Below are 107,430 nucleotides of genomic sequence, written 5' to 3'. Positions count from 1 at the left end.
CTTCACGGGCGGGCGCGGGCACGACGCGGGCACGGGCGGGCGCGGACGCGACGCGGGCACGGGCGCTTAGCGCAGGCGTGATGCGGCGCGGACCGGCGCGGGCACGGACCGGCGCGGGCACGGACCGGCGCGGGCACGGACCGGCGCGGGCACGGCGGCCGGTGTTGACGCGCGGCGCGCACAGAATCAGGAAGCTCCGTGCGGGGCAGGGCTTGGGTGGCTCGTGGTTCAGCCGATGGCGGAGAGCACGGTGGAGATCAGCCCGGCGGCGAGGGCGGTCACGAACGCGGCGGCGAGGACGATGCGCCAGGTGAGGCGGACGGCCGGGGCAGCTTGGGACGGCAGGGTCTTCATTGGGGGAGCCTGGCACGCCGGGCTGACGACGCGCTTTGGCCCGCCTGAAGCGGAACTGACGTCGGCGCCGAGGGAAGGGCCGAGACACCCCGGACGGCGACGGGAGGAGAGCATGCAGCAGGAGTCGCCGACATCGGGACGGACACCCGGCCGATAGGCACCGCAGGCATCGGCATCGGCGGGGCAGAGAAGTGCTCCCCGGGGCGACCCGAAGTGCACCGCGGGACGGCTCAGGTGGGCGAGGGAGCTGCCGATCGCGGCGGGCGTGGACGTTCGGGTGCTCGGCGGTATCGAGATCATTGAGGACGCGCCGGCGGGTGAGCGGCGGCTGACCGGGGACGATCTGCCTCGGCGGGCGCGGCAGGTGCTCGGGGTGCTCGCGGCCCGGCACGACCGGGTGCAGTCCAAGGATGCGCTGGCCGACGCGGTCTGGGGGGAGGACCTTCCCGGCAACCACGCGGCGGCGCTCGAGCACTACGTGTCGGTGCTGCGCCGGGTGCTGCAGCCGGGCGTGCCCACGGCGCGGTCGTTCATCGTGACGCGGGCCGGCGGGTACGTGTTCGCCACCGATCGGGCGCGGCTCGACCTGGCCGACCTGCGGGCGGCGGCGCGGGTGGCCGAGGCCGAGCCCGGGCGGGTCGACGTGCGCGAGGAGATCGTGCGGCTGGCGCGGGACCTGCCGTTCGCCGAGGACGAGTATGCCGACTGGGCCGCACCCGCGCGGGCCGAGGTGCGCGGTGTGCTGGTCGGGGCGCTGCTGGACCTCGCGGAGCACTCCTTGCGGGAAGACCCGGGGCGGGCGCAGCGGCTGAGCCGGGAGGCGGTGGAGCTGGAGCCCTTCGCCGAGCGGGGGTACCAGGTGGCCATGCGCGCCGGGGCGGCGCTCGGGCGGTCCGAAGAGGTGATCCGGTGGTACGACCAGTGTCGCAGCGCGCTCGCCGACGGGCTCGGGATCGCGCCGGCCGGGGAGACCTCCGGGCTTCGGGAGTCGCTGCTGTCGGGGCTGAAGAGCGGGCCGCCGGCGTACGAGCGGCGGCGCGGGGACCGGCGCAAGGCCGACACACGCGCGCGGCTGGCCGTCGTGCGCGAGCTCCCAAAGGCGGGCAACGAGCCCCCGAAGGCGGACAACGAGCTCCCAGAGGCGGACAACGAGCTCCCAGAGGCGGACAACGAAAGCGGCGCCCGCCCAGGGGCGGACAACGAGCCCCCAAAAGCGGGCAACGGGTTCGCCGGGCGCGGGGCCGAGCTGGCGGCGTTGGCCGGCGGGCCGGGTGCCGTACACGTGGTCGGTCCAGCCGGGGCGGGAAAGTCGGCGCTGCTCGAGCGGCTTCGCGAGCTGCACCCCGGACGCGTCGGGCTCGGGCGCGGGCCAGGGCCCGGCGGGGCGCTGCGGCTCGGGTGGCTGCGAACCGTCCTGCACCAGCTCGGCGCGCCGGCGGACGAGGTGCTCGACGCGGCGATGGGCGAGCGCAGGCACCTGCGGCCGGCCGAGCTGGACGGGATCGTGGAGCTGCTGCGGTACCGCGGAATCCAGAGCCCCATCGTCGCCGTCGACGACGCGGAGCACCTCGACGCCGACTCCGTGGCCGAGCTGCGCTGGCTGCGGGAGCGCGGAGTGCGGGTGGTGGTGTCGTACCGCTACCCGTCCGCGATCGTCGAGCGCCCCCTCGGCGCGCTCGACGCCGGCCTGGTGCTGCGGCTGGCGCCGCTCGGGGACGCCGATCTCGAGCCGGACGTGCTCGAGGCCAGCGGCGGCATTCCCGCGCTGGTCGCGGCCGGGCGGGACCTGCCGGCGGACCTGGCCGGGGAGGTGGCGATGCACCTGGCCCGGCAGCGTACGCGCTGGATGCCGCCGGCCGCCTGGGAGATCCTGCGGCTGACCGCGGCGCTCGGGTCGCTGCGGGTCGAGCAGCTGGCCGCGGCGGGCGGGCTGGAGATCGACGACGTGCTCGGGGCCGTCGACCAGCTGGTGCACGCGCACCTGCTGGTGGAGGGGCCCGGCGGGCACGTGCGGCACCGCAGCGGGCTGGTCCGGGCCGCGGTCGCCGCCCAGGTGTCCGCCGCCCGCGGGCATCACCTGCGCGCCCGGCTCGCCTGACCCGAGAAAGCCAATACATACCCGGTCAGGGTATAAATCAGAAATGTCCGGCACGGCGTGCCGGACATTTCTGGCATACCAGTCCGCAGGCGAGCGAGGCGTTGCGCGGGAGCACCCGTCCGCCGTATGTTGTTCTCAGTTCGAGAAATACTCGAAGTGAGAAGGACACCCGGTCATGACGAACGATGATGACGACTTCCTCGCCAGCTACGACCCGCGCGCCTTCCCGCCGGTGGCGGTCACCGTCGACGTCGTCGCGTTCACCATCCGCGACGGGCGGCTGCACGTGCTGCTCGTGCGGCGCGCCGGGCCGCCCCAGCAGGACGCGTGGGCGCTGCCCGGCGGGTTCGTCGGCGAGTGGGAGGACCTGCCCACGGCCGCGGCCCGGGAGCTGGCCGAGGAGACCGGCGTCGCCACCGCGCACCGGCGGCTGCACCTGGAGCAGCTGGCCACGTACGGCATGCCCGACCGCGACCCGCGCATGCGGATCGTCTCGGTGGCCTACCTGGCCTTCGCGCCGCACCTGCCCGACCCCGTGGCCGGTACCGACGCGCGGGCGGCGGCCTGGATGCCGATGGACGACCTGCCCACCCCGCTGGCCTTCGACCACGCCACGATCCTCGCCGACGGGCTCGAACGGGCCCGCTCGAAGCTGGAGTACTCGCCGCTGGCGACCAGGTTCGTCGGCGAGGAGTTCACGATCGCCGAGCTGCGGGCCGTGTACGAGACGGTGTGGGGCGAGCCGCTGCACGCCGGGAACTTCCACCGCAAGGTGCTCTCGGTGCCCGGCTTCGTGGAGAGCACCGGGGCCACCACCGAGCGCGGGGGCGCCCGCGGCGGGCCCCGGGCCAAGCTCTACCGGGCCGGGGACGCCCAGCTGCTGCACCCCGCCCTGCTGATGCCCAGCCGGGAGGAGACGGTGCGATGAACACCGACGAGGCCATCGCGCTGGTCGAGGGGGCCAGCGCGGAGGAGCTGTTCGGCGGGGCCGACGCGCACCAGCGGTACCTGCGGCTGGCCCGGCTGGTCCACCCGGACGCCGCCGGGCCGCGGGGCACCAAGGCCTTCGCGCGCCTGGCCGAGCTGTGGCACAGCCGCGGGACGATCCGCAGCGCGCGCGGGGTGTACTCCACCGCCGTGCTCGACCACCGCGGCGACCTGGCCAACCTGTACAAGGTGCCGGAGGGCCACCTGAAGCTGGTCCGCGACCCGTCCTGCAACGACCTCATGGCCCGCGAGGCGGCCGCCCTGCGCCGCATGGCCGAGCACGGCGACCCGCGGTACCTACCGTACGTGCCGCGGCTCGTGGACGCGTTCCGCCACAAGACGGACAAGGTGTACCGCGGCAACGTCATCGGGGTCTCGGCCACCAACCTGCACAGCCTGGCCGAGGTCCAGCAGCGGCGGCCGCACGGGCTCGACCCGCGCGACGCCGCGTGGATGTGGCGGCGGCTGCTGGTCGCGCTCGGGCTGGCGCACCGGGCGGGGGTGATCCACGGCGCGGTACTGCCGGAGCACGTCCTCATCGAGCCCGACGACCACGGCGTGGTGCTCGTCGACTGGTGCTACAGCGCGAGCGCCCCCGGCGAGCGGATCGCCGCGATCGTGCCCCGCCACCGCGACCAGTACCCCGCCGAGGTCCTCGACCGCGGCACCCCGGGCCCGTACACCGACCTCGCCATGGCGGCCGGCCTGATGTCCGGGCTGATGGGCGAGCGCGCACCGAAGGCGCTGCGCCGCTTCGCCGACGGCTGCCGGCTCGCCTCGCCCCGTCAAAGGCCGGACGACGCCTGGGGGCTGCTGGCCGAGCTCGACGAGCTGCTGCACCGGCTGTACGGCCCCCGCAAGTTCCGTCCCTTCACCATTTGATCCTGCTTTGGAGGTACATCATGGGCAGTGGATCCTGGTCGACCGACGTCTATGACGCCGCCGACCGCTACCGGCGCACCACCGGCACGAGCGCCTTCGCCTACAGCGATTCCGGCGCCAGTACCGTGCACAAGGCCCTCGACCCGAAGGGCGTCGGGCTCCGCGAGAGCCGCGACTCCGACGAGCACCCGGAGTCGGTCGCCATCGCGGTGCTGTTCGACGTGACCGGCTCGATGGGCTCAGTCCCCCGCGTGCTGCAGCAGAAGCTCCCCAAGCTGCTCGGCCTGCTGCTGCGCAAGGGCTACGCCCAGGACCCGCAGATCCTCTTCGGCGCGATCGGCGACGCCACCTGCGACCGCGCGCCGCTGCAGATCGGGCAGTTCGAGTCGGACAACCGCCTCGACGAGGACCTCGGCCGGTTCCTGCTCGAGGGCGGCGGGGGCGGCCAGATGACCGAGTCGTACGAGCTGGCCATGTACTTCATGGCCCGGCACACCAGCCTCGACTGCTACGAGAAGCGGGGCCGGCGCGGGTACCTGTTCATCATCGGCGACGAGCACGCCTACCCGCGGGTCAAGCCGGCCGAGGTGCAGAAGGTCATCGGCGACCGGCTCGGCGAGGCGATCGGCCTGCGGGCCATCGTCTACGAGGTCCGGCGCACCTGGGACACGTACTACATCCTGCCCGCCGGCTCGTCGTACGCGGGCAACACGACCATCCTCGACTTCTGGCGGGACCTGCTCGGCCAGAACGTGATCGCCCTGGACGACCTCGACGCGGTCTGCGAGACGATCGCGCTGACCGTCGGCCTCGGCGAGGACCGCATCGACCTCGACGAGGGCCTCGCCGACCTGGACGAGATCGGCTCGGCCGCGGCCGACACGGTGGGCAAGGCCCTCGCGCGCATCGGCGGCGACCGCGCCCCGGCCGCGACCGGCGCCACCCCGACCGACCTGGCCGGCCCGGTCAGCGTCGAGCGGCTGTAGGACCCGCGGTGCGGCACGTCATCGTGGTCGACCTCGGCTTCGGCGACTGCGGCAAGGGCACGGTGGTGGACTTCCTGTGCGCGACGCGGGAGGTCCACACCGTGGTCCGGTTCAACGGCGGAGCCCAGGCCGCGCACACCGTGGTCCTGCCCGACGGGCGCAAGCACACGTTCGCCCAGTTCGGCGCGGGCTCGCTGCGCCCCGGCGTGCGCACCCACCTGTCCCGGTTCATGGTCGTGGACCCGCTGTCCCTGGTCGCGGAGGCGGATCACCTGATCGCGCTGGGGGTCCACGACGTCTGGCGGCGGCTGAGCGTGGATCGTGCCGCGCTCATCTCCACGCCCTACCACCGCGAGGCCAACCGGGCCAAGGAGCTCGCCCGGGGCGTGGGCCGGCACGGGTCATGCGGGATGGGCGTCGGCGAGACGATGGCGTACGCGCTGCAGTACCCCGACGACGCCCCGCGCGCCGGCGACTGTGCGTCGCCGGCCGTGCTGCGGCGCAAGCTCGCCCTGCTGCGCCACCGCCTGGGCGTCGCCGGGCCGCCGGTGGAGGAGTGCCTGCCCGCCTACGAGGGGTTCGCGGCCACGGCCCGGCTGGTGGACGGCTTCACCCCGGAGGGCCCTTGCGTGTTCGAGGGGGCGCAGGGGGTACTGCTGGACGAGTGGCACGGCTTCCACCCGTACACGACGTGGAGCACCACCACCTTCGCCAACGCCGAGGAGCTGCTCGGCGGCGCGCCGGCCTACCGGCTCGGCGTGCTGCGCACCGTGACCACCCGGCACGGGGCCGGCCCGTTGCCGACCGAGGACGCGTCGCTGGGCATCACCGACCCGAACAACCCCGCCAACGCCTGGCAGGGCCCGTTCCGGGTGGGGCACTTCGACGCGCCGCTGCACCGCTACGCCCTGGCGGCCTGCGGCGGCGTGGACGGCCTGGCCCTCACCCACCTGGACCTGGGCGTCCGCGCGATGTGCCGCTCCTACGCGGCGGACCCGCTGCGTGTCGGACCGCCCGGCGACCTGCCCCGGCAGGAGGCCATGACCCGCGCCCTGTCCGCCGTCGAGCCCGTGTACGCGCAGGTCACCGACTGGGTCGACGCCGTGGAGTCGTCCCTCGGCGCCCCGGTCGTCCTGGAGTCGTGGGGCCCCACGGCGGCGGACAAAGTCCTGAAATCGCCCCTCAGTCGCACCAAACCGGAACCTCAGCCCGCCGTGTGACCCTCTGCCCATGGTGATGGGGCTGGCCCGCGAGGCGATCAGGGCGATCACGGTGGCCGCGGCGGCCGGCGTGGCGGCAGGCGGCGCGCTGGGCATCCTGGCCCCGTCGTTCGCCGAGGCCGGCCCGTCGGCGCCCGCGCCCGCCCAGGCCGCCCCGGTGGTCGTGACCAGCCTGGATCTGCTGGGCGGCCGACGGCTGGAGGTCAGCCTGCGCTTCACCAACACGGGCCGGGCCGTCGAGCACCTCGACCCGGCGGCGATCACGGTGACCGCGGACGGCGCCGGCCTGCCGGGGCTGGACTCGCCGGGGGCCCGGATCGTGGAGCTGCGGCCGGGGGCGTCGGTGGACGAGACGGTGGCCTTCGCGGCGCCGCCGGCCTCGGCGGCGCTCGCCGTCACGCTCCCGGACGGGGGGCGCCTGCCCCTCGAGCGCTGAGCCGCACCGCGTCACGCGGGGCGGGGGCGCTCCCTGCGCACGATGGGCCGCCGGCCCTTCAGGGTCGTCCGGCGCAGGGTGTCGATCACCTCGTCGACGGCGCCGTCGGGCACCTCGACCAGCGAGAACCGGTCGGCGATCTCGATGGCGCCGATGTCGCGGCCGGTCAGGCTCGACTCGCCGGTGATCGCCCCGACCAGGTCCTGCGGGCGGATGCCGGCCGCCCGGCCCGCACCGACGAAGAGCCGCGTCATGCCGCCGGTCGGGGCGCGCCGCCCGCCCGTCTCGCGCCCGCGCGGGCGCCGGTCGGTGTCGCGCACGCTGACCCGCCGGCCGGGGCGCTCCTCGGTGTCGCGGGGCTGCCGCACCGGTACCTCGGGAATCTCCTCCGCGTCCGAATCCCCCACCCCGGAGGACTCGTGCGCCAGCTTGACCGCGGCGAGCGCGATCTCCATCGGGTCGAACTCCTCGGCCAGGGACTCGACGACGACGCGGAAGCGCTCCAGGCCGTTCTCGGAGATGAGGCTCTCCTGCAGCGCCGCCCGGGTCAGCTCGAGCCGCCGGGCCCGCAGGTCGGCGACGGAGGGGACCTTCTCGACGGAGATGCGCTGCTTGGTGATCCGCTCGATGGTCTTGAGCATCCGGTGCTCGCGTGGCTCGGCGAGGGTGATGGCGACGCCCTCGCGGCCGGCGCGGCCGACGCGGCCGATGCGGTGCACGTAGGACTCCGGCGCCGAGGGCACGTCGTAGTTCACCACGTGGGTGAGGTGCTCGACGTCGAGGCCGCGGGCGGCGACGTCGGTGGCGACGAGGAGGTCGGCGGTGCCGTTGCGCAGCCGGGCCATCACCCGGTCGCGCTGCTCCTGCCCCATGCCGCCGTGCAGGGCCTCGGCGCGGTAGCCCCGCCCGTTCAGCGTCTCGGTGAGCTGGTCGACCTCGTCGCGGGTGCGGCAGAAGACGATCGCCGCGCCGGGGGCCTCGACGTCGAGCACGCGGCCCAGCGCCGCCGGCTTGTGTGCCCGCGGTACGACATAGGCCACCTGCCGGACCAGGGGAGCCTCGCCTGCGGCGGTGGGCTCGCGGCCGATCTGGATGCGCACCGGGTCGTTGAGGTGGCTGCGGGCGAGGCCGTCGATGCGCGGGGGCATCGTCGCCGAGAACAGCACGGTCTGGCGGTCCTCGGGGGTCTCCTGCAGGATCGCCTCGATGTCCTCGGCGAAGCCCATGTCGAGCATCTCGTCGGCCTCGTCGAGCACGACGAAGTGCAGGTCGTGCAGGCGCAGCGTGCCGCGGCCGATGTGGTCCAGGGCCCGGCCCGGGGTGGCCACGACCACGTCGACGCCGAGCTCGAGGGAGCGCAGCTGCCGGCCGATGGGCTGGCCGCCGTAGATGGGCAGGACCCGGACGCCCAGGTCCTTGCCGTACCGGTGGATGGCCTCGGAGACCTGCACCGCGAGCTCCCGCGTCGGCACGAGCACGAGCGCGGACGGGTTGTCACCCCCGGGCGCGGGCAGCCGCTGCAGCAGCGGCAGCGAGAAGGCGGCGGTCTTGCCGGTGCCGGTGGCGGCCTGGCCGAGCAGGTCCCGGCCGGCGAGCATGGGCGGGATCGCCTCGCGCTGGATCGGCGTGGGCTCCTCGTAGCCGAGGCCGTTGAGCGCCTTGAGCAGCTCATCGCGCAGCCCGAGCTCGGCGAAGCCGATATTGTCCTCTTCGTCGATCACGGGGGTCCGCTCCTCACTCGGCGTTGCAACCCTACTAGCATCCCAAACGCCCGAACCGCCCCCGGTGGCGCGGTGGACTTCTGTGATCTGCGACCGGTTAGGGTTTCCCGATGCCGGACGATCCGAACCCCGACGCCGACGATTGGCGCGCCCAGCGGGCCCGGGCGGTCGCCCACCACGGCGCCGAGCTGGACCGCCGCCGGGCCGCCGAGGCCGACCAGGCGCGGGCCATGATCGCCGAGTTCGTCGCCGCCGCCCGCGAGGCCGGCCTCGCCCCGAAGCCCCTGCGCGCCCGCTCCTACAGCGGGCGCACCTACCGGACGTCGCTCAAGGGCTGGTACCTCGACCAGGGCCGCACCATCGCGATCTCCGCGGCCGGCGAGTACTACTCCCTGCTGGTCCCGGCGTCCGCCACGGCCTGGCTGACCGGCGCCGACGTGTCGCCGCGGCCGCCGCGCCTGATCATCGGCGAGGGCGCCCGCGACGGCGAGTCCATCCCGCTGGCCACCCTGCTGCAGCGGCTCCTGGGTCGCTAGGTCCGGAGGTACGGCGGGGGGACCTCGTCGGTCAGCCAGACGCCGTTGTCGGAGCGGTAGAAGGTGTGGCCGTCGCGGCACATCTGCCCGGCCAGCACGGTGAGGATGACGATCGCGCCGCCGCGGCGCGCCCCGACCCGCCGCGCCGTGTCGGTGTCGGGCGAGAGGTGCACGTGGTGCCGCCCGCCCTTGTTGAGCCCGGTAGCCTGGATCGAGGCCAGCGCCGCCGCCCCGGTGCCGTGGAAGAGCAGCTCCGGCGGCTCGGCCTCGGCCAGCCCCAGCTCGACGGGGACGGAGTGGCCCTGGTTGGCCCGGATGCGCTCCACCCCGTCGTCGCCGGTGGCGATCGCGAAGCGCTGCTTGTCGTTGCCGTGCACCACGGCGTCGAGGGTCCCCCGGTCGATGCCCATGGCCGCGAGGAACTCCGCGACGGGGACCCACCCGGCCTCGTCGAGCGTGATGCCGAGCCGCTCCGGCTGGTGCCGCAGCGCCTTCGACATCCGCTTACTGATCTTGACTAGTTGACTGTGCTCCATATCGCTTCCGATTGTGCGCCGCCGCTCCCCCGCGGCCCATCGGTTTTTCACCCCCGCGGGCGCAGCCCGTCGAGGATGACCGCGACCGTGTTGGCCCGGGCCTCCGGGGGTGCCCAGCGGACCGCGTGCGAGGCCCCGACCAGCACCGCGACCACCTCGCTCACCCCCACGTCGCCCCGCAGGGTGCCCTCGTCGCGGGCCCGCCGGACGAGGACCTCGATGGCGGTGAGGAACTCCTCCCGTACTTCCGCGAACACCCCCGCGACGTCCACCCCGGCCCCGGCGAGCGCGTCCGCGAACGCGTTCTTCGCGGCGCTCTGCCCGATGACGTGCTCGAGGAAGCCGAACACGGCCACCCCCACGTCGGGCCGGCCGGCCGCCGCCCGGGCGTCCTCGACCAGGCCCCGCATCCGCTCGACGAGCACCGCCTCCAGCAGCGCCTCCTTGGTCGGGAAGTGCCGGAACACGGTCCCGATCCCGACCCCGGCCGCCCGGGCCACCTCCTGCGTCGACACCCCGACCCCCTGGTCGGCGAACACGGCCTCGGCCGCCTCGAGGACCCGCGTCCGGTTGCGCCGCGCGTCGGCCCGCAGCGGCTTCTCGTGTTCGTCCACGCCCACCCCTTTGACATTCGGAGCGCCCGCTCCGTATGCTCGAACCGGAGCAAGCAGTCCGATTGTACGTCCCGGAGGTGCCATGCCACTCACCGTCCTCCTGGCCCTCGTCGCCGGGTTCTTCGCGGGCAACGGCCTGCCGTACTTCCTGCAGGGCAGCCTGGGCGAGGGCCGCAACCCGTCGCCGTTCCCCGACCACCCGGCCGTCAGCGTCGCCACCGGCCTCGGCTGCTTCCTCATCGCCGGCGCCGCCTGGCACTTCGCCGACGTCCCGGCCCACCCGTGGCCCGGCCGGCTCGCCGCCGCCCTGGGCCTGCTGATCGTGGGCCTGATCCACGCGCGGACCTGGCGCGACCCCGATCCGTGGGGCAAGCGCACCCGCAACGCCTGAGCGGCTCAGGCGACGGCGTGGACCACCCGGTCGGGGCGCAGCACCGCCGTTCGTCCACGCAGCCAGCGGCGCAGGGTGCCGGACGGGTCCAGGGCCGGGGTCACGTGCAGCTCGCGGGCCCCGGCCACCAGCTGGTCCCGGAGGGTCGCCGGCGGGACCCCGGTGTGCAGGATCGCCCAGCCCGGACCGAGGGCCTCGTCCAGCCACATCTCGCGGCCGTCCAGCACCACCCTCGGCTGGGGGCAGAGCGTGCCGGCCCGGCGTCCGCGGCCCACGCCGCGCAGGGGCGGGCTGGTCGAGCGCAGCGCCAGGCCCTTCAGGCCGGGCAGGCGCCACACCGCGCCGAGCACCACCCGGCGCACGGCGGCGGCGCGGTCCTGGCCGCCGGTCATGGCCCAGCCGGCCACCTTCGCCAGGCGGATCTGGGCGCGGACGTGGGGGGCGCGCTCGCGCTCGTAGGAGTCGAGGAGGGCCTCGGCGCCGCCGGGGGTGGCCAGGTCGGCGGCGAGCTTCCAGGCCAGGTTGTAGGCGTCGCGCAGCCCGGCGCCGAGGCCCTGCCCGATGAAGGGCGGCGTCTGGTGGGCCGCGTCGCCGAGCAGGAACACCCGGCCGGCGCGCCAGCGGCCGGCGAGCTCGGCGCGGAAGGTGTACTCGGCCCGCCGCACGATCCGCACGCCCACGCCGCCCAGCCAGCGGGCCAGCAGGGCGTCCGCGTCGACGGGGGGCTCGTGGTCGAAGAGGCGGAACTCCCAGCGGTACCGGCGCGGGCCCAGCTGCATGAACGTCGCCGCCCGGCGCGGGTCGCAGACCTGGTGCACGCCGCCCCACGCGTCGAGGTCCTCGTCGCACACGCCGTCGACGACCAGCCAGCGCTCGGCGAAGCGCAGGTCGACGCGGCGGGCGCCGATGAGCTCCCGCACCGTGCTGTTCGCGCCGTCGCACCCCAGCACCGCCGCCGCCGGGGCCGCGTGCTCGCGGCCGTCGGCGAGGTTTCGGTACCGGACGACCGGCGCCGTCTGCGGGCGGTCCACGGCGAAGACCTCGGCGGCGCCGACGAACTCGATGGCGGGCAGCTCGGCCATGCGGGCGCGCAAGAGGCGCTCCAGGTCGGGCTGGTCGAACATGTTGGCCTGCGGGTAGCCGTGCGGGCCGGCGGACTCGTCGCGGCGGAACTCGGCCATCACCCGGTGGCGGCCGTCGAGCAGCCGCAGGCCCAGCCCGGGGCGGCTGACCCGCAGGAACGCCTCGGCGATCCCCAGCTCCTGCAGGATCCGTACCACCTCGTCGTCGAGGTGCACGGCCCGGGGCAGCGGGTACGGCTCCGCGTAGCGGTCCAGCACCAGGCACGGCACGCCGCGCTGGGCCAGCAGGATCGCGGCGGCCGCGCCCACCGGCCCGGCCCCGGCCACCACGACGGGATCCACGGCCCGAATCTAGGGCACCGCGGTGGCCGGGAACCACCCTCGGACGGGGCACATGTCCGCGGCCCACGGGTAGAGACCTCGACGGCACCACCCCATGCACCTCAACGTGGACCTCAACCCAGGCAGGAGAACGGCAATGGCTATGGACAACCCGGCCGACCTGTTCCTCTACGAGCTGTCCGGCATGTACGACGCCGAGCGCAAGAGCAACCAGATGGTGGCCGAGATCCTCTCCCAGACGGAGCAGAGCCCGCTGGCGCAGATCCTGCGCGCCCAGCAGCAGCAAGGCCAGCAGAAGATCCAGAACCTCGAGACGTGCTTCGCGATGATGGAGACGGAGCCGGTCGAGGCACCCTGCATGGCGATCGACGGGATGCGGGCCGAGTTCCAGGCGTTCGCCGACCAGCGCCCCTCCATGGAGGCGATGGAGATCTACACCGTCGACGCCGAGACGCGGATGGCGCACTACGGGATCGCGGGGTACCAGAACCTCATCGACAAGGCGCTGCTCATGGGCGAGATGCAGTGCGCGCAGATCCTGCGGACCAACCTGGTGCAGAAGCAGGAGAACGCGGGCACGTTCGAGCGGATCAGCCACGAGCTCGGGCAGCGCGTGGTCATGAGCGTCTGACGCACGAGGGCCGCCGGGTTTCCCCGGCGGCCCGGACTCACACGTCCCGGCGCACGAATACCGGTACGGCCACGGCCAGCACCGCCACGCAGTAGCCGGCCAGCACGGCCAGGCCCGCCCAGGGGCCGATGTCGGGCGGGGCGGCGGCGTGGGTGACCTGCACGGCCAGGCCGGCGTCCATCGGGGCCCACCGGTGCAGGCGGTGCTGCCAGACCGGGCTGGCGACGATGACGGCCAGCAGCGGCGCGGTGAACAGCACGGCGAGCACGGCGCCGACGGCCGCGCCGGTGTCGCGCACGATGACGGCGACGCCGGCCGCGAGCAGCGCGATGAGCGCGAGGTACAGCACCGAGCCGGCGGCCGCGCGCCGGGCCGGCTCGTCGGCCAGGGACGGGGCCGGGAAGCCGCGCCACCGCACGACCACGGACCCGGCGAGCAGCGCCGCACCGACCGCGGCCGAGCCGGCGACGAGCACGGTGGCCGTCAGGACGGCCAGCTTGCCGAGCAGGGCCGGGGCGCGCCGCGGCAGCGCGACGACCGTGGTGCGGATCATGCCCGTGCCGTACTCCCCGGCGACCGCGAGCACCGCCAGCACCGCCACCGCGACCTGGCCGAGGCGCACCCCGAACAGGCTGAGCTGGGTGGTGTCGACCAGGCACGGCTCGCCGCAGTGGCGCCGGTCCAGCCCGACGGTCGCGAGCACCCCGAGCGCGGCGGTGCCGGCCACGACGGCCACCAGCAGCCAGTACGTGCTGGCGACCGTGCGCAGCTTGGTCCATTCGGCGAGCAGGATGCTCATGCGTCCCTCCGGCGCAGCAGCCACCAGGCCAGCAGCAGGGCCGCGGCGGCATAGGCGGCGGTCGCGGCCAGGCCGGAGGCGGGCGTGATGGCGGCCGTCGGGTCGGCCAGCACCGGCGTCGGCGGCAGCGCCCGCCAGGTCGCCAGCCCACCGGCCGGGGTGAGGTGCAGGACCCACTTGGCCGCGCCGAGCGGGACGACCGACCCCACGATGACGGGCAGCACGACGAGGGAGACGACCGCGGTGATCGCCGCGGCGCTGTGCCGCACCACGGCCCCGAGCGCGGCCGAGAACACGGCCAGCAGGGCGAGGAAGACGGCGGTCAGCAGCAGCGCCCGCAGCACGGGGGCGTCCCAGATGTGGTACCGCGGAAAACCCGGCGGCGCGAACCCGTGCTTGACGAGGCGTGGCTGGGCGGCCAGCAGCGCGACCGCACCCCCGACGAGGGCGACGAGGAAGCTCACCACGCCGACGACGATCGCCTTGGCCGCGAGCACGACACCGCGGCGCGGCTCGGCGGCGAACGTCGTGCGGATCATGCCGCGGCGGTACTCGGCGGTCACGAACAGCGCCGCCACCGCGACCAGGGCCATGAACCCGGCGAGGATGCCGAACAGCGCGATGCTCACCGGGTCGTCCGGCTGCAGGTGCGGGCCGACCGCGCCGGCGCCGGTGACCGTGAAGGTGCCGCCCTGCTCCTGGAAGCCGAGCTCGCCGCGCTCGACCATCGAGCCCCCCATGGCGACGGTGTCGGCGGACCACTGCCCCGTCGCCCCGGTGACGGTCACGGCGTCGAAGGTGGCCCGGCCGGTGGTGGGGCTCAGGCCGACCGAGGTGCCGCCGGCCCGCCGCTCGATCTCCACGCGGGGCGGGGAGGCGACGAACAGCCCGACCAGCACGTCGCGGGGCAGGCCGGCGGCCCGCACCTGGGCGACCCGCGTCCATTGGGTGCCGTCGGCGGACTCGTCGCCGGTGACCATGTCGCCGGAGCGGGCGAGCCGCAGCCACACCGGCGCCGGATGCGCGACCTTGCCGGGCACGTCGGTGGCGAAGTCGTGGCCCAGATGGACGCCGGTGCGCGGAGTGGCGAACAGCGACACGTACCGCGAGCCGGGCTTCAGCCCGTCCTTGAGCACGACGCCGGCCGCCGCGTCGACGCCGTCGTCGCGCAGGCTCGCCACCCGCACCGTGATGGCGCCGTCGCCGGACAGGGGGCGGTGCACGAACTCGAACTCGTCGCTGACCGGCCGGCCGTCGGGGCCGGTGACGAAGTCGGGGTGCTCGTTGACGTTCGTGCCCCCGCTGGAGGCGGCGAGCACCCCGATGCCGACGATCAGCGCGGCCGCGCCGAGCAGGGTGAGCACCCACCGGCGGACGCTTCGCAGCTTGGTCCACTCGGCCATCAGCGCGGCGGTCATGCCCCGGCCCCCTTCGCGGCGAACTCCGTCTCGTCGCGGGTCAGGTCCATGTACGCCTCCTCGAGGCTCGCCCGGTGTCGTTGCAGCTCCGAGAACGGCACGCCGGCCCCGGTGAGGGCGGACGACACCCGGGCGGCCGGCAGCCCGTCGACGGCGAGCAGGTCGGCGCCCAGCGCCGCGACCGTCGCCCCGGCGTTGGCCAGCACCGTCATCGCCGCCGTGCGGTCCTCGGTGCGGACGTGCACCTGGTCGCGGGAGGCCCGCTCGATGAGCTCGGCCACGCCGACGTCGGCGAGCAGCCGGCCCCGGCCGACGACGAGCAGGTGGTCGGCGGTGTCCTCGAGCTCGCTCATGAGGTGGCTGGAGACCAGCACCACCCGGCCCTCGGCGGCCAGCGAGCGCAGCAGCCCCCGGATCCACACGATGCCCTCCGGGTCGAGGCCGTTGACCGGCTCGTCGAGCACCAGCACGGCCGGGTCGCCGAGCAGCGCGGCGGCGATGCCGAGGCGCTGGCGCATGCCGAGGGAGAACCCGCCGGCCCGCCGCCGCGCCGCCGCGGCCAGCCCGGCCAGCTCGAGGACCTCGTCGACCCGCCTGCGGCCGAGCCGGTTGCTGTGCGCGAGCCACAGCAGGTGGTCGCGGGCGCTGCGCCCCGGGTGCACGGCGGAGGCGTCCAGCAGCACCCCGACCTGGGTCAGCGGCCGCCGCAACGACCGGTACGGCACCCCGTTGACCAGGGCCTGCCCCTCGTCCGGGGTGTCCAGGCCCACGATCACCCGCATGGTCGTCGACTTGCCGGCCCCGTTGGGCCCCACGAACCCGGTCACCTCGCCCGGCCGCACGGCGAAGCTGAGCCGGTCGACCGCGACGACCGCGCGGTACCGTTTGCTCACGGCCGTAACCTCGATGGATGGCTGCATGCCGACGACGTTAGGCAGCCGGGCCCGCGAAGTCGTCCCGCGCCGGTGCGGTCCCGGCATCCCCCACGCGAGCTAGCCGGCCCTGCGTCCGCCGGGGGACGACGCGGCCGCGCCGGAGCGGCCACAATGACCTCGTGCAGGGCGCGATCGGCTGGGCGACGAGGACGGCACGCTCCGTGGTGGCCGCGCGCTCCTGGCCGTTCGTGGCCGCGCTCGCCCTGGCCCTGGCCGGGTTGCGCCCGAGCAGCGCCGTCGAGCTGCTGCTGGGGTTCGCGATGACGCTGCCATTGATGTTGTACCGCGTCATGCCCGCCGTCGCCGCGGCCCTCATCGCCGCCGGGGTGCTGGTGACGCTGCTCTCCGGTGCGCTGCCGACCGCCGCGGGGGTGGCCGCCCTGGCCGGCGCCTACCTGGTCGTCGGCCTGCGCCGGGCGCGCCCGTGGACGGTGCTGCTCGTCGCGCCGTTCGCCCTCTACGCCCTCTTCCCGGCCGCCCAGGCGACGCCGGCCGGCTCGGGCACCCAGCGCCCGGCCATGGCCCCGCCCGACGGCGCCGCACAGGCCACGCAGGACGGTCCCGGCCGGACGTTCGCGGTGACGTTGTTGCTGCTCACCGGCGGCGCGGTGGCGTTCGGGGGAATGCGGCGGTCGCGGGCCGAGACCATGCGGCGCACCCTCGACGATCGGCTCCTCGCCGACACGCTGCTCGGTCACGCGGCCCGCGGGGAGCGCGCGCGGATCGCCCGGGAGCTGCACGACGTGGTGGCGCACCACGTGTCGATGATCGCGGTGCAGGCGGAGGCGGCCCGGGTCACGACGCCCGGCCTGCCCGCCGAGGGGAGCCAGCGGCTGCTGGCGATCGGGGACACGGCCCGCGCGGCGCTCACCGAGATGCGGCGGCTGCTGGGCGTGCTGCGCGAGGACGCCGGAGCCGAGCCGTCCCGGCGGCCGCAGCCCGGCCTGCAGCAGCTCAACGAGCTCATCGACGAGGCCCGGGGGCTGGGCCGGGCCAGCACGCGGCTCATCGTGCGCGGGGCCGTCGCGCCGCTCGATCCGGGGGTGGAGGTGACCGCCTTCCGGATCGTGCAGGAGGCGTTCACCAATGCCCGGCGGCACGCGCCCGGGGCCGCGGTCGACGTCGAGCTCGACTACGGGCCGGCCGAGCTGCGGATCCGCGTGCGCGACAACGGCCCGGGGGCGGCCCCGCCGGCAACCCCCGGCGGGCACGGGCTGACGGGGATGCGGGAGCGGGCCGCGATGCTCGGGGGCACCATCTCGTCCGGGCCCGGAGCGCTCGGCGGATTCGTCGTGACGGCCCGCCTGCCGATCCACGCCGAACACCCCGTGGTCAGGGCGGCATGAGCGTGCGGATCGTCGTGGCCGACGACCACGAGCTGGTGCGCAACGCCTTCGCGGCGCTGCTGGACTCGCAGGACGACTTCGCCGTCGTGGGGACCGCGGCCGACGGGGCGGAGGCGGTGCGCGTCTGCCGGGAGCGGGGGCCGGACGTGGTGCTGATGGACGTACGGATGCCGGGTCTCGACGGAATCGAGGCGACGCGCCGGATCCTCGCCGAGCCCACCGCCCCGGAGGCGCCGCGGGTGCTCATGCTCACGACGTTCGACCTCGACGAGCACGTCTACGACGCGCTCACCGCCGGGGCCAGCGGGTTCCTGCTCAAGGACGTGACCGCGGAGCGGCTCTTCGACGCGGTGCGGATCGTGGCGGCCGGCGAGGCGCTGCTGGCCCCGACGGTGACCCGGCGGCTCATCGCCGAGTTCGCCCGGCTGCGCCCGGCGACGCGCACGCCCGGCCCGGCGTTCGCGACGCTGACCCCGCGGGAGACCGAGGTGCTGCGGCTCATCGCGGCCGGCCTGTCCAACCCGGAGATCGCCGGGCGCCTGTTCGTCGGCGAGGAGACGGTGAAGACGCACGTGAGCCGGGTGCTGGCCAAACTGGGCCTGCGAGACCGGACCCAGGCCGTGGTGGCCGCCTACGAGCACGGCCTGGTGATCCCCGGCGCCGCCTCAGCCTGACCCCGTCCCCTCGTGGCGACGTACGGCGTCAGCGTCGAGCCGGCGGTCCCGTAGGGGGCGCAACCGGGGGGTTAGACCCACTGTGCGGGGCGGCCCCGGCGGACAGAATTGGCGGCATGAAGGTGTGGCCGTTCGTGCGGCGGGGCCTGATCGCGGCCGCCCGGATGACCGGCGCCGGCGTGCTGCTGTTCCCGGTACACCTCGTGCTGTTCGTCCTCACCGTGGTGTCGTTCGTGCTCACCCTGGCCGGCGTGGGGCTCGTGTTCGCGCCGCTGGTGCAGATGCTCGTCCGGCGGTACGCGAACCTGCGCCGCCGCCTGGCGCGGGACTGGGCCGGGGTGGAGATCGCCGTGCCGTACCGGCCGAGGCCCGACGGGGCGTGGATCGGCTCGCCGCGGCGGTGGATGTGGCTGGTCCGCGATCCGGCGACGTGGCGGGACCTGCTGTGGCTCCTGGGCGGGGCGCCGGTCGGCCTCGCCATGGGCGTCGCCACCGTGGCTTCCCTCGTGTACGGCGCGCAGGGCATCATCCTGGCACCGGTCATCGCGGAGGCGGAGTCGGGAACGTACGGCTACGGCGTCACGTGGCCCGTCGACGACCTCGCCGACTACCTGCTCGTCCCGCCGCAAGGAGCGCTGATCGCGTTCGGCGTGCTGTACGCGGCGCCTTGGCTGGTCTGGGGGCTGGCGAGGTACGACCAGAGTCTCCTCGGGCCGACGCGCAGCGCCACCCTCGAACGGCGGGTCGAGGGGCTCACCCGGACGCGCACGCAGGTGGTCGACGCGCAGGCCGCGGAGCTGCGCCGGATCGAGCGGGACCTGCACGACGGCGCGCAGGCCCGCATCGTGGCGCTCGGCATGAGCCTGGGCATGGCCGAGGACCTGGTGATCCACGACCCGGTGGCGGCCCAGGCGCTCATCGCCGAGGCGCGGGAGGCCAGCGGCCTGGCCCTCGCGGAGCTGCGGCAGCTGGTGCGGGGCATCCACCCGCCGGTGCTGGCCGAGCGCGGCCTGCTCGGCGGCCTGCGGGCCCTGGCCCTGACGCTGCCCCTGCCGGTGACGGTCGACGGCGACCTGCCGGGCCGGCCGCCGGCGCCGGTGGAGTCGGCCGCGTACTTCGCCGCCGTCGAGGCCCTCGCCAACGCCGCCAAGCACAGCGGCGCGACGGCGGCGTGGGTATCGTTGTCGTACCTCGGCGGCGCCCTCTACCTGACCGTCGGCGACGACGGCGTGGGAGGCGCCGCGCCCCGCAGCGGCTCGGGCCTGTCCGGCGTCGAGCGCCGCCTGGCCGCGTTCGACGGCGCCCTGCGCATCGACAGCCCGCCCGGGGGCCCAACCGTGCTGACCATGGAGGTGCCGTGCGCGTTGTCATCGCCGAAGATCTCGCCCTCCTCCGCGACGGCCTGATCCGGCTGCTGACCGCCTACGGCTTCGAGGTCCTCGCCGCCGTCGACAACGGCGCCGACCTGCGCAAGGCCCTGCTGGAACTGCGGCCGGACGTGGCGGTGGTGGACGTACGACTCCCCCCGACTTTCACTGATGAAGGGCTGCGGGCCGCCATCGCCGCCCGCGCCGAGGCGCCCGGGCTGCCCGTGCTGGTGCTGTCGCAGCACGTGGAGCAGCTGTACGCCAGGGAGCTCCTGTCCGACCGCCGGGGCGGCGTAGGGTATCTGCTCAAGGACCGCGTGGCGACGGTCGGCGAGTTCGTCGATGCCGTGCGCCGGGTCGCCGCCGGCGGCACCGCGATGGACCCGGAGGTCGTCTCCCAGCTGCTGGCCCGCAACGCCGGCGCCCCCACCCGCGCCCTGACCCCGCGCGAGCGCGAGGTGCTGGCCCTGATGGCGGAGGGCCGCTCCAACAACGCCATCGCCGCCCAGCTCTACGTCACGGAGAAGGCCATCGGCAAGCACATCAACAACATCTTCATCAAGCTCGGCCTGCCCCCGTCGGAGGACGACAACCGCCGCGTCCTGGCCGTCCTGGCGCACCTGAACGCATGACCGACCTCGTCACCCGCCTGCGCGCCGCCGGCTGCGTCTTCGCCGAGGACGAGGCCCGGCTGCTGTCCGCCGCCGCCCCCGACCCGGCAACGCTGGAGTCCATGGTCGCGCGCCGCGTGTCCGGCGTCCCGCTGGAGCACGTCCTCGGTTTCGCGGATTTCGCAGGTGTACGGCTGGCAGTGACCGAAGGCGTCTTCGTACCCCGGCACCGGACCGAGCTGCTCACCACGACGGCCCGCGCACTCCTGCGCCCCGAGGCGACGGTGCTGGATCTCTGCTGCGGCACGGGCGCCCTGGGCCTCGTCACCGTGCGCGGCGTCCCCGGCGTGCGCCTGGTCGCCGCCGACCTCGACCCGGCCGCGGTCGCCTGCGCCCGCACCAACCTGGCGCCGGTGACGTCGGAGGTGTTCTGCGGCGACCTGTTCGAGCCGCTGCCCTCCGACCTGCGGGGGCGGGTGGACGTGCTGCTGGCCAACGTGCCGTACATACCCACGGCCGAGATCGCCTATCTGCCGGAGGAGTTCCGCGTCCACGAGGCCCGCGCCGCCCTGGACGGCGGCGCGGACGGCCTGGACATCTTCCGCCGGCTCGTCGCCGAGGTCCCGCGGTGGCTCTCCCCCGGCGGCGTCCTGCTGTCGGAGGCCGCCCCGGCCCAGCTGGAGGCGGCGCACGCGGCCCTGCGAGCGGCCGGCCTGACCCCGTCGACCATCACCGACGAGGAGACCGAAACCACCGTCGTCCTCGGCCGCGCCACTCGCTAGGGAACAGCTGCCCGACGTTGTCGGTCAGGTGTAGAGGCGGCGGCCGTAGTTGGCGTCCGCGTAGTACACCTCGAGCTCCTCCACCGTCTCCGGGGTCTCCTGCACGCTCTTGACCAGGTTGGCGTGGGTCGGCAGGGCTTCGGGCGTCCAGGTTTCGGGCTTCCACAGCTTCGAGCGCATGAATGCCTTCTGGCAGTGGAAGAAGATGGTGTCGATGTCGACGACCAGGGCGAGGGCCGGGCGGTGGCCCTCCACGACCAGCGCGTCGAACCACGGCGCGTCGGTCAGCAGCCGGGCGCGGCCGTTGATGCGCAGCGTCTCGCGGCGGCCGGGGACCAGGAAGATCAGGCCGACGTGCGGGTTGCTGAGGATGTTGTGGAAGCCGTCGGCGCGGCGGTTGCCCGGGCGCTCCGGGATGGCGATCGTGCGCTCGTCGACGACGTGCGTGAAGCCCGGCGGGTCGCCCTTCGGGGAGACGTCGCAGTTGCCGGCCGCGTCGGAGGTGGCGACCAGGACGAACGGCGACAGGGCCAGCCATTCGCGGTCGGTGTGGCAGAGGGTGTCGCGTTCCTTGGTCACGGCCCGGGGCATCGGCGACCCGAGCAGTTCCTCCAGTTCTCCCACCGTGGTGATCTGCATGAGCCCCAGCATACGGGTGGTAACAACCTGTAACAGAGCGGATATTGTACGGCCGGACGTGTGCCATTAGCGTCAGCTCATGACGGACCAACGCACCGACGCGTACCGCGACGACCGCGCGCATGTCTTCCACTCGTGGTCGGCGCAGCGGGCCCTCGATCCGGTCGTGGTGGACGGCGGCGAGGGCGCGACCTTCTGGGACGAGTCCGGCCGGCGATACCTCGACTTCGCCTCCCAGCTGGTCAACCTCAACCTCGGCCACCAGCACCCGCGGGTCGTGGCCGCGATCCAGGAGCAGGCCGCGAAGCTGTGCACGATCGCGCCGACCTTCGGCAACGCGGCCCGCAGCGAGGCGGCCCGGCTCATCGCCGAGGTCGCGCCCGGGGACCTGCGGCACGTGTTCTTCACCAACGGCGGCACCGAGGCCAACGAGCACGCGGTCCGGATGGCCCGCGGCACGACCGGGCGGCACAAGGTCCTGGCCGCCTACCGCTCCTACCACGGCGCCACCACCGGCTCGATCACCCTCACCGGCGACCCGCGCCGCTGGGCCAACGAGCCGGCGATGCCCGGCGTGGTGCGGTTCTTCGGGCCGTACCCGTACCGCTCCCCGTTCCACGCCACGAGCGAGGAGCAGGAGACTCAGCGCGCGCTGGCCCACCTGGAGGAGGTGTTCACGTTCGAGGGCCCGCACACGATCGCCGCGGTGATCCTGGAGTCGGTGGTGGGCACCAACGGCATCCTGATCCCGCCGCCGGGGTACCTGGCCGGCGTGCGCGAGCTGTGCGACCGCCACGGCGTCCTGCTGATCGCCGACGAGGTGATGAGCGGGTTCGGCCGCTGCGGCGAGTGGTTCGCGGTCGACCACTGGGGCGTGGTGCCCGACCTCGTCACGTTCGCCAAGGGCGTCAATTCCGGTTACGTACCGCTGGGCGGCGTCATCCTGGGCCCCCGCGTCTACGAGACGTTCGCCGAGCGGCCCTTCCCGGGCGGCCTGACGTACAGCGGCCACCCCCTGGCCTGCGCGGCCGCCGTCGCCACGATCGAGGTCATGCGCGAGGAGTCCGTCCCCGAGCGGGTGCGCGACCTGGGCGAGCGGGTGGTCCGCCCGCGCCTGGAGAAGCTGCGCGAGCGGCACCCGTCGGTCGGTGACGTGCGCGGCCTGGGCCTGTTCTGGGCGATCGAGCTGGTCCGCGACCGCGAGACGCGGGAGATGCTGGTGCCGTACAACGCCGCCGGCCCGGCCGCGAAGCCCATGGCCGAGGTCGTCGCCGCCTGCAAGGAGCGCGGCGTCTGGCCGTTCACCCACTTCAACCGCGTGCACGTGGTGCCGCCGCTGGTCATCTCCGAGGACGACCTGCTGCGCGGCATCGACGCCATCGACGACGCCCTCGAGGTCGCGGACGCCCACGCCGCCTGAGCCCGGCCCGGCCGGCGGCGGGGACCACCTCGCCGCCGGCCGGTCAGACGCGCCACGCGCGCAGGGTAGTCAGACGGTACAAGGCGGCCGCCCGGGGTGAGCCCGTAGCGGCCGCCCGTCCCGGGAACTAGGCGCCGCCGGCGGTCAGGGTGACCGTCTGCGGGGCGAAGGAGCTGCCGACGGTGTCGACGCCGGCCGCCTTGGCCGCGTCGAGCGCCTTCTGCATGTAGTCGTTGGTGTACGCCAGGCCCTCGGGCTTCTTCTTCAGTACCGTGTCCCCGGTCTGGTTCCTGGTGTTCATCGAGATGTCCACGGTGCGGTTCCAGTCGGTCTCGTCGATGAGGCCGACGCCCTTGGCGGCGGGCCACACCAGCTTGTTGACCTCGTTCATCTGCCACAGCTGGTGGGTCTTGCCGAGCTTGGAGCCCCTGGCCACCACCATGTCGCGGCACTCGTCCGGCTTGTCCCGGCAGTAGGCCCAGCCCTTGATCGTGGCGGTCAGGAACTTCACGGTCTGGTCCTGGTACGCCTTGTCCTTGAGCTTCTCGGTGTTGGCCCAGACGGCGTCCTGCAGCATCGAGGTGCCGACCGTCTTCCAGTCGATGATGGCGAAGTCTTCCGGCTGGTACAGCTTGCCGGTGGCCGGGTTGGTCGCCTCGAGCAGCTGGGCGTACTCGTTGTAGGACATGGCCTGCGCGACGTCGATCTCCTTCTTCAGCAGCGCCTGCATGTCGAACTGCTGCTGCACCAGGGTGACGTCCTTGCCCGGGTCGAGGCCGGCCTTGGTCATGCCGGCGAAGAGCTCGAACTCGTTGCCGAAGCCCCAGTTGCCGACCTTCTTGCCCTTGAAGTCGGCCGGGGACTTGATCCCGGAGCTGGCGAAGGCGACCTGGTAGGTGCCGGAGCGGGCGAAGATCTGGCCCACGTCGGTGATGCCGGCGCCCTGCTCGCGCGAGGCGAGGGCCTTGGGCACCCAGGCCACCGCGTAGTCGGCCTTGTTCTGGGCCAGCACGGTCTGCGGGACGATGTCGACGCCGCCTTCCAGCAGCTGCACGTCGAGGCCCTGCTCCTTGTAGAAGCCCTTGTCCACGGCGGCGATGTAGCCGGCGAACTGGGCCTGGTAGAACCACTGCAGCTGCAGCTTCACGGTGGTCATGCCGCCGCTGGTGGTGCTCGTGGGGGACGTGGAATCGGCGGTGCCGCAGGCGGACAGGACAAGCCCTGCCGCGACCACGGCCCCGATGAGGGGAACGCGTTTCATGGGGGGAACCTCCGTCAGGAACGGGACTTCCATGGCATCGCGAGACGCTCCAGCAGGAGCGTGGTCAGGTAGAAGACGAGCCCGAGAACGCAGGCGCCGGCCACGAAGGCCCAGGCCCGGGGGTAGGCGGTGAACGCGGCGGCGGAGGTGATCCGCGCCCCGAGCCCGTCCTGCAGCCCGCCGAAGTACTCCGCGACGACCGCAGCGATGACGGCCAGCGACGATGCCTGCCGCAGGCCGGTGAACAGATGGGGCAGCGCGCCTGGCAGCCGGACCAGGCGGGCGAAGGTCCAGCCGCCCGCCGCGTAGCTGTCCATGAGCTCGCGGTGGGTCGGGTCGACCTCCCGCAGGCCGCGCAGCGTGTTGATGAAGACCGGGAAGAACACGATGATGCCGGCGACCAGCCTGCGCGGCACGCTGCTGGTCGACTCGAACATGTTGTTGAGAATGGGGGCGAGGGCGATGATCGGCAGCGCGTTGAGGACCGCGGCGAATGGCACCGAGACCTCGCTGAGCAGCCTCACCCGGCTGGTCGCCATCGCGGCGAGCACCGCGACGACCGCCCCGCCGACCAGGCCCACGAGGGCGTTGGAACCGCTGGCCAGGGCGGCGTCCCACACGTTGCCGCGCTGCTCGACCAGCTCGGCCCAGATGGCCGACGGGGCGGGCAGGATGAACGGCGCGATGCGGCCCGCCTTCACGATGAGCTCCCAGCCGGCCAGGCCGAGCACGCCGACCAGCACGGGCGGGAGGATGCCGCGGAGGTACTTCATGACCGCAGCGCCTTGCGCACGGCCGTGATGGCGTCGAAGTAGGCGGGCGACTGCCGGGCCGACTCGTCGCGGGACGGCAGGTCGATGTCGATGCGGGCGGTGATCCGGCCGGGCCGGGCCGACATGACCACGACCTGGTCGGACAGGAACACCGCCTCGGAGATGGAGTGGGTGACGAACACGGTCGACGTGCCGGTCTTGGCGCAGATCTGCAGCAGCTCGTGCTGCAGCCGTTCGCGGGTCATCTCGTCCAGGGCGCCGAAGGGCTCGTCCATGAGCAGCAGTGGCGGGTGTACGGCGAGGGCCCGGGCGATCGCCACCCGCTGCTGCATGCCGCCGGAGAGCTGGGCCGGGTAGTGGCCGCCGAAGTCGCTCAGCCCGACGAGGGTGAGCATCTCCTCGGCCCGCTCGCGGCGCCGCTGCCGCGGGATCTTGCGCAGCTCCAGGGGCAGCTCGACGTTGCGCCGCACGGTGCGCCACTCGAACAGGCCGGCCTGCTGGAAGGCGATGCCGTACTCCTGTTCCCGCCGCGCCTGCCCGGCCGGCTTTCCGGCCACGGCGACCGTGCCGGCGGTCGGCTCGATGAGGTCGGCGATGAGCCGCAGCAGCGTGGACTTGCCGCACCCGGACGGCCCGATGAGGGAGACGAACTGTCCACTGTCAACGGTGAGGTCCACATCGGACAGCGCGGTCACCTCGTCGGCTCGGCCCTGATTGAACACCTTGCTGACCCCGGCCAGCGAGACGGCCGTCATACCACGTTCACCTCAACTCGACGCCGGTGACGCATGAGGGGGATCTCGAGCAGGCTCACGAAGCCGGCGACGACCAGGCCGAGCAGGGCCGCGCCGAGCATGGCGGTGTACACCTTCGCCGGGTCGGAGGTGGCCTCGCGGGCGTACTCGATGACGAGCCGCCCGACCCCGCCGCGGGTGCCGGTGGAGATCTCGCCGACCACCGCGCCGACGACCGCGGCCGCGCCGGCCAGGCGCAGCGCCGGGAACAGGAACGGCAGCGCGGCCGGCAGCCGCAGCTTGAGGAACGTGCGCCACCAGCCGGCGGCGTAGCTGCGCATGAGCTCCACGCCGGAGGCCGACGGCGACTGCAGGCCGCGCAGCAGCCCGACGGCGACGGGGAAGAACGCGAGATAGGCGGCGATCGTGGCGACGGTCATCCAGTCCTGCCACGCATACGGGCCGAACGACAGCGCCCCGCTCCAGCCGGCCACCAGCGGGGCGAGGGCGACCAGCGGCACCGTCTGGGACAGCACCACGTAGGGCAGCAGCCCGCGCTCCACCACACGGAAGCGCTGCATGAGCGCGGCGAGCACGAAGCCGATGAGCACCCCGGCGGCGAAGCCGACCGCGGTGACGCCGAGGGTGAACAGGCAGGCGTCGAGCACGACCCGCCAGATGGGCCGCCCACCGGCGAGCTCCGGCTGGCTCAGCCGCTGCACGACGGTGTACAGGTGCGGCATGGACAGGTCGTCGGCCCGGGGCAGGACGCGCACCCCGAGGACGGCGGTGCCCTCGGGATCGCCGACCGCCTTGTAGCCCTCCCAGAGGGCCACGAAGGCGGCGACGCCCGCGAGGGCACCGAGCGTTCTTCTCATGAGACGGCCGGGATGACGTGCTCGCCGTAGGCGGCGAGCGTGGACTCCTTCGCGTCGTGCTGCAGGTACAGGGCGAACTGGTCCACGCCGAGGTCCTTGAGCTCGGCGAGGCGCTGGAGGTGCGCCTCGACCGGGCCGAGGATGCAGAACCGGTCGACGACCTCGTCGGGGACGAAGTCGGTGTGGATGTTGCCGGCCCGGCCGTGCTCGGCGTAGTCGTAGCCCTTGCGGCCCTTGATGTAGTCGGTGAGCACGGTCGGCACGGTCCCACCGGCGCCGTAGCGGGCCACGATGTCGGCGACGTGGTTGCCGACCATGCCGCCGAACCACCGGGTCTGGTCCCGCTGGTGGGCCAGGTCGTCGCCGACGTAGGCCGGTGCGGCGACGCAGAACTTGATGGCGGCCGGGTCGCGGCCGGCCTGCTCCGCCGCCGTGCGGACCGCCTTGATCATCCAGGCGGCGATGTCCGGGTCGGCCAGCTGCAGGATGTACCCGTCGCCGACCTCACCGGTCAGCGCGAGCGCCTTGGGCCCGTAGGCGGCCACCCACACCTCGAGGCGGCTGTCGGGCGCCCAGGCGAACTGCAGGTCCCGGTCGCGCAGGCGCACCGACCGGCCGTTGCCGAGCTCCCGGATGACCTGCACGCACTCGCGCAGCTCGGCCAGCGTGGTCGGGCGGGAGCCCAGCACGCGCACCGCCGAGTCGCCCCGGCCGATGCCGCAGACGGTGCGGTTGCCGTACATCTCGTTGAGGGTGGCGAACAGCGACGCGGTGACCGTCCAGTCCCGGGTGCCGGGGTTGGTCACCATGGGCCCGACGACGACCCGCTCGGTGTCGGCGAGGATCTTGGAGTAGATGACGAACGGCTCCTGCCACAGCACGTGCGAGTCGAACGTCCACACGTGGCTGAAGCCCGCCGCCTCGGCCTGCTTGGCCAGCTCGACCACGCCCATCGCGGGCGGGTCGCACTGCAGCACCACCCCTACGTCCATGCCGTCACCGCACCTTCGGGAAGCCGAGGTCGACCTCGGACGTGGCCGGGTCGGGCCAGCGCGAGGTGACGACCTTGCTGCGCGTGTAGAACTGGATTCCTTCGGGGCCGTACATGTGCAGGTCGCCGAAGAGCGAGGACTTCCAGCCGCCGAAGCTGTAGTAGGCGACCGGGACGGGCACGGGGACGTTGACGCCGACCATGCCGCAGACGACGTCGTACTGGAACTGCCGCGCCGCCCCGCCGTCGCGGGTGAAGATGGCGGTGCCGTTGCCGTACTCGTTGTCGTTGACGAGCTGGACGGCCTCGTCGTAGCTGCCGGCCCGCACGACGGAGAGGACCGGCCCGAAGATCTCGTCCCGGTACAGCGCGGAGTCCGGCGTCACCTTGTCCACAAGGGACGCTCCCAGGAAGAACCCGGGCCCTTGGCTGATCGGCGCGGCCCGGCCGTCGACGACGACCTCGGCGGCGCCCGGCTCGGCGAGGTAGCCGGCCACCCGGTCGCGGTGCTCGCGGGTGATGAGCGGGCCCATCTCGGCGGCCGGGTCGGTGGCCGGGCCGACCGCGATCCGGCCGATCCGCTCCGAGATGGCGGCGACCAGCGGGTCGGCGACCGCGCCGACCGCCACGACGACGGAGACGGCCATGCACCGCTCCCCCGCCGAGCCGTAGCCGGCGGAGACGGCGGCGTCGGCGGCCGCGTCGACGTCGGCGTCCGGCAGTACCACCATGTGGTTCTTCGCACCCCCGAGGGCCTGGACGCGCTTGCCGGCGCGGGTGCCGGCCTCGTAGACCGCCCTGGCGATGGGCGTGGACCCGACGAAGCTCAGCGCCTGCACGTCGGGGTGCTCGATGAGCCGCTCGACGGCCTCCCGGTCGCCCTGCACGACGTTGAACGCGCCGTCGGGCAGCCCGGCCTGGCGCAGCAGGTCGGCCAGCAGCAGCGAGACCGACGGGTCCTTCTCGCTGGGCTTGAGCACGAACGTGTTGCCGCACACGAGCGCGTTGCAGAACATCCACATCGGCACCATGGCCGGGAAGTTGAACGGCGTGATGCCGGCGACGACGCCGAGCGGCTGGCGGATGGAGTACACGTCCACGCCGGTGGACGCCTGTTCGCTGTAGCCGCCCTTGAGCAGGTGCGGCGCGCCCGTGGCGAACTCGATGTTCTCCAGCCCGCGGGCCAGCTCCCCGGCGGCGTCGGCGACGGTCTTGCCGTGCTCGGCGCTGACCAGCGACGCGATCTCCTTGCGGTTGGCGTCGACGAGCTCGCGGAAGCGGAACATGACCTCGGCCCGGCGCGACAGCGACGCGGCCCGCCAGGCCGGGTAGGCGGCCAGGGCGCTCGCGACGGCGGCGTCGGTCTCGGCGGCGGTGGCCGCGACGACGTAGGCCTGCTGCTCGCCGGTGGCCGGGTCCCAGACCGGCAGCTGCCGGCCGCTGGTGCCGGGCACGGCCTGCCCGTCGAGCCAGTGCTTGATCTCTCGCATGTCTGTGCAACCCCTAGAGGAGATAGTCCGACAGTCCGCGGCGGACGAACCGTCCGTGGCCCTTGGTGCCGTGGTACGCGTCGCCGGACACGATCACGGTGCCGCGGGAGATGACCGTGTCGACCTTGCCGGCGATCTCGAATCCCTCCCAGGCCGAGTAGTCCATGTTCATGTGGTGCGTCTCGACGCCGATGCGGGTGCGGGCCGCGGGGTCGTAGAGCACGATGTCGGCGTCGGAGCCGGGCGCGATGATGCCCTTCTGCGGGAACAGGCCGAACATGCGCGCCGGGGTGGTGGCGATCGTCTCGACCCATCGGGCCAGCGACAGCTTGCCGTCGACGACCCCCTGGTAGAGCAGGTCGACGCGGTGCTCGACGCTGCCGATGCCGTTGGGGATCTTCGAGAAGTCGCCGATGCCCATCTCCTTCTGGTCCTTGAAGCAGAAGGGGCAGTGGTCGGTGGAGACGACGGACAGGTCGTTGCTGCGAAGTCCGCGCCACAGGTCGGCGCGGTGGCTCTCCTTGCCGCTACGCAGCGGCGTCGAGCAGACCCACTTCGCGCCCTCGAAGCCGGGCGCGCCGAGCTGCTCCTCCAGGGTGAGGTACAGGTACTGCGGGCAGGTCTCGGCGAACACGTTGCGGCCGAGGTCCCGGGCGGCGGCGACCTGCTCCAGGGCCTTGGAGGCCGAGAGGTGCACGATGTACAGCGGGCAGTCCGCGGCCACGCTCGCCAGCCAGATCGCCCGGCTGGTCGCCTCGGCCTCCAATGCCTCGGGGCGGGTGATGCCGTGGTAGATCGGGTCGGTCAGGCCGCGCTCGACCGCCTGCTTGACGAGCACGTCGATGGCGGGCCCGTTCTCCGCATGCATCATGATCATGGCGCCGTTGTCGCGGGCCTTCTGCATCGCGCGCAGGATCTGCCCGTCGTCGCTGTAGAACACGCCGGGGTACGCCATGAACAGCTTGAAGCTGGTGATCCCCTCGTTCGCGACGAGCTGGTCCATCGCCTTGAGCGAGTCGTCGTCGACGCCGCCGATGATCATGTGGAAGGCGTAGTCGATGTGGCACTCGCCCTCGGTCTTGGCGTGCCAGGCGGCGAGGCCGTCCTGGACCACCTCGCCGTAGCGCTGGATCGCGAAGTCGATGATGGTCGTGGTGCCGCCGAAGGCCGCGGCGCGGGTGCCGGTGTCGAAGGTGTCGGAGGCCTTGGTGCCGCCGAACGGCATCTCCATGTGCGTGTGGGCGTCCACGGCGCCGGGGATGACGTACTTCCCGGTGGCGTCGAGAATCTCGAAGTCGCCCTCCTGCGGCCCGTCGCCGGGCATGAACACGGCGGAGATCTTCTCGCCGACGACGAGGACGTCACCCGGGATCGCGCCCTGCGGCCCGACCACCGTCCCGCCCCTGATGAGCAACGCGGTCACGGCTGCACCAGCTCCCCGTAGGCGTCGGGACGGCGGTCGCGGTAGAACTGCCAGCGGTCGCGGACCGTGGCGAGCAGGTCCAGGTCGAGGTCGCGGACGATGAGCTCCGGATTGTGCGCGTCGCCGACGTCGCCGACGAACTTGCCCTCCGGGTCGACGAAGTAGCTGGTGCCGTAGAAGTCGTTGTCGCCCAGCGGCTCGATGCCGGTGCGGTTGATGGCGCCGATGAAGTACTCGTTGGCCACCGCGCTGGCCGGCTGTTCCAGCTGCCAGAGGTACGCGGACAGGCCGCGGCTGGTGGCCGACGGGTTGAACACGATCTGGGCGCCGTTGAGACCCAGGGCGCGCCAGCCCTCGGGGAAGTGGCGGTCGTAGCAGATGTAGACGCCGACCTTGCCGACGGCGGTGTCGAAGACGGGATAGCCGAGGTTGCCGGGGCGGAAGTAGAACTTCTCCCAGAAGCCCTTCACCTGCGGGATGTGGTTCTTGCGGTACTTGCCGAGGTACTTGCCGTCCGCGTCCACCACGGCGGCGGTGTTGTACAGCACGCCCGGCTGCTCCTGCTCGTACATCGGCAGGATCATCACCATGCCGAGCTCGGCGGCGAGGGCCTGGAAGCGCTCGGTGGTCGGGCCGGGGATCGACTCGGCGTACTCGTAGTACGCGGAGTCCTGCACCTGGCAGAAGTACGGTCCGTAGAACAGTTCCTGGAAGCAGATCACCCGGGTGCCCTGGGCGGCGGCCTGCCGGGCATAGTATTCGTGCGCCTTGATCATCGACTCCTTGTCGCCCGTCCAGTTCGTCTGGACGATGGCGGCGCGGATGATCGTCATGGCTGCCCCTCTCTGATCGGTCCACATTGGCCGTTGCGGGGTTCGGTCCCAACCGGATCTCGACCTTGTCGTCGGGTCGGATGCCGTAGGACACTAACGACACAAATCTAGGCGGACAATGGTCCCGTCGTTACAGAATGTTTCGGAGATGTAATTTGCTCGCCCTCATCGCCGGGGCGGTCGACGACCGCTCCGCCCGTGGTATCGCCGCGGCCGTCAGCCGCCTGGTGACCGCGGGAACGCTGCCCGCCGGGACCCGCCTGCCGACCGTCCGCGACGTCGCCCGCGAGCTCGGCATCAGCCCGACGACGGTGAGCGAGGCGTGGCGCAGCCTGGCCCGCGCCGGCGCCATCCAGACCCGCGGCCGCTCGGGCACCTTCGTCGCCGGCCCGTCCGTACCCCGCCAGCGCCTGCGTTACGCCCAGCTCGGCGGCAGGGTCAGCGAGCTGGGGGCCGGCCTGCTGCGCGACTACTCCACCGGCGTGCCGGACTACGACCTCCTGCCGAGCCTGACGGAGGCCCTGAAGCGCATCGGCGACGCCCGGCTCACCACCTCCTACCTCGACGGCGCCGTCCTACCCCGGCTCGAGGAAGTACTCCGCGAGCGCTGGCCCTATCCCCCGGAGCAGCTGACCGTCGTCGACGGCGCCCTGGACGCCCTGGACCGCGCCACCGGCGTGGTGGTCCGCTTCGGCGACCACGTGCTCGTCGAGGACCCCGCCTTCCCGCCGACGCTGGACCTGCTGGAGACGGTCGGCGCCACGGTCGTCGGCGTGCCGATCGACGAGCACGGCCTGCGCCCCGACGCCCTGAGCGCCGCCCTGGCCGGCTGCGACCCGGTCGCGCTCTACCTGCAGCCGCGCGCCCACAACCCGACCGGCGCGAGCATGACCCAGGCCCGGGCCGACAAGCTGGCCCGCATCCTGGCCAAGCACCCGGGCGTCACCGTCATCGAGGACGACCACGCCGGCGGCATCGCCACCGCCCCGCCGGTCAGCCTGGGCCGGCGCCTGCCGGGCCGCACGGTCCACGTGCTGAGCTTCTCCAAGAGCCACGGCCCCGACCTGCGCCTGGCCGCGATCGGCGGCCCCGCAAGCGTGATCACGGCGGTGACCGACCGCCGCCTGCTCGGCCCCGGCTGGTCGAGCCGGCTGCTCCAGGCCGTCCTGGTCGATCTCTTGACGGACCCGGCGACGGTACGGCAGGTAGCCCACGCCAGGGACGAGTACGCATCCCGCCGAGCCGCCCTGCTGGACGCCCTGGACGCGAGGGGCGTGACAGCGACCGGTGCCGACGGCATCAACGTGTGGATGGCGGTCGCCAACCAGCAGGTGGCCATGCTGACCCTCGCCGCACACGGGATAGCCGTCGCCCCGGGCGCCCCCTTCGAGGTGAGCCACGGCGACACGGACCACGTCCGCATCACCGCCGGCCTGATCCGCGACGACTTCGAGGCGCTGGCCGACATCTTCGCCGAGGCAGCGGGCGGCCCGACGAGAGTGAGCGGCCCGAGAACCGCCAACCACCCGCGCGGGTGGCGCTGACCGACGGCCGGTCTTCGCGAAAAGGCACGGGCCCGGCCCGGCGGGTCAGGGGCCGGCGACGATGCGGCGGGTCTCGTAGGCCCACATGGCGATCTCGACGCGGTTGCGGGCGCCGAGCTTGGCCATCAGGCTCGCCAGGTGCGTCTTGGTGGTGCTGAGGCTGATGCGCAGGGCGTCGGCGATCCCGGCGTTGGACAGGCCCCGGGCCACGGCGAGCAGGACCTCCTCCTCGCGCGGGGTGAGCGGGTCGATCGGCTGGACGGCGGGGCGGCCGGCCGGGGTGCCGGCGAAGGCCTCCAGTAGGCGCACGGTGACGCTGGGGGCGATGAGGGCCTGCCCGTCGGCCGCCGCCCGCACGGCCTGCACGAGCAGCTCCGGCCCGGCGTCCTTGAGCAGGAAGCCGCGCGCACCGGCGCGCAGGGCGCCGTAGACGTACTCGTCCAGGTCGAACGTCGTGATGACGACCACGACGAGCGGGTCGGGCACGCCCGGGCCGGCCAGCAGGCGGGTCGCCTCCAGCCCGTCGGGGGCCGGCATCCGGATGTCGAAGAGGCACACGTCCGGGCGCAGCTCGCGGGCCAGGCGCACGGCGGCGCGGCCGTCGGCGGCCTCGGCGACGACCTCGATGTCGGGCTGGGCGTCGAGCATGATCCGCAGCCCGGCACGGATGATCGCCTGGTCGTCAGCGACGAGCACGCGGATCGGCACCGCGAACCCCCTTCCCCAGTGGCAGCTGCGCCTCGACCAGCCAGCCCCCGCGGTCCGGCGCCGGGCCGGCGGACAGCGCGCCGCCGAGCAGCGTGACCCGCTCCCGCAGGCCCGTGAGGCCGAACCCGGCCCGGCCCTTGCCGCGCCGGCCACCCGCGCCGTCGTCGCGGACCGTCACCCGCACCCGGCCCGCCTCCGCGGCGACCCGGACCCGGACCGCGGTCGCGTGCTGGGCGTGCCGCAGCGCGTTGGTCAGCGACTCCTGCACGACGCGGTAGACGGCGCCGTCCACGGCCGGCGGCAGGTCGTCGAGGGGCCCGTCCAGCTCCAGGCCGACCGGGAGCCGCGCCTCGCCGGCCAGGCGCCGCAGGTCGGCGACGCCCGCCAGCGGCGCGAGGCCGGCGGTCGCGTCGCGCAGGGCGGAGACCATGGCCCGCATCGCCTCCAGCGTGCGGGCGCCCTCCTCCTCGACGCCCTCCAGGGCGGGCAGCGCGGCGGCCGGGTCGGCCGCGGCGAGCACCCGCCCGGCCTGGGCCCGCACGACGATGGCGGAGACGTGGTGGGCGACGGTGTCGTGCAGCTCCCTTGCCAGGGCCTCCCGCTCACTGGCGCGCATCCGCTCCAGCTCGCGGCGGCGGGCCGTGGACCAGGCCCGCACGGCCGCGCCCAGAACGCCCGGGAAGGCCAGGAACAGCAGGCTCCCGGCGTAGTCGGCCGGCGGGACGTCGTCGACGGCCAGGGACAGCCCGAACGCGGCCAGGATCACCGCGCAGCCGAGGGCCACGTCGCGGCCGGAGCCCCAGCGCAGCAGCGCGTACACCAGGACGAGCACGACCATCCCCGTGTAGAGGCCGGCCGGGCGCTCGTGCCCCGCGGCCAGGTCGGCCAGCGTGAGCGCGATCCCGGCGCCGTAGGCCAGCGCCACCGTGGCCAGGGGGTGGGTGCGCCGCCACAGCGTCAGCACACACATGGCGGCCGTCACCGCCAGCGACACCGCGGGCCAGACGACGTCGTCGCGGGCTGCGGCCTCCACGCCCGCCGCGGCGAGGCCGGCGGCGAGCAGCGCCCAGTCCCGCCCGGCCCGCGCCGGCGGGTCGGGGGCCCGGGGCACGGCCCACAGCCGCCGCAGCTCGCCTCGCAACACGGCTTCAGCCTGAGCCAGCCCCGCCCGCCCGTCATCGGCCGAAAGCACGAGCGTTTTGCCGGGCCGGGGGCCGATGAAGCGCGGCGCGACGGCGGGGAGGCTGCTCGCCGTACCGAATCCGCATCTTCGATGGAAGGCAACGCCGTGCCGTCGTCCACCCTGACCGCCCGCGTGGCGGGTGTGCTGTTCATCTTCGCCTCGGCCGCCGCCATCGCCGGCGGCTCCCTGTTGCTGCCCATCTCGGAGCCGGGCTTCCTGGGCGCCGGTGGCTCGCGGGCGCCGCTCGTCACCGGCGCGCTGCTGGAGTTCGCCCTCGCGGTCAGCGTCGCCGCCATCGCCGCCGTGCTGTGGCCGATGCTGCGCCGGGGCAGCGAGCCGCTGGCCATGCTGTACGTGACGACCCGGACCCTGGAGGGCGTCCTGATCGCCGCCGGCGCCACGAGCGCGCTGGTCATGACGTCGCTGGCCGGCTCGCCCGCGGCCGCGTCCGCCGGCGCGGCGGTGCTGGAGGCGCGCGAGTGGACGTACCGCATCGGGACCTTGGTGGTCTTCGGCGCGAGCGCTGTCGTGCTCAACGCCGTGCTGGTGCGCGGCCGCGAGGTGCCCCGCTGGATCTCCTGGTGGGGCCTGATCGGCGGCGCCCTGCTCCTGGCGCGGGGGATCGCCGAGTCGTACGGCACCGGCCTGCCCGCCGCCGCCCAGGCGTTCCTGGCCGCCCCGATCGGCGTCGAGGAGATGGTGTTCGCGGCCTGGCTGGTGTGGAAGGGCGGCGCCCGGGCCGGGACCTGATCGGCCGGCTCCAACTGGTCCGTTGCTAGACCGTGACGACGATCTTCTTCCCGGCGTGGAGTCCCTTCTCGAGGTGCCGGTGTGCCTCGACGACGTCGTCGAGGGCGAACACCCTGTCGATGGCGGGCCGCAGCGCCCCGAGGCGTACCCCGGCGTTCAGGAAGGCCGCCATGCGCTTCACCACGACGTCGTCGAGGGTGTGCTCGAAGCTCCGGTAGCTGAAGATCGTGAGCGGCGCGCCTCTCGGGAAGGGTGTGGGCCGCGGGTCCAGGAAGCCCGCGGCGACCAGTGTTCCGCCGGGGCGGGCCGCCTCGAGAAGTTCCTGCTGGCCGGGGCCCATGACAACGTCGAGGACGATGTCGGCGCCGGTCCCGCCGGTGTGGTGGCGGACAGCTTCGACGACGTCCACCTGGTCGGTGGCGATGACCGCGGCGGCGCCGGCGGCGAGCAGGTCGTCCTTCTTCGCAGCGTGCCGGGTGATGGCGATGGGCACGGCGCCGATCTGATTGGCGATCTGCGTCGCCGCCCGGCCGACGCCGCCGGACGCGGCAGTGATGAGGACGTGGTCGCCGGGCCGCATCCTCGCCTTCTCGACGAGCGCGCCGTAGGCGGTGGAGTACGCGACCCAGATCGCCGCCGCCTCCGTGATTGCCAGCCCGGCCGGCCGGGCGACGACCCGGCTCGCGGGGACCGTGGTGTACTCGGCGTAGCTGCCCCTGATGCTCGCGTCCGGAATGGCCGTGAGGATGACCGGATCGCCGATCTCCAGCCCGGTGACCTCGGGGCCCAGCGCATCGACGACGCCGGTGCCTTCGACGCCGAGGCGAGCGTGTGGCAGGGGGACGGGTGCGGGCGAGGCGCCCGAACGCATCATCTGGTCGAGCGGGTTGACGGCGAACGCTTCGATCCTGACCCGTACCTCGCCGGCTGCGGGCTCGACAACCGGCTCCTCGACGACGTGCATGACATCCGGCCCGCCGAACTCGTCGAACACGACGACTCGTGGCATGGTGACTCCTCCGCATCTGGTGCTGGTCTCGTTGCTCGCGCAAGACGTTACGGAGCCATGGGTTACCTCCTGGTACCTTCGACTTCCATGCAGAACGCGGCTGGACCGGCCTTCCTCGCCGACTGCCCCACACGCCTGGCGGTCGAGATCATCTCCGACAAGTGGGCCGTGCTCGTGCTCTTCGGGCTCAGCCATCAGCCTCGCAGGCACGGTGAGCTCGTCGACCTCATCGGCGGCATCTCGCGCAAGGTCCTCACCCAGACGCTGCGCCGGCTCCAGCAGTACGGTCTGGTCGAACGCCATGCCGAAGCGCCGCGGCGGGTCGAATACAGCCTCACCGACCTGGGCCGGACCCTCGTCGAGCCGATCGAGGTCCTGACGAACTGGGCGAGGGACTACGGCGGGGCCATCGTCGACTTCCAGGAGGCCGCGGAAGCGGCTACTGCTGCTCGGGCTCGCGCGGCGGGTTGATCTTGGTCGACCGGGGTCGAGGAGTCACGTCGCCACCAGTGCGCGGCAGGCCTCCCGGTCTGCGGGAAGGCCGACGGCGGCGAAGCGGGCCAGGCCGGCGGCGATTCGCTCGTGCCAGACCTCGTCGTTGTCGACCAGGCGGCGCAAGAACTCGCGCTGGTCCTCGGCGAGGGGGCGCTGCTCCCAGCCGGGCGGGAACGCCACCTGCAGGAGCGGGCCCCAGCCGGCCTCGAGCGTCTCGGCCTCCGGCGTGGCGAGGACCAGGGCGCCCGGCAGAAGCTGGTCGAAGCTCGTCGCGTGGCGCTGGGCGGCTTCGGCGAGGTCGATGTGCAGGCGCGCCATTGGGATGCCAGAGGTCGCGCACCATGGCAGGGACGTCGCCCATCGGGCCGTAGTGTCCGCCCGGCAGACCGCCCTCGAGGTGGGCCCAGTCGACGGCGGCGAGCAGCTCCTCGATGCGGTGCACCGGAACAGCATGGCAGGTCCGGCCGGCCCGGGTTCGGCCGTCGCGTTCGCCGGAAAGGCGGTTGCGGGGCGTGGGAGACTCGCGGCCGTGGGCGGAGTGCGGAATCTCAGACAGGACGAGGCACGGGTGCGGGCCGCGGTCATCGAGGTCGGGCACTACGACGTCAGCCTCGACGTGACCTGCGGGGAGGAGACGTTCCGTTCCGTCACACGGGTCGAGTTCGAGTGCCGCGAGCCGGGGGCGGACACGTTCGTCGAGCTGGCGGCGGCGCGGCTGCGGGACGTGCGGCTCAACGGCGCCGCGGTGGACACCGGCGGGTGGAGCGCGGAGCGGGGGCTGGTGCTGACCGGGCTGGCCGAGCGCAACACGCTCGTCGTCGACGCCGACTTCGCGTACACCACGATCGGGCAGGGGCTGCACCGCGGCGTCGATCCGGCCGACGGGGAGGTGTACCTCTACAGCCAGTTCGAGATCGCCGACGCGCAGCGGGTGTTCGCCTGCTTCGACCAGCCCGACCTCAAGGCCGAGTTCACGTTCCACGTCACCGCGCCGGCGCACTGGGCGGTCGTGTCGAACATGCCGGTCGGGCACCGGGACGGGCTCACCCGGCACTTCGCGCGCTCGCCGCGGATGAGCACCTACGTGGCGGCCGTGTGCGCCGGGCCGTACCACGAGGTGCGGCGCGAGTTCGACGGCGTGGACCTGGGGCTGTTCATCCGGGCCTCGATGCGCGAGCACCTCGACGCCGAGGACCTGTTCGAGGTGACCACGCAGGGGTTCGAGTTCTTCCACCGGCAGTTCGGGGTGCGGTATCCGCTGCCGAAGTACGACCAGGTGTTCGTCGCCGAATGCAACGGCGCGGCGATGGAGAACTACGGGTGCGTCACGCTCGGGGAGGAGTATTTCATCTTCCGCGGCGCCGCCACCGGCTTCGAGTACGAGAAGCGGGCCAACCACATGCAGCACGAGCTCGCGCACATGTGGTTCGGCAATCTCGTCACCATGCGCTGGTGGGACGACATCTGGCTGAAGGAGGCGTTCGCGGAGTGGGCGTCGCACTGGTGCAACGCGGAGAACACGCGGTTCACCGACGCCTGGACGACCTTCCTGTCGATCCGCAAGAACTGGGCCTACCGCCAGGATCAGCTCTCCTCGACGCACCCCGTCTACGCGGCGGCGCCCGACGTCGCGGCGGCCGAGGCGAACTTCGACGGGATCACGTACGCCAAGGGCGCCTCCGTCATCAAGCTGCTCGTCGCCTTCGTCGGGCTCCCCGCGTTCCTGCAGGGCCTGCGGTTGTACTTCCGCAAGCACGCGTTCGGCAACGCCACCTTCGACGACCTGCTGGGCGCGCTGGAGGAGAGCGCCGGGCGCCCGCTGCGCGGGTTCGCCGAGCAGTGGCTGCGCACCAGCGAGGTCAACACCCTGCGGCCGGTGCTGACCCTCGCGGACGACGGGACGTACGCGAGCGTCGCGATCGCCCAGTCCGCGCCGCCCGGGCACCCGCTGCGCACCCACCGGCTCGCCGTCGGGCTCTACGGCGCCGACGGGCGCCGCCGCGAGCGGGCCGAGCTCACCGTCGACGGCCCGCTGACCCCGGTGCCGCAGCTGGCCGGGGCCGAGGTCGCCGATCTGCTGCTGGTCAACGACGACGACCTGACGTACGCCAAGGTCCGCCTCGACCCCCGCTCGACCCGGACCGTCCTCGATAGACTGTCCACACTGGAGTCCTCGCTGGCCCGCGGGCTGTGCTGGGCGGCGGCCTGGGACATGACCCGCGACGGGGAGCTGCCGGCCCGCGAGTACGTGCGCCTGGTCGCCCGGGCCATGCCGGACGAGACCGACGTCAACCTGCTCACCAGCGTGCTCGTGCCGACCTCGCCCGCCCCGGCCAAGTCCGGCCAGGCCCAGATCGCCCTCGACCGGTTCGCCGACCCCGGCTGGGCCCCGCGCGGGCGCCGCGAGCTGGCCGCCACGGCGCTCGCCGCGCTCGAGTCCGGCGCCGCCCCGGCCGCGGCGTGGGCCCGCGCGTTTGTGTCGGTGGCGCGCACGCCCGACGAGCTCGCCGTGCTGCGCGGCTGGCTCGCGGGTGCGGGTGTACCGCGGGATCTGACGGTCGACGCCGACCTGCGCTGGACGATCCTGCAGGCGCTCGTCGCCGAGGGGGCGGCGGGGCCGTCCGACATCGACGCGGAGCTGGCCCGCGACCGGACCGCCGGGGGCGAGCGGGCCGCGGCGACCGCCCGCGCGCTGGTGCCCACCGAGTCCTCGAAGGCGGCCGTGTGGCGCCGTCTGACGGAGGAGTCGCTGCCGGCGGGGCTGCAGCGGGCCCTGCTGTTCGGCCTGCACCATCCGTCGCAGGTCGGGCTGACCTCGCCGTACCACGGGAAATATCTCGACGTCGTGGGCCGCGTGTGGGCGGGGCACGAGATCGGCCGGGCCACCGAGTTCGCGGTGTACGGCTACGCGTCGCTGCTGGTCGAGCCCGCCGCGGTGGAGGCCGCCGACGCCTGGCTGGAGGGGGCCGCCCATGCGGGGCATCCGGAGCCGCTGGTCCGGTTGGTGCGTGACGGCCGCGACAACCAGGCGAGGGCTCTGGCCGCGCGGGGGGCCGACGCGGCAGCATGAGGGGTCGGGCACGGGGACGGGAGTGGGCATGCGGTACGTGGCGATCGGTGACAGCTTCACCGAGGGCATGGGCGACGAGCGCCCCGACGGCACCCCGCGCGGCTGGGCCGACCTGGTCGCGGCGGGGCTGGCGGCGGCGAACGGGGGCGACCTGCAGTACGCCAACCTGGCCATCCGCGGCCGCCTGCTGGAGCCGATCGTCACCACCCAGCTGGACGCCGCCCTGGCGATGTCCCCGGCGCCGACCCTGATGTCGCTCAACGGCGGCGGCAACGACACCATGCGCCGCGGCACCGACCTGCCCCGCCTGGCCGAGCTGATCGAGGGCGCGGTGGTGCGCTGCGAGGCGGCCGGGGTGCGGCTGATCGTGCTCAGCGGCGCCGACCCGTCCGAGCACATGCCGCTGGGGCGGGTGGTGCGGCAGCGGGCGGGTGCCCTGACCGAGCTGGTCCGGGAGATGACGCTGCGCCACGGGGTGCTCTTCGTGGACTGCTTCAACGACGTGGAGCTGCGGCGGGCCGGGTACTGGTCCGCGGACCGGCTGCACCTCAACGCCGACGGGCATCGGCGGGTGGCGGGGCTGGTGCTCGGCGCGCTCGGGCTGCCGGTCGACGATCACCGGCTGGACGCGGCCGTGGACCGGGCGCGAGGCGTGCTGGCGGAGGCGCGGTACTACCGGCAGCACGTGCTGCCCTGGATCGGGCGCCGGCTGCGGGGGACGTCCTCCGGTGACGGGCGGGCCGCGAAGTACGCCGACTGGACCGCCGCGCCAGTCTGATCCCGCAGGGCAGTCAACCTTTCGGGCGCGGGCGTCGTCATGACCGCGACGAAAGGAGCGTCATGTTGTGGAGCCGACGCTTCGATGGGCTGGACGCGCTGGTCGCGCAGCGGGGCAACGCCCTGCTCGCGACGGCCGTGCTGCTCACCGGGAGCCGGGCGGCAGGGGAGGACCTGCTGCAGGCGGCACTCGAGCGGCTGATGCGCTCGTGGGGCCGGGTGCGCGAGGACCGGGAACGGTACCTGCGCCGCACGATGTACCACCTCGCCGTCGACCAGTGGCGCAGCCGCCGCCGGCGGGGCGAGGTCTTCGCCGGCCACGAGCCGCCCGGCGGGCCCGACCCGACCGACGCCCTCGACCTGCGCGACGCGCTCAGCCGGGCGCTCGCGCAGCTGCCGCCGCGGCAGCGGGCCGTGCTCGTGCTGCGGTACTGGGAGCAGCTCACCGAGGCCGAGACGGCCGACGCCCTGGGCTGCTCGATCGGCACCGTGAAATCCACGGCCTCGCGGGGGCTGGCCCGCCTCCGCGAGCTCACCGCCACCTGGGACCTCAACCCTGCGACCTCGAACGGGACGAACCGATGACGACCGACCTGGAAGCGCGACTCACCGAGAGCATGCACCACCGGGTCGACGGCCTGGTGCTCACCGACGACGTCCTGGCCCGGGCCACCACCCGGCACCGGCGGCGCACCAACCTGATCAGGGCCGGCGCGGTGGCGGTGGCGATCGCCGTGGCCGTCGGGGGCATCGGGGCCGTGGGCCCGCACGGCAAGCCGCGGCCGCAGCAGGCGCAGCAGCAGGCCCAGCCGCCGAAACTCAGGCTCGCCGCCGCGGCCCGGGCCAGCGAGGACATCAGCTACCGGATCAAGCTGCAGGCCGGCACGCGCACCTGCGAAGGGGCGTTCGACCCCCGGACCAACACCGGCTACGTCCGCTGCCCCCAGGACGACTCGGTCATGACCGAGCTGCTGGTCAACGGAACGCGGTACGTCGGCGGCGAGCCCCCGCTCACCCCCCTTCCCCCCGACAAGACCGACGGTGAGCAGTACGGCCGCTACGGCAGGGAGTCCGGCACGTACGACCGGCTCTCCCTCTACGCCCCGAACGGCTCGGTGCTGGGCGCCGTGTCCCCGGACCCCGCCGCCCTGTTCGACGCCCTCCAGCGCGAGGGCGCGGCCGTCACGGCGAACCCGGACGGCACGCTGCACTTCCAGTACTCGCTCAGCGAGACGAGCGGCTCCTCCGACGTCGCCGGGGACGTGACCCTCGACGCCGACGGCCGCATCGCGAAGGTCGCCATGTCGATCCACTGGCAGAGCACCGCGAAGGGCCGGCTCGACCAGGGCACGTACCCGGTGGTCCTGGAGCTGTCCGGCTACGGCGAGCCGGTCACGGTCGCCGTCCCCACGGACGTCTTCCCGGCCAGGTAGTCCGGCGGCGCGGCGAGCGGACCACCGAAGTCAGGCCTGCGCCACCGGGCCGGTCCGCTCCCGCGTCCGCCGGTGTCAGGAGTGCACGGGTTCGGCGCTGCGCGCGACGGGCTCCAGGTTGACCACCCGGTCCACGCGCCCGTCGAGGTCCGCGTCGCCGTGGTGCACGACGACCAGGCCCCGGCCGCGGGTGCGGGACTCCAGCGCCGACAGCACCCGGGCCCGGCCGGCGGCGTCCAGGTTGGCGAAGGGCTCGTCGGCGAGGTACACGTCGGCGTCCTCGCTCAGCAGGGCGCCGACCCCCGCCCGCTGCCGCTGCCCCGAGGACAGCTGCGCCGGCAGCTGGCCGGCGAGGTCGTCCAGGTACAGCGCGAGCCGCAGGGCCGGGTCCGGCACCAGGCGGCCCACCGGCAGCGGCGGCAGGTCGACCGGTGCGGTCAGGCAGGCCACCCGCGGCGGCAGCGCGACGGTGCCGGCGTCGGGGGCGAGCATGCCGGCCACGACCTGCAGCAGGGTGGTCTTGCCGCAGCCGTTCGGGCCGCGCAGCAGCACGTGCTCGCCCGGGTGCAGCACGAAGTCGGCCACGGCGACGGTCGCCTCGGGGCCGTAGGTCACCCGCACGCCGCGGACCGCGACCAGGGCGGCGGGCTCGTGGTACGCCGCCGTGGCCGAGCCGCGCAGGGCGTTGATCCGGCGCAGCACGGCGGCGCTGCGCCGCATCTGCGGGATGAGGTTGATGACGCCGACGATGCCCTCCACGGCCCGCCACAGCGAGTTGACGAAGGCGAGGAACCCGCCGAAGGACATCCGCCCGGCGAAGACGAAGAACGCCCCGACGATGAGCGACGCCGTGTCGGACAGGTTCATGATCAGGTCGCTGAGAGTGCGCTGCTGCAGCCGGAGGCGGTGGTTGGCGTACGTGATGCCGAGCAGCCCGGCGAGCGCCTCGGCGTTGACGGCCCGGCTCGGCGGGCGCAGGCCGGGCAGGCCGTGCAGCGCCCGGAACGCGGCCAGGGTCCGGGTCAGCACGTCGAGGTAGCGGGCCTCGGCCTCCCGCTCCGGGCCGGTGTTGTCCTCGATGCGCCGGGCCAGGCGGTTGCTCAGCAGCACCAGCGGCGGGAAGACCACCAGCAGTACCAGGCTCGCCTGCCACGACAGGTACACCAGCACGCCGGTGAGCACCGCCGAGGTGGCCGCCTGCCGGGCGATGCGCACCGCGGTCTCCATCGCCGGCAGCAGGCCCTCGGTGACGTCGTTGTGGATGCGGCTGACGTAGGAGCCGTCGGCGGGCACCTGCCGGGCGTCGCCGGCGAGGGCCTGCCGCAGCAGCTCGCCCTCCAGGCCCTGCGCGAAGCCGCGCTCGAAGCGCCGGCGCCAGAGGCCGGCGGCGTAGGTGGCGAGGTTGATGACCACGCCCAACGCGAGGTACCCGGCGCCGAGCAGCGCGAACCGGCCCGGGTCGCGGGCCACGACGGCCACGTCGAACAGCGCCTTGAGCAGCAGCGGGTGCACCCCGGCCTCGACCGCGCCGACGGCGGCCTCGGCCCCGACGATCCCGGCGACCTGCAGCCGGTGGCCGGCGACGGTGCGCCAGAGCTCCCCCATCAGGCCGCCTCGTCCAGCAGGAAGTCGGCGGGGCCGCCGGTGGTGGCCCGGTGCAGCACCCGCAGGACGCCGGCCGAGCCGGTCATGACGTCGCAGCTGCAGCGCAGCAGCCCCTCGCCGGGCACGGCCAGCGGCGCGACGTCGCCGGCCGGGATCCCGAACCGTGCGGGCGGGGTGAACAGGAAGACCTTGCGCACGTAGTCCAGCTGCCGCAGGGCGATGGCCCGGTACGAGGGGTCGCCGAGGAACGCGTGGGCGTCGAGCAGCGCGTCGGCGATGCCGCTCATGCCGAACGCGTAGCCGGGCAGCGCGGAGCAGTCGACGTCGAGGCCGCGCAGCACGGTGCGGGCCGCCTCCTCGTCGCCGTAGCGCAGCAGCACCTGGGCGACGCCGGCGGAGCCGACCTCGACGTACGGGAACAGGGTCCCCTCGTGCTCGAAGGTGAGCGCGTCGCCCCACGGCTGGGCGTTGGCCATCTCCCACGCGAGGGCCCGCCGGCCGAGGCGCAGGTGCGTGTCCTCGCCGGTGACCTGGTGCATGCGCAGCAGGAACAGCGCGGCGCCGGCCTGGCCGAAGCCGAGCCCGGTGAGCGGCCCGTCGGTGGCGTACTCGTTGCGCCAGAAGGCCAGCTCCCCGTCGCGCTCCACGGTGTCGTGCAGCGCGTCCGCGCAGGCCCGGGCCGCGGCCAGGTCGGCCTCGCGCCGCTCGCGCAGGTAGAAGCGCAGCCGGGTGACGCCGATGCCGGACAGGCCGTAGTAGAACGTGTAGTCCTCCCCCGGCTCGGCCCGCTCCAGCAGGTCCCGCGCCTCGTCGCGCAGCCCGACGGCGTCGGCGGCCCAGGCGATGCCGGCCAGGCCGGTCATCAGCCCGGGCGGGTACTCGGCCGCCTCGATGCCCCCGAGGCGCTCGCGCAGCCAGTCCCGCCACTGCGGGCGGACCTCGACGCCGCTCTCGTGCAGCGCCCACAGCACGCCGCTGGCCCCGAGGCCGAGGCTGAGCGGGTTGGTGACGTGCGCGAACGGGTCGGCGGGGAACAGCGTCGCGCGGTCCGGGTCGGCGACGGCGGTGACGAACGCGGCCACGCCGTCGCGCGCGGCGGCCAGCCCGGCCTCGCCGCCGGCGTCGATCGGGTGGGGCGGCTGCGGCGCGGCGGTGGCCCCGCGCAGCGACTCGAGGCTCGCGATCACCTCGTCGAGCGTGACGCGGGCCGCGGCCAGGTCCAGCAGCAGCTCGTGCAGGCGGGGCGGCCAGCCGAGGCGGTCGACGTAGAGGCGGAACAGCTCGAAGACGTCGTCGCGCAGGAACGACATGGCGGCGATGGGGAAGATGAGGTACGCCATGATCGCCGCGAGGCTGTAGAGGTCCCCGTCCAGCTCCGGCACCCCGTCGGCCCGCCGCGAGTGGCTGAACCCGGGCGTGAACAGCTCGACCGTGCCGAGCATGGCGTCCCCGCCGTCCGCCTCGCCGACGAGGCGGCAGCTCTCGAGGTCGATGATCGTCACGTGGAACGTGGCGGGGTCCACGAGCAGGTTGGTGGCGTTGAGGTCGCCGAGGATCACGCCCCGCTCGTGCGCGGCCCGGATCGCGCGGGTGAAGCTGTCGAAGATGGCGAGGTAGACGCGCAGGAACTCGGTGGCCGCGGCGGCCTCGACGGCCGGGTGGACCAGCGGGTTGTGCTCGAACAGCAGCTCGCGGATGTCGGACGCCTCGACGTGCTCCATGGCGAAGAAGTGGTGCTCCCACTGGGTGAACTCCGCGATGGCGGCCGGGAAGTGGCCGGTGCCCGCCAGGCGGCGCAGGAACGACCATTCGTGGCGCAGGATGTCGACGGCGTCGTGGTCGTACCGCGGGTTGGGGTTGGTGTGCGGACGGGCCTCCTTGACCACCACGGCCCGGTCCCCGTCGGCGGTGTCCTCGGCGACGTAGACGCCGCCGCTGTTGGAGAACTGGATCGCCTCCACCACCCGGAACCGCCCGCCGAGCAGGTCCGGGCCGCTCTCGTCGTCGTCGGGCTTCCAGTCCGCGAAGGGCCACGGCAGGTCCCACGGCACGGCGAATCCGGCGCGCCGCTCGTCGGAGACGCGGCCGTCCGGCCCGATGATGTGCGGCACCTTACGGCCGAGCGCGTCGATGGTGTGCGTGTCGAGGAACTGCCCGTAGCGGAAGTACAGGGCCTTGTGGTCGCGGTAGCGCACGTCCGAGAGGATGTACGCGCCCTCGGCGTCGCCGAGCAGCTCGGCCAGGCCGGCCACGCACGAGCGGAACTCGTCCTCGTCGTGCGGGTAGACGGTGATGAGCTTGCCGCTGCTGCCGCGGTGCATGCCCTTGGAGTTGAGCATCTCGAAGATGTTGAGGTCGAGCGCGACCTTGCAGTCGATGTCCTGCCCGGCGAGGTAGGTCAGCACCCGCGTGGCGACGTCGTGGACGTTGTGCCGGGTGGCCGACACGTGGATCTTCCAGCCCTGGGCGGGCAGGTCCGGGTCGTGCCGGTGGCTCCACCAGATGCCGGCCCGCTCGAACCGCGCCCGGACCTGCTCGTCCAGGCCGGTGAGGAAGTGGTCGCGGCGAGGGCGGTAGGCGACCTCGAGCGGGTCGTAGAAAAGGGTGTCGTTCCAGGCGTAGAAGAAACGGTTCACCCAGCGTTCCTCGCGCACCACATCACCTCGTGTCAGAAAGACGACTGTCGTTATCGATCCACCTGGCAACAGTTGACGTAGCTGCTGCCGAAGCTCGAGCCGCGCATGCCGAAATCACCGGCGCGCACCGTGCGGGTCTGGAGTTTCAGAACGCTCATCGCAATTCACCCCCTTCCGCCGGGACAGGAGTGGGGATCGCCCTTTCACAACGCCTCCGAGCAGCATTGGGACAGGCTGCTGCACACGCTGTGCGGGCTGCGCAGGCCGTGGCCGTGCGCGCGCTGCCGGAGGGTCTGCAACTTCAGGATGCTCATTCGTCTCGCCCCCTTTCCAGGGCGTCGCACCGGACCGGAAAGGGATCGTGGGGGCACCGCGCCGCGCCGGCCGCCGCGCCCCCACGTCCGGGCGGCGGCTAGTCCACGTTGTGGCAGCAGTTGCTGGTGGAGCTGGTGCAGCTGTTGCCGCGCATGCTGTTGTCAGCGACGCGCTGCGGCAGGTTCTGCAGCTTCAGGACGCTCATTGTCGGATTCCTTCCACTAGTTGCGGCTGTTGCAGCAGCTGCTGGTGCTGCTGCTGCAGCTGTTCTCGCGCATGCTGGTGTTCGCCATCACGCGCTGGGGCAGGGACTGCAGCTTGAGAATGCTCATTCCCGGTCGCTCCCTCGCTAGTTCGCGTTGGTGCAGCAGTTGCTGGTGGAGCTGGTCGTGCTGTTGCCGCGCTGGCTGTTGTCCGCAACGCGCTGCTTCATGGCCTGCAGCTTCAGAACGCTCATCTGTGTCACCCCCTCCCGAACGGGCTCCAGCCTCACCCGGCATCGGCCGGCCCGGACGAATCCCGAACGATCCCGAACGCGTTGGCATTGACGCCTGCCATTTGCTAACGGTTGACGGGTGACATTGCCCGACCCCGGGACGGCCCGGACGCTCGACGACCTCATCGACCGGCTGCGCAGGCTCAAGGTCTGGGCCGGGGACCCGTCCTACGACGCCATCAAGGAGCGCATCAACGCCGCGTGGACGGCGGCCGGCCGGCCCGCCGCCGAGCTGACCGGCAAGACCACGGTGGCCGACTGCTTCCGCACCGGGCGGCGCCGGCTCAACCCCGACCTCGTCGTCGCGGTCGTGACCGCGCTGCTGCCCGACCCCGGCTACGTCGCCCAGTGGCACCAGGCGCTGCGGGTCGTCACCGGCGAGACGCGGGCGGGCGCCCAGGTGCGGGTCTCCGCCGCGCTGCCGCCGGACCCGGACGGGTTCGTCGGCCGCGACGCGCAGCTGCGCCGCATCCGGGCCGCCGCCGGGTCCGGCGGGACCGTCGTGATCACCGGCATGGCGGGCGTGGGCAAGACCCAGCTCGCCGTGCGGGCGGCGCACCTGTTGCACGGCTCGTCGCCGTACACCAGCGTGCTCTTCGTCAACCTGCGGGGCCACCATCCCGACCCGGCCCAGCCGCCGGCCGATCCCGCCGCCGTCCTCGACGGATTCCTGCGCATGCTCGGCGCGGCCGGCCAGCAGATCCCGCACGACCTGCAGGCCCGGGCCGCGGCCTGGCGGGAGCGGCTGGCGGGCGCCCGGACCCTCGTCGTGCTCGACGACGCGACCGACGCCGGGCAGGTCCGCCCGCTGCTGCCGGACCTGCCCGGCTGCACGGTGCTGGTCACCGGCCGGCGCAGGCTGGCCGACCTGCCGGCCGCCGCCCACGTGGACCTCGACGCGTTCAGCCGGGACGAGGCGGTCGCGCTGCTGACCCGGGCCGTGCCGCACGTCGCCGCGGGGGCCGATCCGGGCGCCGCGGGCCGGATCGCCGACAGCTGCGGCGGGCTGCCGCTCGCGCTGGGGCTGCTCGCCGCGCACATCCGGGCCCGGCCCGGCTGGACGCTCACCGACCACGCCGCCCGGCTCGACGAGCGGCACCGGGGCGGGCGGCTCGACCGGGGCGTGGAGCTGGCCCTGGACCTGTCGTACCGGCGGGCGAGCCCGGCGCGGCAGCGCATGCTGCGGCTCGCGGCCCTGCACCCGGGGCAGGACTTCGACGCGCAGGCCGCGGCGGCGCTGGCCGGCGTGAGCCGCCCCGCCGCGCAGGCCCACCTGGCCCAGCTGTGCCGCGACAACCTGCTGCAGCGCGGGCCCGCCGGCCGGTACACGCTGCACGACCTGGTCCGCGCCTACGCGGCCGACCGCGCCGCCGACGAGGACCCGCCGGCCGAGCGGCGGGCCGCGCTGACCCGGCTGTTCGACGGGTACCTGGCCGCGGCGGCCGCGGCGATGGACGCGCTCTACCCGGTGGAGACGCCCCGCCGCCCGCGCACGGCCGGGCCCGCCGCGGCCCGCCGGTGGCTCGACACGGAGCGGCCGGTCCTCGTCGCCGTCGCCGCCCACGCGGCCGCGCACGGCTGGCCGCGGCACGCCACCCGGCTGTCGGGGATCCTGTTCCGGTACCTCGGCGCCGCCCACCCCGGCGACGCCCTCACCGTGCACGCCCACGCCCTGGACGCGGCCCGCGGCGGGGCCGACCGGGCCGCCGAGGCACACGCGCTGATCAGCCTCGGCGTGACGCACATGCAGCTGGGCCGGCCCGGCGAGGCGGCCGAGCGGCTGGGCGAGGCGCTGCGGCTCTTCCGCGCCGCCGGCGACCTCGACGGCGAGGCCCGCGCCCTGGTCAACCTCGGCGTGGTGGAGGCCCGGCAGGGCCGCGACCGCTGCGCCGCCGGGCGGCACACGCGGGCCGTGGAGCTGTTCGGCCGGGCCGGGCACCGCACCGGCGAGGCGAACGCCCTCGTCAACCTCGGCGAGTCGGAGGGCCGGCTGGGCCGGCACGGCCCGGCGATCGAGCACCTGCGGCGGGCCCTGGACATCTTCCGCGCCGCCGGCGACCGCACCGGCGAGGCGTGGGCGCTCAACGGCCTCGGCGAGGCCGAGCTGCGCGCCGGGCGACACGAGGCGGCCGCCGGGCACCTGCGGGAGGCCCTGGAGCTGTACCGCACGCTGGGCAACGAGGTCGGCGAGGCGTGGACGCTGGACAACCTCGGCGCGCTGGACACCCGGCTGGGCCGGCCCGCCACCCACCACCAGCGGGCGCTGGCCATCTTCCGGGCGGCCGGCGAGCGCGGCGGGGAGGCCAGCGCGCTCAACGGGCTGGGCGAGGCCGCGAACGCCGCCGGCGACCCTGCCGGCGCGCTGGCCTGCCACGCCGCCGCGCACGCGGTCGCCGTCGACATCGGGGCCCGGGAGCAGCAGGCCCGGGCCCACATCGGGCTGGCCGGCCACGGCCGCGCCGACCCGGCGCTGGCGCGGACCCACCTGCAGCAGGCGCTACGGCTGTACCGCGACCTGGAGATGCCGGAGGCGGACCGGGTCAGCTCCTGGATCTCAGCCCTGCAGTAGCTCTGCCGTCTGCTCGGCGATCGCGTACTCCTCGTCGGTCGGCACCACGCACACCGCGACCTTCGCGCCGTCGGGGCTGATGATGCGCGCGTTGGCGGCGTTGCGGGCCTCGTCGACCGCGATCCCCCACCCGTCCAGGCCCTCCAGCGCGGCGGCCCGCACGGCGGGGGCGTGCTCGCCGACCCCGGCGGTGAAGACGATCGCGTCGAGGCGGCCCAGCACGGCGTGGTAGGCGCCGACGTACTTGCGGATGCGGTAGCAGTACACGTCGAAGGCCAGCGCGGCGGCCTCGTCGCCGGCGGCGCGGCGCTCCAGCACGCTGCGCATGTCGTTGACCCCGGCGAGGCCGAGCAGGCCGGCGTGGCGCTGCAGCGCGTCGTCGACGGCGGCGAAGTCCATGCCGGCGACCCGGTTCAGGTAGGAGCCGATGGCCGGGTCGAGGTCGCCCGAACGGGTGCCCATCACGAGGCCCTCCAACGGGGTCATGCCCATGGACGTGTCGACGCTGCGCCCGCCCCGCACCGCCGTGGCGCTGGCCCCGTTGCCCAGGTGCAGCACGATGAGGTTGAGCTCGGCGAGCGGCCGCTGCAGCAGGGCGGCGGCGCGGCCGGCGACGTAGCCGCACGAGGTGCCGTGGAAGCCGAAGCGGCGGATGTCGTACTTCGAGGCGAGCTCCCGGTCGATGGCGTAGGCCGCGGCGGCCGGCGGGATGGTCGCGTGGAAGGCGGTGTCGAACACGGCGACGTGCGGCACGTCCGGCAGCTTCTCGCGGGCCGCCTCGATGCCGATGATCCCGCCCGGGTTGTGCAGCGGGGCGAGCGGCACCAGCTCGCGCAGCACCCCCAGCACCCCGTCGTCGACCAGCGCGGGCCGCTCGAAGCGCGCGCCGCCGTGCACGATGCGGTGCCCCACCGCGTCGATCGGAGCGTCGCCGAGCCCGTCGAGCACCTGGTCGAGCGCCGCCTTGTGATCGGCGACGCCGCCCGGCTCGCCGATGCGCTCGATCAGGCCGCGCTGCCCGGCCGCCGGGTCGGCGAGGTCCACGACGCGGTACTTCACCGACGACGAGCCGCTGTTGAGCACGAGGATCATGCAAGGCAGACTAACGCTGTGGCGCGCATCGTGTACCTGCTCGAGCTCGGTCCGGACTCCGGCAAGTCGGCGGTGGCCCTGGGCCTCGCCGAGCTGCTGTCCCGCAAGGTGCCCGGCATCGGAGTCTTCCGGCCGGTCAACCCGGCGACACCGGATGTTCTCCTGGAGTTGCTGCGCCAGCGGTACGGCATCGCCGACGAGCAGCTGCACGGGGTCACCTACGCCGAGGCCGCCGCGATGCTGGCCGAGGGGCGGGCCGAGGAGCTGGTCGGCCGGATCGTCGAGCAGTTCCGCCCCCTGGCACACCGCCACGACGCGGTCGTGGTCATCGGCACCGACATCGACGACGACCTGGCGTTCAACGTGCGGCTGGCCAACGAGTTCGGCGCGGTGGTGGTGGCCGTCGTCAACGGCTCCGGCGTCGGCCCGCACACCCTGGACTCGGCCGCCCGCCAGGCATACCACGCGCTCGCCGACCTCGACGCGACAATCGCCGCGGTGATCCTCAACCGCACCCCGGAGGTCGTGCCCGCACCGGAGCTGCCCGTCCCCTGCTACGTGATCCCCGAGGTGCCGACGATCGGCGCGCCCACGGTCGGCGAGGTCGCCGCGCAGCTGGGCGCGAGCGTGATCACCGCCGGACTGGGCGACCCGGACGCGGCGCTGGGCCGCGACGTGCTCGACTACGTGGTGGGCGCCGCCCAGGTGCCGGCGCTGCTGTCCCACCTGACCCCGGAGTGCCTGCTCATCACCCCCGGCGACCGCGCCGACCTGCTGGTCGCGGCGGGCGCCGCGCACGCCTCGGGCCTGGTGCCGCTGGCCGGGATCGTCCTCACGCTGGGCATCGCACCCGACCCGACCGCCCTGGCCCTCTTCGAGCGGCTCAACCCGGGCCTGGCCGTGCTGTCGGTGCCGACCGCCTCCTACGACACGATCGCCACCTCGACCCGCATGGAGCACCGGCTCGGCCCGGCCAACCCGCGCAAGGTGGAGGCCGCGCTGGGCGCCTTCGAGTCCTATGTGGACACCGACGGGCTGGCCGGCGCGCTGGAGCTGAACGAGCCCGCGCGGGTGACGCCGCTCATGTTCGAGTACGACCTCATCGACCGCGCCCGGGCGCAGCGCCGCCACCTGGTGCTGCCCGAGGGCACCGAGGAGCGGATCCTGCGGGCCGCTGACATCCTGCTGCGCCGCGGGGTGGCCGACCTGACCCTGCTCGGCGACCCGGACACGATCCGGACCCGGGCCCGCGACCTGGCCCTGGACGTGAGCGCGGCCCGGCTGATCGACCCGGTGCGCGACCCGCTGCGCGAGGAGTTCGCCGCCACCTACCGGGATCTGCGCGCGCACAAGGGCGTGACGCTGGACCTGGCCCGCGACGTGGTCGCCGACGTGTCGTACTTCGGCACGCTCATGGTGCAGCTGGGCCACGCCGACGGCATGGTCTCCGGCGCCACCCACACCACCGCGGCGACCATCCGCCCGGCGTTCGAGATCATCAAGACCGTCCCCGGGCTGAGCGTGGCCTCCAGCGTGTTCTTCATGCTGCTGCCCGACCGGGTGCTGGTCTACGGCGACTGCGCGGTCAACCCGGACCCGGACGCGGAGCAGCTGGCCGACATCGCGATCTCCTCGGCCGACACCGCGGCCCGCTTCGGCGTCACGCCACGCGTGGCGATGCTGTCGTACTCCACCGGCACCTCCGGCTCGGGGGCCGACGTGACGAAGGTGGCGCAGGCGACCGCGCTCGTCCGCGAGCGCCGCTCCGACCTGCCGGTGGAGGGCCCGATCCAGTACGACGCGGCGATCGACCCCGCCGTGGCGGCCACGAAGCTGCCCGGCAGCGCGGTGGCCGGGCAGGCGACGGTGTTCGTGTTCCCCGACCTCAACACGGGCAACAACACCTACAAGGCGGTGCAGCGCTCGGCTGGCGCCGTGGCCGTCGGTCCCGTCATGCAGGGCCTGAACAAGCCGGTGAACGACCTGTCCCGCGGCGCCACGGTGAAGGACATCGTGAACACGGTCGCCATCACCGCCATCCAGGCGCAGAAGGCGTAGGGCCGGCCCCTCGCTTTCGAGCGGGCGGCCCGCGGTCAGGGCAGGATGGAGGCATGACAGCGAGACTCTCAACCGTCGTGCTCGACACGCCCGACCCGCACGCTCTGGCCCAGTTCTACTCCGAGCTGCTGGAGCTGCCGATCACGAAGGTCGACGGCGACTGGATCGACATCGGCGACGGGGCGAGCCGAATCAGCTTCCAGCTGGCCCCGAACCACATTCCGCCGCAGTGGCCGGACCCCAACTACCCGCAGCAGCTCCACCTGGACATCTGGGTCGACGACATCGACGCCGCCGAGGCGAAGGTCCTGCGCATGGGCGCCCAGCTGCTGTCCACGAAGGAGGCCGGCTTCCGCGTCTACAGCGATCCGGCCGGGCACCCGTTCTGCCTGGAGTACGCCTGAACCGGCTTCGGCTACGGGTCGGCGGTGGCCTTCGCCGGGCAGCCGTGCTGCTGCTCCCAGGCGTTGAGCTCGGCCACCGGCGACTTCTCCTGGTCGGCCTTCCACGCGTCGAGGTACGACCACGGCCAGATCACCCCGCGCCGGGTCCACCAGTCACCGGTCTTCTGGCACGCGGGCGAGAGACCGAAGTGGATGTGGCAGGCGCTGGCGTCGCCGGTCCGCCCGACCTTGGCCACCGGCTGGCCGGCCTCCACCCGGACGCCCGCCTCGATGGCGTTGTTGATGGAGGAGAAGTGCGACATGTAGTACCGCGCCCCGTCGTCGCCGAGGATCGACACGGACAGGCCGCCGCGGGAGGACCCCTCGTTGACCTTGGCCGTCCAGGTGTCGACCCGGGTGACCTCGAGCACGGTGCCGTTGACCGGCGAGAGGGCGTTGAGCCCGCAGTTCGCGATGATGTCGCTGGCCGGGTAGTCGTGGTGGTCGTGGGAGTACGACCCCTTGCCCTGCAGCGGGAACACGTGCTTGGTCGTGCCGCCCGGGGCCGCGCTCGCGGCGCCCGACGGCGTCAGCCCGGCGGCGGCGCCCGGCGACGAGGACGCGTCCGGCACCTGGCGGCCCTGCGACTCCTGGGCGACCGGCGCCTGGGTGGCGGGCGCGGGGTCGCCGCCGCAGCCGGCCGCTCCGAGACCGACCAGCAGGGCCACCCCGGCGAGACTCACACGCAGCGCAGACATCGCCCGCCACCCTACGCCACGGGCGCCAGTCAGGGCGCGGCCGGCGGCGTCCAGTCCGGGTCGCGGCCGCTCAGGCCCAGGCAGCGGGCCAGCAGCGGGGCGTCCTGCGGCACGGGGACCTCGGCGCCGTACACCCCCATCGCGCGGCCCTGATCGGCGGAGCGGGCGATCTCGGCGTACAGCTGGCGCAGGATCTCGTCGCTCCACGTCACGGGCGCGCCGAGTGCGCGGGCCAGGTCCCAGCCGTGCAGCACGAACTCGCCGAGGACCATGCCGCCGACGAGGTCGGCCGGCAGCTCGACGGTGCCCATCCGGGTGGTGCCGGCCCAGGCGTCCGGCTTGCCCCACGCCTCGGCCAGCCGCTCGACCTGCTCGCGCAGCGGCACGCCGGTCGCGCCGGGGGCCACGCTCTCCTTGCGGGCCGCGCCCTCCAGCGGCGGGCCCCACTCCAGCAGGTGCTCGCGCAGGCCGGCGACGTCCCAGCCCCCGCACGGGGTCGGGGCGGTCAGGTCCCCCGGCCCGATCCGGTCCACCACCGCCAGCATTCCGTGCGCCGCCTCTTGCACCACCACGTGATTCGCCATGCCTTCGAAGATCCCGCAGCGGTACGGCGTGCGTCTTGAACAAACGCGACACTCCCCCGGTGGCATGATGGGCGGCGATGCGCGACGCCCGCGAACTGTCCGGGGCCTGGGCCGACTTCCAGCGTCACGGCTTCGCCCCGCCCGGGCCCGGCGCGGCGCAGGTCGTCGCGCGGTACTGGTGGGCCCGCTGGGACCTGCGCGGCCAGCCCGACTACGTGCAGCTCATCGTGCCGTACCCGAGCGTGCAGCTCACGTTCGGTGAGGGCGCGCCCATGGTGCGCGGGGTCGCCCGGGGGCGGGTCCGGCGCACGCTGTCCGGGCTGGGGTCGGTGTTCGGCGTGACGTTCCGGCCGGGGATCTTCCGCCGGTTCCTGGGCGCGCCGGTCGACTCCGTCACCGACCGGGCCGTGCCGGCCGCCGCGGTGTTCGGCGACGCCCTCCCGGCCGTGCAGCTGTCGACGGTGGCCGCCTTCGAGGACTTCCTGCAGGCCTGCCCGGCGCCGCCCGATCCGGACGGTGACGAGGTGGCGTCGTGGATGGCCGACATCGCCGCGAGCCCCGGCCTGCTGCGGGTCGAGCACCTCACGCGGCGCTACGGCGTGCCCACCCGGCGCCTGCAGCGGCTCTTCGCCGACCACGTGGGCGTGGGCCCGAAGTGGGTGCTGCGCCGGTACCGGCTGCACGAGGTCACGCAGCGGATGGCGGCGCGGGCGCCGATCGACTGGGCCGGGCTGGCCGCCGACCTGGGCTACGCCGACCAGGCCCACCTGGTCCGCGACTTCACCAGAATGTACGGCGAGTCCCCGACGGCCTACGCGGCCCGTTACTGAGCCTTGTGCCGGCCCCTCCGGCGGACCGGCTCGTCCTCGGCGGCGAGGGCCTCGATGGCGGAGCAGGGGTCGCCGAGCGGGTCGTGGGCGTCGAGGCTCACGGCGACGCTGCGCAACATCGCGCGGAACTGGGCGCGCTCGTCCTCCGGGAGGGCGCCGAGCACCCGGTCCTCGACGTGGCGGAGCTTGCGCTGCAGGTCGCACAGGGTGGCCCGCCCGGCCTCGGTGGCGATGATCCGCCGGGCGCGGCGGTCGGCGGGGTCGGGCTGGCGCTCGATCACGCCGGCCTTCTCGAGGTCGTCGAGCAGGTACGTCATGACGGTCCGGTCGATGCCCAGCTTGTTGGCCAGGGCCAGCTGGGTGGCGGCATCGCCGTCGACGGCGGAGGTCAGCACCTGGTAGCCGCGCGGCCCGCCCGGCACCCCGGCGATGACGGACTGGGCGCCCTTCGCGTACCCGCGCAGCAGCACGCCCAGCGCCCAGCCGAGGTCCGACTGGAGGTCGACATGGGAGTGAGCCGGGCTGTCCGGCGCCTGCGTCATGGACTCATGATAAACAGCTCACTCACTCTTGCCACAAGATGTTCTGCGACGCAGACTTTCTGCGTAGCCACTGGCACTTCGTGGAGGTACCACCAATGCATCTCTTCCGTCTCGACGCGAGCATCCGGGTCGCCGGATCGGTCAGCCGGGCCCTGGCCGACACCGCCGAGCAGGCGTGGCTCGCCGAGCACCACGACGCCGTGGTGACCCGCCGCGAGCTGGGCCTGGAGCCCCTGCCGGCCGACGCGTGGGCGCGCGCCGTCCGGGCGCAGCTCGACCCGTCGGCCCCGCCCGCACCCGACGCCAAGGAGCTGGTCGAGCGGCTGTCGGCGGAGCTGCTGGAGGCCGACGCGTACATCTTCGCGATCCCGCTGTACAACTGGGGCGTCCCCGCCCATGTGAAGACCTGGATCGACCTGGTGTCGCTCAACCCCCGCTTCGGCGGCGCCGGCGACCGTCCCCTCGCCGGCCGCCCGGCCGTGCTGACCCTGAGCCGCGGCGGCGGCTACGGCCCGGGCGCCCCGAAGGAGGGCTGGGACCACAACGGCCCGTACCTGCGCCGGATTCTCGGCGAGGTGCTGCACCTCGACGTGCACGTGGCGGAGGCGGAGCTGACGCTGGCCGACGTGAACCCCGCCATGGCCCCGCTGCGCGGCCTCGCGGCCGACCTGCTCAAGGCCGGGCACGAGCACGCCGCGACGCACGGGCGCCGGATCGCCGAGCTGGCCCGCGCCTGATCACCGGGACGAGTCACGGCACCGCGCGGTGCCGTGACCTGTCCGGCCCGGCGTCAGCCGCCGAGCGGGGGCAGGTTGTTGGTCAGCTCGATCGCGGTGTGGATGAGCGACTGCAGCCGCGCGGTCAGCGCCAGCAGCAGCTGGTGCGCGGCCGGCCCCGCGTGCAGGGCGGCCTCGCGCAGCGTCTCCAGGTCGCCCTGGACCTGGCTCAGCTGGCCCGGCAGGTCGCCGACGCCGCGCTCCAGCGCCTCGGCCATGTCCGCCAGGCTCACGCCGTTGGCCTCCAGGACCTTGATGGCGGCGATGCGCTCGACGCAGGAGGCGTCGTACAGCCGGAAGTTCCCCGCCGTACGCTGCGCGGACTCGATGAGGCCGAGCCCGGTGTAGAAGTCGACGGTGCGGGTCGACACGCCGGCTTGGCTGGCGAGCTCCCCGATCCGCAGCAGTCTTGACACGATCCAACCCTACAGTGCCGCGTGCTAGTGTGCCGCATGGTCTTCCGGAGCCTGCGCCGCGCCATGGGTGTGGGCGGACCGGCCGTCGACACGGTACTAGACGAATCTGTGACCCGCCCTGGCGCGACACTCCCGGGGGCGGTCCGTCTCACCGGCGGCGAGCACGGCGTGGACATCGAGCGGATCGTCCTCACGCTGGTGACCAGGGACGGGGCGCGCACCTCGGAGATCGCCCGGCACGAGGTCGACGGCGGGTTCCGGCTGGCGGCCGGCGAGCACCGGGACCTGCCGGTGCGGCTCGCAGTTCCCCTGCACACCCCCGTGACGCACGTCTATGGCGAGCGGGTCCCCGGGCTGGCCGTCGGGGTGCGCACCGACCTCGAGGTCGCGTTCGCGGTCGACCCCGGCGACATGGATCCGGTGGCGGTGCATCCCCTCCCCGCCGAGGCGGCCGCGCTCGAGGCGCTGCGCTCGCTCGGGTTCCGGTTCAAGTCCGCCGACGTGGCGCAGGTGTTCGAGTTCTGGGCGGCGCCGCAGTACCAGGAGTTCGCCACCGAAGTCCGTGTCGGATTCGTGACCTGGGCCGACGACGTGGAACTGGTGCTCGACGGGCGCCTGCGGACCCGCCATGACCGGCGCGAACCCGTAGACTGGGCGGCCGCCGTCGACCGGCTGATGCGACAGATCGGGCAGATCTGACGATGCACTCCCACCTGACCGGGCCAGGTTGTCGATCGGTCGACACGGTACCGTTAGGCGACAAGGGTTGACAGCAGCTTGACGACGGACGCAGGAGGCGGGGCATGCGAGAGCTCGTCGTGGTGGGTGTGCGGGCGCAGACCTGGCAGAGCCGTCCTGTGGTCCTGCTCAAGGACGAACCGACCGGGCGGCACCTCCAGCTGCCCGTCGAGGGCGGTCCCCGCAGCATGGACGAGCCGATCAGCGCCGAGCTGTTCCAGCGCGCGCTGACCGCGCTCGGGGCCCCGCTGCGGGCCGTCGAGGTCGTCGCCGCGCACGGGCCGTTCCAGCTCGTCCTCGGCCAGGGCATCCGGGTGCCGGCCGCGCCGCTGGAGGCCATCGCCCTCGCCCGGCACTGGGGCGTGCCGATCCTCACCACCGACGAGCTGCTCGACCAGGCCGCCGTGGCCGCCCCCGAGGGGCCGACCCAGCCGCTGGACCTGACCGCGCACATGGAGAAGCTCCCGACGGGCCGGGCCACCCTGCTCATCCGCAAGGGCGCCGAGGCCGGCGCCGAGTTCGCGCTGGACGGCGATGTGGTGCGCTGCGGCCGCGACTCGGCCAACCAGATCGTGCTCGACGACAACACGGTCTCCCGCAAGCACGTCGAGTTCCACCGCAACTCCGGCAGCTTCGGCTACTCGATGCTCGACCTGGGCAGCCTCAACGGCACCTACGTCAACGGCGAGCGGGTCAAGTCCGCCACCCTCAACGACGGCGACGAGGTCCAGGTCGGCAAGTTCACGCTGCAGTACCAGCTGCGGTAGCGCTGCCTCACCAGCGCTTCCTGTTGCGGCGCTGCCTTTTCTTGCTGTGGCAGCGCCGCCTCACCAGTTCGACGGCCTGTTGCGGCGCTGCCTTTTCTTGCTGTGGCAGCGCCGCCTCACCAGTTCGACGGCTCGTAGTCCTTGAGGAAGCAGCCGTAGAGGTCCTCGCCGCGCTCGCCGCGCACGATCGGGTCGTAGACCCGCGCCGCGCCGTCGGCGAGGTCCAGCGGCGCGTGGAAGCCCTCCTCGTGCAGCCGCATCTTCGTCGGGTGCGGCCGCTCGTCGGTGATCCAGCCCGTGTCCACCGCGGTCATGAGGATGCCGTCGGAGAGCATCTCCTCGGCGCTGGTGCGGGTCAGCATGTTCAGCGCCGCCTTGGCCATGTTCGTGTGCGGGTGGCCCGGCCCCTTGTACCGCCGGCTGAACTGCCCCTCCATCGCCGAGACGTTCACCACGTACTTGCGCCGCGCCGTCGAGGCGGCCATCGCCGGACGCAGCCGGCTCACCAGGATGAACGGCGCGGTCACGTTGCACAGCTGCACCTCGAGCAGCTCCAGCGGGTCGACCTCCTCGACCGTCTGCACCCAGCTGTTGGAGTCGGCGAGGTCCGGCACCAGCCCGCCGGCGTCGATCGCGGTCAGCGCCGCGATCCTCTCCACCGTCGTGTTGCGGCTGGTCAACGCCAGCGCCGTGAGCGCGTCCGGCGGGATCAGCGTCGGCGCCACCCCCGCCTCCAGGGTCAGCTCCGCGTGCGGGTCGGCCTTGTGGAACGTCACCACGTCGGGCATCGTCCCGTCCAGCACCAGGGGCGCGGACTCGGCCGCCACCAGGTGCGAGTACGACCCGGCGGTCCGCTTCACCGTCTGCGCCGCGTTGTTGATGAGGATGTCCAGCGGCCCCTGCGCGGCCACGTCGTCGGCCAGCGCCGCCACCTGCGCCGGGTCGCGCAGGTCGATCCCGACGATGCGCAGCCGGTGCAGCCAGTCCCCGCTGTCCGGCATGGCCGCGAAGCGCCGCACGGCGTCGTTGGGGAACCGCGTGGTGATCGTGGTGTGCGCCCCGTCGCGCAGCAGGCGCAGCGCGATGTACATCCCGATCTTCGCCCGCCCGCCGGTCAGCAGCGCCCGCCGCCCCGTCAGGTCGGTGCGCTGGTCGCGCCGCTCCCGGTTGAGCCTCGCGCACGGCGGGCAGAGCTGGTGGTAGAAGGCGTCGACGTCGACGTACCGGCTCTTGCACGTGTAGCACGACCGGGCCCGCAGCAGCCGCCCCGCCGTCGCCCCGGCCGTCGGCGACACCAGCGCGATGCCGGCCGTCTCGTCGTCGATGCGCCCCGGCGCGCCGGTCGCCGTCGCCGACGTCACCAGCCGGTCCGCCTCGGTGATCGCCGCCCGCCGCTCGCTGCGCCGCTGCCGCTTGACGCTCTTGTACAGGTGCGAGGTGGCGCGCCGCACCATCTGCACGTCCGGGTGGTCCGGCGGCAGGTCCTGCAGCTCGTCGAACACGGCCAGGCAGATCGCCAGCCGTTCGGGATCGATGCCGGTGGCGTGGGCAGCGTCGTCGGGGGAAGGGTCGTGCGGGGTCACGCAGGAACTGTACGCAACGCCCCCGCCGACGCACCAAACGAAAACGGGTCCGGAAGGCGCCTTTGCCTCCCGGACCCGTTGCTGCGTGGCGTGCACCGTCCCCCGTTGCTACTGCACCTCGGCGACGCCACGTCGTTCCGTGCGATCGCCTGAGTAAACCGCACCTTGCCCGGCAAATCCGGCATATCCGGATAAGTAGGGGCACGGTTCCGTCCTTAGGGCTTTTCGGCAGCAGCTTCGGGGGGGTGCGTCGCGCCGGGAGCGATGCCAGGGCGGCCTCCTCGCCCCGGTTGCCAAGATCGGGACGGACGTATCACATTTATGACCTGGTCGGGTATAAGTCCGACATGTCGTGGCGCGCCAGCGCCCGACATGTCGGTTTTCCCGCCCCGAGCCGCTACGGTGCGATCTTCGCCACCGGGCGCAGCCACGGGATGGCGAGCAGGATCACCACCGGCGGCAGGATGAAGCCGGCCGTCACCGACGACGCGGCATCGAGGATGACGCCGTCGATCGCCGCGCCCGCGGCCGCGCCGACCGAGAACGCCGTCGCCACCCAGGCGAAGGCCTCCGCGGCGGTGCCGGGCGGGGTGATCCGGTCCACGGTCAGGAAGGTCGCGGCCAGCAGCGGCGGCAGGCCCAAGCCGCACAGCACGGTCAGCGGCAGCATGGCGGCGACCGCCGACGGGGTCAGCAGCAGCGGGATGTAGCCCAGGCCCAGCAGCGCGGCCAGCAGGGGAAGGCGGCGGCCGCCGACCCGCAGCCGCGTGTTGACCAGCCCGCCGGCCAGCGCGCCGACGGCCTGGGCGGCCAGCAGCCCGCTCGACCACGACCGGTGGCCGACCGACTCGGCGTAGTCGAGCAGCGCCACCGGCAGGCTCCCCACGCCCGCGCCGACCAGCACGACCGCGGTCAGCAGCAGGCGCAGCGGGCCCGAGCGCAGGGCGCCGGCCCAGTGGCGCTCGGCCCGTTCGCCGCGCCAGGCGCGGACCGCCGGGGTCGACACGAACCACAGCGTGCCGGCCAGCTGCAGGGCGGCCGTCGTGTACACGCCCGTCGTGCCGCCGCCCAGGGCCACCGCGCCACCGGCGACCAGGGGGCCCAGGATGAAGATCAGCTCCTGGACGGCGATGTCCAGCGTGTACGCCGTCGGGACCTGCGCCTCGTCCAGCAGGTCGCGCCACAGCACCCGCAGGCCTGCCTCGAAGGGGGGCGCGCCCAGGCCCGCGAGCAGGGCGGAGAGCAGCGCGGCCCACAGCGGTACACCCTGGGCGAGCACCACGAAGCCCGCCGTGGACACGGCGGCACCGGCCAGCATGACCGGGGGCTGGCGGAGGCGGTCGGCGATGCGGGCCAGGACCGGGCCGCCCACGGCGAGGCCGGCCGTGTACACGCCGACCAGCAGTCCGGCGGCGGCGATGGAGAGGCTCTCGCGGGCGTACAGCAGCAGGGCCACCGGCGCCGCGCCCAGGGGCAGGCGCCCCAGGGTGCTGGCGGCCAGGACGCGGGCGACCTGCGCGGCGCGCAGCACAGCGGAGACCGACATGCGCGTGATCATGCCATCCGCTTAACCCCGCCATAAAACCGGCGCGGGACGCTCAACGGGGGCTTAAACGTGCGTTAGCCCGGATTTGCAAATTGCCAGAGGGCTCGTTAAGCGCCGCTGGGATACGTTTCTCGGCACCCGAGAGAAATGGTGTGGCAAGAATGCGCAGAACCGTGCTATACCCCCTTGTCGCCCTGGGGGCGACGGCCGGCACCCTGGCGTTCGCCAACCCGGCGTCGGCCCACGGCTACGTATCCTCCCCGCCCAGCCGCCAGGCCCTGTGCGCCCAGGGAAAGGTGCCCGACTGCGGCGCCATCCAATACGAGCCGCAAAGCGTCGAGGGGCCCAAGGGGCTCAAATCCTGCGACGGCGGCAAGACGCAGTTCGCGGTCCTCAGCGACGACTCGCGCAACTGGCCGGCCACGTCGGTGGGCACCTCGGTGACGTTCAGCTGGGTGCTCACGGCCCGCCACGCGACGAGCACGTGGGAGTACTGGATCGGCGACAAGCGCATCGCGGTCTTCGACGACGGCGGCAAGCAGCCCAACGCGACCGTCTCGCACCAGGTGAGCCTGGCCGGGTACTCGGGCCGCCAGAAGCTGCTGGCCATCTGGAACATCGCCGACACCGCCAACGCCTTCTACAACTGCATCGACCTGCAGGTCGGCGGCTCCTCCGGGGGCGGCGGCAGCACGCCGACGCCGACCCCCACGAAGACGGCGAGCCCGACGAAGTCCCCGACGCCCGTCCCGACGAAGACGACCGCCGCGCCGACCCCGACGGCCACCAGGACCACGGCGACGCCGACGCAGACCGGCGGCCCGACCGGGGACCCGGCCGGCACCGCCTGGGCCGCGGGCACGCTGTACCACGTGGGCGACGTGGTGACGTACAACGGCAAGCGCTACCAGTGCCGCCAGTCCCACCGCGCGATCTACACGTGGGAGCCGATCTACACCCTGGCCCTCTGGCTGCCGCTGTGAAGCGCCTCGCCCTGACCCTGCTCGCCGCCGCGCTACTGCTGACCGGGTGCGGCAAGACGGTACAGCCGGCGCCCGGGACGGCCGCCCAGGCCGGCATCGCCGAGGCCAACGCCGTCGCGGCCTCCGGCCCGCACAACGACTTCGACGTGATGTTCCTGCAGATGATGATCGCCCACCAGCAGCAGGGCCGGCAGATGCTCAAGCTCGGCGAGCAGAAGGCCGTGCGCGAGGACGTCATCGACCTGGCCGGCGCGATCGACGTGACCGAGGCCGAGGAGGTACAGACCATGCAGCGCTGGCTGAAGGCCTGGAACGTGCCGCAGACCGACGTCACCGACCCGGCCGTGCACGCCGCCCACGGCGGCCACCCGGCGACCGGCCCGGAGGAGATCAAGGCGCTGCAGGACGCCACGGGCCAGGACTTCGAGACGAAGTTCCTGAACCTGCTCATCGGTCATCAGCACAACGCGGTGGAGCTGGCCCAGCAGCTGGCCACCACCGGCCAGAACCCGACGGTGAAGCAGCTGGCCGAGCGGATCCAGCTGTCGCGTACCCAGCAGATCAAGCAGATGCTGGGCCTGGTCGGCGGCTGATCGACGTTCGAACGGGCCGGATCGGGGGCATCAATACCCGGTCCGGTTCATTCGTCCGCGCAGAAAGGTCGCGCCAGTGTCGTCCACCGCTTCTCAGGTCATGAGCCGCTGCCCGCAGTGCGGCGCCCGGGTCTTCGTCAATGCCGGCTCCCCCACTCCCCCGCACCAGCCCGACGGCGGCCCCGGCACCGCCCAGTGCCCCGGCACCGGCAAGCCCTCCCGCTGAGCGAAAGCGCGCAAGTCCGATAGATCGGGCACCGGCGCGCCACGACTATCGGACTTATGACCCGACAGGCGATAAGTCCGAAATGTCGCGGCGCGCCAGCGCCCGACATTTCGTTGAGGCCGCAACGATGTCCCCGGGCGCGTCTCCGCCCGGCTCCCGATCAGAGCGCATCCGTCCCCGACGATGCCGAGGATCGTGCGCATGTCGTCGTGCGCCCGCTGCGGCTCCGACGCCGCCGGCGCGCCGGCGAAGCCGTGTATGGGCCGCACAACGTTGCGGCCCCGGCGGGCCCGAGGTTGAAGTGGACCTCGAGCCGCTGCCGGCCGGGCGGCGCCCGCCACGCGCGCCAGGCGTCGTCACGGTTGAGCTCCTCGCGGAGGCCCGGCATACGTCAGCCACAGCGACTCGAACCCGCAGGTAGTGCGCGCCACGCCACTCGCCGTTTTCGCGTCCTAGGAAACTAGGTTGTGGGGCTTCCGGGGGCAGGGTGAAACCCGGGGATCACCCGTTTTGTGCAGCGGTGCAGGCGGGCTGCGCAGGCACGATCGTCGGCATGTTGCACCTCGACCCCGACAGCGTGCTGGTCACGACCGCCGCTGAGCTCCAGATCCGCCACCTCGAGCGGGACCCCGACGATCCCGGTCGCTGCGCTGCCTGCGGGGCGCCGCTTCCCTGCCCCGTGGAGGCCGCGGCCGCCCTCGTCTGCCGGGCTGGCGGGCTGTGGCTGGAGGGCGACACGGTGGTCGACGCGCTGGAGCCGCCCACCCAGCTGATCGCGATCGTGCCCGCGGATGTGTGAACCGCGCGGGCGGCACCATGTAGAACTGACGGCATGGATGGCAAGCGCCTGCAAGGCATCGGGTTCGCGGCGGCGATGGGTGCACTCGCCGGGGCGGCGCTCACGGCCCACCGCGGGCCGCGGGCCGCGCTCACCGGGGCCCTGGTCGGCGGCGGCGCGCTCGCGGCGATCGACGGGGCGGCCCGGGCGATGCAGGGGCCGGACGAGATCCCGGCCGTGTGGGCGCGGATCGCGGCCAGCGGGGCGATCGCCGCGCCGATCGGGTGGGCGGCCGGCAAGGCCGGGGCGAGCCCGCTCGCGGTCGGCGTGGCCAGCGGCGCGATCGCCGGGGCGATGGGCGTGCGTCCGCAGAAGGTCGCGCTCGGGCCGGTCGTCGGCCTGGCCGTCGGGGCGGCCATGCGCGACCGGCCGCCGGCGCAGGTCGCGGCGGCCGGTGTGGTCGCCTTCCGGACCGTCTCGCAGCTCGTGTTCCGCGACCCGCAGGTGGCCCTCGTCACCGGGAGCGCGCCCGCCGAGTCATTGCCGTTTGTCGTACCGCTGGAAGCCCGCACCCGCTACGTCGGCACCGGCTACGTGCGAGCGCTGGCCGACGCGATCGGCGGGACGTACCGGGAGGCGGCCGAGGACGTCGGGATCGTCGCCGACCTCGACGCGCTGCACGGTCCCGACTTCGACCCGGCCGGCGTCGACCCGCTGGTGCGCGAGTTCTACGAGCACACGACCCGGTTCACGCTCGACATCGTGCCCCGCTGGCGGCCCTGGGTGCGGCCGGGCTACCTGCTGTACCGCAACCTCGTGGCCCGCCCCCTGGGCCAGGCCAACGTGCCGATGAACCAGCGCGAGATCCAGCAGGGCATGCACAGCCGGATCGACACCATCAGCGGCGCCGACGGGGTCGTGTCCACGCGCGGGTGGATCCGCAGCTTCGCGGACAGCGGGGAGCCGATCTACGTCGGCATCTACACCACCTACCGGCACGGCGAGCGCGGCTACGTCAGCGTCGGCTTCCCGCTGCCGCAGGCCAACTTCACGGCCACGCTGGCCCCGCGCCGGCGCGACGGGGGCGGGCTGCGCCTCACCAGTCGCGGCGCGGACGGGCAGACCGGGCACTACCTGAGCTACATCGACCCGCAGACGCGCAACCTGTCGACGGTCGCGGTGCACGGCTTCGCCGAGGAGCTCGACGTCTACGTGCGGGACGGGCAGCTGCGGGCCGACCACGCCTTCTCGGTCTTCGGGCTGCCGTTCCTGACCCTGGAGTACCGCATCAGCCGGAAAGCGTAGCCACGAGCTCCGGCAGGCGGCCGAGGGCGCGGGCGCCGGCGATCGGGTCGGAGTAGTCGCGGGTGTGCGCGATGCGGCCGTCGCGGATCGTCATCACCATCACGAAGCGCAGCGTGAACGGGGCGCCGGTGGCGAGCATCGTGCCGTGCAGGTCGTACTCCGCGATCACCGTCCCCGGCTCGGCGGTCTCGTGGATGCGCACCCCCGACAGCCCGGTGTAGTGGCGCACCGCCCGGCCGGCGGCGAAGCGGGCCCGCAGCTGCTCGCGGGTGGTCTCGGTGCGCGGCGGGACGAGGCCCGGGGCGGCGAACGGCATCTCGATGACGACCTCGTCGGCGTAGAAGTCGGCGAGGTCGCCCGGGTCGGCGGACACGGTGGCCTGCAGGAAGCGCTCGACGAGCGCCCGGGGACTGCTCATGAATCGGAGTGTACGCTCCGATTCGCTCGGGTGGAAGTTTCGCGGGCCGCCCGTGGACAACCGGGACATCCCACTCGAAGCGCTTGACGGACCCGGGACTCAGCGAAGGATGGGAGCGCTTCCAAGCATCCGCCAATCGAAGGAGCCCCATGCGGTACCGCACAACCTCCCTCGCGGTGGCCGGCGGCCTGCTGCTCGCCGCGGCCGGGGCGGTCCTGTTGCCGACCACGGCACAGGCCGCCGCGGGCTGCCAGGTCACCTACACCACCAACGACTGGACCTCGGGTCCGGGCCAGGGCGGCTTCACCGGCAACCTGACGATCAAGAACCTGGGCGACGCGGTGTCGTCGTGGACGCTCGGCTTCGCGTTCCCGGGCGGCCAGCAGCTCACCCAGGGCTGGTCGGCCAACTGGACGCAGAGCGGCGCCAACGTCACCGCGACCAGCATGTCGTACAACGGATCGCTGGCCACCGGCGCCAGCACCAGCATCGGCTTCAACGGCAGCTGGACCGGCAGCAACCCGAAGCCGGCGGCCTTCACGCTCAACGGGGTCACCTGCAACGGCACCACGACCAGCAGCCCTTCCCCGAGCGCCAGCACCAGCAGCAGCCCCTCGCCGTCGACGTCCACGCCTCCCCAGACGACCGCGCCGAAGCTCAAGGTCAGCGGGAACAAGCTCGTGACGAGCAGCGGGGCGACGTACCGTCTCATCGGGGTCAACCGCTCCGGCGGCGAGTTCGCCTGCATCCAGGGCAACGGGATCTGGGACGGCCCCATGGACCAGGCCTCCATCAACGCGATGCGGACCTGGAAGGTGCGCACCGTCCGGGTACCGCTGAACGAGGAGTGCTGGCTCGGCACCGCCGACGTCCAGGCCGCCTACGGCGGGGCGAACTACCAGAACGCGGTCAAGGCCTACGTGAACCTGCTCGTGGCCAGCGGCATCACCCCGATCGTCGAGATGCACTGGAACTACGGCCAGTACACGGGCCCCTCCGCCGGCTGCTCCGACGTCAAGGCCACCTGCCAGAAGCCGATGCCGGACGCGCAGTACGCCCCCTCGTTCTGGACCGGCGTGGCGAACGCCTTCAAGGGCAACGACGCGGTCATCTTCGACCTGTTCAACGAGCCCTACCCGGAGCGGGCCACCGGCAGCGCGAGCACCGGCTGGGCCTGCTGGCGCGACGGCGGCACCTGCCCCGGCATCACCTACCAGGTGGCCGGCTTCCAGTCGCTGGTCAACGCGGTCCGCGCGACCGGGGCGACAAACGTCATCATGGTCGGCGGGCTGGCGTACTCCAACGACCTCACCCAGTGGCTGCAGTACAAGCCGACCGACCCGCAGAACAACCTCGCCGCGTTCGCGCACATCTACAACTTCAACTCCTGCGCCAACACGTCCTGCTACGACAGCCAGCTGGCGCCGGTGGCCCAGCAGGTACCGCTGTCGCTCACCGAGATCGGCGAGAACGACTGCGCCCACGGCTTCGTCGACACGCTGATGAACTGGGCCGACGCGCACGGCGTGGGCTACCTGGGCTGGACCTGGAACGCCTGGAACTGCTCGTCGGGCCCGTCGCTGATCAGCGACTACAACGGCACCCCGACCGCGTTCGGCCAGGGCATCAAGGACCACTTCGCGGCGGTGTCGTCGTGAGGCGGGCTCTGCTGGCCGGCGCGGCGGCCGTGCTCGCCGCCGTCTCGGCCACGGCCGTCGCGATGGTGCACGCCGAGGCGGCCACCCAGACGCTGCAGTCGCTGGCCGCGGCCAAGGGGAAGTACTTCGGCAGCGCCACCGACAACCCGGAGCTGTCCGACACCGCGTACACCGCCATCCTCGGCGGCGGCGAGTTCGGCCAGACCACCCCGGGCAACTCGATGAAGTGGGACGCGACCGAGCCGACCCGCGGCTCGTTCAGCTTCACCCGCGGCGACGCCGTCGTGGACTTCGCGGCGGCGCACAACATGAAGGTCCGCGGCCACACGCTGGTCTGGCACAGCCAGCTGCCCGGCTGGGTGAGCTCGCTGCCCACCGGCGACGTGCAGGCGGCGATGGAGAACCACATCACCCAGGTGGCCACGCACTACCGCGGCAAGGTCTTCGCCTGGGACGTGGTGAACGAACCGTTCAACGACGACGGCACCCTGCGCACGTCGCCGTTCTCCACCGCGATGGGCGTGGGCTACATCGCCGACGCGCTGCGCACGGCCCGGGCCGCCGACCCGGACGCCAAGCTGTACATCAACGACTACAACACCGACGGCCTGGGCGCCAAGAGCGACGCGATGTACAACCTGGTCAAGTCGCTGCAGGCGCAGGGCGTGCCGATCGACGGCGTGGGCTTCCAGGGCCACCTCGCGATCCAGTACGGCTTCCCGTCGCAGATGCAGCAGAACCTGCAGCGCTTCGCCGACCTCGGCGTCGACGTGGCCATCACCGAGCTGGACGTGCGGATGGTCCTGCCGCGCGACGCGACCAAGGACGCCACCCAGGCGACGTACTACTCCAACGTGGTCAAGGCCTGCGTGGCCGTGACCCGCTGCGTGGGCGTCACCATCTGGGACTACACCGACAAGTACTCGTGGGTCCCCAACACGTTCTCCGGGCAGGGCGCCGCCTTGCCGTGGGACGAGAACCTCGCGAAGAAGCCCACGGCGTACAACGCGATCGTCTCGGCCCTCGGCGGGGTGGTGCCGTCGCCGTCGGGCTCGACCAGCCCGCCGCCGGCCTCGTCCAGCCCGCCGCCTTCGGGTGGGTGCACCGCCGTGTACCAGGTCGTCAACCAATGGAACACCGGCTTCCAGGGCGAGGTGAGCGTCACCGCGCCGGCCGGCAAGACCGGTTGGAAGGTCACGCTGACCTTCGCCAACGGCCAGACGGTCACGCAGCTCTGGAATGGTTCGTACGCCCAGTCCGGATCGACGGTGACGGTGACCAACGTGTCGTGGAACGCCACCCCGCCGGCCACGTTCGGGTTCCTGGCGAACTGGTCCGGCACCAACGCCGCCCCGGCGGTGACCTGCGCGTAACCGCGCCCAGCGGGGCGATGGCACGACCGGGTCGTGCCATCGCCCCGCTTGCTTCGCGTCGTCGGCGACGCCGTTGCCGTGGAGAAGGAACCTGGTTGGCACCGGCGGGGGTCCGCTGGCATGATCATGCGCCGGACGGCGGCCGCCCGGGTCGCCGCCTTGGTCGAGGTGGTGCAGTGGGACTGTTCAAGCGGCGGCCACAGGCTCCGGTCAAGCGGCTCATGGCCGCCGCCGGGCTGCCCACCGCCGGCGGTGAGATACCCGTGGGGGACGTCGTCATGGAGGTGGTGCGCCGCGACAGCGGGCGGGTCGCGGCGACCCTTGCCGTGGCCGAGGACCTGCTCGCCGTGGAGGGTGGCGCGTCGCCTGTCGCGTTGTCGTTTCTCGAGAAGCTTCACAACGCGGCGTCGCACGGGACGGAGGGTCTGCTCACCGTCGAGGAGCTGTTGCCGTTGCGCGGGCCTCGGACGGTGGAAGCCTGGGACATGGTGGACCGGTTCTGGGCCGCCGTCGTGGCCTGGTGCGACGAGCACGGCATGGAGCTAGCTTCGAGTGCGTCGATGCGCGTCGTCTCGCATCCGGGCCTGCGAACGATCACGTGGCCGGCGTTGCGGAGCCTGGCCGACGGGCGGCAGGTGGGCCTCAGCGAGGTGCTGCAGTACGAGCTGGCCACGGGCGTGTCGATGGTCGGCTTCGGGCAGCACCCGGCGACATGACGGGCGGAGCGCTGGAGCCACGAGGCGCCGTAGCGGCGCTCAGGCGCGGCCGCGGACCAGCGGCAGGAAGACCTCGTCGACGATGTCGACCAGCACGTCGTCGGGGACCGAGGGGATGCCGCGCATCGCGTACTCGGCCCGCAGCAGCATCATCGGCGTGGTCGCGACCCGCGGGTGGGCGGCCGCCGGCGGCGCCTCGCCGCGGGCCACGGCGCGTTCGAGCATCGACAGCCAGGCGCGGTCCATGGTGTCCGCGCCCGAGCGCTCGCGCATGAGGCCGAGCAGCGCCGGGTCGTCGGCCGCGGCCGCCAGCAGGCCGCGCAGGATCGCCCCGTGCGGCGAGGACCACGTCTCGTTCGCCCGGCGCAGCATCTCGAGCGCGTCGCCCCGCAGGGTGCCCGTGTCCGGGTGCGGCAGCACGGCGTCGGAGAGGTGGCGGTACGCCGCGATGCCCAGCGCCGCTCGATGCGGCCACCGCCGGTAGATGGCGTTCTTGTTGGTCCCGGCCCGGGCGGCGACCCGGTCCATGGTCATCCCCGCGTAGCCGGACTCGCGCAGCTCCTCCGCGGCCGCGTGCAGGATCGCCCGCTCCAGCTCCTCGCCCCGGCGCCTCGTGCTCATGCCTTGCAGGGTACTCGACGTACCCTATAAGGTACGCGAAGTACCTTACGAGCGAGGAGGGCCAGCACGTGCGCGTGTTCGGCATGAACTACGACACCGGCTTTGTCAGCGCCGGCTCCACGACCCACGAGCCGTGGTACCCGCAGGCCGTGCGGCGCGACCTGCGCGTCATCCGCGACGAGCTGCACTGCGACGCGGTGCGCATCACCGGCGGCGTCCAGGACCGGCTCGAGCTGGCCGCGCGGTTCGCCGCCGAGGCCGGGCTCGAGGTGTGGTACTGCCCGTTCACCAACGGCCTGGACCGCGACGGGCTCATGGCGTTCGTGCTCGACGGCGCCGAGCGGGCCGAGCGACTACGCCGGAGCGGGGCGCCGGTCGTGTACCTCACCGGCTCCGAGATCTCGATGTTCACCGACGGCTTCCTGCCCGGCCGCGACCTGAGCGAGCGCATGGCGCTGTTCTCCGACCCGATGCGCATGCGCGAGGCGGTCCCGGCCGCACGGGCCGCGGTGCGCGACTTCCTCGCCGAGGCCGTGCCCGCGGTGCGGGAGCGGTTCGGCGGGCCGATCGGGTACGCCTCGATCCCGCTGGAGGCCGTCGACTGGGCGCCGTTCGACATCATCGCGAGCGACGCCGGCTACCGCGACGCGTCCAACGCCGCGGCGTTCCCGCAGACCCTGGCGGCGGCGGTGGCGCAGGGCAAGCCGTACGCCGCAACCGAGTTCGGCTGCTGCACGTTCCGCGGCGCGGGGGACGTCGCGGGCGGGGCGGAGCCGGTGACGTACGACGAACACGGCCGCGCCTCGAAGCTCACCCCGGGGCTGGAGCGCGACGAGGAGGGCCAGGCCCGGTACCTGCTGGACCTGCTGCGCGACTACGAGGCCGGCGGCGTGGAGGCGGCGTTCGTGTACACGTTCGCGAACCGGCACCTGCCCACCACCGACGACCCGGAGCACGACTTCGACCTGGCCGCGCGCGGGATCGTGCGGGTGTTGCCGGACGGCTCGTGGACGCCGAAGGCCGCGTTCCACGCCCTGGCCGAGTACGGCCGCACGCGCGCCGGGAGCGTCAGCCGCGGGTGACGGTGAACATGTAGCAGCCGTAGGCGACGTTGCGGCTGTCGACGCGGACCACGGCCGGGTCGGCGAGGATGTCGGCGAGCTCGCCCTCCGGGGCGGTGCCGTCGTGGGTCCGGGTCGCCGGGTGGATCCAGCCGCGCTCGTCGTACGCGCGCAGCACCTGCGGGCGGCCGCGCCAGGCCTGCGGGTAGCCGTCGCCGGACGGGCCGTCGCACGGGGTGGCGTGGGCGAAGACGGCGCCGATCTCGCGGTACGGGCTCGGCGGCAGCAGCGGCTCGTAGCCGAACAGGATCATCTGCTCGCCGGCGACGGCGTCGCGCAGGCAGCAGCGCAGCGGCTCGCCGCCCTCCGCCCCCACCGGCTGGACCGGGTGGCCGGAGACGTCGGTGCCCGAGGCGCGGACGGAGTCGAGGAGGACGGGGTCGATGGCGTGAACGGCGAACATGCTCCAAGCGTGCGGGCCCGGACGGCCGAAAGCTGGCGGGAATCGGGCACGGCATTCGGTACGCGATGATCATGCGCGGCGCGGCGGATGCCCTTAGCGTGGAGGGGGTGGAACGCGTACCCATGGACGAGAACGCCGCCGCGCGGCAGCGCCTGACCGCACTCATCGACGCGCTCGGCGACGAGGGCCTCCGGGCGCCCGTCGCGGCGGGCTGGACGGCGGCGACCGTGCTCGCCGAGCTCGCCTTCTGGGACCGCTGGGCCCGGACGCTCGTGCACCGCTGGCGCGAGGGGCAGCTGCCGCCGCCGAGCATGCCCGGCTGGTACGACGACGCCATCAACCACACGCTGCTGCCGAGCTGGCAGGCGCTGCCCGGGCCGGCCGCCGCACGGCTGGCGCTGGACGCGGCCGAGGAGGCCGACCTCGAGATCCGCCGGGCGGAGACCCCGGTGGTGGCGGCCATCCTCGCGGCCGGCCAGCGCAACCTGCTGCATCGGTACGCTCCGCGCAACGCCGCGCTGGACCGCATCGAACGGGCCGCGAAGGCCTAGGCGGCCGCCTCGCGCAGCCGCCGCTCGGCCGCGGCCGCGTTGCGGTGCAGGCGGATCGTCTCGGCGCTGAGCAGTTCGCGCCCGACCTCGGTGAGGCGGTAGTAGCGGCGCAGCCGCGACGCGACGACCTCCTCACGGTCCACCACGATCAGGCCGTCGGCGCGCAGCCGGTCCAGGATGCCGTACAGGGTGCCCGCCTGCAGGCGCACCCTGCCCTCGGAGATGCGGCGCACGTCGTCCAGCACGCTGTACCCGTGCTGGGCCTCGGCCGCGAGGGCGGTCAGGACCAGGAACGTCGGTTCGCGTAACGGTAAGCCAGTCATACCCATCACTATATAAAGACCATCGATATATACAATCAACCGATCGGCCATGCACTCACGGGGTCACCGCGATGTTGGTCAGGCCGCCCGTGGCGTTGCGCACGGTGTTGGAGGCGTAGACGACGTTGAGATTGCCCGCGCACTTCGAGGTGGAGGTGACGTTGACGGCGTACTTCCCGGCGCCACCCAGATCGGAGACGTTGTCCCGCCACACGTTGCCGCAGCCCGAGCCCGCGACGGGGTTGTGCGTCTCGTAGCCGTTGGCGAACACGCCCGGCGCGGTGAAGGTGCCGGTGTTGCCCTGGACGAGGTAGCCGGTTCCCTTGACGTCGACCCAGGAGTCGGCCGAGTTCTGCCCGGCGATGCCCTGCCCGTCGAACGTGTTGCCGCGGATGACCCCGTCGATGGTGCCCTCCTTGACGTCGATGTGCTCCGCCGCCACGTACGGGCCGATGTGGTTGTCCAGCACCTGCACCCGGTCGGACCGGTCGACGCCGCCGGAGTTGCCGTGGCAGTCCCAGTTGGAGTTGGCCGAGCCGAGGTAGACGCCCTCGCCGTAGGCCGGCTGGACGGTGCCGGTGTGCTCGATCGTCGAGCCGCGGATGACACCGTCCGAAGAGGACCGTCTGAAGTGGACACCCTCGTCGCCGATCTCGTGCACGTACAGGCCGTCGATCGTGACGTGCGGGGAGTTGTCGAGCACGACGCCCTTCTTGGCGTCGAACACCGTGAAGCCGGTGAGGTTCCAGTAGCCGGCGTTGAAGAGCCAGATGCCGTACCCCGGGTCCCAGCCGGGCGTCGGGGCCGGGCACGACGGGCCGGAGCCCGACGGGGACGGGTTGGTGAGGATCGCGGTGCGCGGGCCGGTGAGGGTGATCGGCGCGCTCGCCGTGCCGGCCGTGGTGGCGATGAACGAGCCGTCGTAGGTGCCGGGGGCGAGGCGGATGGTCTGCCCGGGGCGGGCATCGGTCAGCGCCTGGCTCAGCTGGGCGGCCGTCGAGACGTCCACAGTGGACCCGCTGGTCGGCGGCGGGGATGACGGCGGCACCGAGGGCGAGGGAGACGCCGACCGGGACGGGGACGCGGACGGCGAGGGGGACGCGGACGGCGAGGGGGACGCCGACGGCGAGGGGGACGCCGACGAGGCCGACGGTTGCGGCGACGGCGCGCCGCCGGAGCACGGCGCCGCGTTCAGCAGGCACCCTGCCGGCACCGCGGTGCCGCTCACGTTGAACCCGAAGGACACGGACGCGCCGGCCGCGACGGCGCCGTTCCATGACGCGTTCGTGAACTTGTAGTGCTGGCCGGTGACCTGGCGTACCGAATCCCAGGAACTGCTGACCGTGGACCCCGCGGGCAGGTCGAACTCGACCACCCACCCGTTCGCGGCGGCGTCGCCCCGGTTGGCGATCGTGTAGGACGCGCCGTAGCCACTGCCCCACACCGACGTCTGCGCGAACGTCGCGGTGAGCGACGCCGAGGCGGCCGAGGCGAACGGCACGGCCAGGAAGGCCGCGGCGCCGGCGGCCGCGACGGGCAGCATGAGACGGAGGATGCGCATCGACCAGCCCTTCCACAGCGGTGGCCTCCACTGGGGAATTAGTTAACTGTCTTAACAGCAACGGGTCAATGCTTCCGCACCCTTGACTACCGAACGAGGTCGGACGACTACGCTGAGTCCCTGGCTGCAGCGCCAGGATGGTGGAGATCTGGCACTGCGACGCCGCCGGGCTGTACTCCGGGGCCGAGTCCCTGTCCACGGGCGGCGGCGAGGGCGGAGCACCCGGCGGACCCGGCCCGATGCCCAGCGGCGGTCCCGGCGGATTCCCCAGCGGCGCCCCGGCGGCGACGGCTACCTCGCGGTGCTCACGCTGTCCGCCTGAGGCCGCAGGGACAGGCGCAGCAGGGTCTCGGCGCAGGCGTGGACCTGGGCGAGGGAGACGCGCTCGTCGGGGCAGTGGCCGTAGCCCTCGCCGGGGCCGTACTGGACGGCGGGGATGCCGGCGGCGGTGAGCAGGCGCAGGTCGGAGCCGTACGGGGCGCCGACGACCGCGGGCGGCTGGGTGCCGTGGGCCTCGACGTGGGTGTCCAGGAGGCGGCGGACCAGCGTGCTGCCGGAGGGGCAGCGGCCCGAGGCGAACTGGCCGCCCCACCACTCGACCGTGACCGGGTGCTCCTTCAGCCACGGGTCGGCGGCGCAGGCCTCGGCCACCGTGGCCTCGAAGGCGGCCCGGGCGTCGGCCACCGGCTCGTCCAGGGCCACGCCGAAGCGGCCCTCGGCGACCAGGAGGTCGGGGACGGTGGAGGCCCAGTCGCCGGAGCGGACGGTGCCGATCTCCAGCGGGTAGGCGATGTCCCAGCGCGACATCATCGGGTCGACGGAGGCGTTGCGGGAGGCCTCCAGGGCGCGCAGGACCGGGAAGATCAGCTGGAACTTCTCGACCGCGCTCACGCCGGAGGTGCGGGCGCAGGCGTGGGCGGCCCGGCCGGGGACGCGCAGGCGGAAGGTCAGGGCGCCGCCGTTGGCGGCCAGGACGTCGAGCGCGGTGGGCTCGGTGATGACGCAGGCGTCGGCGCGCCAGCCGCGGGCCAGCGCGGCGTAGGTGCCCAGGCCGCCGTCCTCCTCGCCCACCACGGCGGCGAGCAGGAGGTCGCCGGGCGGGGTGGCCCGGCCGCGGTGGATTGCCAGGAACGCCGAGAGGGCCGACACGAAGCCGCCCTTCATGTCGCAGGCGCCCCGGCCGTAGACGTGCTCGCCGTGGACGGCGCCGGACCAGGGGTCGGTGGTCCAGGTGCCCGGGTCGCCCGGCGGGACCACGTCCAGGTGACCGTTCAGCATGAGGCTCGGGGCGTCCGGGTCCCGGCCGGGGAGGCGGGCGACCAGGCCCCAGGCCTCCTCGCGGTCCACCTCCATGCCCGGGAAGCCGGGCTGCGCGGCAAGCTCGGCGACCGGGATCTGCCACAGGTCGAGCTCGACGCCCTCGGCGCGCAGCAGGGCGGCGACGTGGTGGACGATCTCGCTTTCCGCGGCGGTGCCGCCCACACTGGGGATGCGGATCAGGTCGGTGAGGGTGGCGGCCGCCTCGGCGCGGGCGTCGCGCAGGGCGTCGAGGGCGGGCTGCAGATCATGGTTCACGAGGGAAATCTATGACGCTGACGCTCATGTCGTACAACATCAAAACCGGTGGCGACGGGAGACTTCCGGCCATCGGCCGGGTCATCGCGGGCGCCGGGCCCGACGTGGTGGCGCTGCAGGAGCTCAGGGGCGAGCCGGCGCTCGGCGCGGTGACCGGTATGCGGCAGTTCGTGGCGCGGTCGCGGTGGGGGCAGCCGGTCGGGCTGCTGGTCGCGCGGCACCTGCGGGTGCTCGGGGCCGGGCGGGTGCGCCGGCCGTTCCACCACGCGGCGGTGTGGGCGCGGCTGGCCACGCCGGTCGGGGCGCTGACCGTGATCGGGGCGCACCTGTCGCCCTACTGGGGGCGGGTGCGGCGGCTGGAGGCGGGATGGCTGGCCTCGTTCATGCGACGGCACCGGCCCGCGGTACTGCTCGCGGACCTCAACACCCTCGACCCCTACACGGACCACGGGCTGGAGCTGGCGCGGCTGCCGATGCCGTACCGGCGGCGGCACATGCACGGCGCCACGGACAGGCCGGACGTGCGGGCGACGGCGCTGCTGGCCCGGCGGGGGCTCGTCGACGTGTTCCACGCGTGCGGCCGCGGGCAGCCGTGGACGGTGCCGACGACCCGCGGCGGCGGCGCCGAGTTCACCGAGATGCGCCTGGACTACGCGCTGGCCACGCCGGGCGTGGCCGGGCGGTTCACCGAGTGCTACGTCGTGACCGGCGGGGAGGCGGAAGCCGCTTCGGATCATTACCCGCTGGTGGCCCGGGCAGCGTAGAGACCTGCGCGGCGGCGGCCTGGGCGGCGCTGCCGGAGGTGCGCGGGTCGATCTGCTCGCGCTGCTGGGGCTGGCGGCGCTGGCCGCCGAGCGGCGGGTTGGCCACCCAGCGGACGATCGGGCCCTGGCCGGGCTCCGGCAGCCAGCCGATGAAGCGCCTCCACAGCTGCTCGGCGCCGAGCTGCCGCAGATCCTCGGCGGCGTCGGCCACCCGCAGGGCCATGAGGGTGCGAAGCTCCGCCGGACTGTCGGCGTACTCGGCGACGAGCTGGCCGCGCTTCGCGGCGCACGGCCATGGCTCGGCACATCCCGTGCACCGCCACGTGGGCCGGCCCGGGATGTGCGCCTGCGTCACCCCAGGCTCCCGGGCCGCGCGACCTCGAGGCGTCGCATGGCGTAGACGAGCACCGAGTTGCGGGCCGACACGTACTGGTCACACGGCCACGGCTGGCCGCAGTCGCGGCACAGCTCGCCGCGCTTGAGCTTCGCGGCCAGCCAGGAGCGGGGGCGCGGCTGGTGCCGGCGGCGCTGGCGGACGAGGTCGGGCAGCTCCATAGCGGTTCCTTAGTTCGCCGTGGTGGGACGGTGGAACGGCTCCATCTCCGCCGGCGGCCGGGGCCTGGTGAGGCGGAGCGTGGTGTGCAGCACGTGCTGGTGCGCGCTGAGGTGCGGGGCCGGGTGGTGCGGGCGCCGCCGGGCGCCCTTGCTGCGGTACATGGCCGCGTCCGCCCGGTGGATCGCGTCGGCGAGGTGGGCGTCGGGCTCGACGGGGACGAGTCCGACGGACACGCTGACGGTGATGACCTGGCCGCCCAGCCGCATCGGCGCGGCGAGCGCCACCGCGAGCCGGTCGGCCTGCTCCTGCGGACTGCCGGGACGGCCGGCGAGCAGGCCGGCGAACTCGTCGCCGCCCAGCCGCGCCACCAGCCCCGAGCCGGCGATGTCGGACAGGCGGCGGGCGGTCGTCACGAGCACCTCGTCGCCGGCCGAGTGACCGAACGCGTCGTTGATCTGCTTGAACCCGTCGACGTCGAGGACAACGGCGACGAGCGGGTGCCGGGTGCCGTCCGCGACGAGCTCGGTGCCCCGCTGATAGAAGGCCCGCCGGTTCGGCAGGCCGGTGAGCGGGTCGTGACTGGCCGCGTGCCGCTCGACGGCGAGCTCCCCGGCCAGCCGTTCGGCCAGCCGCTCCGCCCGGTCGGCGTGCCGCTCCGCGCGGCGCGCGCGCATATAGAGAGGAACGGTCGTGCACGCCCCGGCCACCACGGCCACACCGGCCAGGAAGGCGAGGGGGTCCATGCGCGTGTCCTCTCCATAGATCGCAGCTGGGGAAGCCGCCCGATCATTTGGGAGCGAACGTCCGGTTTTGATCACGAACTGTGAGCAACCCCTGACATCCGCACATGCGCTAGCATGCGCTTTATCGGCTGCAGACGCAAGAGCCGATGCACGTGCAGACGCCGTTCGCTTGGTGAACTTTCAACCAAGGGTCTCAGAGAGATGTCGATGGAGCAGACGTACAACGGGATGCCGGCCGGCCACCTGACGGGTGTGACCTGGCAGAAGAGCCGCCGCAGCAACCCCAGCGGCAACTGTGTCGAGCTGGCCCGCCTTGCCGACGGGGCCGGCTTCGCCATGCGGAACTCGCGCGACCCCGAGGGGCCCGCGCTGATCTATACGTACGAGGAGATCGCCGCGTTCCTGGGCGGCGCCCGTGACGGCGACTTCGACAATCTGTTGAGTGAGTAACGAGACCGAAAAGACGAGCAGGCTCGCCCCCCGCCCGTAGAAGCGAGCCCACTCCCGCTTACTGTCGGGTCATGGCATGCTTACTCCGGCGTCGCGCGGGAAGACACACGACACACCGGAGGCAAGCACGGTGACGACCGGTCTCACTGAAGGTGGCGCGTCCGGAGGCCCCACGGTCCTCCGGATGCTCCTGGGCGCGCACCTCAGGCGCCTGCGCGAGGCCCAGGGCGTCTCCCGCGAGGACGCCGGCTGGGAGATCCGCTCCTCGGAGTCGAAGATCAGCCGGATGGAGCTCGGCCGGGTCGGCTTCAAGGAGCGCGACGTCGCCGACCTGCTGACCCTCTACGGCGTGGACGACCCGGAGGAGCGCAACCGCCTGCTGGCGCTGGCCCGCGACGCCAACAACCCCGGCTGGTGGCACCGCTTCGGCGACGTGCTGCCCGGCTGGTTCCAGTCCTACCTCGGGCTCGAGGCGGCCGCCTCGCTGATCCGCACCTACGAGGTGCAGTTCGTGCCGGGGCTGCTGCAGACGCAGGAGTACGCCCGCTCGGTCGTCCTGCTCGGCCACGGCCGGGCCAAGGAGGACGAGATCGAGCGCCGGGTCGAGCTGCGCATGCAGCGCCAGCAGGTCCTGACCCGCCCCGACGCGCCCCGGCTGTGGGTGGTCGTCGACGAGGCCGCGCTGCGCCGCCCGATCGGTGGCCTGGACATCATGCGCGGCCAGATCGAGGCCCTGCTGGAGGCCAACACCAGCCTGCCCAACGTGCGGCTGCAGGTGATCCCGTTCAACGCCGGCGGGCACGCCGCGGCGGGCGGCGCGTTCACGATCCTGCGTTTCCCCGACGAGGACCTGCCCGACGTGGTCTACATCGAGCAGCTCACCTCGGCGCTGTACCTCGACAAGCGCGACGACGTCGACCTGTACGCCGAGGCCATGGAGCGCCTGTGCGTGGAGGCCCGGCCGCCGACGGAGACCTCCAAGGTCCTGGAGGAGATCCGCAAGGACCTCAACTGACCCGGCCGAGCCGCGCGTAGGCGCCCGGGGTCACGCCCAGGTGGCGCTTGAAGTGCCGGTGCAGGTGGGCCTGGTCGTGGAAGCCGGCCTCGGCCGCCACGTCCGCCGGGCGCCGGCCGGCCAGCAGCAGGCGGCGGGCCTGGTCGATGCGGCGGCTGACGAGGTACCGGTGCGGCGGCAGCCCGAAGGTGGCCGTGAACGCCCGCACGAGATGCCCGGGATGACTGCCCAGCAGGGCGCCCGCGTCGCGCAGCGTGATCCCCGCCGCGGTGTTCGCGTCCAGCAGGTCGCGCAGCTCGTCGGCGAGGCGCCGGGGTCGCGGTACCGCCGAAGCCACGAAATGGCGGTCCAGGTGCTCGCGCAGGCGGCCGCGGATCAGCGCCAGCCGGCTCTCGGCCTCCAGCTCGTCGCCGGGGTGGTCCAGGGCCTGGTGCAGCTGGTGGATGCGCAGCCGCAGCAGCGGGTCGTCGAGGCCGGGGGCGTCCACCGCCGCGCCCGACAGGGTCGCGGGCAGGACGGCGGCGTCGAGGTACACCACGCGCTTGCGGAAGCCGTGCGTGGTCGCCGCGCGGCCGTCGTGCGGGACGCCCGGCGGCAGGATCGTGACGCTGGCCGCGCCCGAGGCGCCCCGGTGGTGGCGGTCCAGGTCGAAGCGGATGGCGCCGTCGTCGACGATGAGCACGGCCCAGGCGTCGTGCACGTGGACCGGGTAGGCGTGGTCGACGAAGTGGGCGTGGAAGACCTCGGCGACGCCTGGCACCCGCGGGCGCCAGGCCGTGACCAGCTCCGACGCCATGCGAACAACGTACAAGCCACCCGCCCGCGACCGGCACAGGGTGGAGGCATGAACTTCCCCACCAAGATCGCCGTGCTGCTGCGCGACGACCTGGCCGTCTGGCAGCGGCTCAACGTCACCGCGTTCGTGGTCAGCGGCATCGCGGGCACCCGGCCCGACCTGCTCGGCGAGGACTACGCCGACGCCGACGGCACCCGGTACCTGCCGATGCTCGGCCAGCCGGTGCTCGTGTTCGAGGGCGGCGCCGAGGTGCTCGCCGCGGCACACGGGCGGGCCGTGCAGCGCGGCGCCGCCTGTGCAGTTTTCACCGACGAGCTGTTCAAGACCGGCAACGACGCCGACAACCGGGCCGCGGTGCGGTCCGTGGCCAGGGCCGACCTGAGCCTGGCCGGGCTCGCGGTGCACGGGCCGAAGAACGCCGTTGACAAGATCCTCAAGGGCGCCCGGCTGCATGGTTAGATTCCGGCGGATGCCCGCCCGAATCGAGGAGCGCACATGGCCGGACCCTCGCGCATCACCGTGCCGTTCGAGGGCGATGGGGCCGGCCGCGGCCCGCTGTCCTGGGGCCAGATCGAGAGCTGGCACGCCGTGCGGAGCCTCGGGCACTGGATGCCGCTCGGGGGCGCGCTGCCGGTGCCGCCCGGCACGACGGTCGACGACCTCGTCGGCGAGCTGCGGTTCCATCTGCACCGGTACGTCACGCTGCGCACCCGCCTGCACCTGTCCCCCGGCGCCGAGCCGGAGCAGGAGGTCCACGCGTCGGGCGAGCTGGAGGTCGAGCTCATCGAGGGGGCCGACCCGGAGGCGGTGGCCGAGCGGTACCGCGGCCGGCCCTTGAACTTCGCCACCGAATGGCCGATCCGGGCCGCGATCGTGACCCGCGACGGCGTCCCGTCCCACCTGGTGGTCCTCGTGTCGCACTTCGCCACGGACGCCGCCGGTGCCCGCACCATGCTGCAGGAGGTCGCCGAGCGCCCGTCCGCGCCGGTCACCGGCCTCGATCCCCTGGCGCAGGCGGCGTGGCAGGCCTCGGCGGCCGGGCGGCGGCAGAACGCCGGGGCGATGCGCCACTTCGAGGCCGTGCTGCGGGCCATGCCGGCGCAGCGGTTCGACTCCCCGGTCGTGGCGCGCTCGCCGCGGTACTGGCGGGCCCGGTTCGACTCGGCGGCGCTGCCCCTGGCCATGCGGGCGCTCACCGCGCGGCTCGACGTCGACCCGGCGGTCACGCTGCTGGCCGTGTTCGCCGCCGCGGTGCACGAGACCGCCGGGCGCAACCCGGTCGTGGTGCGGCCGCTGGTCAGCAACCGCTTCCGGGCCGGGCTGGACGGCATGGTGTGCACCGCCGTGCAGGCGAGCCTCGCGCTCATCGACTGCGAGGGCGGCATCGAGGACGTCGTGGAGCGCAGCCGGAGGGCCGCGCTGACCGCGTTCAAGCACGGGTACTTCGACCAGCGCGACCTGTGGGCCCTGCGGGACCGGGTCGCGGCCGAGCGGGGCGAGCCGCTGGAGATCGGCTGCTTCCTCAACGACCGGCGCGGCCCGGTGCCGATGGACTCCCCCGGCGCCGAGGAGATCGACGCGGCGCTGCCCTCGTCCCGGCTCGCCTGGATCACCCGGCAGGACCACCCCGGCCTGGAGCCGCTCATCCTCGACGTCGAGGACGACCCGGACAGCCCCGGCGCGCTGCGCTGCACCGCCCACACCGACACCGCCGTGCTCGCCCCGCGCGACGCCGAGCGGATCCTGTGGAACATGGAGGCGCTCGCGGTGTCCTTCGCGCACCCGGCCCGTTCGTCCATAGGGTGAAGCCGTACTTCCCCAGGAAGAACACCATGACGCTGTACGTGGCGCTGACCTACACCGCCGACGTCGACTGGACCGCGCCCGAGCACGCGGAGGAGATGAAGGACTACGCCGCGTTCGGCCAGGCGGCCGCCGCGGTCATCCGGGGCGGCCACGCCCTCTACCCGACCGCGACCGCCACCACCGTGCGCGTGCAGGGCGGCGACGTGCTCACCAGCGACGGCCCGTACGCCGAGACGAAGGAGGCCCTCACCGGCTTCTACCTGCTGGAGTGCGCCGACCTCCGTCGACCGTTTGACGGTGATGGACCTGCTCGACCAGCTGCCGCCGCGCCGGCGGGCCGTGCTCGTGCTGCGGTACTGCTGCGACATGTCCATCGAGCAGACCGCCCGCGCCCTGGGCTGCAGCGCCGGCACGGTGAAGAGCCAGTCCGCCCGCGCCCTGGCAACGCTGCGCGACCGCCTGGGCCCGGCGGGCTTCTAGGGATTTTTTGTCATACCCCGCTGCGAAGATTCCGGCATGTACTTCGTCGAGCACGGGACCGGAACGCCCGTCCTGGCCATCCACGGCTGGACCCCTGACCACCGCCTCATGCTGGGCTGCCTGGAGCCGCTGTTCGCGCGGCGCCCCGGCTACCGCCGGCTCTACCCCGACCTGCCCGGCATGGGCCGCACCCCGGCGCCCGAGTCGATCGCGTCGTCCGACGACGTCCTGGCCGCCGTCGACGCCTTCGTCACCGAGCGCCTGGGCGACGAGCCCTTCCTGCTCATCGGCGAGTCCTACGGCGGCTACCTGGCCCGCGCCCTGACCCGCGCCCGCCCCGCCCAGGTCCGCGGCCTGGCCATGATCTGCCCCATCGGCACCGAGGTCGAGCACGCCGGCCGCCACGTCCCGCCCCACGAGGTGCTGCGCGCCGAGCCCGGCCTCGCGATCCCGCCCGGCTCCGACTACGCCGAGATGGCGGTCGTGCAGACCCCGGAGACCCTGCGGCGCTACCTCGAGGACGTCGAGCCGGGCCTGGCCGCCGCCGACCACGCGGCCATGGCCCGCATCCGCCGGCGCTGGGTGCTGTCCACCGACCCGGAGTCGGGCCCGCCGTACGACCGCCCGGCGCTGATCCTGACCGGCCGCCAGGACGCCTCGACCGGCTACCAGGACCAGCTCCCGCTGCTGCCCCACTACCCGCGGGCCACCTTCGCCGTGCTGGACGTGGCCGGCCACAACCTGCAGTTCGAGCAGCCGGCCCTCTTCGAGGCGCTCCTGGGCGAGTGGCTGGACCGGGTCAGGGACGAGCCGGGCGGTATCTGACGTTCACCGCCGACGCCGGGTCCCCGGCGCACATGCGGTGCAGCCGGATCGGCGGGTGGCCCGGGTTGTCGTAGAGGCGGATGCCCTCGCCGAGCAGGATGGGGGCGAGGTGCAGGTCGATCTCGTCGATCAGGCCGAGGTCGAGCAGCTGGCGGCCGATGGTCGGGGACAGCACCTCGACGTTGCCTCCGTTGGCGGCCTCCCGGGCGACGGCCACGGCCTCGGCCGGGGAGCAGCTCAGGAACGTGACGTCCGCGGCCGGCTCGGCGTCCTCGGGGTGGTGGGTCAGGATGAAGATCGGGCCCTGCCAGGCGCCGCCGTAGGGCCGCGCCTGCGAGATCGTGTCCCAGCCGTCGCGGCCGCCGAGCACGGCGCCGGTGGTGGAGACGTACTCGCCGGCCAGGCCCGGCCGGGTCGTGAAGCCGGTCATCCAGTCCATCGCGTGGCCGGGCCCGGCCACGAACCCGTCGAGGGACATGGTGAAGTGCCACAGCACCTTGCCCGCCGCGATCTGCGGGGTGGTGTCCTGCACGGGGTTGCTCGCGTTGTCGGTCATGGTCGTCATGACGAGCCGGCCCGCCGGGACTCATCGGTCCCCCGCGCCTCACGTTGCCCCGGCCCCGGCCGCGTCAGCGGGTAGCCCGGCGACACCGAACCCGCAGCCTGCTCCGCAGCCCAGACGCATTGCGCCTCCGTCTGCCCCGGCCCGGCCGCGGCAGCGGGTAGCCCGGCGACACCGAACCGGCCGCCTGGGCGCGGGTGGGGGGCGGCGGGCGTTGCTCGCGGGCGCGGGGGCGGCCGACGTTGCCCACGGACGCGGGGGCGGCGGGCGTTGCCCACGGACGCGGGGGCGGCGGGCGTTGCTTGCGGGTGTGACCCTGGCGGGGTGGCGGGGACGTTCGGGGCGAGCATCCAGGCGGCGCTGATGAGGGCCGCGATCGAGCAGCACTGGGCCGGCGGGCAGGTTGTGACGACCGACGCCGTACTGCGCGCCCTCCTCGCGTGCCAGGCGGACGACGTACGCAAGCTCCTCGAGGTGGCGGGCGAGCTGGGGACGCCGGTGTCGTACGGGATGCGGCACTCGGCGCAGGACGGGCCGCCGCCCGCGCAGGATCACCCCGAGGTCGAGGCGACGCTGCGGGAGGCGGGCTGGCACGCGGGGCGGCTGCCCCGCGGCACGAGTGGGCGGATCGAGTGGAGCGACGGGGTACGGGGCGTGCTGGGCCGGGCCCTCGGCCATGCGGCGCGCGGCGGCGTGACCCGAGCCGCGGCCGCGCACCTCGTGCTGGCGATGCTGACTGAGCCGGGGTGCCGGGCCGTGCGGATGTTCCCGGCGACCGGCGATCGGATCGCGGGCCGGCTGGCCGCGGACCCGCTGCTGGCCGAGGACGCGCTGCCCCACCCCCGGCCCGACGACCTCATCGCCCGGGCCGGGCGCGATCGGCGCCGCACGTGGAGCGCCGGCCTGGTCCGGCGGATGGAGCGGATCGGCCGCTACAACCCGCTGTGGGTGGAGGTCGAGTGGGCGCGGCGGCGCAACGCGGTGCGGCTCGGGCACGGCATCGTCACCGTCGCGCACACCGTCGTGGCGCTGGTGGACATCGAGGAACGGGTGCGGCTGTACGACGTACGCCTGCCCGCCCGCGACGCCGCCGCGAACACGGCGGGGGCGCGGCTGGCCGAGGCCGGGGCGACGTTGGAGGGGCTGCTCGGTCACGCCCGGGTCGCCGGCGACGACGCCGAGCTGGCCGACCTGGCGGCGGTGGAGGAGCGGATGCGCGAGCGGCGGTGGAACGATCCACTGTGGAGCCGGGAGGTCGTCGCGGCCGAGCGGCGGGCGGAGGGCATCGCGCTGGACGCGCACCACCCGTGCACCGGGACGACCCATCTCCTGGCGGCGCTGCTGGAGACGGCACCGGCGCAGACCTCGGCCGCGCTGGACGCCGTGGGCGCGCTCGGGGTGCCCGGCCTGATCGCCGCGGATCTCGAGCGGATCGGCGCGGCCTGGTAGGCGGGTCAGGCCTCCTGGCGGGCCGGGGCGCGCACCGCGGCGGCGCTCAGGGCCACCAGCAGGGCCAGGACCGCGGGGACGGCCAGGGCGACCGGCAGCGACACCGCGCGGGTGGCGGCCCCGATGGCGACCGGCCCCGCGAGGAACCCGGCGTAGCCCATGCTCACCGCCACGGACAGCGCCCGGGCCGGACGCCCCGGGTTGCGCGCGGTGGCCGCCGAGAAGACCTGCGGCGCCACGCAGGACAGCCCGGCCCCCAGGCAGGCGAAGCCCGCCACCCCGGCGTACCGGTCGCCGATCAGCAGGGCTACGCCGAGGCCCAGGGCGGCGAGCAGCCCGCCCAGGCGCACCAGCCGCATCGGCCCGAGCAGCGTCGTGAGCCGGTCGCCGACCAGGCGGCCGGCGGTCATCGCGACGGCGAAGGCGGCGTAGCCGGCCGCGGCGAAGCCCGGGGTCCCGCCGAGGTTGTCGCGCAGGTACACCGCGCTCCAGTCGGCCGCGGCCCCCTCGCCCACCAGGGCGCAGAACGCGAGGCCGCCCAGGACCAGCACGCCGTCGAGCCGGCCGGGGGACGCCTCGGCGTGGGCGGAGGCCTCCGCGGGCGGCTCGGCGGCCAGCCACGGCAGCGCCCGGGCGGCCATCGCCGTGGTCAGGGCGCAGACGACGAAGAACGTGCCGGGCACGTCGAGGTCCAGCTGGGCGCACAGCCCGCCGAGGGCGGCCCCGGCGAAGCCGCCGATGCTGTACACGGCGTGGAACGAGGAGATGATCGGCCGGCCGTACGCGCGCTGGACCCCCAGCGCGTTGGCGTTCATGGCGACGTTGAGCACGCCGTGGTTGAGGCCGAAGAGCAGCAGCGCGGCGGTGAGCAGGGGCAGCGACGGGGCGTAGGCGGCGGGCAGCAGCAGCGCGCCCTCGGCCAGCGCGGTCGGGGCGGCGACGCGGACGCTGCCGAAGCGGTCGACGAGCCGGCCCGCCAGCATCTGGCCGGCGATCGCCCCGGCGGCCAGGCCGAGCAGGGCGACGCTGAGATGGAAGTCGTCGACGCCGAGCCGGTGCTTGACCGCCGGCACCCGCGCGGTCCACGCGCCGAGCGCGGCCCCGAACAGCAGGAACAGCAGGCAGCCGGCGAACCGGGCCCGGCGCAGATCAGCGGCCACACCGCACCGTACCGTTCACGCCGCCGGCCCGCAGGCCCGGCGCCGGTCCGGCGCGGTCGCCCGGAGCACCCTAGACTGGCCGCTCATGCGGAAGCTCACAACTGTCGTCCTCGCGGCGACGCTGCTCCTTGGTGCGTGCAACGACGACCCGGCCGCCCCGCAGGCGGCGGCGCCGTCCAGCGCGGCGGCCTCGCCCTCGCCCTCGGCCACCGCGCCGGCGGAGTGTGCCGACCTGCAGAAGCTGGTCGCCGAGTACTACCCGAAGTTCCTCGACAACGCCAAGAAGCTCATCGACGCCTCGCAGCGCAAGGACAACGCGGCCTCGGCGGCGGCCTTCGCCGAGGGCCAGGCGCTGGTCAAGGAGTGGAACGCGAAGTTCGAGCCGGTGGCGGCCAAGGTGACCGACCCGACGCTGAAGCCGGCGGTCGACGCCGTCGCCGCGGGCCTGAAGGAGGCCGTCGAGTCCGAGGGCACCAAGACCGCCAACCTGGTGACGGCCAGCGCCGCGCTCACCACGGCGCTGGCCAAGGTCTGCGGCTGACCAACGGCGTCAGATCCGGCCGAGCAGGCGCAGGCGCAGGGCGCGCAGCACCACGCCCGGCTTGGCCAGCTCGGCCGGGTGCGTCTCCATCGCGGTCACGCTGTTGAGCCGGCGGCACGTCTGCTCGTCCCGCATGGAGGCGCGCGTGATGAGCTCGCTGGCCCAGCGGATGAGCTTGTAGCCGCGCGGCTGGCCGTCGGTGATGTGCGGCAGGCCGAGGTCGGCGAAGGTCGAGATCTGCCAGGCGGCGTCGACGATGACGCGGACCTTGTCGAAGTACGCCCGCGGTGGTTCCCCGGCCACGTCCGGACCGGTCTGCAGCCACGCCGACAGGCACGAGGCGTGCAGCATGGCCGAGGTCATCCCCTGGCCGTACACCGGATTGAACGACGCCACCGCGTCCCCGGCCGCGATCAGCCCGGCCGGCAGCCGGTCCACGGCGTGGTAGTCCCGGCGGCGGCTGTCGGCCTGGTGGTAGGTGATGACCCCGCCGATCATCCGGCCCTTCTCGGCGATGTCGCCGAACATGGACGGGAAGTACTTGCGGCAGCGCTCGGCGTACTCGGCCGTGTCGCGCGACGGGCGGTCCTCGTCGTACCCGGCCACGAGCATGAGCCAGCGGTCGCCCTCCACCGACAGCACGCCGCCGATGCGGGGCACCCGGCCTGGGCCCGGCGTGGTCTGGGTGATGGCCACCCAGGCGTCGCTCACCGACTCGTCCCGCTCGAACAGCGCCGAGGCGTAGTTGAGCTTGATCGGCATCCGCCGCATCGGCGCCCGGGGCCAGCCGTCCGCCTCCAGCCAGTCGCCGAGCCGGCTGGAGCGGCCCATCGCGTCGACCACGAAGTCGGCCTCCACCTCGACCGGCTCCTCGGCGCCCTCGGGCACGTAGGTGGCGCCGCGCACCCCGCCCTCGCGCAACAGCAGGCCCTCGGCCCGGCCGAACACCATGCGCACGTTCTCCCGGGCCAGCACGTGCACGCGCACCTGGTGCTCGAGGAACGGCCGGGTGGTGATGAGGACCGGGCGGGCCGGCGGCGGGTCCGGCACCGTGCGCAGCTCGTCGTTGATGAACACCTTGCCGTCGTGCCGGCCGAAGTCGGGCGCGCCCGCGGCGATCGCGTCGGCGGTGAACCCGGGGAACCAGCGCTCCAGCTGGATCTGCCCGGCCGGGAGCAGCGCGTGCACCTGGGTGCCCTGCGGCACGCCCGGCCGCGGCCCGGCACCCTCGGTCGGGTCCCGCTCGACGATCAGCACCTCCTCGGCGTGATCGCTGAGCACTCGGGCCGCCATGAGGCCGGCCATGCTGCCGCCGAGCACGACCGCGCGGCGCATCAGAATCCGCGGCGGCCCGGGCGGCGCGGCGGTGCTGATCTCGGCGAAGATCTGAGGAGCAGTAGCAGACATACGATCATGTTAGACGTGTAAATATTTACACGTCGGCCTGAACTCGAACCGCTGCCCCGTGACGTGGTGGAGGGCCAGGCTCACCACCACGGTCGAGGTGAACCTGTATCGGCCCGTGATCCCCTGGTACGTCACGGTGGCTGCTTCCGGCCACGACCGGCTCGGGCTGGCCGTCGCGTCCACTGCCCTGACAGTCGCCACCCGATGACGCCCAGTTGCTGTTACGACCGGGATCATGCTCACCCGCCCGCCACAGATGAGTGCTCACAGGCACGGTGCTCGAGGCGTTCGCCTCGACGAGCGTCGGCGGCGCTCGCCGACACAAGCGCGATGGCCAGCGCCCCGGGCTGGGTGCCGGCCATGTCGTCAGGCCCGGTCAGGCCCCTATTCAGGACGACGGCACAGGCCGAGCAGGCCGGCCAAGCCGAGCAAGCCCAGGCGCTGGGCGGGTGTGGAGCCTAGCGGGTGAGGCCGGCCTGGTGGGTCAGCCAGTCGGTGACGCGGGTCAGGACGGCCGGGGCGACCGGGTCGCGGAGCTCCTTGCGGTACGCGCGCAGCGAGGCCGGCCCGGGCTGGACGCGCAACAGGTGGGAGACGTCGGGCGCGCACCAGGTTTCGCACGGGCCGGGGACGAGGGCGGCGATGCGTGCGAGGTCGTCCGGGTTGACCTGGAGGTCCTTCGCGCCGGTGATGGCGAGGACCGGAACGGTGAGGCGGGCGAGGTCCTCGGCCGGGTCGTGCGCGAGGAACTCGCGGGTCCAGCGGGCGTTGAGCCGGGCGCCGCCGATGCGGGCCGTGTCGGTGGTGGTACGGCGGACCTTCTCGTGGTTCCTGCGGACGCTGGCCACCAGGTCGATGCGCAGCAGGCGCAGCACTACGCGGACGGGGGCCGGGATCGAGGCGGGGAGTCGCTCGGCCTGCCACAGCAGCGTGGCGTCGCCCCGGGTCGCGGCGCAGGCCAGCAGGACGACGCCGGCCGGGGGCGCCGGTTCCGCGGCGGCGATGGCGGCGGCCAGGATGGCGCCCTCGCTGTGGCCGATGACGTACACGGCGCGCGGGTTCACCTCGGGGCGGGCGGCCAGGGCGGACAGGGCGGCGGAGGCATCGGCCGCGTTGTCGTGCAGGCCGGCGCGCTTCCAGGCGTCGGCGGGCTCGGTGGTGCCGTCGCGCAGCAGGCGGGAGGCGCCGACGCCGCGCTTGTCGTAGCGCAGGGTGGCGAAGCCGGCCGCGGTCAGGGCGGCGGCGAGCTGGGCGGTGACGTCGATGCGCATCCGGGCGTGGTTGCTGTCGCGGTCGAGGGGGCCGGAGCCGGACAGCAGCAGCGCGGCCGGGAACGGGCCGGGGCCGGTGGGCACGGTGAGGGTGCCGGCGAGGTCCCGGTCCGGGCCGGGGAAGCGCAGCTCGGTGGTCACGACTCGGCCCGCAGCGCGGCGGCCAGCTCGGCCGCGCGGGGGTCGGAGACGAGCACCGCGGTCCAGGGCTGGTCGCGCAGGGTGACGCGGACGGCGGGCTCGCCGGCGCGGACGGCGACGAACTCGTGGCCGCCGCGGGTCCACATGGTGCCGATCAGGCGGCGGCCCGGGAGGTCGTAGCCGGGGGCGCGCAGGCCGTGCGCGGCGGCGTAGCCGTCGTCGAGCAGCTCGACGGCGGTGATGGCGGCGCGGGGGATGTGCACGTCGCGGTGCAGGGCGAGCACGTGCTCCGTCGGGGTGAGCTCGATGGTGAGCTGGTCGGGCGTCACGGTGGCGGTCGTCATGCTTTCTACGCTACCGTTATTGGAAATGTTGTCAACATTGGAAACGGTCGAGTGTGCGGGAGGCCACGTGGGGACGTCGGCGGATCTGTTGCTGCATCCGGTCCGGTTCCGGATCGTGCAGGCGCTGCTCGGCGGGCGGGAGCTGACGACCGCGCAGCTCGGGGAGGCGCTGCCGGACGTGGCCACCACGACGCTGTACCGCCACGTGGGGCTGCTGGTCGAGGCCGGAATCCTGCGGGTGGTGCAGGAGCGGCGGGTGCGCGGCAGCGTGGAGCGGACCTACCGGCTGGCGGTGGAGGCGGCCTCGGTCACGCCCGAGGAAGCCCGGACGATGAGCGTGGACGAGCACCGGCAGGCGTTCACGACGTTCGTCGCCACGGTACTCGGGGACTTCGACCGGTACCTGGCCCGGGGCACCATCGACCTGGGCGCGGACCAGGTCGGCTACCGGCAGGTGGCGCTACACCTCAGCGACGAGGAGACGGTGGCGTTCCTGGGCGAGCTGCGGGCGCTGCTGGTGCGCTGGGTGGAGGTACAACCCGGGCCGGACCGCACCCGGAGACTCCTCACGAGCATCGTGATGCCCGCCGACTAGGCCGTGTCCTGTCGATCATGTCGAGCCGAGACGAGGTCCAGATTTCTCCTGCGTGTGCCCCGCGGAGGCCAGGCTACCGGTGTTGCAACCGGGCCTTCGCGGGGTGCGCGCAGGAGGAATCTGGGCCCGTCGCAGGCCGGCATGAGCGGCAGGACACGGCCTAGCCCAGCTCGGCGAGGCGGGACTGCAGGAAGCGGCGCTCCGGGTCGGTCCGGGCGAGGTCCAGCGCGCGCCGGTAGGCGTCCCGGGCCTCCCCCGGCCGGTCGGCCCGGCGCAGCAGGTCGGCCCGGGTCGAGTGGAAGTAGCGGTAGTGGTCGAGGTCGAGGTCGTCGAGCAGGGCCAGGGCCGCCTCCGGGCCGTCGAGTTCGGCCACGGCCACGGCCCGGTTCAGCTCCACGATCGGCGAGCGGGTGAGCCGGGCCAGGGTCGCGTACAGCGCGGCGATCTGCCGCCAGTCTCGCGGCTGCTGCAGGTACAGGTCGGCGATGGCCGCCTGCACCAGGTACGGCCCGGTCTGGCGGCGGCCCACGGCCCGGCGCAGCAGCGCCCGGCCCTCCTCGATCTGCCGGGCGTCCCACCGCGTGCGGTCCTGCTCGTCGAGCGGGACGACGACGCCGTCGCGCAGGCGGGCGGCGCGGCGGGCGTCGTGCAGCAGCATGAGGGCCAGCAGGCCGAGGGCCTCGCTCTCGTCGGGCATCAGCTCGGCGAGGGCCCGGCCCAGCGAGATCGCCTCGGCGGCCAGGTCCACCCGGCCGCCGCCCCAGCCCTCGTTGAAGATGAGGTAGACCACGGCCAGCACGGCGGCGAGCCGGTCGGGCAGCTGGTGGTCGGGCGGCACCGCGAACGGGATGGCGGCGTCGCGGATCTTGCGCTTGGCCCGGCTCAGCCGCTTGCTCATGGTCTCGAACGGGACCAGGAACGCCAGCGCGATCTCCTCGGTGGACAGCCCGCCCAGCGCCCGCAGGGTCAGGGCCACCTGCGCGTCGAGGCCGAGCGCGGGGTGGCAGCACATGAAGATCAGTTCCAGCCGCTCGTCCATGAACGCCTCCGGTCGCGCCGGCCCGGCCTCCTCGAGGTCGCGGGCGATCAGCCTCGTCTTCTCGGCGAGCACCCGCCGCCGGCGCAGGAGGTCGACGGCGCGGTTGCGGGCGGTGAGGATGAGCCAGCCGGTCGGGTTGGGCGGCTCCCCGTCGCGCGGCCAGCGCTCGGCCGCGATCGCGAACGCCTCGGCGGCCGCCTCCTCGGCCAGCTCGACGTCGCCGAGCGCGCCGACCAGGGTCGCCAGGACCCGGCCCCACTGGCTGCGGAACACCGCGTCGAGCGGCATCGGGCCCTCCCGTCGGGCGAACAGACTCACCGAGATGACGAACGTACTCACCGCGATGACGAACGGGACCCGCCCGGACGGACAGGCCCGGCGGATCCGGCGGGCACCGGCACCGCCGGGGCGTCGGCGGCGGCCGGGCGGGGCGGCGCGCTGACGGCCAGCCCGGCCACGGTCCCGGCCAGGGCGAGGGCGGCGGCGACGAGCATGGCGGCGCGGAAGCCGGTGCCGAACGTTTCGCCCGCGCCGGCGAACACCGCGCCGAGGACCGCCACGCCGAACGCCCCGCCGAGCTGGCGCAGGGTGCTGAAGATGCCGCCGGCCTTGGCCATCTCGGCCGGCGCCACCCGGCTCACCACGGCCCGGGTGGCGACCGAGATGCTGATGATCCCCGTGCCGGCCAGGGTCAGCGGCACGACCAGCGCCAGGTAGGGGCCGCCGGCCCGGGCGGCCAGGCCGGTCCAGGCGAACCCGGCGGCCAGCAGCAGGGTGCCGGCCACGATCAGGGCGCGTTCCCCGAAGCGGTCGGCGAGGGCGCCCGCGCGCGGGGCGACGAGCGCGGGGGCGACGCCGAGGGGCAGCAGCCACAGGCCGGCGACGAAGGCGCCGTGGCCGTACAACACCTGGAAGCACTGCGCCGTGAAGAACACGGCGCCGGTCAGGCCCGCGTTGGCGAAGAACACCACGAGGTTGCCCCCGGCGAACGGGCGGGAGCGGAACAGCCGCAGCGGCACCATCGGCGCCGCGGCCCGGCCCTCCCGCAGCACGAACCCGGCCGCGGCGAGCAGCCCGGCGGCGAGCGGGGCCAGCGTCGCCGGGGCCGTCCAGCCCTCGGCGTTGCCGCGGACGAGCGCCCACACGACGCCGAGCGCGGCGACCGCCGACAGCAGCAGCGCCGGCAGGTCGAGCGGCGCGCGTGCGCCCCGGCTCTCCGGGGTGCGGGCCAGCAGCGGCGGGATGGCCAGCAGCCCGATCGGCACGTTGATCCAGAAGATCCACTGCCAGGCCAGGCCCTCGGTCGCCGCGCCGCCGGCGACCGGTCCGACCGTCGCGGCCAGGCCGGTGACGGCGCCGTACACGCCGAGCGCCCAGCCGCGGCGCTGGGGCGGGAAGGCGGCGTTGAGCAGGGCCAGGGCGAGTGGCATGACGAGCGCCGCGCCCGCGCCCTGCACGGTGCGGGCGGCGATGAGCCAGCCGACCGACGGGGCGAGGGCGCAGCCGGCCGAGGCGAGGCTGAACAGCGCCAGCCCCGCCGCGAACACGGCCCGGCGGCCGAGCCGGTCGCCGAGCGCGGCGCCGGTGAGGATGAGGCACGCGAAGCTGAGCGTGTAGGCGTTGACGGTCCACTCGAGGTCCGAGAGGGAGGCGCCGAGGTCGCGCTGGATGGTGCTCAGCGCGGTGGCCACCACGAGCATGTCCAGGATCACCATGAACGACGCCACGGAGGCGAGCCCGAGCACCCACCGCTGGGTGCTCGTCGTGGTTGTGGTTGCGGTCATGCCCCGGTTCGACACGGGCGCGACCGGAAACTGGTCGCCGTGGTGTCACCATGGTCGTGATGACACTGCTGTCCCGGGCCCGGGCGGGCGACGACGCCGCGTTCGGCGAGCTCGTCGAGCCGTTCCGGCGCGAGTTGTACGTCCACTGCTACCGCATGCTGGGCTCGGTCCAGGACGCCGAGGACGTCCTGCAGGAGACCCTGACCGCCGCCTGGCGCGGCCTCGGCGGCTTCGGCGAGCGGGCGTCGCTGCGCACCTGGCTGTACAAGATCGCGACCAACCGCTGCCTGAACTGGCTGCGCGACGGCGAGCGCCGCCCGCGCACGGTGCCGGTGTTCCCGCCCGGCGTGGTCCCGCCCGAGCCGAGCCGCACCACCGAGCCGGTCTGGCTCCAGCCGATCCCCGACACGCTGCTGGCCGGCCTGCCCGACGAGAACCCCGGCCCGGAGGCCCGCTACGAGCGGCGCGAGGCGGTGTCGCTGGCCTTCGTCACCGCGGTGCAGACCCTGCCGGCGCGGCAGCGGGCCGTGCTGCTGCTGCGCGACGTGCTCGGCTACCGCGCGGCCGAGGCGGCGCAGCTGCTCGACACCACCGAGGACGCGGCCAACGCGCTGCTCAAGCGGGCCCGCGCGACCCGGTTCGACCTCGCACCGGCCGAGCCGCCGACCCCGCGCCAGCGCCAGGCCGCCGCGACGTTCGCCGCCGCCATCGAGGCCGGCGACGTCGACGCGATGATCACCCTGCTCACCGACGACGCGTGGCTGACGATGCCGCCGGCGCCGCTGGAGTACCAGGGCCACGCCGCCATCGCCGACTTCATGCGCCGCATCGGGCTGCGCGAGGGCCGCCGCCGCTACCGGCTGGTCCCGACGTCGGCCAACCTGCAGCCGGCCTACGGCTGCTACGTCAGCGACGACGGCGACCCGGTCGGCCACGCGCACGGCATGCTCGTGCTGACGATGGCCGGCGACCGGGTGAGCGCGTTCACCCGGTTCATCGACAACGCGGTGCTGCCGTACTTCGGCCTGCCCCGCCGCCTGTAGCCGCGATCCCGGTGCGCCCGGGCGCGCGGTGGGAGCCCGGGCCGAGCGGGAGTGAGGCCGGAAGGCACCAGCACCCGGCATGTCGGAGCGGGCGGCGGCCGGACGCCTGGCCGCCGCCCGCCCCATTTCGGGGTGGTGTCGTTCCCGGACCCGTCGGCGTCAGGCCCGGGCACTGCGCCCCATCCGCGCCCGGCCTTCGGCGGCGACCGGGCGCGGACGCCTGCGAGCCGTCAGCCGTTGTAGACCTGGAACTCCGAGACCTGCCCTGCCGGCCAGCCGGTGTTGGCGGTGAAGGTCAGCCGGAGGTACCGCGTGGTCACCGTCGACGGGAAGGTGATCGTGGCGGTGTTGCCGGTGGCCGGGTTGAACGTGTAGCCGGCCGAGCCCACGATCGTGGAGAACGAGCCGCCGTCCGTGCTGCCGCTCACCGACAGCGTCTGCGTGCGGGTGGCCCAGGACGACTGCGGCGGCAGGGTCAGCACGATCCGCTTGGTGGCCATCGCCGAGCCGAGGTCGACCTGCAGCCACTGCGGCCAGGCGTTGTTGGCGCTCTCCCAGTACGTGCCGGTGTTCCCGTCGACCGCGTTGCCGCTGCCGTACACCTGGGTGTGGCTGCTCTCCGCGGTCGGGCGCCCGGCGGCGAGGTTGGTCGTGTTGTTGGGCGGCGCCGCCGTGGTGGCGGTGACGGCGTTGGAGGCACCGGAGGCGTTGCCGGCCGCGTCGAAGGCGGCGACCGTGAACGTGTAGGCGGTCGAGGCCGTCAGGCCGGTGGCGGTGAAGGCCAGCGTCGTGGTGGTACCGATCACGGTGCTCGTGGCTCCTGAGACACGGGACACGCGGTAGCCCGCGACGCCGACGTTGTCGGTGGAGGCGTTCCAGGCGAGCGCGACCGTGGTGTCCGTGGTGCCGGTGACGCGCAGGTTGCCGGGGACCGAGGGGGGCGTCTGGTCGGGCCCGGTCGGGAACGGGACCGTGAACCGGGTCTCGGTGAGGGCGATCTGGCCCTTGAGCATCCGGCCGCCGTCGTTGGTGAGGCGCAGGTAGTAGTCCGACGAGCAGGGGGTGCCGTCCTCGTCGAGGGCCCGCATGCCCGAGTTGGTGGGCTGCCAGGCGGCGCTCTCGGCGGTCTTGGCGATCTGGTTGCCCTCGTTGAACTCGTCGAACATCGAGATGTAGGCGCTCTGCACGCCGGCCCGGGTGTGGTTGTAGAACTGGCGCCACATGAGCTCGCCGTGGCGGCGGTGGCCGGCGGCGAGGTCGCCCGGGATGACGCAGGGCTGGTAGTCGATGCCGCGGGCGTTGAGGTCGGCGAGGTCGGGCACGACGCGGTTGGTGTAGAACCAGTCGGCACCGGTGTTGTCGCTGATCCGGCCGACCATCCAGGGCGAGACCATGTTGAAGGCGTGGTACACGTCGATGAAGCCGGCCCGCGAGTCGTCGGTGCCTAGGCGCCAGTGGGTGGGCACGCCGCCGATGACATAGCAGCCCTGGGCCTTGAACCAGTTGATGACGTCGAGGCAGGCGGCCGGGGCGAACGGGCGGCCGTCGTCGTTGAAGCCGAAGCCCCAGATGCACACGACGGGCTTGCCGTTCTGGCGGGCGTAGGCGGGCGAGGCGGTGTGGGCGGACATCTTATTCGTCCAGTCCGTCTTGATCTCGCCCTGCATGTTCAGCCACCACGTGACGTCGTACATGATGTAGAACTTCCGGCCGTACGTCTCGGCCGACTGGCGCACCTTCTGGGCCATCGCGTCGCGGGTCGCGCCCTCGCCGCCGTTGGGGTTGAAGCGCTGCAGGGCCGCGGTGTCGCAGCCGTTCTGCTGCATCCAGCGGAAGTGGGTGTCGACCGTCTGCTGGTCGTAGGAGGAGAACAGGTTGGCCGGCTGGCCGTTGCCGAGGTTGGCGAAGTTGGTGCGGTACCCCTTCGTGAAGTCCCGCATGTCCGGCCAGCAGGTGATCGAGCAGGCGCCCGGGGCCGGGGCCTGCGACCAGTTCGGGCTGTAGTGCCACCAGCCGTTGATCGGGGCGCCGTCGCCGATGGCGGCGAACCAGCCCTGGTAGCCGACGGTGACCTTGCCGACCACGTCGCCGGGCGGGCTGGCGGCGAACGCGGTGCTCTCGGCGGCCAGCGGCAGGCCGGCCGCGGCGGCGCCCGCGAGCGACGTGGCGATGACGGAGCGGCGGGAAACTCCCATGTGGACTCCTCGGGTGTCGCCCCGGGGCGACGTCTGCACGCGCGCCCGGGCGAGGACGTCCGGGTGGGGGTGGCGCGGTGCGGAGTCGGGTCTCGGGGCATGGCGGGGGCTGCGGGCTGGCGGAGCCCGCGACACCGGCACTGAGCAGCCCACGCGTCGGGACGCGCGGTTGGCGGTGCTGACCGAATGTCGGCTTCTGGCGTGGAATCCTGCCAGCCTCCGCGCTCCCAGCGCAATACTTCGATGTGATCGTCGCAACTTTCCGACGATCTTCCGTCGTATTGGACGTTTGTCCATGCTCGGCGCCGTGGAGCCGCCGTCCCGGTCAGACGCCCGAGAACCGCTCGGGGCGCACGAGCACCGCGACGCGCTGCTGCTCCGCCATGACCCGGTCGTACTCCGCCAGGTCCGGGTGCTCGCCGCCGGCCGCGGCGTAGATCTCGCGCAGGAGCAGGCGCAGCGCCTCCGGCTCGGCGTCGCCCGGCCCGATCAGCTCGGCCGCCCCGGACACCGCGACCCACTCCCAGCCGGCCCGGAAGACCAGCGTGGCCCGCGGCCGGCGGCGGAGGTTGGCCAGCCGCGCGGCGCCGGCCATGGAGACCAGCCCCAGCACCGGCGTGCCGTCGGCCGGATGGGGCACGATGCCGGCGTTGACCACGGACGTGGACGGCTCGCCGTCGGCCCGCACGGTGACGACGACCGCGAGCCAGCGCTCCCGGGCGGCCAGCTCGGCGATCCGGCGCAGCCCGTCCTCGGTGGAAACCATGGTCCGAGCTTATGGGCGGAATCGCCCGCGCGGCCGGCGTGCGGCGGGATGGGCCCCTGTATCACCCCCTGACGGCAGAGACTTCCGAAAACTCATGCGTGGCGACGCCGGTGGGCATCCCGCGATAATGGCCGGCGTGGAGGAGGTCGAGATCGTCGTCGCCCACAGCGCGCGACCCTGCGCGTCGGCGTCCGTCGCGAGGCGGCGGACATGTCCCGCACCGGCCACGCGTCAGGCGGCCTTCAGGTAGCGGCCGTTGTGGTACAGCAAGGGGGCGCCCTCCGAGTGCTCCCCGTGCACCGGCTCCCCGAGGACGATCGCGTGGTCGCCGGCGTGCACCCGCTCGGCCACCCGGCACACCAGGACGGCCAGGGCGCCCCCGAGCACCGGGACGCCGTAGGGACCCGGCTGCCATCGCAGCGGGGCGGCGAAACGGTCGATGCCGCTCGTGGCGAAGCGGCGGGCCAGCTCCTCCTGCTGCTCGGTCAGCACGTGGACGCCGACGTGGGTGGCGGACTCCAGGGCCGGCCAGCTCGACGAGCGGCGGTCCAGGCAGAACGACACCAGCGGCGGGTCCAGCGACACCGAGGTGAACGACGTGGCCGTAAAGCCCGCGGGGCGGGCGCCCGGGGCGGTGATCACGACGACGCCGGCCGCGTGGCGGCGCAGGAGGGCGCGGAACAGGTCGGGCTCGATCGGGGTACGGGTGGGCATGGGCGTCGACCCCCTTGGATCACGAAACGGTCAGGATGGGGCGCAGGGCGTCCGGATCGCTGCGCAGGCGCTCCAGCCACTGCACGACGTGCGCGGCGACGGTGCGGTGGGTGATGTCGTTGAGGGCGTCGTGGCGGCCGTCGCGCACGGTGGCGAGCTCGGCCCTCGGCAGGCGCGCGGCCAATGCACGGGCGCCGGACGGCGGGGCGATCGGGTCGGCCTCGCCGTGGACGAGCAGGACCGGCACCGCGACCGCGGCCGGGTCGACCGACGCGGCCAGATCCGGCGGCACCGCCGCCGCGAGGGTGCCGCGCTGGAAGCCGCCGTCGGCCTCCAGGCGGGCGCGGTGGGTCGGGCAGGCGCTGCGGGCCTCCAGCTCGGCGTCCCAGCTCAGCAGGCTCGGGGCCCGCGGCGGGTCCCACGGGACGCCGGCCGCGATCACGCCGGCGGCGCCCAGCGGGGTGGCCAGGGCCAGGGCGTGCAGGGCGCCGGTGTCGGAGCCGGCCAGCACGAGCGGGGCCGTCGCCGTGGCGGCCACGGCCGCGGCCGTCTCCGGGGTGGCCGAGCGGACCGCGTAGCCGTCCGCGGCGAGGCGGCGGCCGAAGCGGTCGTACACCCCGGCGTGCTCGCCCCGCCCCGGCAGCAGCACGACGGTGCCACGCACGGCGATGGCGGCCGGCGGGTCCCACCGGGCGCCGGCCACCACCGGCGCGCCGACGGTCGCGGTCACCGGGCACCCGCCGCGACCGGCTCCGCGCCGGCGGTCGCGGCCGCGTCCGCCGAGGGCGCCGAGGACCGAGCGCGGTGGGCGAGCTCCTGGCGTACCAACGGCAGCAGGTGACGGCCGTAGTCGATGGCGTCGTCGAGGGGGTCGTAGCCGCGGATCAGCAGGGTGGTCACGCCGATGTCGACGTAGTCGAGGAGGGCCTTGGCGACGGTCTCCGGGGTGCCGACGAGGGCCGTGGAGTTGCCGCCGGCGCCGGTCGCCTTCGCGGTGGCCGTCCACAGTGCACGGTCGTGCAGGTCGCCCTTGGCCGCGGCGGCGAGCAGGCGCTGGGAGCCGACGTTCTGCGGTGCGCCGCCGGTGCCCCAGGCGCTGCGCGGCCAGGCGCTGCGGCCGCTGGTGATGGTGTCGAGGATGGCGTGCGCCCGCTCCCAGGCGAGTTCCTCGGTCGGGCCGAGGATCGGGCGGAAGGAGACGCTGATGCCCGGTGCGCCGGTGCGCCCGGCGGCGGCCGCGGCGGCGCGCACGGAGGCGATCTGCTCGGCGGTCTCGGCGAGCGGCTCGCCCCACAGGGCGAACGTGTCGGCGTGCTTGCCGCCGACCCGGTAGGCGGCCTCGGAGGAGCCGCCGAAGTACAGCGGGATGCGGTGCGCGGGCTGGATGTGCGCGGCGAAGTCGCCGAACTTGTAGTACCGGCCGTCGTAGTCGAAGGGCTCGGGCGAGGACCACGCCCGGCGCAGGATCTCGAGGTACTCGTCGGTGCGGGCGTAGCGCTCGTCCTTGCCCAGGTAGTCGCCGTCGCGCTGCTGCTCGTGGTCGTTGCCGCCGGTGATGGTGTGCACGGCGACCCGGCCGCCGCTGAACTGGTCGAGGGTGGCGAAGGTGCGGGCGGCCAGGGTCGGGGCGACGAAGCCGGGGCGGTGCGCGATGAGCAGGCCGAGCCGTTCCGTGTGGGCGGCGACGTGCGCGGCGACCTGGCCGCCCTCGGGCCAGCCGGAGCCGTAGCCGATGAGGATCCGGTCGAAGCCGGCGTCCTCGTGGGCGCGGGCGAAGCGCCGGGTGTACGCCGGGTCGACCACCGGCCCCGCCGGCGCGTGGATCTCCGAGGCGTGCTGGGTGCCGATCATGCCGATGAACTCGACGGTCATGGAGTCGATTCCTTTCCGGAACGAGAGAGCGCGGCCTTGCCGGTCGCGGTCAGGATGGTGTCGTCCTGCGGCGTGTGGATGCGGGCGCAGAGCACGTCGCGCAGGTGCCGTTCGAGGGGGTTGCGCCGGTTCAGCGCGTTGTTGCCGATGAGCGCCACGGCCTCCTGGACGCTCTCGATGGCGGCCCGGGCGCCGAGCAGCTTGCCGATCGGGGCGCGGCGGGCCGACTCCGGGTCGCCGGCGTCGACCCCGGCGGCCAGGGCCTTGAGGAGCACCTCGGCCGCGGACAGCCGCGCCTCGATCTCGCCGACCGCGGCCTGGAAGCGGGGCAGCGTGGCGAGCGGCCGGCCGAGCGAGGTGGGCACCCGCTCGAGCAGGAACCGCACGAGGAAGTCGCGGGCGGCGTGGGCGACGCCGAGGTACAGCGCGGTGAGCCCGAGGCAGTTCCAGGCGAACAGGTCGGCGCCGCGGGCGTCGGAAACGGGCGCGGACAGCTCGAGGGTGGCGTCGATCGGGACGTGGACGTCGGTCAGGACCACGTCGTCGCTGCGGCTGGCCCGCAGGCCGAGGTGGTCCCAGGTGCGCTCGATGCGCACGCCGGGGCTGCCGCCGCGGACCAGGAAGAAGCCGGTGCGCGGCTCGTCCTCGTCGGTGCGGGCCCACACGAGCATCCAGGCGAGCGCCTCCGCGCCGGTGGAGAAGATCTTGTGGCCGCTCAGCGACCAGCCGCCCACGACCCGCCGGGCCACGGTGGCGGGCAGGCCGCCGCGGGCGGGGGTGCCGAGCTCGGGCTCGACCCGCAACGCGTTGACGAGCGTGGGGGCGGCCGCCGACTCGGCCAGCAGCTGCCGGTAGCGGGGCGCGGGCCAGGTCGGGGCGAGCGCCTGCCCGGCGTGGGTGAACAGGGTCATCGCCGCGACGAGCGCGACGGCCGGGTCCCCGGCGCCCAGCGCGGTGAGGATCTCGACGGTACGGCCGAGCCCCGCCCCCGCCCCGCCGTAGCGCGCGGCGACGGTGGCGGTGAGCAGGCCGTGCTGGTGCAGCAGCGCGATGCCCTCGTGCGGGAAGGAGGCGTCCCGGTCGTGCTCGGCGGCGCGGCCGGCCAGCTCGGCGGTGATGGCGGAGAGGTCTGCGGTGGTCATGACTCCACCTGTACCAAAGCCGGCCACTCGGCCGCACGGTGGCACGCGACGGCCCGGTCGCCGTCCACGGTGGACAGTTCGGGGGCGGCGTCGCAGGCGCCCGTGGCGAACGGGCAGCGACCCGCGTACGAGCAGCCGCCGGGCACCGCGGAGCGGTCGCCGCGCCCGCGCAGGCTGGCGGCCGGGATCGGTCGCGAGCGGCGGACGCTGGGCGAGGAGGCGGCCAGCAGCGCGGTGTACGGGTGGCGGGGCGCGGTGAGCACGTCGCCGATCGGGCCGTGCTCGACGAGCCGGCCGCCGTAGAGCACGGCGACCCGGTCGGCGATGCCCGCGAGGGAGCTCAGGTCGTGGGAGATGACCACGACGGTGACGCCGGTGTCGCGCAGGCCGGCGAGCAGGCGCAGCACGTGGTTGCGGTTGGACGCGTCCAGCGCCGAGACGGGCTCGTCGCACAGCAGCAGCCGCGGGCCGACGGCGAGGGCGCGGGCCAGCAGCACGCGCTGGCGCTGGCCGCCGGAGATCTCGCCGGGCCGCCGGCCCGCCAGGTCGGGGTCGAGGCCGACCCGGGCGAGGGCGCCCTCGACCCGGGCGGCGATCTCGGGCGCGGCGAGCGCGCCGGCCACGGCGAGGCCCTCCCCCACCGCCGTGGCGACGGTGTGCTGCGGGTCGAGGGCGCGCAGCGGGTCCTGGAAGACGTACTGCAGCGCGCCCGTGCGCCGCCAGGCCCGAAGCGCCCGGCCGCGCAGCGCGGTGAGCTCGGTGCCGGCGAAGTCGATCCGCCCGGAGCGCACGGGTGCGAGCCCGGCCACGGCGCGGGCCAGGGTGGTCTTGCCCGAGCCGGTCTCGCCGATGACGCCGAGGATCTCCCCGGCCCGCACGGCCAGGCTGACCCGGTCGAGGACGCGGTGGCCGTCGTACTGCACGGTGAGGTCGCGGATGTCGAGCAACGCGGCCATCACACACCCGCCAGGGCGAGCTCGCCGGCCCGGTGGCAGCGCACGGCACGATCGTCCACTGTGGACAGCGGAACCGGCGCGGCGCAGCGCTCGGCGGCGTGCTCGCACCGCTCGGCGAAGGCGCAGCCCGGCCCCGGAGCCCCGACCGACGGCGGCCGCCCGGGAATCACCTCGAGCTCGCGGCGGCGCCAGTCGCCGAGCGAGGCGACCCGCAGCAGCGCGGCGGTGTAGGGGTGGCGCGGGTTCGCGATGACGTCGGCCGTCGGGCCCTGCTCGACGATCTCGCCCGCGTAGAAGACGGCCACCCGGTCGCACACCTCGGCGACGACCGCGAGGTCGTGGCTGACCAGCAGCAGGGCCAGGCCCCGGCGGGCGCGCAGGTCGCCCAGCAGCTCCAGCACCTCGGCCTGCACGGCCGGGTCGAGCGCGGTAGTGGCCTCGTCGGCGACGAGCAGCTCCGGCTCCCCGGCCACCGCGATGGCGATGAGGGCGCGCTGCAGCATGCCGCCGGACAGCTCGTGGGGGTACTGGTCGTGCACCGCCTCCGGGCGCCTGATGCCCATCGCGGCGAGCAGCTCCACGGCCGCGGCCCGGGTCGCCCTGCGCGGCAGGCCCCGCTTGAGGCGCAGCTGCTCGGCGAGCTGGCGGCCGACGGTGATGGACGGGTTGAGGTACGACGCCGGGTCCTGGAAGACCGCGGCGATGCGCCCGCCGCGCACCCGGTCCCAGCCCTTGCGGTCCAGGGCGGTCAGCTCGACGTCGCCCAGCGTGACCCGGCCGCCGGCCACGGCGACGCCGGGCGGGAGCACGCCGAGCACGGCCCGGCAGGTGAGCGTCTTGCCGGAGCCGGACTCGCCGACCAGGCCGAGCGCCTCGCCGGGGGCGAGGGTGAGGGAGACCTCGCGGACCGCCTCGAGGTCGCCGCCGACGGTGACCCGCAGGTCGTCAACGCGCAGCACGGAGGGTCCCCCTGTCGTCGGCGAGGGTGTTGAGGGCGGCGACGGTGAGCGCGATGAGCGCGGCCGGGATGACCGGCGCCCACGGCTGCTGGGCCAGGAAGCCCAGGTCGCTGGCGAGGACGCCGCCCCAGGTGGGCGCGGGCGGCTGGACGCCGATGCCGAGGAACGTCAGCGACGACACGGCCAGCAGCGCGCCGCCGGCGGCCTGGGCGGCGGTGACGGCGACGGTCGGCAGGACCTTGCCCCACACGTGGGTGCGCAGGATCCGCGCCCGGGAGGCGCCGAAGAGCTCGGCCGCCTCCACGTACTGCGCCCGCGTGAGCGCCAGCCCGGCGGCCCGGGTGACCCGGAAGAACAGCGGCGCGAAGAGCACCCCGATGGCCAGCATCGCCTGGGTGAGCCCGTTGCCGAGGATGCCGGTGACGGCGACCGCGAAGACGATGAACGGCAGGGTCATGAGCGCGTCCACGGCCCGCAGCAGCACCCACTCGACGCCCCGGCCGAGCCACAGCGAGGCCAGGCCGGGCGCGACGCCGAGCAGTAGCCCGACGCCGACGCTCTCGATCGCGGCCACGACGGTGGTGCCGGTGCCGGCGACGAGCCGGCTCAGCACGTCCCGGCCGAGGTAGTCGGTGCCGAACGGGTGGGCCCAGGTCGGCGCGTGCAGGGCCAGGTCGGGGTCCTGCAGCAGCGGGTCGTGCGGGGCGAGGAGCCCGCCGGCGACGGCGAGCACGGCGACGAGCAGCAGCCCGGCCAGGGCGAGGCGCCGCATCAGCGCCGCCCCTGCGGGGTGACCCGGGCCAGGGCCAGGTTGACCAGGGTGTTGCAGACCAGCACGACGGTGACGGCGACGAGCAGGGTGCCCTGGATGAGCGGCACGTCGTGCTGCGCCGAGGCCTGCAGGGCCAGCTGGGCCAGGCCCGGCAGGTTGAAGATCTTCTCGGTGACCACGGCCCCGCCGAGCACGGTCGGCACGCCGACGCCGAGCACCGTGAGGGCCGGCCCGACGGCGTTGCGCAGCGCGTGGCCGAAGAGCACCCGGCGGGCGCCGAGGCCGCGCACGACGGCGCCGGTGATGTAGTTCTCGCCGAGCTGGGCGACGAGCGAGGTGCGCAGCTGCCGGGCGATGGAGGCGGCGATGTCGAGGCTCAGCGCGAGCGCGGGCAGGATGGCGAAGCGCAGCCAGGGCAGCAGCCCGTGCTGCGGCCCGACGTAGCCGCCGGCCGGCAGGACCTTCAGCAGCACCGAGAAGACGACCACGAGGCCGATGCCGATCGCGAACGGCGGCAGCGTGCCCAGCGCCGAGGCGACCACGGTGACGGCCCGGTCCAGCCGGGAGCCCCTGCGCAGCGCGGCGGCGATGCCGGCGGCCCCGCCGAGCAGCACGGCGAGCAGGATGGCCAGGCCGGCGAGGGCCAGGTCGACCGGCAGCGCGGCGAAGATGCTGTCGGCGACCGGGATCGTGGTGAAGTACGAGCGGCCGAGGTCGCCGGTGAGGGCGCCGCCGAGCCAGTCGGCGTACTGCACCAGGAACGGCCGGTCGAGGCCGAACTCGTGGTTCATGCGGGCGATGTCGGCCGGCGTGGCCGTCTCGCCGAGGACCGCCGCGGCCGGGTTGCTCGGCGACAGCGCGCCGAGCGAGAACGTCAGCAGGGACGAGAACAGGAACACGACGACGGGCGTGGCCACCGCGCCGATCCAGCCGAGGCGGCGCCGCCGCGGCCGTCCGGGTGGCGCCGGCCGGGCCCTTGCCGGGGCCTGCGGGCGTTCCAGCAGCGTGGTCATGACACGGTCACCCCTTCGAAGCGCTGCACGACGGTGAACTCCGGGATGGCGGACACGTTCGGGCGGCGGGCCAGGATGCGCGGCACGGTGTAGAGGAAGACGTTGGGCATGCTGCGCACCGCGACCGCCGTCGCCGCCTGCAGGACCGTGGGGTAGCTCGGGTCGTCCAGCGGCGTCCGGCTGACCTTCGCGAGGGCCTCGGCGAGCTCCGGGGGCTGCACCCGGCCCGGGTTCATCAGGCCCTCCTTGCCGAAGAGCACCTGGAAGGCCTGCACGGCGGAGTCGCGGCCGGCGAACTGGTCGACGAAGAGGGCCTTGGAGTGCTGGACGTACACCAGCTGGGTCGCCTGCGCGGCCGGGATGACCTCGATGGTGGGCCTGAAGCCGGCCGCCTGCAGCTGGGACTGCAGCTGCTCGGGGACCCCGGCGGCGGCCGACGTGGTGATGACGACGTCGACGGGCGCGCCCCGGTAGCTGGACTCGGCCAGCAGCGCCTTGGCCTTGTCGGGGTTGTAGGCGTAGATGCCGTCCAGGACCGGGTCGTAGCCGGCGTAGCCCTTCGGGAAGGGCTGGTAGGCGACCTCGCCGTGGCCGAAGGCGGCGGTCTTGAGCAGCGCGGCGCGGTCCACCGCGTAGCGCAGCGCCTCGGCCACCTTGGGGTCGTCGAACGGCTTCTTGGTGATGTTCACGTCGAGCACGGCGACGACGAGCGAGGGGATGACCTGGACCTGCAGGCCGGCCGCCTTGGCCGCCTCGACCTGGCTGCCGGGGATCTGGGCGACGTCGTACTGCCCGGACTGCAGCGCGGCGACGACGGTGGCCGCCTCGGGCAGCGGGTAGGCCTCGAAGTTCTGCAGCTTGATGCTCGCCGCGTCCCAGTACGACGGGTTCTTGACCAGCACGGCCTTGGCGTTCTGGGTGTACGACGTGAGCGTGAACGGCCCGGCGCCGGCGGGCTTGAGGGCGAGCGCGCCGGGGTCCGCGTGGGCCGCCGGGTTCACGATCATGCCGGTCTTGCCGGCCAGCAGGTTGGGGATCTGGAAGTCCGCGGCGGCGAGCCGGATGACGACGGTACCGCCGTCCGGCGCCGCGATGTCCTTGACGTTGGCCAGCTGCGCGGCGACGAGCGACTTGGGCAGGTCGCGGCCGCGCTCCAGGCTCTTCTTGACCGCCGCGGCGTCCAGCGGCGAGCCGTCGCTGAACGTCAGGCCGGGCCGCAGGGTGAAGGTGACCTCGGTGCCGTCGGCGTTGTACTTCCACCCATTCGCCAGCGCCGGCACCGCGTTGCCCTGCTGGTCGAGCTTGGTCAGCCCGGCGTAGACCAGCGACAGCACGTGCACGTCCCAGCCGGCCGAGGAGGTGACCGGGTCCCAGCTGGTGGTGAGCGCCCAGCCCCACTTGAGGGTGCCGCCCGTCCCGCCCGCGGCCCCCGGGCCGGCCGTCCCGTCGCCGCACGCGGCCAGCAGGGTGGCGGCGCCGAGGGCGAGGAACGACCGGCGGCTCAGTGCTCCAATATTATTCATGCTTGTCGATGCCTTTCGATAGCCTGAGGGCGTGCGGGATCCGCGCCCGCGCGAGGGCGCCAAGGGAAGCCGGAAAGGACCTATCGACAGAGAGCGCTGGCCGTGCGCCGGAAGTCGACGTAGCGACGCGCCACGCCGGGGTGGGTCGAGGTCATGGGCCAATCATGCGGAGGCGGCCGAACTCTCGTCAATAGCCATCGGGATGTGTCCTATTTATCGAGACGAACCCGATGGGTTAGATAGGAATTAAGCCCTCGATGTGGCAGGATGGGTGGCGGCCTCGTCGCGGTCCAGGAAGACGGATCCGCCGGGAGTGGGCACCTCGGCCGCGCCGGGCGGCGGGGCGTCGACGCCCGCCAGGAGGCTCAGTTCGGGCCCGGTGAGGCTGCGGAAGGCCGCCAGGTCGCCGAACGGCCCACTCCCCCGCACGCAGCCCGGTGCGACCCGATCGGCGGCGTCGAGGTACACCTGCAGCGGGCGCCACCCGGGCACGACCGCCCGGCCGGAGGGCCCCTCGAAGACGAGCGTCGGGAAGGCGTAGCGCAGCCCGCCCTCCGCCTCCTTGGCCGCGCCCGGGTGCGGCCCGTCCGCGCACAGCCCGACCACCTCGGCCGCGGGCCGCCGGCACTCGCGGAAGTCGGCCCGGGCGGCCCGCCGGGTGCGCGGCGCGCCGGCGTCGGCCGCCAGCC

At 73.9% G+C, this 107,430-nt stretch carries 113 protein-coding genes and 1 pseudogene; 52 read left to right on the top strand and 62 right to left on the bottom strand.

Annotation, left to right across the window (positions count from 1 at the left end; translation table 11 throughout):
• Positions 1–228: 228 nt before the first annotated feature.
• The gene (locus ABD352_RS56205; protein ID WP_344620916.1) at positions 229–354 is read right to left on the bottom strand and encodes a hypothetical protein; all 126 of its coding nucleotides are present in this window, start codon (positions 352–354) and stop codon (positions 229–231) included.
• Between the two features lie 265 nt (positions 355–619).
• Here ABD352_RS56205 and ABD352_RS56200 point away from each other — a divergent pair, with 265 nt between their 5' ends.
• From ABD352_RS56200 to ABD352_RS56175, 6 genes are all read left to right on the top strand, one after another.
• Complete coding sequence (locus tag ABD352_RS56200) at positions 620–2,452, top strand: AfsR/SARP family transcriptional regulator (protein WP_344620915.1); 1,833 nt, start codon at positions 620–622, stop codon at positions 2,450–2,452.
• Between the two features lie 175 nt (positions 2,453–2,627).
• Entirely contained in the window at positions 2,628–3,380 is a 753-nt protein-coding gene (locus tag ABD352_RS56195) for an NUDIX hydrolase (protein ID WP_344620914.1), read from the top strand.
• Complete coding sequence (locus ABD352_RS56190; protein ID WP_344620913.1) at positions 3,377–4,321, top strand: BUD32 family EKC/KEOPS complex subunit; 945 nt, start codon at positions 3,377–3,379, stop codon at positions 4,319–4,321. The genes ABD352_RS56195 and ABD352_RS56190 overlap by 4 nt, the downstream gene beginning before the upstream one ends.
• A 20-nt stretch (positions 4,322–4,341) precedes the next feature.
• Positions 4,342–5,307, top strand: a complete 966-nt coding sequence (locus ABD352_RS56185; protein WP_344620912.1) for a hypothetical protein — start codon at positions 4,342–4,344, stop codon at positions 5,305–5,307.
• Positions 5,308–5,315: 8 nt separating this feature from the next.
• Positions 5,316–6,527 (top strand): adenylosuccinate synthetase, encoded by a 1,212-nt coding sequence (locus tag ABD352_RS56180; protein WP_344620911.1) that lies wholly within the window; start codon positions 5,316–5,318, stop codon positions 6,525–6,527.
• Positions 6,528–6,537: 10 nt separating this feature from the next.
• Entirely contained in the window at positions 6,538–6,963 is a 426-nt protein-coding gene (locus ABD352_RS56175) for a hypothetical protein (protein ID WP_344620910.1), read from the top strand.
• 11 nt (positions 6,964–6,974) lie between these two features.
• On the opposite strand, the gene ABD352_RS56170 is transcribed toward ABD352_RS56175, so the two are convergent.
• Complete coding sequence (locus ABD352_RS56170) at positions 6,975–8,684, bottom strand: DEAD/DEAH box helicase (protein WP_344620909.1); 1,710 nt, start codon at positions 8,682–8,684, stop codon at positions 6,975–6,977.
• Between the two features lie 110 nt (positions 8,685–8,794).
• Here ABD352_RS56170 and ABD352_RS56165 point away from each other — a divergent pair, with 110 nt between their 5' ends.
• Positions 8,795–9,220, top strand: a complete 426-nt coding sequence (locus tag ABD352_RS56165; RefSeq protein ID WP_344620908.1) for a hypothetical protein — start codon at positions 8,795–8,797, stop codon at positions 9,218–9,220.
• Here the strand turns inward: ABD352_RS56165 and ABD352_RS56160 are convergent.
• Both ABD352_RS56160 and ABD352_RS56155 read right to left on the bottom strand, forming a co-directional pair.
• Positions 9,217–9,756, bottom strand: a complete 540-nt coding sequence (locus ABD352_RS56160; RefSeq protein ID WP_344620907.1) for an RNA 2'-phosphotransferase — start codon at positions 9,754–9,756, stop codon at positions 9,217–9,219. The genes ABD352_RS56165 and ABD352_RS56160 overlap by 4 nt on opposite strands.
• A 47-nt stretch (positions 9,757–9,803) precedes the next feature.
• Positions 9,804–10,370, bottom strand: a complete 567-nt coding sequence (locus tag ABD352_RS56155) for a TetR/AcrR family transcriptional regulator (RefSeq protein ID WP_344620906.1) — start codon at positions 10,368–10,370, stop codon at positions 9,804–9,806.
• 82 nt (positions 10,371–10,452) lie between these two features.
• Here ABD352_RS56155 and ABD352_RS56150 point away from each other — a divergent pair, with 82 nt between their 5' ends.
• Positions 10,453–10,761 (top strand): hypothetical protein, encoded by a 309-nt coding sequence (locus tag ABD352_RS56150; protein WP_344620905.1) that lies wholly within the window; start codon positions 10,453–10,455, stop codon positions 10,759–10,761.
• Between the two features lie 5 nt (positions 10,762–10,766).
• Here the strand turns inward: ABD352_RS56150 and ABD352_RS56145 are convergent, their stop codons facing one another.
• Entirely contained in the window at positions 10,767–12,185 is a 1,419-nt protein-coding gene (locus ABD352_RS56145) for a bifunctional 3-(3-hydroxy-phenyl)propionate/3-hydroxycinnamic acid hydroxylase (protein WP_344620904.1), read from the bottom strand.
• A 136-nt stretch (positions 12,186–12,321) separates the two neighbouring features.
• On the opposite strand from ABD352_RS56145, the gene ABD352_RS56140 reads away from it, so the two are divergent.
• Entirely contained in the window at positions 12,322–12,816 is a 495-nt protein-coding gene (locus ABD352_RS56140; RefSeq protein WP_344620903.1) for a YciE/YciF ferroxidase family protein, read from the top strand.
• Positions 12,817–12,853: 37 nt separating this feature from the next.
• Here ABD352_RS56140 and ABD352_RS56135 read toward each other — a convergent pair whose 3' ends face one another.
• From ABD352_RS56135 to ABD352_RS56125, 3 genes are read right to left on the bottom strand one after another with little or no spacing between them, the layout of a single operon-like run.
• Positions 12,854–13,615 carry an ABC transporter permease gene (locus ABD352_RS56135; RefSeq protein WP_344620902.1) on the bottom strand — a complete coding sequence of 254 codons (762 nt, stop codon included), beginning with the start codon at positions 13,613–13,615 and terminating at the stop codon, positions 12,854–12,856.
• Complete coding sequence (locus tag ABD352_RS56130; protein WP_344620901.1) at positions 13,612–15,033, bottom strand: hypothetical protein; 1,422 nt, start codon at positions 15,031–15,033, stop codon at positions 13,612–13,614. The genes ABD352_RS56135 and ABD352_RS56130 overlap by 4 nt, the downstream gene beginning before the upstream one ends.
• Positions 15,030–15,953 carry an ABC transporter ATP-binding protein gene (locus ABD352_RS56125; RefSeq protein ID WP_344620900.1) on the bottom strand — a complete coding sequence of 308 codons (924 nt, stop codon included), beginning with the start codon at positions 15,951–15,953 and terminating at the stop codon, positions 15,030–15,032. The genes ABD352_RS56130 and ABD352_RS56125 overlap by 4 nt, the downstream gene beginning before the upstream one ends.
• A gap of 134 nt (positions 15,954–16,087) precedes the next feature.
• Between ABD352_RS56125 and ABD352_RS56120 the strand changes: the two genes are divergently transcribed.
• The 5 genes from ABD352_RS56120 (at position 16,088) to ABD352_RS56100 (ending at position 20,748) form a co-directional block, all read left to right on the top strand.
• Positions 16,088–17,314, top strand: coding sequence for a sensor histidine kinase (locus ABD352_RS56120; protein WP_344620899.1), 1,227 nt, complete (start codon positions 16,088–16,090; stop codon positions 17,312–17,314).
• Positions 17,311–17,988 carry a response regulator gene (locus ABD352_RS56115; protein ID WP_344620898.1) on the top strand — a complete coding sequence of 226 codons (678 nt, stop codon included), beginning with the start codon at positions 17,311–17,313 and terminating at the stop codon, positions 17,986–17,988. Before ABD352_RS56120 ends, ABD352_RS56115 begins: the two co-directional genes overlap by 4 nt.
• Before the next feature lie 116 nt (positions 17,989–18,104).
• The gene (locus ABD352_RS56110; RefSeq protein WP_344620897.1) at positions 18,105–19,394 is read left to right on the top strand and encodes a sensor histidine kinase; all 1,290 of its coding nucleotides are present in this window, start codon (positions 18,105–18,107) and stop codon (positions 19,392–19,394) included.
• Positions 19,346–19,987: a LuxR C-terminal-related transcriptional regulator gene (locus tag ABD352_RS56105; protein ID WP_344620896.1), complete on the top strand. Its 642-nt coding sequence runs from the start codon at positions 19,346–19,348 to the stop codon at positions 19,985–19,987. The genes ABD352_RS56110 and ABD352_RS56105 overlap by 49 nt, the downstream gene beginning before the upstream one ends.
• Positions 19,984–20,748, top strand: coding sequence for a putative protein N(5)-glutamine methyltransferase (locus ABD352_RS56100; protein ID WP_344620895.1), 765 nt, complete (start codon positions 19,984–19,986; stop codon positions 20,746–20,748). The genes ABD352_RS56105 and ABD352_RS56100 overlap by 4 nt, the downstream gene beginning before the upstream one ends.
• Positions 20,749–20,772: 24 nt before the next feature.
• On the opposite strand, the gene ABD352_RS56095 is transcribed toward ABD352_RS56100, so the two are convergent.
• Positions 20,773–21,387 (bottom strand): pyridoxamine 5'-phosphate oxidase family protein, encoded by a 615-nt coding sequence (locus ABD352_RS56095; protein WP_344620894.1) that lies wholly within the window; start codon positions 21,385–21,387, stop codon positions 20,773–20,775.
• Positions 21,388–21,466: 79 nt separating this feature from the next.
• Here ABD352_RS56095 and ABD352_RS56090 point away from each other — a divergent pair, with 79 nt between their 5' ends.
• Positions 21,467–22,807, top strand: a complete 1,341-nt coding sequence (locus tag ABD352_RS56090; RefSeq protein ID WP_344620893.1) for an aspartate aminotransferase family protein — start codon at positions 21,467–21,469, stop codon at positions 22,805–22,807.
• 127 nt (positions 22,808–22,934) lie between these two features.
• Here ABD352_RS56090 and ABD352_RS56085 read toward each other — a convergent pair whose 3' ends face one another.
• From ABD352_RS56085 to ABD352_RS56050, 8 genes are read right to left on the bottom strand one after another with little or no spacing between them, the layout of a single operon-like run.
• Positions 22,935–24,068, bottom strand: a complete 1,134-nt coding sequence (locus ABD352_RS56085) for an ABC transporter substrate-binding protein (RefSeq protein WP_344620892.1) — start codon at positions 24,066–24,068, stop codon at positions 22,935–22,937.
• A gap of 14 nt (positions 24,069–24,082) precedes the next feature.
• Positions 24,083–24,841 carry an ABC transporter permease gene (locus ABD352_RS56080; protein WP_344620891.1) on the bottom strand — a complete coding sequence of 253 codons (759 nt, stop codon included), beginning with the start codon at positions 24,839–24,841 and terminating at the stop codon, positions 24,083–24,085.
• Entirely contained in the window at positions 24,838–25,596 is a 759-nt protein-coding gene (locus ABD352_RS56075; RefSeq protein WP_344620890.1) for an ABC transporter ATP-binding protein, read from the bottom strand. The genes ABD352_RS56080 and ABD352_RS56075 overlap by 4 nt, the downstream gene beginning before the upstream one ends.
• On the bottom strand, positions 25,593–26,453 hold the full coding sequence (locus tag ABD352_RS56070) for an ABC transporter permease (RefSeq protein ID WP_344620889.1): 861 nt from the start codon (positions 26,451–26,453) through the stop codon (positions 25,593–25,595). The genes ABD352_RS56075 and ABD352_RS56070 overlap by 4 nt, the downstream gene beginning before the upstream one ends.
• Positions 26,450–27,445, bottom strand: coding sequence for a TIGR03842 family LLM class F420-dependent oxidoreductase (locus ABD352_RS56065; RefSeq protein WP_344620888.1), 996 nt, complete (start codon positions 27,443–27,445; stop codon positions 26,450–26,452). Before ABD352_RS56065 ends, ABD352_RS56070 begins: the two co-directional genes overlap by 4 nt.
• A gap of 4 nt (positions 27,446–27,449) precedes the next feature.
• Positions 27,450–28,934 carry a CoA-acylating methylmalonate-semialdehyde dehydrogenase gene (locus ABD352_RS56060; RefSeq protein ID WP_344620887.1) on the bottom strand — a complete coding sequence of 495 codons (1,485 nt, stop codon included), beginning with the start codon at positions 28,932–28,934 and terminating at the stop codon, positions 27,450–27,452.
• Between the two features lie 13 nt (positions 28,935–28,947).
• On the bottom strand, positions 28,948–30,357 hold the full coding sequence (hydA, locus tag ABD352_RS56055) for a dihydropyrimidinase (RefSeq protein WP_344620886.1): 1,410 nt from the start codon (positions 30,355–30,357) through the stop codon (positions 28,948–28,950).
• On the bottom strand, positions 30,354–31,190 hold the full coding sequence (locus ABD352_RS56050; protein WP_344620885.1) for a nitrilase-related carbon-nitrogen hydrolase: 837 nt from the start codon (positions 31,188–31,190) through the stop codon (positions 30,354–30,356). The genes hydA and ABD352_RS56050 overlap by 4 nt, the downstream gene beginning before the upstream one ends.
• 155 nt (positions 31,191–31,345) lie before the next feature.
• Here ABD352_RS56050 and ABD352_RS56045 point away from each other — a divergent pair, with 155 nt between their 5' ends.
• Positions 31,346–32,734 carry an aminotransferase-like domain-containing protein gene (locus tag ABD352_RS56045; RefSeq protein WP_344620884.1) on the top strand — a complete coding sequence of 463 codons (1,389 nt, stop codon included), beginning with the start codon at positions 31,346–31,348 and terminating at the stop codon, positions 32,732–32,734.
• A gap of 45 nt (positions 32,735–32,779) precedes the next feature.
• Here the strand turns inward: ABD352_RS56045 and ABD352_RS56040 are convergent, their stop codons facing one another.
• Positions 32,780–33,442, bottom strand: coding sequence for a response regulator (locus tag ABD352_RS56040; RefSeq protein ID WP_344620883.1), 663 nt, complete (start codon positions 33,440–33,442; stop codon positions 32,780–32,782).
• Positions 33,417–34,586 carry a sensor histidine kinase gene (locus ABD352_RS56035; RefSeq protein ID WP_344620882.1) on the bottom strand — a complete coding sequence of 390 codons (1,170 nt, stop codon included), beginning with the start codon at positions 34,584–34,586 and terminating at the stop codon, positions 33,417–33,419. Before ABD352_RS56035 ends, ABD352_RS56040 begins: the two co-directional genes overlap by 26 nt.
• A 129-nt stretch (positions 34,587–34,715) precedes the next feature.
• Between ABD352_RS56035 and ABD352_RS56030 the strand changes: the two genes are divergently transcribed.
• On the top strand, positions 34,716–35,375 hold the full coding sequence (locus ABD352_RS56030; RefSeq protein ID WP_344620881.1) for a DUF4386 domain-containing protein: 660 nt from the start codon (positions 34,716–34,718) through the stop codon (positions 35,373–35,375).
• 25 nt (positions 35,376–35,400) lie between these two features.
• On the opposite strand, the gene ABD352_RS56025 is transcribed toward ABD352_RS56030, so the two are convergent.
• On the bottom strand, positions 35,401–36,384 hold the full coding sequence (locus tag ABD352_RS56025) for a zinc-dependent alcohol dehydrogenase family protein (protein ID WP_344620880.1): 984 nt from the start codon (positions 36,382–36,384) through the stop codon (positions 35,401–35,403).
• A gap of 87 nt (positions 36,385–36,471) precedes the next feature.
• Between ABD352_RS56025 and ABD352_RS56020 the strand changes: the two genes are divergently transcribed.
• Positions 36,472–36,855, top strand: a complete 384-nt coding sequence (locus tag ABD352_RS56020; protein ID WP_344620879.1) for a winged helix-turn-helix transcriptional regulator — start codon at positions 36,472–36,474, stop codon at positions 36,853–36,855.
• 24 nt (positions 36,856–36,879) lie between these two features.
• Here the strand turns inward: ABD352_RS56020 and ABD352_RS56015 are convergent, their stop codons facing one another.
• The gene (locus tag ABD352_RS56015) at positions 36,880–37,197 is read right to left on the bottom strand and encodes a hypothetical protein (RefSeq protein WP_344620878.1); all 318 of its coding nucleotides are present in this window, start codon (positions 37,195–37,197) and stop codon (positions 36,880–36,882) included.
• Positions 37,198–37,417: 220 nt separating this feature from the next.
• On the opposite strand from ABD352_RS56015, the gene pepN reads away from it, so the two are divergent.
• The 4 genes from pepN to ABD352_RS55995 all read left to right on the top strand — a co-directional run bounded on the left by pepN (position 37,418) and on the right by ABD352_RS55995 (position 42,159).
• Positions 37,418–39,949 carry an aminopeptidase N gene (gene pepN, locus ABD352_RS56010; RefSeq protein ID WP_344620877.1) on the top strand — a complete coding sequence of 844 codons (2,532 nt, stop codon included), beginning with the start codon at positions 37,418–37,420 and terminating at the stop codon, positions 39,947–39,949.
• Positions 39,950–39,977: 28 nt separating this feature from the next.
• Positions 39,978–40,727, top strand: a complete 750-nt coding sequence (locus tag ABD352_RS56005; RefSeq protein ID WP_344620876.1) for an SGNH/GDSL hydrolase family protein — start codon at positions 39,978–39,980, stop codon at positions 40,725–40,727.
• 62 nt (positions 40,728–40,789) lie between these two features.
• Positions 40,790–41,311: a SigE family RNA polymerase sigma factor gene (locus tag ABD352_RS56000; protein WP_344620875.1), complete on the top strand. Its 522-nt coding sequence runs from the start codon at positions 40,790–40,792 to the stop codon at positions 41,309–41,311.
• Positions 41,308–42,159: a hypothetical protein gene (locus ABD352_RS55995; protein ID WP_344620874.1), complete on the top strand. Its 852-nt coding sequence runs from the start codon at positions 41,308–41,310 to the stop codon at positions 42,157–42,159. The genes ABD352_RS56000 and ABD352_RS55995 overlap by 4 nt, the downstream gene beginning before the upstream one ends.
• A 75-nt stretch (positions 42,160–42,234) precedes the next feature.
• On the opposite strand, the gene ABD352_RS55990 is transcribed toward ABD352_RS55995, so the two are convergent.
• From ABD352_RS55990 to ABD352_RS55975, 5 genes are all read right to left on the bottom strand, one after another.
• The gene (locus ABD352_RS55990) at positions 42,235–43,764 is read right to left on the bottom strand and encodes an ATP-binding cassette domain-containing protein (RefSeq protein ID WP_344620873.1); all 1,530 of its coding nucleotides are present in this window, start codon (positions 43,762–43,764) and stop codon (positions 42,235–42,237) included.
• Positions 43,764–46,400, bottom strand: coding sequence for a class III lanthionine synthetase LanKC (lanKC, locus tag ABD352_RS55985; RefSeq protein WP_344620872.1), 2,637 nt, complete (start codon positions 46,398–46,400; stop codon positions 43,764–43,766). The genes ABD352_RS55990 and lanKC overlap by 1 nt, the downstream gene beginning before the upstream one ends.
• Before the next feature lie 203 nt (positions 46,401–46,603).
• Entirely contained in the window at positions 46,604–46,714 is a 111-nt protein-coding gene (locus tag ABD352_RS58005; protein ID WP_425554008.1) for a class III lanthipeptide, read from the bottom strand.
• Between the two features lie 98 nt (positions 46,715–46,812).
• On the bottom strand, positions 46,813–46,920 hold the full coding sequence (locus ABD352_RS55980; protein WP_344620871.1) for a class III lanthipeptide: 108 nt from the start codon (positions 46,918–46,920) through the stop codon (positions 46,813–46,815).
• Between the two features lie 144 nt (positions 46,921–47,064).
• On the bottom strand, positions 47,065–47,172 hold the full coding sequence (locus ABD352_RS55975; RefSeq protein WP_344620870.1) for a class III lanthipeptide: 108 nt from the start codon (positions 47,170–47,172) through the stop codon (positions 47,065–47,067).
• A gap of 118 nt (positions 47,173–47,290) precedes the next feature.
• Between ABD352_RS55975 and ABD352_RS55970 the strand changes: the two genes are divergently transcribed.
• The gene (locus tag ABD352_RS55970; protein WP_344620869.1) at positions 47,291–49,780 is read left to right on the top strand and encodes a tetratricopeptide repeat protein; all 2,490 of its coding nucleotides are present in this window, start codon (positions 47,291–47,293) and stop codon (positions 49,778–49,780) included.
• Here the strand turns inward: ABD352_RS55970 and ABD352_RS55965 are convergent.
• A complete protein-coding gene (locus tag ABD352_RS55965; protein WP_344620868.1) occupies positions 49,766–50,872 on the bottom strand; it encodes an acetate/propionate family kinase in 1,107 nt (368 codons plus the stop codon). The two genes, ABD352_RS55970 and ABD352_RS55965, sit on opposite strands and share 15 nt — an antisense overlap.
• Before the next feature lie 18 nt (positions 50,873–50,890).
• Between ABD352_RS55965 and pta the strand changes: the two genes are divergently transcribed.
• Both pta and ABD352_RS55955 read left to right on the top strand, forming a co-directional pair.
• The gene (gene pta, locus ABD352_RS55960) at positions 50,891–52,930 is read left to right on the top strand and encodes a phosphate acetyltransferase (RefSeq protein ID WP_344620867.1); all 2,040 of its coding nucleotides are present in this window, start codon (positions 50,891–50,893) and stop codon (positions 52,928–52,930) included.
• 53 nt (positions 52,931–52,983) lie between these two features.
• Positions 52,984–53,334, top strand: coding sequence for a VOC family protein (locus ABD352_RS55955; RefSeq protein ID WP_344620866.1), 351 nt, complete (start codon positions 52,984–52,986; stop codon positions 53,332–53,334).
• 11 nt (positions 53,335–53,345) lie between these two features.
• Here the strand turns inward: ABD352_RS55955 and ABD352_RS55950 are convergent, their stop codons facing one another.
• Positions 53,346–54,071, bottom strand: coding sequence for a M23 family metallopeptidase (locus ABD352_RS55950; RefSeq protein ID WP_344620865.1), 726 nt, complete (start codon positions 54,069–54,071; stop codon positions 53,346–53,348).
• A 29-nt stretch (positions 54,072–54,100) separates the two neighbouring features.
• Positions 54,101–54,655, bottom strand: coding sequence for a TIGR03086 family metal-binding protein (locus tag ABD352_RS55945; RefSeq protein WP_344620864.1), 555 nt, complete (start codon positions 54,653–54,655; stop codon positions 54,101–54,103).
• Between the two features lie 77 nt (positions 54,656–54,732).
• Here ABD352_RS55945 and ABD352_RS55940 point away from each other — a divergent pair, with 77 nt between their 5' ends.
• Entirely contained in the window at positions 54,733–55,485 is a 753-nt protein-coding gene (locus ABD352_RS55940) for an AraC family transcriptional regulator (RefSeq protein ID WP_344620863.1), read from the top strand.
• Here the strand turns inward: ABD352_RS55940 and ABD352_RS55935 are convergent.
• Positions 55,479–56,027, bottom strand: coding sequence for a MarR family winged helix-turn-helix transcriptional regulator (locus ABD352_RS55935; protein ID WP_344620862.1), 549 nt, complete (start codon positions 56,025–56,027; stop codon positions 55,479–55,481). The genes ABD352_RS55940 and ABD352_RS55935 overlap by 7 nt on opposite strands.
• A gap of 95 nt (positions 56,028–56,122) precedes the next feature.
• On the opposite strand from ABD352_RS55935, the gene ABD352_RS55930 reads away from it, so the two are divergent.
• Positions 56,123–56,764, top strand: coding sequence for an FMN-dependent NADH-azoreductase (locus ABD352_RS55930; protein ID WP_344620861.1), 642 nt, complete (start codon positions 56,123–56,125; stop codon positions 56,762–56,764).
• A 53-nt stretch (positions 56,765–56,817) separates the two neighbouring features.
• Here ABD352_RS55930 and ABD352_RS55925 read toward each other — a convergent pair whose 3' ends face one another.
• Positions 56,818–57,219, bottom strand: a complete 402-nt coding sequence (locus ABD352_RS55925) for a MerR family transcriptional regulator (protein ID WP_344620860.1) — start codon at positions 57,217–57,219, stop codon at positions 56,818–56,820.
• 36 nt (positions 57,220–57,255) lie between these two features.
• Here ABD352_RS55925 and ABD352_RS55920 point away from each other — a divergent pair, with 36 nt between their 5' ends.
• Entirely contained in the window at positions 57,256–57,918 is a 663-nt protein-coding gene (locus tag ABD352_RS55920) for a sporulation protein (protein WP_344620859.1), read from the top strand.
• Between the two features lie 104 nt (positions 57,919–58,022).
• Positions 58,023–58,724, top strand: coding sequence for a bifunctional nuclease domain-containing protein (locus ABD352_RS55915; protein ID WP_344620858.1), 702 nt, complete (start codon positions 58,023–58,025; stop codon positions 58,722–58,724).
• 116 nt (positions 58,725–58,840) lie between these two features.
• Here the strand turns inward: ABD352_RS55915 and ABD352_RS55910 are convergent, their stop codons facing one another.
• Both ABD352_RS55910 and ABD352_RS55905 read right to left on the bottom strand, forming a co-directional pair.
• On the bottom strand, positions 58,841–60,307 hold the full coding sequence (locus ABD352_RS55910) for an SDR family NAD(P)-dependent oxidoreductase (RefSeq protein ID WP_344620857.1): 1,467 nt from the start codon (positions 60,305–60,307) through the stop codon (positions 58,841–58,843).
• Positions 60,308–60,704: 397 nt separating this feature from the next.
• The gene (locus ABD352_RS55905) at positions 60,705–61,853 is read right to left on the bottom strand and encodes an MFS transporter (protein ID WP_344620856.1); all 1,149 of its coding nucleotides are present in this window, start codon (positions 61,851–61,853) and stop codon (positions 60,705–60,707) included.
• A 161-nt stretch (positions 61,854–62,014) separates the two neighbouring features.
• Here ABD352_RS55905 and ABD352_RS55900 point away from each other — a divergent pair, with 161 nt between their 5' ends.
• From ABD352_RS55900 to ABD352_RS55880, 5 genes are all read left to right on the top strand, one after another.
• Positions 62,015–62,836 carry a lytic polysaccharide monooxygenase gene (locus ABD352_RS55900; protein ID WP_344620855.1) on the top strand — a complete coding sequence of 274 codons (822 nt, stop codon included), beginning with the start codon at positions 62,015–62,017 and terminating at the stop codon, positions 62,834–62,836.
• The gene (locus ABD352_RS55895) at positions 62,833–63,429 is read left to right on the top strand and encodes a DUF305 domain-containing protein (RefSeq protein WP_344620854.1); all 597 of its coding nucleotides are present in this window, start codon (positions 62,833–62,835) and stop codon (positions 63,427–63,429) included. Before ABD352_RS55900 ends, ABD352_RS55895 begins: the two co-directional genes overlap by 4 nt.
• A 76-nt stretch (positions 63,430–63,505) precedes the next feature.
• Complete coding sequence (locus ABD352_RS55890) at positions 63,506–63,655, top strand: hypothetical protein (protein WP_344620853.1); 150 nt, start codon at positions 63,506–63,508, stop codon at positions 63,653–63,655.
• Between the two features lie 553 nt (positions 63,656–64,208).
• Positions 64,209–64,454, top strand: a complete 246-nt coding sequence (locus ABD352_RS55885; RefSeq protein WP_344620852.1) for a hypothetical protein — start codon at positions 64,209–64,211, stop codon at positions 64,452–64,454.
• 33 nt (positions 64,455–64,487) lie between these two features.
• Entirely contained in the window at positions 64,488–65,738 is a 1,251-nt protein-coding gene (locus ABD352_RS55880) for a hypothetical protein (RefSeq protein WP_344620851.1), read from the top strand.
• Here ABD352_RS55880 and ABD352_RS55875 read toward each other — a convergent pair.
• Positions 65,722–66,156, bottom strand: a complete 435-nt coding sequence (locus ABD352_RS55875; protein ID WP_344620850.1) for a nuclear transport factor 2 family protein — start codon at positions 66,154–66,156, stop codon at positions 65,722–65,724. The genes ABD352_RS55880 and ABD352_RS55875 overlap by 17 nt on opposite strands.
• Positions 66,157–66,305: 149 nt before the next feature.
• Between ABD352_RS55875 and ABD352_RS55870 the strand changes: the two genes are divergently transcribed.
• From ABD352_RS55870 to ABD352_RS55860, 3 genes are all read left to right on the top strand, one after another.
• Positions 66,306–67,814, top strand: coding sequence for a cellulase family glycosylhydrolase (locus ABD352_RS55870; RefSeq protein WP_344620849.1), 1,509 nt, complete (start codon positions 66,306–66,308; stop codon positions 67,812–67,814).
• Positions 67,811–69,187, top strand: a complete 1,377-nt coding sequence (locus ABD352_RS55865) for a glycoside hydrolase family 10 protein (RefSeq protein ID WP_344620848.1) — start codon at positions 67,811–67,813, stop codon at positions 69,185–69,187. The genes ABD352_RS55870 and ABD352_RS55865 overlap by 4 nt, the downstream gene beginning before the upstream one ends.
• 176 nt (positions 69,188–69,363) lie before the next feature.
• Complete coding sequence (locus ABD352_RS55860) at positions 69,364–69,903, top strand: hypothetical protein (RefSeq protein ID WP_344620847.1); 540 nt, start codon at positions 69,364–69,366, stop codon at positions 69,901–69,903.
• A gap of 39 nt (positions 69,904–69,942) precedes the next feature.
• Here ABD352_RS55860 and ABD352_RS55855 read toward each other — a convergent pair whose 3' ends face one another.
• Complete coding sequence (locus tag ABD352_RS55855) at positions 69,943–70,524, bottom strand: TetR/AcrR family transcriptional regulator (protein WP_344620846.1); 582 nt, start codon at positions 70,522–70,524, stop codon at positions 69,943–69,945.
• A gap of 68 nt (positions 70,525–70,592) precedes the next feature.
• Between ABD352_RS55855 and ABD352_RS55850 the strand changes: the two genes are divergently transcribed.
• On the top strand, positions 70,593–71,606 hold the full coding sequence (locus tag ABD352_RS55850) for a glycoside hydrolase family 113 protein (RefSeq protein ID WP_344620845.1): 1,014 nt from the start codon (positions 70,593–70,595) through the stop codon (positions 71,604–71,606).
• Here the strand turns inward: ABD352_RS55850 and ABD352_RS55845 are convergent.
• Positions 71,593–72,048 (bottom strand): DUF1203 domain-containing protein, encoded by a 456-nt coding sequence (locus ABD352_RS55845; RefSeq protein ID WP_344620844.1) that lies wholly within the window; start codon positions 72,046–72,048, stop codon positions 71,593–71,595. The genes ABD352_RS55850 and ABD352_RS55845 overlap by 14 nt on opposite strands.
• A gap of 107 nt (positions 72,049–72,155) precedes the next feature.
• On the opposite strand from ABD352_RS55845, the gene ABD352_RS55840 reads away from it, so the two are divergent.
• On the top strand, positions 72,156–72,599 hold the full coding sequence (locus tag ABD352_RS55840; protein WP_344620843.1) for a hypothetical protein: 444 nt from the start codon (positions 72,156–72,158) through the stop codon (positions 72,597–72,599).
• Here the strand turns inward: ABD352_RS55840 and ABD352_RS55835 are convergent.
• The 3 genes from ABD352_RS55835 to ABD352_RS55825 form a co-directional block, all read right to left on the bottom strand.
• Positions 72,596–72,922 (bottom strand): PadR family transcriptional regulator, encoded by a 327-nt coding sequence (locus ABD352_RS55835; RefSeq protein ID WP_344620842.1) that lies wholly within the window; start codon positions 72,920–72,922, stop codon positions 72,596–72,598. The two genes, ABD352_RS55840 and ABD352_RS55835, sit on opposite strands and share 4 nt — an antisense overlap.
• A gap of 55 nt (positions 72,923–72,977) precedes the next feature.
• On the bottom strand, positions 72,978–74,483 hold the full coding sequence (locus ABD352_RS55830; RefSeq protein ID WP_344620841.1) for a cellulose binding domain-containing protein: 1,506 nt from the start codon (positions 74,481–74,483) through the stop codon (positions 72,978–72,980).
• A 291-nt stretch (positions 74,484–74,774) separates the two neighbouring features.
• Complete coding sequence (locus ABD352_RS55825; RefSeq protein ID WP_344620840.1) at positions 74,775–76,058, bottom strand: ArgE/DapE family deacylase; 1,284 nt, start codon at positions 76,056–76,058, stop codon at positions 74,775–74,777.
• Positions 76,059–76,069: 11 nt separating this feature from the next.
• On the opposite strand from ABD352_RS55825, the gene ABD352_RS55820 reads away from it, so the two are divergent.
• Entirely contained in the window at positions 76,070–76,822 is a 753-nt protein-coding gene (locus tag ABD352_RS55820; protein WP_344620839.1) for an endonuclease/exonuclease/phosphatase family protein, read from the top strand.
• Here the strand turns inward: ABD352_RS55820 and ABD352_RS55815 are convergent.
• The 3 genes from ABD352_RS55815 to ABD352_RS55805 are packed head-to-tail and all read right to left on the bottom strand — an operon-like array spanning position 76,743 to position 78,121.
• Positions 76,743–77,177 (bottom strand): hypothetical protein, encoded by a 435-nt coding sequence (locus ABD352_RS55815; RefSeq protein ID WP_344620838.1) that lies wholly within the window; start codon positions 77,175–77,177, stop codon positions 76,743–76,745. The two genes, ABD352_RS55820 and ABD352_RS55815, sit on opposite strands and share 80 nt — an antisense overlap.
• Positions 77,174–77,377: a hypothetical protein gene (locus ABD352_RS55810; RefSeq protein WP_344620837.1), complete on the bottom strand. Its 204-nt coding sequence runs from the start codon at positions 77,375–77,377 to the stop codon at positions 77,174–77,176. Before ABD352_RS55810 ends, ABD352_RS55815 begins: the two co-directional genes overlap by 4 nt.
• A 9-nt stretch (positions 77,378–77,386) precedes the next feature.
• The gene (locus ABD352_RS55805; RefSeq protein WP_344620836.1) at positions 77,387–78,121 is read right to left on the bottom strand and encodes a GGDEF domain-containing protein; all 735 of its coding nucleotides are present in this window, start codon (positions 78,119–78,121) and stop codon (positions 77,387–77,389) included.
• Between the two features lie 207 nt (positions 78,122–78,328).
• On the opposite strand from ABD352_RS55805, the gene ABD352_RS55800 reads away from it, so the two are divergent.
• Both ABD352_RS55800 and ABD352_RS55795 read left to right on the top strand, forming a co-directional pair.
• The gene (locus ABD352_RS55800; RefSeq protein ID WP_344620835.1) at positions 78,329–78,571 is read left to right on the top strand and encodes a DUF397 domain-containing protein; all 243 of its coding nucleotides are present in this window, start codon (positions 78,329–78,331) and stop codon (positions 78,569–78,571) included.
• Between the two features lie 130 nt (positions 78,572–78,701).
• Complete coding sequence (locus ABD352_RS55795) at positions 78,702–79,586, top strand: helix-turn-helix domain-containing protein (protein WP_425554007.1); 885 nt, start codon at positions 78,702–78,704, stop codon at positions 79,584–79,586.
• On the opposite strand, the gene ABD352_RS55790 is transcribed toward ABD352_RS55795, so the two are convergent.
• Positions 79,579–80,382, bottom strand: a complete 804-nt coding sequence (locus ABD352_RS55790; RefSeq protein ID WP_344620833.1) for a helix-turn-helix transcriptional regulator — start codon at positions 80,380–80,382, stop codon at positions 79,579–79,581. The genes ABD352_RS55795 and ABD352_RS55790 overlap by 8 nt on opposite strands.
• Before the next feature lie 48 nt (positions 80,383–80,430).
• On the opposite strand from ABD352_RS55790, the gene ABD352_RS55785 reads away from it, so the two are divergent.
• From ABD352_RS55785 to ABD352_RS55765, 5 genes and pseudogenes are all read left to right on the top strand, one after another.
• Positions 80,431–80,841 carry a DUF2000 family protein gene (locus ABD352_RS55785; protein ID WP_344620832.1) on the top strand — a complete coding sequence of 137 codons (411 nt, stop codon included), beginning with the start codon at positions 80,431–80,433 and terminating at the stop codon, positions 80,839–80,841.
• 36 nt (positions 80,842–80,877) lie between these two features.
• A complete protein-coding gene (locus ABD352_RS55780) occupies positions 80,878–82,188 on the top strand; it encodes a condensation domain-containing protein (RefSeq protein ID WP_344620831.1) in 1,311 nt (436 codons plus the stop codon).
• A gap of 26 nt (positions 82,189–82,214) precedes the next feature.
• Positions 82,215–82,409, top strand: a pseudogene (locus tag ABD352_RS55775) (YciI family protein); the annotation flags it as partial.
• A 79-nt stretch (positions 82,410–82,488) separates the two neighbouring features.
• Complete coding sequence (locus ABD352_RS55770; protein ID WP_344620923.1) at positions 82,489–82,668, top strand: sigma-70 family RNA polymerase sigma factor; 180 nt, start codon at positions 82,489–82,491, stop codon at positions 82,666–82,668.
• A gap of 36 nt (positions 82,669–82,704) precedes the next feature.
• Positions 82,705–83,493 carry an alpha/beta fold hydrolase gene (locus tag ABD352_RS55765; RefSeq protein WP_344620830.1) on the top strand — a complete coding sequence of 263 codons (789 nt, stop codon included), beginning with the start codon at positions 82,705–82,707 and terminating at the stop codon, positions 83,491–83,493.
• Here ABD352_RS55765 and ABD352_RS55760 read toward each other — a convergent pair.
• Positions 83,468–84,049, bottom strand: coding sequence for a dihydrofolate reductase family protein (locus tag ABD352_RS55760; RefSeq protein ID WP_344620829.1), 582 nt, complete (start codon positions 84,047–84,049; stop codon positions 83,468–83,470). The two genes, ABD352_RS55765 and ABD352_RS55760, sit on opposite strands and share 26 nt — an antisense overlap.
• Before the next feature lie 330 nt (positions 84,050–84,379).
• Here ABD352_RS55760 and ABD352_RS55755 point away from each other — a divergent pair, with 330 nt between their 5' ends.
• Positions 84,380–85,504, top strand: coding sequence for a hypothetical protein (locus tag ABD352_RS55755; protein WP_344620828.1), 1,125 nt, complete (start codon positions 84,380–84,382; stop codon positions 85,502–85,504).
• A gap of 5 nt (positions 85,505–85,509) precedes the next feature.
• Here ABD352_RS55755 and ABD352_RS55750 read toward each other — a convergent pair whose 3' ends face one another.
• Positions 85,510–86,664 carry an MFS transporter gene (locus tag ABD352_RS55750; RefSeq protein WP_344620827.1) on the bottom strand — a complete coding sequence of 385 codons (1,155 nt, stop codon included), beginning with the start codon at positions 86,662–86,664 and terminating at the stop codon, positions 85,510–85,512.
• A gap of 85 nt (positions 86,665–86,749) precedes the next feature.
• Between ABD352_RS55750 and ABD352_RS55745 the strand changes: the two genes are divergently transcribed.
• On the top strand, positions 86,750–87,205 hold the full coding sequence (locus ABD352_RS55745) for a hypothetical protein (protein WP_344620826.1): 456 nt from the start codon (positions 86,750–86,752) through the stop codon (positions 87,203–87,205).
• A 9-nt stretch (positions 87,206–87,214) separates the two neighbouring features.
• On the opposite strand, the gene ABD352_RS55740 is transcribed toward ABD352_RS55745, so the two are convergent.
• Positions 87,215–88,612, bottom strand: coding sequence for an NAD(P)/FAD-dependent oxidoreductase (locus tag ABD352_RS55740; RefSeq protein ID WP_344620825.1), 1,398 nt, complete (start codon positions 88,610–88,612; stop codon positions 87,215–87,217).
• Between the two features lie 58 nt (positions 88,613–88,670).
• On the opposite strand from ABD352_RS55740, the gene ABD352_RS55735 reads away from it, so the two are divergent.
• Positions 88,671–88,820, top strand: coding sequence for a hypothetical protein (locus tag ABD352_RS55735; RefSeq protein WP_344620824.1), 150 nt, complete (start codon positions 88,671–88,673; stop codon positions 88,818–88,820).
• Positions 88,821–89,070: 250 nt separating this feature from the next.
• Here the strand turns inward: ABD352_RS55735 and ABD352_RS55730 are convergent, their stop codons facing one another.
• Positions 89,071–90,024, bottom strand: coding sequence for an alpha/beta hydrolase (locus ABD352_RS55730; RefSeq protein ID WP_344620823.1), 954 nt, complete (start codon positions 90,022–90,024; stop codon positions 89,071–89,073).
• Positions 90,021–90,368 (bottom strand): hypothetical protein, encoded by a 348-nt coding sequence (locus tag ABD352_RS55725; RefSeq protein ID WP_344620822.1) that lies wholly within the window; start codon positions 90,366–90,368, stop codon positions 90,021–90,023. Before ABD352_RS55725 ends, ABD352_RS55730 begins: the two co-directional genes overlap by 4 nt.
• Before the next feature lie 67 nt (positions 90,369–90,435).
• Here ABD352_RS55725 and ABD352_RS55720 point away from each other — a divergent pair, with 67 nt between their 5' ends.
• On the top strand, positions 90,436–90,963 hold the full coding sequence (locus ABD352_RS55720; protein WP_344620821.1) for a helix-turn-helix domain-containing protein: 528 nt from the start codon (positions 90,436–90,438) through the stop codon (positions 90,961–90,963).
• Between the two features lie 160 nt (positions 90,964–91,123).
• Here the strand turns inward: ABD352_RS55720 and ABD352_RS55715 are convergent, their stop codons facing one another.
• Together ABD352_RS55715 and ABD352_RS55710 are read right to left on the bottom strand one after the other, a co-directional pair.
• Positions 91,124–92,290 (bottom strand): RNA polymerase sigma factor, encoded by a 1,167-nt coding sequence (locus tag ABD352_RS55715; protein ID WP_344620922.1) that lies wholly within the window; start codon positions 92,288–92,290, stop codon positions 91,124–91,126.
• A gap of 47 nt (positions 92,291–92,337) precedes the next feature.
• Entirely contained in the window at positions 92,338–93,786 is a 1,449-nt protein-coding gene (locus tag ABD352_RS55710) for a DHA2 family efflux MFS transporter permease subunit (RefSeq protein ID WP_344620820.1), read from the bottom strand.
• Positions 93,787–93,845: 59 nt separating this feature from the next.
• Between ABD352_RS55710 and ABD352_RS55705 the strand changes: the two genes are divergently transcribed.
• The gene (locus ABD352_RS55705; RefSeq protein WP_344620819.1) at positions 93,846–94,829 is read left to right on the top strand and encodes an RNA polymerase subunit sigma-70; all 984 of its coding nucleotides are present in this window, start codon (positions 93,846–93,848) and stop codon (positions 94,827–94,829) included.
• A 230-nt stretch (positions 94,830–95,059) separates the two neighbouring features.
• On the opposite strand, the gene ABD352_RS55700 is transcribed toward ABD352_RS55705, so the two are convergent.
• The 12 genes from ABD352_RS55700 to ABD352_RS55645 form a co-directional block, all read right to left on the bottom strand.
• The gene (locus ABD352_RS55700; RefSeq protein ID WP_344620818.1) at positions 95,060–97,024 is read right to left on the bottom strand and encodes a glycoside hydrolase family 99 protein; all 1,965 of its coding nucleotides are present in this window, start codon (positions 97,022–97,024) and stop codon (positions 95,060–95,062) included.
• 325 nt (positions 97,025–97,349) lie between these two features.
• A complete protein-coding gene (locus tag ABD352_RS55695; protein ID WP_344620817.1) occupies positions 97,350–97,790 on the bottom strand; it encodes a TIGR03618 family F420-dependent PPOX class oxidoreductase in 441 nt (146 codons plus the stop codon).
• Positions 97,791–98,021: 231 nt separating this feature from the next.
• Positions 98,022–98,504 (bottom strand): flavin reductase family protein, encoded by a 483-nt coding sequence (locus ABD352_RS55690; protein WP_344620816.1) that lies wholly within the window; start codon positions 98,502–98,504, stop codon positions 98,022–98,024.
• Positions 98,505–98,523: 19 nt separating this feature from the next.
• Positions 98,524–99,234: an alpha/beta hydrolase gene (locus ABD352_RS55685; protein ID WP_344620815.1), complete on the bottom strand. Its 711-nt coding sequence runs from the start codon at positions 99,232–99,234 to the stop codon at positions 98,524–98,526.
• On the bottom strand, positions 99,231–100,376 hold the full coding sequence (locus ABD352_RS55680; RefSeq protein WP_344620814.1) for an LLM class flavin-dependent oxidoreductase: 1,146 nt from the start codon (positions 100,374–100,376) through the stop codon (positions 99,231–99,233). Before ABD352_RS55680 ends, ABD352_RS55685 begins: the two co-directional genes overlap by 4 nt.
• Complete coding sequence (locus ABD352_RS55675; RefSeq protein WP_344620813.1) at positions 100,373–101,518, bottom strand: acyl-CoA dehydrogenase family protein; 1,146 nt, start codon at positions 101,516–101,518, stop codon at positions 100,373–100,375. The genes ABD352_RS55680 and ABD352_RS55675 overlap by 4 nt, the downstream gene beginning before the upstream one ends.
• Positions 101,515–102,474, bottom strand: coding sequence for an ABC transporter ATP-binding protein (locus tag ABD352_RS55670; RefSeq protein WP_344620812.1), 960 nt, complete (start codon positions 102,472–102,474; stop codon positions 101,515–101,517). Before ABD352_RS55670 ends, ABD352_RS55675 begins: the two co-directional genes overlap by 4 nt.
• On the bottom strand, positions 102,474–103,433 hold the full coding sequence (locus ABD352_RS55665; protein WP_344620811.1) for an ABC transporter ATP-binding protein: 960 nt from the start codon (positions 103,431–103,433) through the stop codon (positions 102,474–102,476). The genes ABD352_RS55670 and ABD352_RS55665 overlap by 1 nt, the downstream gene beginning before the upstream one ends.
• On the bottom strand, positions 103,420–104,205 hold the full coding sequence (locus ABD352_RS55660; RefSeq protein WP_344620810.1) for an ABC transporter permease: 786 nt from the start codon (positions 104,203–104,205) through the stop codon (positions 103,420–103,422). The genes ABD352_RS55665 and ABD352_RS55660 overlap by 14 nt, the downstream gene beginning before the upstream one ends.
• Complete coding sequence (locus ABD352_RS55655) at positions 104,205–105,218, bottom strand: ABC transporter permease (protein WP_344620809.1); 1,014 nt, start codon at positions 105,216–105,218, stop codon at positions 104,205–104,207. Before ABD352_RS55655 ends, ABD352_RS55660 begins: the two co-directional genes overlap by 1 nt.
• A complete protein-coding gene (locus tag ABD352_RS55650) occupies positions 105,215–106,741 on the bottom strand; it encodes an ABC transporter substrate-binding protein (RefSeq protein WP_344620808.1) in 1,527 nt (508 codons plus the stop codon). The genes ABD352_RS55655 and ABD352_RS55650 overlap by 4 nt, the downstream gene beginning before the upstream one ends.
• Before the next feature lie 246 nt (positions 106,742–106,987).
• Positions 106,988–107,430, bottom strand: a 443-nt coding sequence (locus ABD352_RS55645) for a hypothetical protein (RefSeq protein ID WP_344620807.1), incomplete at its 5' end; no start/stop codon positions are given.

Source organism: Dactylosporangium salmoneum, from assembly GCF_039532525.1.
Classification (GTDB): domain Bacteria; phylum Actinomycetota; class Actinomycetes; order Mycobacteriales; family Micromonosporaceae; genus Dactylosporangium; species Dactylosporangium salmoneum.
The sequence above is the reverse complement of the archived record's forward strand: the minus strand, read 5'-3'. Positions and strand labels throughout refer to the sequence as shown.

What these genes read in the sequence shown, in the direction of transcription:
- ABD352_RS56085 (WP_344620892.1), bottom strand. Translation starts at nt 24,068, where the DNA reads ATGAAACGCGTTCCCCTCATCGGGGCCGTGGTCGCGGCAGGGCTTGTC.
- ABD352_RS55990 (WP_344620873.1), bottom strand. Translation starts at nt 43,764, where the DNA reads ATGGGGGAGCTCTGGCGCACCGTCGCCGGCCACCGGCTGCAGGTCGCC.
- ABD352_RS56115 (WP_344620898.1), top strand. Translation starts at nt 17,311, where the DNA reads ATGAGCGTGCGGATCGTCGTGGCCGACGACCACGAGCTGGTGCGCAAC.
- ABD352_RS56125 (WP_344620900.1), bottom strand. Translation starts at nt 15,953, where the DNA reads ATGCAGCCATCCATCGAGGTTACGGCCGTGAGCAAACGGTACCGCGCG.
- ABD352_RS56090 (WP_344620893.1), top strand. Translation starts at nt 21,467, where the DNA reads ATGACGGACCAACGCACCGACGCGTACCGCGACGACCGCGCGCATGTC.
- ABD352_RS56000 (WP_344620875.1), top strand. Translation starts at nt 40,790, where the DNA reads ATGTTGTGGAGCCGACGCTTCGATGGGCTGGACGCGCTGGTCGCGCAG.
- ABD352_RS56050 (WP_344620885.1), bottom strand. Translation starts at nt 31,190, where the DNA reads ATGACGATCATCCGCGCCGCCATCGTCCAGACGAACTGGACGGGCGAC.
- ABD352_RS55830 (WP_344620841.1), bottom strand. Translation starts at nt 74,483, where the DNA reads ATGCGCATCCTCCGTCTCATGCTGCCCGTCGCGGCCGCCGGCGCCGCG.
- ABD352_RS55745 (WP_344620826.1), top strand. Translation starts at nt 86,750, where the DNA reads ATGCGGAAGCTCACAACTGTCGTCCTCGCGGCGACGCTGCTCCTTGGT.
- ABD352_RS55695 (WP_344620817.1), bottom strand. Translation starts at nt 97,790, where the DNA reads ATGGTTTCCACCGAGGACGGGCTGCGCCGGATCGCCGAGCTGGCCGCC.
- ABD352_RS56095 (WP_344620894.1), bottom strand. Translation starts at nt 21,387, where the DNA reads ATGCAGATCACCACGGTGGGAGAACTGGAGGAACTGCTCGGGTCGCCG.
- ABD352_RS55705 (WP_344620819.1), top strand. Translation starts at nt 93,846, where the DNA reads ATGACACTGCTGTCCCGGGCCCGGGCGGGCGACGACGCCGCGTTCGGC.
- ABD352_RS55820 (WP_344620839.1), top strand. Translation starts at nt 76,070, where the DNA reads ATGACGCTGACGCTCATGTCGTACAACATCAAAACCGGTGGCGACGGG.
- ABD352_RS56195 (WP_344620914.1), top strand. Translation starts at nt 2,628, where the DNA reads ATGACGAACGATGATGACGACTTCCTCGCCAGCTACGACCCGCGCGCC.
- ABD352_RS55975 (WP_344620870.1), bottom strand. Translation starts at nt 47,172, where the DNA reads ATGAGCGTTCTGAAGCTGCAGGCCATGAAGCAGCGCGTTGCGGACAAC.
- ABD352_RS56165 (WP_344620908.1), top strand. Translation starts at nt 8,795, where the DNA reads ATGCCGGACGATCCGAACCCCGACGCCGACGATTGGCGCGCCCAGCGG.
- ABD352_RS55800 (WP_344620835.1), top strand. Translation starts at nt 78,329, where the DNA reads ATGGAGCAGACGTACAACGGGATGCCGGCCGGCCACCTGACGGGTGTG.
- ABD352_RS55690 (WP_344620816.1), bottom strand. Translation starts at nt 98,504, where the DNA reads ATGCCCACCCGTACCCCGATCGAGCCCGACCTGTTCCGCGCCCTCCTG.
- ABD352_RS56190 (WP_344620913.1), top strand. Translation starts at nt 3,377, where the DNA reads ATGAACACCGACGAGGCCATCGCGCTGGTCGAGGGGGCCAGCGCGGAG.
- ABD352_RS55930 (WP_344620861.1), top strand. Translation starts at nt 56,123, where the DNA reads ATGCATCTCTTCCGTCTCGACGCGAGCATCCGGGTCGCCGGATCGGTC.
- ABD352_RS56150 (WP_344620905.1), top strand. Translation starts at nt 10,453, where the DNA reads ATGCCACTCACCGTCCTCCTGGCCCTCGTCGCCGGGTTCTTCGCGGGC.
- ABD352_RS55845 (WP_344620844.1), bottom strand. Translation starts at nt 72,048, where the DNA reads ATGTTCGCCGTTCACGCCATCGACCCCGTCCTCCTCGACTCCGTCCGC.
- ABD352_RS56135 (WP_344620902.1), bottom strand. Translation starts at nt 13,615, where the DNA reads ATGAGCATCCTGCTCGCCGAATGGACCAAGCTGCGCACGGTCGCCAGC.
- ABD352_RS55710 (WP_344620820.1), bottom strand. Translation starts at nt 93,786, where the DNA reads ATGACCGCAACCACAACCACGACGAGCACCCAGCGGTGGGTGCTCGGG.
- ABD352_RS56080 (WP_344620891.1), bottom strand. Translation starts at nt 24,841, where the DNA reads ATGAAGTACCTCCGCGGCATCCTCCCGCCCGTGCTGGTCGGCGTGCTC.
- ABD352_RS55950 (WP_344620865.1), bottom strand. Translation starts at nt 54,071, where the DNA reads ATGTCTGCGCTGCGTGTGAGTCTCGCCGGGGTGGCCCTGCTGGTCGGT.
- ABD352_RS56100 (WP_344620895.1), top strand. Translation starts at nt 19,984, where the DNA reads ATGACCGACCTCGTCACCCGCCTGCGCGCCGCCGGCTGCGTCTTCGCC.
- ABD352_RS55810 (WP_344620837.1), bottom strand. Translation starts at nt 77,377, where the DNA reads ATGGAGCTGCCCGACCTCGTCCGCCAGCGCCGCCGGCACCAGCCGCGC.
- ABD352_RS55880 (WP_344620851.1), top strand. Translation starts at nt 64,488, where the DNA reads ATGGATGGCAAGCGCCTGCAAGGCATCGGGTTCGCGGCGGCGATGGGT.
- ABD352_RS55920 (WP_344620859.1), top strand. Translation starts at nt 57,256, where the DNA reads ATGGTCTTCCGGAGCCTGCGCCGCGCCATGGGTGTGGGCGGACCGGCC.
- ABD352_RS55940 (WP_344620863.1), top strand. Translation starts at nt 54,733, where the DNA reads ATGCGCGACGCCCGCGAACTGTCCGGGGCCTGGGCCGACTTCCAGCGT.
- ABD352_RS55680 (WP_344620814.1), bottom strand. Translation starts at nt 100,376, where the DNA reads ATGACCGTCGAGTTCATCGGCATGATCGGCACCCAGCACGCCTCGGAG.
- ABD352_RS55905 (WP_344620856.1), bottom strand. Translation starts at nt 61,853, where the DNA reads ATGTCGGTCTCCGCTGTGCTGCGCGCCGCGCAGGTCGCCCGCGTCCTG.
- ABD352_RS55855 (WP_344620846.1), bottom strand. Translation starts at nt 70,524, where the DNA reads ATGAGCACGAGGCGCCGGGGCGAGGAGCTGGAGCGGGCGATCCTGCAC.
- ABD352_RS56060 (WP_344620887.1), bottom strand. Translation starts at nt 28,934, where the DNA reads ATGCGAGAGATCAAGCACTGGCTCGACGGGCAGGCCGTGCCCGGCACC.
- ABD352_RS56005 (WP_344620876.1), top strand. Translation starts at nt 39,978, where the DNA reads ATGCGGTACGTGGCGATCGGTGACAGCTTCACCGAGGGCATGGGCGAC.
- ABD352_RS55870 (WP_344620849.1), top strand. Translation starts at nt 66,306, where the DNA reads ATGCGGTACCGCACAACCTCCCTCGCGGTGGCCGGCGGCCTGCTGCTC.
- ABD352_RS56140 (WP_344620903.1), top strand. Translation starts at nt 12,322, where the DNA reads ATGGCTATGGACAACCCGGCCGACCTGTTCCTCTACGAGCTGTCCGGC.
- ABD352_RS56160 (WP_344620907.1), bottom strand. Translation starts at nt 9,756, where the DNA reads ATGGAGCACAGTCAACTAGTCAAGATCAGTAAGCGGATGTCGAAGGCG.
- ABD352_RS56110 (WP_344620897.1), top strand. Translation starts at nt 18,105, where the DNA reads ATGAAGGTGTGGCCGTTCGTGCGGCGGGGCCTGATCGCGGCCGCCCGG.
- ABD352_RS55675 (WP_344620813.1), bottom strand. Translation starts at nt 101,518, where the DNA reads ATGACCACCGCAGACCTCTCCGCCATCACCGCCGAGCTGGCCGGCCGC.
- ABD352_RS55980 (WP_344620871.1), bottom strand. Translation starts at nt 46,920, where the DNA reads ATGAGCGTCCTGAAGCTGCAGAACCTGCCGCAGCGCGTCGCTGACAAC.
- ABD352_RS55655 (WP_344620809.1), bottom strand. Translation starts at nt 105,218, where the DNA reads ATGACCACGCTGCTGGAACGCCCGCAGGCCCCGGCAAGGGCCCGGCCG.
- ABD352_RS56185 (WP_344620912.1), top strand. Translation starts at nt 4,342, where the DNA reads ATGGGCAGTGGATCCTGGTCGACCGACGTCTATGACGCCGCCGACCGC.
- ABD352_RS55765 (WP_344620830.1), top strand. Translation starts at nt 82,705, where the DNA reads ATGTACTTCGTCGAGCACGGGACCGGAACGCCCGTCCTGGCCATCCAC.
- ABD352_RS55885 (WP_344620852.1), top strand. Translation starts at nt 64,209, where the DNA reads ATGTTGCACCTCGACCCCGACAGCGTGCTGGTCACGACCGCCGCTGAG.
- ABD352_RS55995 (WP_344620874.1), top strand. Translation starts at nt 41,308, where the DNA reads ATGACGACCGACCTGGAAGCGCGACTCACCGAGAGCATGCACCACCGG.
- ABD352_RS56030 (WP_344620881.1), top strand. Translation starts at nt 34,716, where the DNA reads ATGGAAGGCAACGCCGTGCCGTCGTCCACCCTGACCGCCCGCGTGGCG.
- ABD352_RS55835 (WP_344620842.1), bottom strand. Translation starts at nt 72,922, where the DNA reads ATGACTGGCTTACCGTTACGCGAACCGACGTTCCTGGTCCTGACCGCC.
- ABD352_RS55965 (WP_344620868.1), bottom strand. Translation starts at nt 50,872, where the DNA reads ATGATCCTCGTGCTCAACAGCGGCTCGTCGTCGGTGAAGTACCGCGTC.
- ABD352_RS56025 (WP_344620880.1), bottom strand. Translation starts at nt 36,384, where the DNA reads ATGCCACGAGTCGTCGTGTTCGACGAGTTCGGCGGGCCGGATGTCATG.
- ABD352_RS58005 (WP_425554008.1), bottom strand. Translation starts at nt 46,714, where the DNA reads ATGAGCATCCTGAAGTTGCAGACCCTCCGGCAGCGCGCGCACGGCCAC.
- ABD352_RS55785 (WP_344620832.1), top strand. Translation starts at nt 80,431, where the DNA reads ATGAACTTCCCCACCAAGATCGCCGTGCTGCTGCGCGACGACCTGGCC.
- ABD352_RS55780 (WP_344620831.1), top strand. Translation starts at nt 80,878, where the DNA reads ATGGCCGGACCCTCGCGCATCACCGTGCCGTTCGAGGGCGATGGGGCC.
- ABD352_RS55915 (WP_344620858.1), top strand. Translation starts at nt 58,023, where the DNA reads ATGCGAGAGCTCGTCGTGGTGGGTGTGCGGGCGCAGACCTGGCAGAGC.
- ABD352_RS56075 (WP_344620890.1), bottom strand. Translation starts at nt 25,596, where the DNA reads ATGACGGCCGTCTCGCTGGCCGGGGTCAGCAAGGTGTTCAATCAGGGC.
- ABD352_RS55945 (WP_344620864.1), bottom strand. Translation starts at nt 54,655, where the DNA reads ATGGCGAATCACGTGGTGGTGCAAGAGGCGGCGCACGGAATGCTGGCG.
- ABD352_RS55935 (WP_344620862.1), bottom strand. Translation starts at nt 56,027, where the DNA reads ATGACGCAGGCGCCGGACAGCCCGGCTCACTCCCATGTCGACCTCCAG.
- ABD352_RS55670 (WP_344620812.1), bottom strand. Translation starts at nt 102,474, where the DNA reads ATGGCCGCGTTGCTCGACATCCGCGACCTCACCGTGCAGTACGACGGC.
- ABD352_RS56070 (WP_344620889.1), bottom strand. Translation starts at nt 26,453, where the DNA reads ATGAGAAGAACGCTCGGTGCCCTCGCGGGCGTCGCCGCCTTCGTGGCC.
- ABD352_RS55725 (WP_344620822.1), bottom strand. Translation starts at nt 90,368, where the DNA reads ATGACGACCGCCACCGTGACGCCCGACCAGCTCACCATCGAGCTCACC.
- ABD352_RS55740 (WP_344620825.1), bottom strand. Translation starts at nt 88,612, where the DNA reads ATGTCTGCTACTGCTCCTCAGATCTTCGCCGAGATCAGCACCGCCGCG.
- ABD352_RS55900 (WP_344620855.1), top strand. Translation starts at nt 62,015, where the DNA reads ATGCGCAGAACCGTGCTATACCCCCTTGTCGCCCTGGGGGCGACGGCC.
- ABD352_RS55875 (WP_344620850.1), bottom strand. Translation starts at nt 66,156, where the DNA reads ATGAGCAGTCCCCGGGCGCTCGTCGAGCGCTTCCTGCAGGCCACCGTG.
- ABD352_RS55660 (WP_344620810.1), bottom strand. Translation starts at nt 104,205, where the DNA reads ATGCGGCGCCTCGCCCTGGCCGGGCTGCTGCTCGTCGCCGTGCTCGCC.
- ABD352_RS55790 (WP_344620833.1), bottom strand. Translation starts at nt 80,382, where the DNA reads ATGGCGTCGGAGCTGGTCACGGCCTGGCGCCCGCGGGTGCCAGGCGTC.
- ABD352_RS55955 (WP_344620866.1), top strand. Translation starts at nt 52,984, where the DNA reads ATGACAGCGAGACTCTCAACCGTCGTGCTCGACACGCCCGACCCGCAC.
- ABD352_RS56020 (WP_344620879.1), top strand. Translation starts at nt 36,472, where the DNA reads ATGCAGAACGCGGCTGGACCGGCCTTCCTCGCCGACTGCCCCACACGC.
- ABD352_RS55700 (WP_344620818.1), bottom strand. Translation starts at nt 97,024, where the DNA reads ATGGGAGTTTCCCGCCGCTCCGTCATCGCCACGTCGCTCGCGGGCGCC.
- ABD352_RS56205 (WP_344620916.1), bottom strand. Translation starts at nt 354, where the DNA reads ATGAAGACCCTGCCGTCCCAAGCTGCCCCGGCCGTCCGCCTCACCTGG.
- ABD352_RS55715 (WP_344620922.1), bottom strand. Translation starts at nt 92,290, where the DNA reads ATGCCGCTCGACGCGGTGTTCCGCAGCCAGTGGGGCCGGGTCCTGGCG.
- ABD352_RS55650 (WP_344620808.1), bottom strand. Translation starts at nt 106,741, where the DNA reads ATGAATAATATTGGAGCACTGAGCCGCCGGTCGTTCCTCGCCCTCGGC.
- ABD352_RS56175 (WP_344620910.1), top strand. Translation starts at nt 6,538, where the DNA reads ATGGTGATGGGGCTGGCCCGCGAGGCGATCAGGGCGATCACGGTGGCC.
- ABD352_RS55770 (WP_344620923.1), top strand. Translation starts at nt 82,489, where the DNA reads ATGGACCTGCTCGACCAGCTGCCGCCGCGCCGGCGGGCCGTGCTCGTG.
- ABD352_RS55760 (WP_344620829.1), bottom strand. Translation starts at nt 84,049, where the DNA reads ATGACCGACAACGCGAGCAACCCCGTGCAGGACACCACCCCGCAGATC.
- ABD352_RS56130 (WP_344620901.1), bottom strand. Translation starts at nt 15,033, where the DNA reads ATGACCGCCGCGCTGATGGCCGAGTGGACCAAGCTGCGAAGCGTCCGC.
- ABD352_RS55805 (WP_344620836.1), bottom strand. Translation starts at nt 78,121, where the DNA reads ATGGACCCCCTCGCCTTCCTGGCCGGTGTGGCCGTGGTGGCCGGGGCG.
- ABD352_RS56015 (WP_344620878.1), bottom strand. Translation starts at nt 37,197, where the DNA reads ATGGCGCGCCTGCACATCGACCTCGCCGAAGCCGCCCAGCGCCACGCG.
- ABD352_RS56065 (WP_344620888.1), bottom strand. Translation starts at nt 27,445, where the DNA reads ATGGACGTAGGGGTGGTGCTGCAGTGCGACCCGCCCGCGATGGGCGTG.